The organism is Pseudomonas sp. HP_12 (genome assembly GCF_055283955.1).
In genome coordinates this window covers 228,688-319,501 of sequence record NZ_JBTOQG010000034.1, presented here as the reverse complement: position 1 = coordinate 319,501, position 90,814 = coordinate 228,688, and the positions used below count along the sequence as shown (strand labels likewise).

At 60.6% G+C, this 90,814-nt stretch carries 91 protein-coding genes (1 of these 91 cut by a window edge); 40 read left to right on the top strand and 51 right to left on the bottom strand.

Annotated features, from left to right (window positions below; genetic code table 11):
- The 3 genes from ACYASU_RS20085 to ACYASU_RS20075 form a co-directional block, all read right to left on the bottom strand.
- Positions 1-525: Rha family transcriptional regulator (locus ACYASU_RS20085; protein ID WP_463583812.1), on the bottom strand; the 525-nt coding region annotated here is incomplete at its 3' end.
- A gap of 65 nt (positions 526-590) precedes the next feature.
- Entirely contained in the window at positions 591-1,013 is a 423-nt protein-coding gene (locus ACYASU_RS20080; RefSeq protein ID WP_463583811.1) for a phage regulatory CII family protein, read from the bottom strand.
- 87 nt (positions 1,014-1,100) lie between these two features.
- The gene (locus tag ACYASU_RS20075; RefSeq protein WP_074893362.1) at positions 1,101-1,316 is read right to left on the bottom strand and encodes a helix-turn-helix domain-containing protein; all 216 of its coding nucleotides are present in this window, start codon (positions 1,314-1,316) and stop codon (positions 1,101-1,103) included.
- A gap of 87 nt (positions 1,317-1,403) precedes the next feature.
- On the opposite strand from ACYASU_RS20075, the gene ACYASU_RS20070 reads away from it, so the two are divergent.
- From ACYASU_RS20070 to ACYASU_RS20035, 8 genes are all read left to right on the top strand, one after another.
- Positions 1,404-2,057 carry a LexA family protein gene (locus tag ACYASU_RS20070; RefSeq protein ID WP_463583810.1) on the top strand — a complete coding sequence of 218 codons (654 nt, stop codon included), beginning with the start codon at positions 1,404-1,406 and terminating at the stop codon, positions 2,055-2,057.
- A gap of 156 nt (positions 2,058-2,213) precedes the next feature.
- Positions 2,214-2,465, top strand: coding sequence for a DUF1654 domain-containing protein (locus ACYASU_RS20065; protein WP_463583809.1), 252 nt, complete (start codon positions 2,214-2,216; stop codon positions 2,463-2,465).
- A gap of 371 nt (positions 2,466-2,836) precedes the next feature.
- Positions 2,837-3,049 (top strand): hypothetical protein, encoded by a 213-nt coding sequence (locus ACYASU_RS20060; protein ID WP_463583808.1) that lies wholly within the window; start codon positions 2,837-2,839, stop codon positions 3,047-3,049.
- 60 nt (positions 3,050-3,109) lie between these two features.
- A complete protein-coding gene (locus ACYASU_RS20055; RefSeq protein ID WP_463583807.1) occupies positions 3,110-3,292 on the top strand; it encodes a hypothetical protein in 183 nt (60 codons plus the stop codon).
- Between the two features lie 486 nt (positions 3,293-3,778).
- Positions 3,779-4,066 (top strand): hypothetical protein, encoded by a 288-nt coding sequence (locus tag ACYASU_RS20050; protein ID WP_463583806.1) that lies wholly within the window; start codon positions 3,779-3,781, stop codon positions 4,064-4,066.
- Positions 4,063-4,377, top strand: coding sequence for a hypothetical protein (locus ACYASU_RS20045; RefSeq protein WP_463583805.1), 315 nt, complete (start codon positions 4,063-4,065; stop codon positions 4,375-4,377). Before ACYASU_RS20050 ends, ACYASU_RS20045 begins: the two co-directional genes overlap by 4 nt.
- Positions 4,378-4,471: 94 nt before the next feature.
- Entirely contained in the window at positions 4,472-4,819 is a 348-nt protein-coding gene (locus ACYASU_RS20040) for a hypothetical protein (protein WP_074893389.1), read from the top strand.
- Positions 4,820-4,849: 30 nt separating this feature from the next.
- Positions 4,850-5,662 carry a DUF2303 family protein gene (locus ACYASU_RS20035; RefSeq protein WP_463583804.1) on the top strand — a complete coding sequence of 271 codons (813 nt, stop codon included), beginning with the start codon at positions 4,850-4,852 and terminating at the stop codon, positions 5,660-5,662.
- Between the two features lie 79 nt (positions 5,663-5,741).
- Here the strand turns inward: ACYASU_RS20035 and ACYASU_RS20030 are convergent, their stop codons facing one another.
- Positions 5,742-5,939, bottom strand: a complete 198-nt coding sequence (locus ACYASU_RS20030; protein WP_463583803.1) for a hypothetical protein — start codon at positions 5,937-5,939, stop codon at positions 5,742-5,744.
- Between the two features lie 205 nt (positions 5,940-6,144).
- Positions 6,145-7,137 (bottom strand): hypothetical protein, encoded by a 993-nt coding sequence (locus ACYASU_RS20025; RefSeq protein WP_463583802.1) that lies wholly within the window; start codon positions 7,135-7,137, stop codon positions 6,145-6,147.
- 28 nt (positions 7,138-7,165) lie between these two features.
- Between ACYASU_RS20025 and ACYASU_RS20020 the strand changes: the two genes are divergently transcribed.
- The 10 genes from ACYASU_RS20020 (at position 7,166) to ACYASU_RS19975 (ending at position 12,157) form a co-directional block, all read left to right on the top strand.
- On the top strand, positions 7,166-8,083 hold the full coding sequence (locus tag ACYASU_RS20020; RefSeq protein WP_463583801.1) for a DNA cytosine methyltransferase: 918 nt from the start codon (positions 7,166-7,168) through the stop codon (positions 8,081-8,083).
- 16 nt (positions 8,084-8,099) lie between these two features.
- Entirely contained in the window at positions 8,100-8,417 is a 318-nt protein-coding gene (locus ACYASU_RS20015) for a DUF4406 domain-containing protein (RefSeq protein ID WP_463583800.1), read from the top strand.
- Complete coding sequence (locus ACYASU_RS20010) at positions 8,414-9,043, top strand: hypothetical protein (protein ID WP_463583799.1); 630 nt, start codon at positions 8,414-8,416, stop codon at positions 9,041-9,043. Before ACYASU_RS20015 ends, ACYASU_RS20010 begins: the two co-directional genes overlap by 4 nt.
- Positions 9,040-9,480 (top strand): Lar family restriction alleviation protein, encoded by a 441-nt coding sequence (locus ACYASU_RS20005; RefSeq protein ID WP_463583798.1) that lies wholly within the window; start codon positions 9,040-9,042, stop codon positions 9,478-9,480. Before ACYASU_RS20010 ends, ACYASU_RS20005 begins: the two co-directional genes overlap by 4 nt.
- Positions 9,481-9,545: 65 nt before the next feature.
- On the top strand, positions 9,546-9,932 hold the full coding sequence (locus ACYASU_RS20000; protein WP_463583797.1) for a hypothetical protein: 387 nt from the start codon (positions 9,546-9,548) through the stop codon (positions 9,930-9,932).
- The gene (locus ACYASU_RS19995) at positions 9,929-10,258 is read left to right on the top strand and encodes a hypothetical protein (protein WP_463583796.1); all 330 of its coding nucleotides are present in this window, start codon (positions 9,929-9,931) and stop codon (positions 10,256-10,258) included. The genes ACYASU_RS20000 and ACYASU_RS19995 overlap by 4 nt, the downstream gene beginning before the upstream one ends.
- Positions 10,255-10,389 carry a hypothetical protein gene (locus tag ACYASU_RS19990; protein WP_463583795.1) on the top strand — a complete coding sequence of 45 codons (135 nt, stop codon included), beginning with the start codon at positions 10,255-10,257 and terminating at the stop codon, positions 10,387-10,389. Before ACYASU_RS19995 ends, ACYASU_RS19990 begins: the two co-directional genes overlap by 4 nt.
- 54 nt (positions 10,390-10,443) lie before the next feature.
- Positions 10,444-10,950 carry a hypothetical protein gene (locus ACYASU_RS19985; RefSeq protein ID WP_463583794.1) on the top strand — a complete coding sequence of 169 codons (507 nt, stop codon included), beginning with the start codon at positions 10,444-10,446 and terminating at the stop codon, positions 10,948-10,950.
- A 19-nt stretch (positions 10,951-10,969) separates the two neighbouring features.
- Complete coding sequence (locus tag ACYASU_RS19980) at positions 10,970-11,164, top strand: DUF4224 domain-containing protein (protein ID WP_463583793.1); 195 nt, start codon at positions 10,970-10,972, stop codon at positions 11,162-11,164.
- 9 nt (positions 11,165-11,173) lie between these two features.
- Complete coding sequence (locus ACYASU_RS19975) at positions 11,174-12,157, top strand: tyrosine-type recombinase/integrase (RefSeq protein ID WP_463583792.1); 984 nt, start codon at positions 11,174-11,176, stop codon at positions 12,155-12,157.
- 187 nt (positions 12,158-12,344) lie between these two features.
- Here the strand turns inward: ACYASU_RS19975 and ACYASU_RS19970 are convergent, their stop codons facing one another.
- Positions 12,345-13,076, bottom strand: a complete 732-nt coding sequence (locus tag ACYASU_RS19970) for a zeta toxin family protein (RefSeq protein WP_463583791.1) — start codon at positions 13,074-13,076, stop codon at positions 12,345-12,347.
- 198 nt (positions 13,077-13,274) lie between these two features.
- Between ACYASU_RS19970 and mutS the strand changes: the two genes are divergently transcribed.
- Positions 13,275-15,815, top strand: a complete 2,541-nt coding sequence (mutS, locus tag ACYASU_RS19965; protein ID WP_463583821.1) for a DNA mismatch repair protein MutS — start codon at positions 13,275-13,277, stop codon at positions 15,813-15,815.
- 239 nt (positions 15,816-16,054) lie between these two features.
- Complete coding sequence (fdxA, locus tag ACYASU_RS19960) at positions 16,055-16,378, top strand: ferredoxin FdxA (RefSeq protein ID WP_065989796.1); 324 nt, start codon at positions 16,055-16,057, stop codon at positions 16,376-16,378.
- 559 nt (positions 16,379-16,937) lie between these two features.
- Here the strand turns inward: fdxA and rpoS are convergent.
- The 8 genes from rpoS to ACYASU_RS19920 all read right to left on the bottom strand — a co-directional run bounded on the left by rpoS (position 16,938) and on the right by ACYASU_RS19920 (position 24,219).
- A complete protein-coding gene (rpoS, locus tag ACYASU_RS19955) occupies positions 16,938-17,942 on the bottom strand; it encodes an RNA polymerase sigma factor RpoS (RefSeq protein WP_463583790.1) in 1,005 nt (334 codons plus the stop codon).
- 103 nt (positions 17,943-18,045) lie between these two features.
- Positions 18,046-18,939, bottom strand: coding sequence for a peptidoglycan DD-metalloendopeptidase family protein (locus ACYASU_RS19950; RefSeq protein ID WP_463583789.1), 894 nt, complete (start codon positions 18,937-18,939; stop codon positions 18,046-18,048).
- A gap of 179 nt (positions 18,940-19,118) precedes the next feature.
- Positions 19,119-19,754 carry a protein-L-isoaspartate(D-aspartate) O-methyltransferase gene (locus tag ACYASU_RS19945; protein ID WP_463583788.1) on the bottom strand — a complete coding sequence of 212 codons (636 nt, stop codon included), beginning with the start codon at positions 19,752-19,754 and terminating at the stop codon, positions 19,119-19,121.
- A gap of 41 nt (positions 19,755-19,795) precedes the next feature.
- Complete coding sequence (gene surE, locus ACYASU_RS19940; RefSeq protein ID WP_463583787.1) at positions 19,796-20,545, bottom strand: 5'/3'-nucleotidase SurE; 750 nt, start codon at positions 20,543-20,545, stop codon at positions 19,796-19,798.
- The gene (gene truD / locus ACYASU_RS19935) at positions 20,533-21,591 is read right to left on the bottom strand and encodes a tRNA pseudouridine(13) synthase TruD (RefSeq protein WP_463583786.1); all 1,059 of its coding nucleotides are present in this window, start codon (positions 21,589-21,591) and stop codon (positions 20,533-20,535) included. Before truD ends, surE begins: the two co-directional genes overlap by 13 nt.
- Positions 21,588-22,061, bottom strand: a complete 474-nt coding sequence (gene ispF / locus ACYASU_RS19930; RefSeq protein ID WP_192170837.1) for a 2-C-methyl-D-erythritol 2,4-cyclodiphosphate synthase — start codon at positions 22,059-22,061, stop codon at positions 21,588-21,590. The genes truD and ispF overlap by 4 nt, the downstream gene beginning before the upstream one ends.
- Positions 22,062-22,166: 105 nt before the next feature.
- The gene (gene fghA, locus ACYASU_RS19925; protein ID WP_122537381.1) at positions 22,167-23,012 is read right to left on the bottom strand and encodes an S-formylglutathione hydrolase; all 846 of its coding nucleotides are present in this window, start codon (positions 23,010-23,012) and stop codon (positions 22,167-22,169) included.
- 94 nt (positions 23,013-23,106) lie between these two features.
- Positions 23,107-24,219: an S-(hydroxymethyl)glutathione dehydrogenase/class III alcohol dehydrogenase gene (locus ACYASU_RS19920; protein ID WP_108120933.1), complete on the bottom strand. Its 1,113-nt coding sequence runs from the start codon at positions 24,217-24,219 to the stop codon at positions 23,107-23,109.
- 103 nt (positions 24,220-24,322) lie between these two features.
- Between ACYASU_RS19920 and ACYASU_RS19915 the strand changes: the two genes are divergently transcribed.
- On the top strand, positions 24,323-25,219 hold the full coding sequence (locus ACYASU_RS19915) for a LysR substrate-binding domain-containing protein (RefSeq protein ID WP_463583785.1): 897 nt from the start codon (positions 24,323-24,325) through the stop codon (positions 25,217-25,219).
- Between the two features lie 5 nt (positions 25,220-25,224).
- Here the strand turns inward: ACYASU_RS19915 and ispD are convergent, their stop codons facing one another.
- The 23 genes from ispD to rpsB all read right to left on the bottom strand — a co-directional run bounded on the left by ispD (position 25,225) and on the right by rpsB (position 51,410).
- On the bottom strand, positions 25,225-25,935 hold the full coding sequence (gene ispD, locus ACYASU_RS19910) for a 2-C-methyl-D-erythritol 4-phosphate cytidylyltransferase (protein ID WP_463583784.1): 711 nt from the start codon (positions 25,933-25,935) through the stop codon (positions 25,225-25,227).
- Positions 25,936-25,945: 10 nt separating this feature from the next.
- A complete protein-coding gene (gene ftsB / locus ACYASU_RS19905) occupies positions 25,946-26,224 on the bottom strand; it encodes a cell division protein FtsB (RefSeq protein ID WP_037014212.1) in 279 nt (92 codons plus the stop codon).
- A gap of 159 nt (positions 26,225-26,383) precedes the next feature.
- On the bottom strand, positions 26,384-27,670 hold the full coding sequence (gene eno, locus ACYASU_RS19900) for a phosphopyruvate hydratase (protein ID WP_463583783.1): 1,287 nt from the start codon (positions 27,668-27,670) through the stop codon (positions 26,384-26,386).
- 170 nt (positions 27,671-27,840) lie between these two features.
- Positions 27,841-28,686: a 3-deoxy-8-phosphooctulonate synthase gene (kdsA, locus tag ACYASU_RS19895; protein WP_122622970.1), complete on the bottom strand. Its 846-nt coding sequence runs from the start codon at positions 28,684-28,686 to the stop codon at positions 27,841-27,843.
- Positions 28,687-28,700: 14 nt separating this feature from the next.
- Positions 28,701-30,332, bottom strand: a complete 1,632-nt coding sequence (locus ACYASU_RS19890; protein ID WP_463583782.1) for a CTP synthase — start codon at positions 30,330-30,332, stop codon at positions 28,701-28,703.
- 272 nt (positions 30,333-30,604) lie between these two features.
- Positions 30,605-31,942, bottom strand: coding sequence for a tRNA lysidine(34) synthetase TilS (gene tilS / locus ACYASU_RS19885; protein ID WP_463583781.1), 1,338 nt, complete (start codon positions 31,940-31,942; stop codon positions 30,605-30,607).
- A gap of 80 nt (positions 31,943-32,022) precedes the next feature.
- On the bottom strand, positions 32,023-32,970 hold the full coding sequence (locus ACYASU_RS19880; protein ID WP_172610979.1) for an acetyl-CoA carboxylase carboxyltransferase subunit alpha: 948 nt from the start codon (positions 32,968-32,970) through the stop codon (positions 32,023-32,025).
- Between the two features lie 127 nt (positions 32,971-33,097).
- Complete coding sequence (dnaE, locus tag ACYASU_RS19875; RefSeq protein ID WP_346625529.1) at positions 33,098-36,619, bottom strand: DNA polymerase III subunit alpha; 3,522 nt, start codon at positions 36,617-36,619, stop codon at positions 33,098-33,100.
- 71 nt (positions 36,620-36,690) lie between these two features.
- The gene (rnhB, locus tag ACYASU_RS19870; RefSeq protein ID WP_122622967.1) at positions 36,691-37,332 is read right to left on the bottom strand and encodes a ribonuclease HII; all 642 of its coding nucleotides are present in this window, start codon (positions 37,330-37,332) and stop codon (positions 36,691-36,693) included.
- Between the two features lie 11 nt (positions 37,333-37,343).
- A complete protein-coding gene (lpxB, locus tag ACYASU_RS19865; RefSeq protein ID WP_463583780.1) occupies positions 37,344-38,480 on the bottom strand; it encodes a lipid-A-disaccharide synthase in 1,137 nt (378 codons plus the stop codon).
- A 2-nt stretch (positions 38,481-38,482) separates the two neighbouring features.
- Positions 38,483-39,259 (bottom strand): acyl-ACP--UDP-N-acetylglucosamine O-acyltransferase, encoded by a 777-nt coding sequence (gene lpxA / locus ACYASU_RS19860; RefSeq protein ID WP_192170831.1) that lies wholly within the window; start codon positions 39,257-39,259, stop codon positions 38,483-38,485.
- On the bottom strand, positions 39,256-39,696 hold the full coding sequence (gene fabZ, locus ACYASU_RS19855) for a 3-hydroxyacyl-ACP dehydratase FabZ (RefSeq protein WP_037014232.1): 441 nt from the start codon (positions 39,694-39,696) through the stop codon (positions 39,256-39,258). Before fabZ ends, lpxA begins: the two co-directional genes overlap by 4 nt.
- 112 nt (positions 39,697-39,808) lie before the next feature.
- A complete protein-coding gene (gene lpxD, locus ACYASU_RS19850; protein WP_369304376.1) occupies positions 39,809-40,864 on the bottom strand; it encodes a UDP-3-O-(3-hydroxymyristoyl)glucosamine N-acyltransferase in 1,056 nt (351 codons plus the stop codon).
- A gap of 4 nt (positions 40,865-40,868) precedes the next feature.
- Complete coding sequence (locus tag ACYASU_RS19845) at positions 40,869-41,372, bottom strand: OmpH/Skp family outer membrane protein (RefSeq protein WP_037014235.1); 504 nt, start codon at positions 41,370-41,372, stop codon at positions 40,869-40,871.
- Between the two features lie 46 nt (positions 41,373-41,418).
- Positions 41,419-43,806, bottom strand: a complete 2,388-nt coding sequence (gene bamA, locus ACYASU_RS19840) for an outer membrane protein assembly factor BamA (protein WP_346630080.1) — start codon at positions 43,804-43,806, stop codon at positions 41,419-41,421.
- A 75-nt stretch (positions 43,807-43,881) separates the two neighbouring features.
- Complete coding sequence (rseP, locus tag ACYASU_RS19835; protein WP_463583779.1) at positions 43,882-45,234, bottom strand: RIP metalloprotease RseP; 1,353 nt, start codon at positions 45,232-45,234, stop codon at positions 43,882-43,884.
- A gap of 87 nt (positions 45,235-45,321) precedes the next feature.
- Complete coding sequence (ispC, locus tag ACYASU_RS19830) at positions 45,322-46,512, bottom strand: 1-deoxy-D-xylulose-5-phosphate reductoisomerase (protein WP_463583778.1); 1,191 nt, start codon at positions 46,510-46,512, stop codon at positions 45,322-45,324.
- Complete coding sequence (locus tag ACYASU_RS19825; RefSeq protein ID WP_463583777.1) at positions 46,509-47,327, bottom strand: phosphatidate cytidylyltransferase; 819 nt, start codon at positions 47,325-47,327, stop codon at positions 46,509-46,511. The genes ispC and ACYASU_RS19825 overlap by 4 nt, the downstream gene beginning before the upstream one ends.
- Positions 47,327-48,082: a polyprenyl diphosphate synthase gene (gene uppS, locus ACYASU_RS19820; RefSeq protein WP_074891303.1), complete on the bottom strand. Its 756-nt coding sequence runs from the start codon at positions 48,080-48,082 to the stop codon at positions 47,327-47,329. Before uppS ends, ACYASU_RS19825 begins: the two co-directional genes overlap by 1 nt.
- A 16-nt stretch (positions 48,083-48,098) precedes the next feature.
- Positions 48,099-48,656 carry a ribosome recycling factor gene (frr, locus tag ACYASU_RS19815; protein WP_065989845.1) on the bottom strand — a complete coding sequence of 186 codons (558 nt, stop codon included), beginning with the start codon at positions 48,654-48,656 and terminating at the stop codon, positions 48,099-48,101.
- Positions 48,653-49,396, bottom strand: coding sequence for a UMP kinase (gene pyrH, locus ACYASU_RS19810; RefSeq protein WP_037014256.1), 744 nt, complete (start codon positions 49,394-49,396; stop codon positions 48,653-48,655). Before pyrH ends, frr begins: the two co-directional genes overlap by 4 nt.
- A gap of 222 nt (positions 49,397-49,618) precedes the next feature.
- Positions 49,619-50,482 carry a translation elongation factor Ts gene (gene tsf / locus ACYASU_RS19805; protein WP_122537362.1) on the bottom strand — a complete coding sequence of 288 codons (864 nt, stop codon included), beginning with the start codon at positions 50,480-50,482 and terminating at the stop codon, positions 49,619-49,621.
- Positions 50,483-50,669: 187 nt separating this feature from the next.
- Positions 50,670-51,410, bottom strand: a complete 741-nt coding sequence (gene rpsB / locus ACYASU_RS19800) for a 30S ribosomal protein S2 (protein WP_037014262.1) — start codon at positions 51,408-51,410, stop codon at positions 50,670-50,672.
- Between the two features lie 339 nt (positions 51,411-51,749).
- On the opposite strand from rpsB, the gene map reads away from it, so the two are divergent.
- The 3 genes from map (at position 51,750) to dapC (ending at position 56,608) form a co-directional block, all read left to right on the top strand.
- Positions 51,750-52,532: a type I methionyl aminopeptidase gene (gene map / locus ACYASU_RS19795; protein WP_463583776.1), complete on the top strand. Its 783-nt coding sequence runs from the start codon at positions 51,750-51,752 to the stop codon at positions 52,530-52,532.
- An 83-nt stretch (positions 52,533-52,615) separates the two neighbouring features.
- Entirely contained in the window at positions 52,616-55,315 is a 2,700-nt protein-coding gene (locus ACYASU_RS19790) for a [protein-PII] uridylyltransferase (protein WP_463583775.1), read from the top strand.
- 96 nt (positions 55,316-55,411) lie between these two features.
- On the top strand, positions 55,412-56,608 hold the full coding sequence (gene dapC, locus ACYASU_RS19785) for a succinyldiaminopimelate transaminase (protein ID WP_463583774.1): 1,197 nt from the start codon (positions 55,412-55,414) through the stop codon (positions 56,606-56,608).
- A gap of 30 nt (positions 56,609-56,638) precedes the next feature.
- On the opposite strand, the gene ACYASU_RS19780 is transcribed toward dapC, so the two are convergent.
- Positions 56,639-58,285: a Na+/H+ antiporter gene (locus tag ACYASU_RS19780; protein ID WP_346625536.1), complete on the bottom strand. Its 1,647-nt coding sequence runs from the start codon at positions 58,283-58,285 to the stop codon at positions 56,639-56,641.
- A 253-nt stretch (positions 58,286-58,538) separates the two neighbouring features.
- Here ACYASU_RS19780 and ACYASU_RS19775 point away from each other — a divergent pair, with 253 nt between their 5' ends.
- The 4 genes from ACYASU_RS19775 to ACYASU_RS19760 all read left to right on the top strand — a co-directional run bounded on the left by ACYASU_RS19775 (position 58,539) and on the right by ACYASU_RS19760 (position 61,639).
- Entirely contained in the window at positions 58,539-58,901 is a 363-nt protein-coding gene (locus ACYASU_RS19775) for an ArsC family reductase (protein WP_463583773.1), read from the top strand.
- 31 nt (positions 58,902-58,932) lie between these two features.
- A complete protein-coding gene (dapD, locus tag ACYASU_RS19770; RefSeq protein ID WP_282369285.1) occupies positions 58,933-59,967 on the top strand; it encodes a 2,3,4,5-tetrahydropyridine-2,6-dicarboxylate N-succinyltransferase in 1,035 nt (344 codons plus the stop codon).
- 65 nt (positions 59,968-60,032) lie between these two features.
- On the top strand, positions 60,033-61,238 hold the full coding sequence (locus tag ACYASU_RS19765; RefSeq protein ID WP_463583772.1) for an aminotransferase class V-fold PLP-dependent enzyme: 1,206 nt from the start codon (positions 60,033-60,035) through the stop codon (positions 61,236-61,238).
- Positions 61,235-61,639 carry a SufE family protein gene (locus ACYASU_RS19760; RefSeq protein ID WP_346630074.1) on the top strand — a complete coding sequence of 135 codons (405 nt, stop codon included), beginning with the start codon at positions 61,235-61,237 and terminating at the stop codon, positions 61,637-61,639. Before ACYASU_RS19765 ends, ACYASU_RS19760 begins: the two co-directional genes overlap by 4 nt.
- 488 nt (positions 61,640-62,127) lie before the next feature.
- On the opposite strand, the gene tcdA is transcribed toward ACYASU_RS19760, so the two are convergent.
- Entirely contained in the window at positions 62,128-62,946 is an 819-nt protein-coding gene (gene tcdA, locus ACYASU_RS19755) for a tRNA cyclic N6-threonylcarbamoyladenosine(37) synthase TcdA (RefSeq protein ID WP_463583771.1), read from the bottom strand.
- Between the two features lie 232 nt (positions 62,947-63,178).
- On the opposite strand from tcdA, the gene ACYASU_RS19750 reads away from it, so the two are divergent.
- The 7 genes from ACYASU_RS19750 (at position 63,179) to ACYASU_RS19720 (ending at position 72,039) form a co-directional block, all read left to right on the top strand.
- Positions 63,179-65,767 carry a glycosyltransferase family 2 protein gene (locus tag ACYASU_RS19750; protein WP_463583770.1) on the top strand — a complete coding sequence of 863 codons (2,589 nt, stop codon included), beginning with the start codon at positions 63,179-63,181 and terminating at the stop codon, positions 65,765-65,767.
- Positions 65,768-65,869: 102 nt separating this feature from the next.
- On the top strand, positions 65,870-67,021 hold the full coding sequence (gene dapE, locus ACYASU_RS19745) for a succinyl-diaminopimelate desuccinylase (protein WP_463583769.1): 1,152 nt from the start codon (positions 65,870-65,872) through the stop codon (positions 67,019-67,021).
- Positions 67,021-67,830 (top strand): putative RNA methyltransferase, encoded by an 810-nt coding sequence (locus tag ACYASU_RS19740; protein ID WP_463583768.1) that lies wholly within the window; start codon positions 67,021-67,023, stop codon positions 67,828-67,830. Before dapE ends, ACYASU_RS19740 begins: the two co-directional genes overlap by 1 nt.
- Before the next feature lie 65 nt (positions 67,831-67,895).
- On the top strand, positions 67,896-68,273 hold the full coding sequence (locus ACYASU_RS19735) for a hypothetical protein (protein WP_192170813.1): 378 nt from the start codon (positions 67,896-67,898) through the stop codon (positions 68,271-68,273).
- 97 nt (positions 68,274-68,370) lie between these two features.
- Positions 68,371-70,863 (top strand): glycerol-3-phosphate 1-O-acyltransferase PlsB, encoded by a 2,493-nt coding sequence (plsB, locus tag ACYASU_RS19730; protein WP_192170812.1) that lies wholly within the window; start codon positions 68,371-68,373, stop codon positions 70,861-70,863.
- A 48-nt stretch (positions 70,864-70,911) separates the two neighbouring features.
- Complete coding sequence (locus ACYASU_RS19725) at positions 70,912-71,310, top strand: YbaY family lipoprotein (protein WP_463583767.1); 399 nt, start codon at positions 70,912-70,914, stop codon at positions 71,308-71,310.
- A gap of 39 nt (positions 71,311-71,349) precedes the next feature.
- Positions 71,350-72,039 carry a DUF4197 domain-containing protein gene (locus tag ACYASU_RS19720; RefSeq protein ID WP_463583766.1) on the top strand — a complete coding sequence of 230 codons (690 nt, stop codon included), beginning with the start codon at positions 71,350-71,352 and terminating at the stop codon, positions 72,037-72,039.
- A 24-nt stretch (positions 72,040-72,063) separates the two neighbouring features.
- Here ACYASU_RS19720 and ACYASU_RS19715 read toward each other — a convergent pair whose 3' ends face one another.
- Positions 72,064-75,144, bottom strand: coding sequence for an efflux RND transporter permease subunit (locus ACYASU_RS19715; RefSeq protein ID WP_463583765.1), 3,081 nt, complete (start codon positions 75,142-75,144; stop codon positions 72,064-72,066).
- A gap of 4 nt (positions 75,145-75,148) precedes the next feature.
- Positions 75,149-76,261 (bottom strand): efflux RND transporter periplasmic adaptor subunit, encoded by a 1,113-nt coding sequence (locus ACYASU_RS19710; RefSeq protein ID WP_463583764.1) that lies wholly within the window; start codon positions 76,259-76,261, stop codon positions 75,149-75,151.
- Positions 76,262-76,367: 106 nt separating this feature from the next.
- On the opposite strand from ACYASU_RS19710, the gene ACYASU_RS19705 reads away from it, so the two are divergent.
- On the top strand, positions 76,368-77,000 hold the full coding sequence (locus ACYASU_RS19705) for a TetR/AcrR family transcriptional regulator (RefSeq protein WP_463583763.1): 633 nt from the start codon (positions 76,368-76,370) through the stop codon (positions 76,998-77,000).
- 423 nt (positions 77,001-77,423) lie between these two features.
- Here ACYASU_RS19705 and ACYASU_RS19700 read toward each other — a convergent pair whose 3' ends face one another.
- Both ACYASU_RS19700 and ACYASU_RS19695 read right to left on the bottom strand, forming a co-directional pair.
- Positions 77,424-78,512: a catalase family protein gene (locus ACYASU_RS19700; protein ID WP_463583762.1), complete on the bottom strand. Its 1,089-nt coding sequence runs from the start codon at positions 78,510-78,512 to the stop codon at positions 77,424-77,426.
- Positions 78,513-78,640: 128 nt separating this feature from the next.
- A complete protein-coding gene (locus ACYASU_RS19695) occupies positions 78,641-79,432 on the bottom strand; it encodes a class I SAM-dependent methyltransferase (RefSeq protein WP_463583761.1) in 792 nt (263 codons plus the stop codon).
- A 98-nt stretch (positions 79,433-79,530) separates the two neighbouring features.
- Here ACYASU_RS19695 and ACYASU_RS19690 point away from each other — a divergent pair, with 98 nt between their 5' ends.
- Positions 79,531-80,160 (top strand): energy transducer TonB, encoded by a 630-nt coding sequence (locus ACYASU_RS19690; protein WP_346630065.1) that lies wholly within the window; start codon positions 79,531-79,533, stop codon positions 80,158-80,160.
- A 24-nt stretch (positions 80,161-80,184) separates the two neighbouring features.
- Here the strand turns inward: ACYASU_RS19690 and ACYASU_RS19685 are convergent, their stop codons facing one another.
- The 6 genes from ACYASU_RS19685 to ppc form a co-directional block, all read right to left on the bottom strand.
- Entirely contained in the window at positions 80,185-80,883 is a 699-nt protein-coding gene (locus ACYASU_RS19685; RefSeq protein ID WP_463583760.1) for an extensin-like domain-containing protein, read from the bottom strand.
- 49 nt (positions 80,884-80,932) lie between these two features.
- The gene (locus ACYASU_RS19680; protein ID WP_463583759.1) at positions 80,933-81,805 is read right to left on the bottom strand and encodes a DUF72 domain-containing protein; all 873 of its coding nucleotides are present in this window, start codon (positions 81,803-81,805) and stop codon (positions 80,933-80,935) included.
- The gene (locus tag ACYASU_RS19675) at positions 81,802-82,092 is read right to left on the bottom strand and encodes a hypothetical protein (RefSeq protein ID WP_192171051.1); all 291 of its coding nucleotides are present in this window, start codon (positions 82,090-82,092) and stop codon (positions 81,802-81,804) included. The genes ACYASU_RS19680 and ACYASU_RS19675 overlap by 4 nt, the downstream gene beginning before the upstream one ends.
- 218 nt (positions 82,093-82,310) lie before the next feature.
- The gene (gene tsaB, locus ACYASU_RS19670; RefSeq protein WP_463583758.1) at positions 82,311-82,985 is read right to left on the bottom strand and encodes a tRNA (adenosine(37)-N6)-threonylcarbamoyltransferase complex dimerization subunit type 1 TsaB; all 675 of its coding nucleotides are present in this window, start codon (positions 82,983-82,985) and stop codon (positions 82,311-82,313) included.
- Positions 82,986-83,075: 90 nt separating this feature from the next.
- Positions 83,076-83,723, bottom strand: coding sequence for an adenylate kinase (gene adk / locus ACYASU_RS19665; RefSeq protein ID WP_122537338.1), 648 nt, complete (start codon positions 83,721-83,723; stop codon positions 83,076-83,078).
- Between the two features lie 283 nt (positions 83,724-84,006).
- Positions 84,007-86,643: a phosphoenolpyruvate carboxylase gene (gene ppc / locus ACYASU_RS19660; RefSeq protein WP_192170800.1), complete on the bottom strand. Its 2,637-nt coding sequence runs from the start codon at positions 86,641-86,643 to the stop codon at positions 84,007-84,009.
- Positions 86,644-86,885: 242 nt separating this feature from the next.
- Between ppc and ACYASU_RS19655 the strand changes: the two genes are divergently transcribed.
- From ACYASU_RS19655 to ACYASU_RS19645, 3 genes are all read left to right on the top strand, one after another.
- Positions 86,886-87,221: a pilin assembly protein gene (locus tag ACYASU_RS19655; protein WP_463583757.1), complete on the top strand. Its 336-nt coding sequence runs from the start codon at positions 86,886-86,888 to the stop codon at positions 87,219-87,221.
- Positions 87,222-87,507: 286 nt separating this feature from the next.
- Positions 87,508-87,933 carry a DUF4398 domain-containing protein gene (locus ACYASU_RS19650; protein ID WP_074893253.1) on the top strand — a complete coding sequence of 142 codons (426 nt, stop codon included), beginning with the start codon at positions 87,508-87,510 and terminating at the stop codon, positions 87,931-87,933.
- Positions 87,934-87,981: 48 nt separating this feature from the next.
- Positions 87,982-88,764 (top strand): lipotoxin F family OmpA-related protein LptF, encoded by a 783-nt coding sequence (locus ACYASU_RS19645; protein WP_074893254.1) that lies wholly within the window; start codon positions 87,982-87,984, stop codon positions 88,762-88,764.
- A 115-nt stretch (positions 88,765-88,879) separates the two neighbouring features.
- On the opposite strand, the gene ACYASU_RS19640 is transcribed toward ACYASU_RS19645, so the two are convergent.
- A complete protein-coding gene (locus ACYASU_RS19640; RefSeq protein WP_463583756.1) occupies positions 88,880-89,788 on the bottom strand; it encodes an alpha/beta hydrolase in 909 nt (302 codons plus the stop codon).
- Positions 89,789-89,863: 75 nt separating this feature from the next.
- On the bottom strand, positions 89,864-90,814 hold the 3' portion of the coding sequence (locus ACYASU_RS19635) for a flavohemoglobin expression-modulating QEGLA motif protein (RefSeq protein ID WP_463583755.1). The gene runs 327 nt beyond the window's last position; the window shows 951 of its 1,278 coding nt (coding positions 328-1,278); its start codon lies off the right edge, out of view — the gene reads right to left on this strand; the stop codon is at positions 89,864-89,866.

Genomic DNA, 90,814 nt, shown 5'->3' with positions numbered 1-90,814 from the left:
GAGCTTCGACGGGGCGATGCCGAGTTGTTTCGCCGCGTCAGTGATGCAAATCGAACCCTCGGCGGCGGCAAGACGGCGGATTGCTGCGAGCTTGGGTGCTTGAAGCTCAAGCACGCCAAGGAGGCGCTGGGTTTCCTTGGCCTGGTCGGCTGCGAGCTGGAGCGCCTCGGCGTAATTGGCCGGGATACGCGGGGCGGCCTGCTCTTCCAGCTCGCGCCAGCGGCGAACCACTGCCATGCGGAGTGGTGCGCTGTAGCCGGTCAGCAGGCAGTCGGTGTGCTCACGGTCGAGGAGGTACTCGGTCTGGTTGCGGTTCTGGCCGTCCTGATAGGTGCGCTCAAAACTGAGCGCATCTTTTTTCAGGTCCGCCAGCATCGACGCGATGTCACGCTTGACGTTCTTGTGCTGCTTACCGGTCAGTTCAGCGATCTCGCGAGACGACATAACCTGACGCGTCATCACTTGCGGCAGGTAGGAAACTAACGAATCAGGCCGGGTATTGCCCTGGGGGTTCGTGGTGTGCATAATCGGACCTCACAAGTGTTGTTGAAGAAGCCGGTCTAGCCACCGGCTTTTTTATTGCCTGCGATTTAGGCGGCCTTGAGGGACGCCTTGAGCACGTCGAGCGCTTTCTCTGCCTCGGCGATCTCGCGCATGATGCGAGCGCGTTCCATCTGGTCGACGCGACCGTCAGCCATGGCGCGGTGTGTCTCGACGGTTACTTCGGAGATTTCAAGCGCAACATTTCCCAGCGCCAGGTGAACATCGATCGGCACGGGCTGATCCTTTGCCACCAAGTCGAAGTTGAAGCCGGCCGCCAGCGCCAGCAGTGGGCGCATGTCCTGGGTGTGCAGCAGAATCCCGAACAAGTGCTCGATGGTCAGGTGGTGGGCAGCGTTGTCAGGGTTGGAGCGCTGCAGCAGGCTCACGTGGGCAAGGCACATCTTCCCGGCCAACTCCTCGGCGCCGCTCTCCTTCACAGTCGTGTGGCAGGCCCGCAAGAAATCTTCCATTCGTAAACCCTCAAATTTGTTTCAGTGGCTGCGTGCCAGCACGCGTTGCAAAATGTTTCTACCGAACAGAACAACAGGGACGTGGGCTCAAGCCACCATCTCTGCCCAAGGAAAAGCGGGACAGAGGGACTCTTTCTTAAAAGCACCCCCGGTCAAATCTTCAGCCCGCTTGGCAATGACAGGAGACATGCCGTGCTTACCCCGAACCCAGCCAGAAACGGTGCTTTGATCGACCTTCAGCTTTTCGGCTGTGACCTCTTGCGTGCCGAAGTGGGCAACGAGGTCCTTGAAAATAGTGTTCATGCTGCCCCTCCGTATGTGAATACCCATATCGTAGAACATAGGGATACCACTTTGCAACGATATGGGTGCACCAGTAATAATCGGCAGATGGAATACAAAGACCGAATCAAGGCCGCTCGCCGGCACGCAGGACTAACCCAAGCGCAGCTCGCGAAACTCGTGGGCATCGATCAGGCGTCTATTTCGGACCTTGAACGAGGCAGATCGCAGCGGTCGTCTTACAACGCATCCATCGCAAAAGCGTGTGGGGTATCTGCCATCTGGATCGAAAGCGGGACGGGACCCATGGTGGCTCAGGCTGTCGAGCCATCGAACGTGAAGGATGTTGTCCAACCCGAAATGCTGTTTCGGTATCCAGTTATCAGCTGGGTCTCTGCAGGATCATGGGAGGAAGCCGTTCAGCCCTACCCTGATGGCTTCTCAGACCGATACGAGACCTCTGACTATGACTCCAAAGGTCCGGCGTTTTGGCTTGAGGTCAAAGGAGACTCGATGACTGCTCCGGCGGGAGTCAGTGTGCCGGAAGGGATGATGATCCTGGTTGATACGGAAGCTGACGTGAAACCCGGAAAGCTGGTTATTGCCAAGCTTCCCGCCAGCAATGAGGCCACTTTCAAAAAACTTGTTGAGGACGGTGGAGTTCGATATTTGAAGCCTCTCAACCCGGCCTACAAGATGGTCGAGTGTGATGAGAACTGCCGGATCATTGGTGTGGCGGTGCAGATGAGCGCCCGCTTATAGGTGCAATCCCCCCCGCGTCCCGATCAGAAATCAGCCCGCCCAGAGCGGGCTTTTTATTGGGCGCGCGATCAAAGAGAACAAATGTACTCCGCCGTATTGCCGTTTCACTGAGGATCCAATACTGTCTATCCATACAGTACCAACATGGAGGATGACATGACACCAAGCACCGCCAACATCACCTTTTCGCCGACGTCATATGAGCAGGTAGGCCGTAGAATTCAGCGGCTGGTGTCGGACCCGAAAGTGCAGAAACGCCAAGCCGTGGACATCACCAGGCGCGATGAAGAACCCCCCGAAGCTTGGGAGCAGGTGCTTCAGGAGCTGGATGAAACCGACGGAATAACGGTGGAGCGCCTGCAGCCTGGCCGCGTCCGAATAGGATGGAAACGGTATATCGACCTATGAACGAAGCCCGCAGTTGCGGGCTTTTTATTGACCTTGCCAAAAAATTATGGGAATACCCATTGACAGAGAATATGTGTAGTCCTATATTTTGCCCATGCCGACACATAACCGGCTCCGCTCTTTAAAAACTTAACCTCGAAAAAAGAAATAGCAGACCGCACTGCCTCTACCGGCGACCGGCGTCCGCTCTCGAAGCCATTGAGGGGCCAGAGAAACACAGGCAGAAACCTGTGACGGACGAGGATTACCGACCGCGTGAATGACCCGGCAAGCAGTGCGCACCGCCACCCCGGCGGGAATGGGGCAGAACGATTCACTGAAGCACCTGAGTAGTTGTCGGGTGCTTTGGGAATCCACTGGAGGGCAACACGATGTTCAACATGGCAACGATGGCGGCTGACGAGTGCCGCGAAGATGCACAGGAACGCACCTGGCGCCGCTGGGCCGACAAAGCCGGCAAGATTCTCGGCCGCTACGTAGCTGATAGCTCTGACGATGAAGACTTCCTGCATGACCTGTATCTGGCTGGGGCCTCGCCTGATGAGGCAGTCGCCGAGATGCATTCACAGCAAACCGCAGCATGACGATTTCACTAGGTGGCCTTGGCAACAGGGCCAGACGGGAAATCAACCAGAGCAAACATCATGACCACTACGCCTCTGCAAATTTCCTACCTGATCAAAGGCGAGCAGAAAGGCGCCGAGTTCGCCGGTGACCTTTACGAGGGCTTGTTTCACGCTGCTCGGCAGTTGACCGGTCAAGAACGTCTTCGGCTAATCGGTGAGCTGCTGGCCCGGCACGCCGAGATTGAGTCCGAGTGGCGATAGGACAACCAGCGCCAGCGTCAGCCTGACGAAAACTGCCCGATACCCTGCAACGCTTGAACGCTGACCAGGGTGCATCGGGGTGCGATCTTGCCGGAACGTGCTTACCGGTTACCTGCCAGCCCAGCACGGGGCATCAAATCCGGCAGGTTGAGGGTTCGCCCTCGAAGATCGTAGCCCGATGCGGAAGAGTCCACACCGCGAAAGCGGCCCCCTGCTCCGACCGTACAGGACGCCCCTGCGGTCGCCACCCGACACCGAGGATTTGCAGCCATGTAAACGACATCGACCCGGCCTACCGCAGCAGGTGGCGCCGGCAAGCAAGGTTCACGTAGGGAGGCCTTGTGAACCAGCGACATGAAAAGCCCCGCATCGATGGGGCTTTTTTTCACCCAGCGTTTACCCGTCAGCACTCTCCCCTGCGCCCAACCGGCCTACGTCAGGCGGCCAGAGTGCTGACGAGTACACGCAACGAAATGGAGAAAGGACATGCACCCACAAATTCAACAACGCGTGGATGGCCTGAACGCCATGCGCGCTCGCACTCAGCTCGCTACAGCGGAGTTCTACGCCATGATCGGTAAAGAGCCCCCGGCCCAGCACATTCGCTTCCAGGTGGTCGCCAAGGGCACCAGCGCTTACCACGTTGTGGAAATCGCAACCGGAAAGGTCGTCGGCTTCCGCTTCAGTTGGAAGGAAGCGGTCAACTTTGCTCAGGTCCTCGAGTCTCGCGCTGACGGGGTCGTCGTGATTCTGTCGCCGGCGGTGCTGCAATGATCGGCGAGAGCGTGCCGGACCAGCACAAGCAGACGATCGCGCAGCTCGCCGCCCAGATCGATCACTTCCTCGCCACCGGCCACAGGATCCAGCAGATAGACCAGGGCGTCAGCGCAAACGCGCCGCTGCTGGGCACCACTAATCATCTGGAGACGCTCAAGGCCAAGCGCGCTAAGCGTGCACCGCGGATTCGCGCACTGGCCGAGGCCGGCCTGAACGCGCGCCAGATCGGCATGAAGGTTGGCGTCGATACCCGCACCGTCGCCCTCACCGCCCGAGAGCACGGCATCACCTTCACCGCAGCCAGCTGATGCGGCGCGTAAACCAATCAGCGAATCACCGTCGTCGACAAACCCAACACAAACTTCCACCAAGCGGGCTCCCGGCCCCACCGGAGAAACACGCATGTCCACACCAACTGATACCGCCGAATTCCTCGAAGAGCTGAACGGCGGGGCGTTTGCCAGCCAAATCGGGCACGCCCTCTCCGAAGTAGCTGCCGGCGTGGTTGACCACGGCAAGGCTGGCAAGCTGGTCATCACTCTGGACTTCAGCCAGATCGGCGAATCCCACCAAGTGAAGATCAAGCACAAGCTCGACTACAAAGTGCCGACTAAGCGCGGTACCCGCAGCGAAAACACCAGCCTCGACACGCCGATGCACGTTGGCAGCGGCGGCAAGATCTCGCTGTTTCAAGAGAAGCACGACCAGCTGTTCAGCCGTGACGAAGCGCCCATCAAGCCCCGCACCTAATACCTCCCTTCCCCACACGAGACCTGTGAAATGTCCCTGAGCAAAGAAGCGATACAACTCATCACCGACACCGCGCTGGAAGCCACCGGCAAAGCGTTGCCGACTGACACGCCCACCGCACTGCTGCCGGAAGGCACCAAGGTTGTGGATCTGGAAAAGTACCAGGCCGGCCGTAGCCGCTTCCGCGGCACCTACACCACCCACGCGCTGGCCGATTTCAGCACCTACGTCGCCGACCGCGCCGGGGCTGGCGCGCGAGGTTTCATCAACCAAGAGGAAATGAGCTGCGTTCTGCTGTTCAACCTCGGCACCGCCTCCGAGCCTGGTCACGCTGATGACCGTGCGGTGTTGAAGCTCAAGGCAACCGCCGGCTACACCGCGGCGCAGCAGATCTCGAGTCAGCGCCTTGCCCAGAAAGAGCTGAGCGACTGGATCGAAGACTGGCACCAGTACCTGACGCCGGTTGACGACGCAGGCACCGCCATTCCAATCGCCAAGGCAATCGCGGCGGTACGCACCATCACCATCAAGGCCACCAGCGAATCGGAAACAACGGTCGGCGACACCAGCGCCAGCCGCAGTGCGATGGACCAGATCGAGGCGCGCAGCAAAGAAACCCTGCCGGCGGCGCTGCACTTCCACGTCGTGCCATTCGAAGGCCTGACCGAGCAGCTCATCACACTGCGCATTTCCGTCATCACCAGCGGGCCGGTGCCGGTCTTGAAATTGCGCTGGGTAGGCGAGGAAGTGCAGCGCGAATCGATCGCACAGGAATTCAAGTCAGTGCTGGAGGACAAGATCGGCGCGGCGGCGAAACTCGCGCTTGGCAGCTTCTCGGCCTGACCTGTAACGCAAGCGTGGCATCGCAGGGTCGATGTCACGCAAACATAACGGCGGAGCCGAGGCGCAATTGATCGGTAGATCAAATTTGCAGCGCATCAACCGCCACCTCGATTTCGCTTATAGCCATCGGCACGTGCTCGGCGTCATAGGCCCGGTACTGTAGAAGCTCATCAGCCGCCGCCTCTGACAGCTCGTCGAGGTTCAGCCCTTGCTTACGGGCCACGTTCAAAACTGATTTCAGTGCCAGCAACAACGCCTTTTCCCTGTCTTCACTCATTACCGTATCCCTTCTTGTGGAGCGGTAAGCGTAGCCCATCACCGAAGGTCCCTTATGAGCATTTCCGCTCCGACGGCACTGCAAATCGCACCTTGTGGATCCGGCTAAATACAGCTTGCGCCAGTCGCGTAAGCTCAATCGGATTAGATCTCGTCGGCTTTGAATAACGCTATCGCACCAATGCGCGGAATCAACGGGCCGAGGATTAGTCTCGATGCAGGTCAACGCCGTGAGGCTTTGGGTTAGAGCAAAATACCTGCTTCCAGCACTGATAAACGCACTGGAGGTTGTACTTCTTCAAAAAATCAAGATCATCAACAAATACACTTACCCCAACAGGTAACGGTGCTCGTTCCAACGCAGCCATTACATCCAGCGACACAGGAGCCCATGGCTGGGTTTCAATATCTACAAAAGAGTAGAATACAAACGCACTCGCACTCAAATTGAAGGCGTATGCAAAATGAAATGGCTCGCCTGAAAGATCCACGAAGGACCTATCACTTACCAGCACGCCAGGCGCTTCGCCGGTATAGGTATAAAGCGCAATACTCTTCATCACGGAACTATTTTCAAACATCCCCTTAATGGTCAGCTCGAAAAAATTGGGTTGGTCAGCGCTTTTCATTAAGAGCAGAAAAAGACAGTCCATCCAAGCCTCGTACTCCACCCTTGAAACACCTAACTCGTCGATGAAATGGCTGTCGACTGTGCTTAGATTTGCAACCCGCAAATGCACTTCTGCTAGCAGCGGATCAGAAGGCTGCACACTCTCAAGCATGCGAAAAGTATCCAGCGTTTTTCTGATGCAGTAGGGGTTGCGAAATGTGTTTAGAAGTTTGAGAGCAAAAATGTCTATTACTTCAGACTTAATGTCAGCACCTGGGAAATCAAGCGCTGTAAGCAGGCGCCTAGTAGCTAATTCAATTCTTGTCTCGTATGCGCCAAACAAACTCTCGAAGTTTTCCTGCACATGTGCGTCGACGTGAGCAAAAGTGTAAAGATTTTTGATAGCAAGATTTTTTCTGATCTTCATGCCCAGCGGAGAACTTAGTTTAACGCTATAGCTTTCTCGATCTACCAGATCAAATGCATAGATACGCATACTCTGCCTACTGACAGACGGATCAATTGCATTCATACGTTGCTCGGCCTGCGAAAGAAAATGTTGGTTTTTAGTATTGTTTTTAAATTCCATTCTTGCATCCTCCGAAGGATTTTTAATCATGGTAACAGCAATTGATTTGTTCGCCGGGCTCGGTGGATGGTCTACCGGTGCCCGCGCGGCGGGAGTCGAGGTTCTCTGGGCCGCAAACCACTGGCCTGACGCGGTCGAATGGCACAGCGCCAACCATCCGGACACTCAGCACATCTGCCAAGACCTACACCAGGCAGACTGGACCAAGGTTCCGAGCCACGACATCCTGCTGGCATCGCCATGCTGTCAAGGCCACTCCAAGGCTCGCGGCAAATCATCGGGCAACCCGCAGCACGACTCCAGTCGGTCGACAGCCTGGGCGGTTGTCTCCGCGCTGGAATTTCACCGGCCAGAGGCAGCTATCGTCGAGAACGTGCCGGAGTTTATGGATTGGGCGCTGTACCCTGCTTGGGAAGCGGCCATGCGATCACTCGGCTACCAAGTAGCGCCGCACGTCGTGGACTGCGCCGACTTGGGTGTGCCGCAGAATCGGGTTCGGATGTTTCTGATTTGCACCCGAAGCGCCGCGCCGCTGAGGCTGAGTCTGCGTGCTGAGCGTCACACCGCGGCGAGCACATTCATTGATCTGGACGGCGGGCGCTGGACCGATATTGAGAAGCCCGGGCGGGCAGCGGCCACCTTGGCCCGGGTAAAGGCCGGGCGCGTGGCTTTCGGCGAACAATTCGTCTTCAGCTACTACGGGAATACGAAGAGCGGGCGAGACCTCTCACGGCCAATCGGCACCATCACTACCCGCGATCGTTGGGCGGTCGTCAACGGCGACAAGATGCGAATGCTGACGGCAGATGAAAACCTGCGGGCAATGTCGTTCCCGGTCGACACAAAGCGTCCGGACAACCATCGACTTACGGTTCACATGGCCGGCAACGCGGTTCCCCCACTCGCCGGCCAACGCGTGATCGAAGCGCTCATTGCCGCCGCCTGACTGACAGGACATCCCCATGCAACGCATCTACCTCAGCGGGCCCATGACGAGCCTGCCCGATTACAACTACCCGGCATTCAATGAGGAAGCCGCCCGCCTCCGCGCACTCGGCTATACCGTCGAAAATCCCGCCGAGAACCCGCTACCCGCCGACGCGCCCTGGCACATGTGCATGCGTGACGCGATTCGCCAGATGCTCACCTGCGACACCGTGGCGTTCCTGCCTGACTGGCGTCAGTCCCGCGGCGCCAATGTAGAAATCGAGCTGGCCACCCACCTGGGCATGGCTGTCATTCAAGCAAGCGGCATCGTTTCGCCGCAGGAGGGGTTATGAGCAATCAAGCAAAGCGATTGAGCGATTGTGCGGCGGAGCGTTTGGCGCAGTGTCGTGGTGAGGCGGTGCCGCCCTCTGGCGTAGCAGTGGAGTGCGCTATTTGTGCCGGCCTCGGCGATCAGTGCGTGACGTGCGAAGAAGCTGAATTCGCTGTTTGGGCTGAGCGGCACTTCGCGGCGGCTGATTATCGGCAAACGACAGCGGGCGTATTCGTCCAGGACTGGATGCGCCATTCATTCTCGGCATGGCAAGCGCGCGGCGCCCACATCACCCGCCTTAATGCTGAGGTGTCAGCCCTACAGCAGCGCTTGAACATCGCTGATCAGAGGGTGTGTGATCTGCAATCCGAACTGACCAAGGCGTTGAGCTTGGTCCGCTGGTTCTACACCCACGCCAACGTCCACCAGGTCGGCACGGCGATGATGGATGCGGCAAGAAATTTCATCGCCCACCAATCCGCGTCAGCCGCGAATGCATGCAGCCACATTTGGGTGAGCGCTGATAACCGTGGCGCCGGCGCTGGTGAAATCTGCCAGGCGTGCCCGGCACATCGACCGGCCGCGAAACTCGACGCCAGCATGATCGGCATCGTTCACACCCCTCCGATGGAGTACGACGAGCCATGACCAATAAAGTCGAGCTGCTGCCGTGCCCGTTTTGTGGCAGCCAATCCAACAGCGCCAGCCACGCTTCCAGTTACGTCATGTGTTTCGGGTGTGATGCTGATGGACCAATAGCAAAGCCTGGACAGAATGCGGTTGAGCTGTGGAACACCCGCGCCGCCCCTGCCGAGGATGTCGGCGCAGTGGTGGATGAGCGCACGCCTCAGGATTACGCGATTGAGCACGCGGGCTTTTTGGCAACGGCGGCTGATCAGGTGCTCGCCGATTATCAGGCCTACACACTTGCCCAGATGCTCGCCGATGAAGGTGGGGATGATGGCGAGGCGGAGCTGACCGATGCAATCGACGAGGCTCGCGACGATCTGCAGGAAGGCTTGAGAAATCTTCGCGAAATGGCCTACGAGTTCCGCAAGCGGCGAGACCGCGCCATCCCGCAGTAACCCCGCCGCCCGTTCGGTCCCACCCTATACCTATTGCCTGCTGCGTATGCGGCGAGGACGAAGTCATGCTCAAAGAAAACGAACTTGAGGATCTGCAAGCGGAAGTCAACCGGCTTTCAGGCCGCCACAGCTCAGCCGTCCTGATTGAGGCGGCACCGGTGATCCGCGACGAGAACGGATTTTTCCAGCACCCCGATCTGCCGGACTTCGATGAGGGCGACGGCGACAAGTGCAAAGCGTGGATTGCCGAGCAGGAACTGGAAGTTGCGATGGTCAGCCTGGAGTACCACAGCGACGAAGCGATATCCGATCGGTACTTCGAGGCTGGCGATCCAGACTGCAGCTATTGGGAGCCGGACCGACCAGACGGTGAAGGTTGGTTCTGCATGGCAATTCACGATACTGATGACGGTCCGGTCTGCTGGTGGGCTCGCCCTGAGATTGCGCCATGAGTGAGACCAAGGAATTTTACTCTGCCGAGCAAGCTTTTCAGCGTGCTGCTGACTGGTGCAAGCGCCATCCGGCATGGCGTCGCATCTGTGATATTCCGGATCACTCCGTTTTCATCAAAACCTACGATGAGATTCCAAAGCCCGAGCGCGCCTACTGGGACGAGAACGGCGGCGAAGAATGCTGGCGAGAATTCGGCGACGCAGGAAGCAAAGTGCCCACGGGATTTATCTCCGGCAAAGGCGAGTTCTTCGACCACGTCCTGAAGGTGCCTCTCCATCACAACCTGATGATGGTGTTTCGCGTGGGCAGGAACTGGAAGCCATGACCCACCTCGTTTTCTTCCCCGCCCAGTACGGCACCCCTGACCGCTGGGTTCCCTGCACTGTCGACGCCTTCGGGGTCTGGCGCTGCAATGGGATGTACATGCCGGCGCCGAAGCCGAATCTCGTCAAGTAACCCCTTCCCCATCTATCCACATGCCTGCCGGTGTACGGCGGGCGAGGAATTCCTATGTCTGCAACTCAACGATTTCACGAAGTCGCGAACGACGCACTGGTGCGGATCAGTGATCAGCTGTGGCCGGGCGCCAAGCTGTGCCTGGTAGTTTACGCGGAAGGCAAGCCGAGCCTCGACATCGTGCTAAAGGACAACGGCATCAGCCTGGACGAGGTCGTCAGCACTCTCCGGCGTGCGGGACTGAGCATCGACGGCAACAACGCCTACAAGCTCGATCTGTGCGACAGCATCACTGGCGCCATGGCGTTCGGATACCAGAACACGAATCCACCGCCCGAGGGGCATTGGGCAAAGCAGTTTTGGGATATCGGCCGGGCCGAGGGTGAAGCGCGCGAAGAACTGGCCGCAGCGCTGAAGCTGACTCGCGAAAACCTCCGCGCCTGCCAGGCAGTCATCCACTACGCCGGCGGCTTCGATCCGGCCTACGTGAACGATGCCCAAGCCGCGATGAAAGCTGCTGACGCAGTTCTGGCGAAGTACCCGCCACTCAACCCCGCATAGACCCCGGACGGAGGCAGCCATGTTTCTGACAGCACAAGAAGTGGCCGATCTGACGGGCTATCTTAAGCCTAGCGCCCAGATCAAATGGCTAGACGCCGAGCGGTACGGATACGCGGTCGGCGGGGATGGGCACCCAAAGGTGCTGCGCGATGTTGTGATATCGCGCCTCGGTGGGATTCAATCGAAGAAAGGACCGCAGTTGCGGCTTGCTTGAGGAAGGGATATGCGCCCGCGCAAAAAAGACCGGCACCTGCCGGCGTGCATGTATTTCAAGCACGGGGCTTACTACCTGGTGCGCAAGGGGAAATGGAAGCGCCTGGACACGGACTACCAGGCCGCCTTGATGGCGTACGCGCGGGAGCAGGGCCGTGCTGGAAAAGGCGGGATGGCTGAGCTGATCGATGACGCACTTGCGTACATGAAGCCCAAGCTGGCGGCCAACACGATTGAGCAGTACCGCTCTGCAGCTGAGCGCCTTAAAGATCAGATGGCGGAATTCGAACCCCGCGATGTGCTGCCCCGCCACGTCGCGGCGATCAAGATGCACGGAGCCGCCACGCCGAACATGAACAACCGGATCATCTCGTTTCTGCGAATGGTGTTCGCCTACGCGCTGGAAAAGGGTCTTGTCGACTCCAATCCGTGCATCGGCATCAAGCGCCACCCGGAGAAAAAGCGCGACCGGTATCTCACCGACGCTGAATTCAACGCGATCTGCGCCGTTGCAAGCGACAACATGCGGTGCATTTACGAGATGTGCTATCTGACCGGGCAGCGGATCAGCGACGTGCTGGGGATTCGCCTGGCTGACATATCGGCCGAAGGGATCGCCTTCACCCAGCAGAAAACCAAAGCGCGGCTGGTCGTGCGCATGACACCCGACCTTGAAGCCCTGATCGTGCGCATCAAGGCGTTGCCACGGCGAGTTCGCGGGCTGACTTTGTTCACTGCGCGCAGCGCCGGTAAACCGGTGGCTTACGCGACTGTAAAGGATGCTTTCCGCGCCGACTGCAAGAAGGCTGGAGTGACCGGCGCCACGCTCCACGATCTTCGGGCCAAGTCACTGACCGATACCGACAAGCAGGGCAATAATGCTCAGAAGCTGGGCGGCCACACCGATGCCAAAATGACCGCCCGTTATCTTCGGCTGAGGGAAATCGACATCGCTGAGCCGCCGAAGATGCCTAAGAAAGCGGAAGCCCCCTAAAAATCGCGCACAAAAAAACCGCAAAAATGCGGTTTTTTTGGCTTGTGTGATCAGCCAGCTCGCAGAACCTTAAGCTGACGTTCCGTAGAACGTTGCAAAACCACCTCGTAGACACGTTGCTTCTTGTCAGACGAAGCGCTGCGAAAGAACTCCGAAAACGGAGTCGAACGCGCTGATTGGTTTTTTTTCATAGCCTGTCCCCAGCTTTGATGTACTTGAGAAGCCCCTGACGGTCATAACCATCATGGAGGGCGTCATCGATTGACTCGATATCCCCGGTGTAAGACCCCGAAGAACCATCAGTGTTCTTCACAAGCAGGTTTACCATCAGCCTCTTACCATATTTGGCCTTGAGCGCGTTGACAACATCTTTGGCAAGGAAGAATTGCTCGACGAAGATCTCAGCGGGAATTCTCCTCCCTTCCTGTCGCTCCCTGGCCTGCACAAAACGCCATGCCAATTCAGGCTTCTGGTAAACAAACACGATCACGCAAAGGCGGCCTTTCTTTAGCGATCTTGAAATGTTCAGGTCCGCTTTTTCAAGGTTGCAGAGCGTACCGTCCAAGACGAAAGATTGGCTTTGATCAAGCGCCATATCATGAATCTTGTCAACAAGGATCGAAGCGGCGCGCTGATACATCCATGAGTTCGTGCCGACGTAACCCTCAAAGTGGGGTCGCAGGTCGTCTGGATCAATGCGCATTGTACGGATGCCATTCATGCCAGCATCCAGCTCTGCAATCAGCTCGACCGCTGCCTCCGTCTTACCCGCCCCAGCACAGCCAGACATAAAAACCGAAACCGGATGCTGCTCAGGTAGGTAAACGGCCGGATTCGTAAATTCTTTAGCGATCCGTTTCTTGTTTGCCTTCGCGAAAAGGAGCGCCGACTCCATCTGCAACGCTTCTTCGTGGTTCATTTCCGTATGAGGGCTCACTACTTCGAGGGCGGGCATTCTATACGGAGGTGCACTGTGAGCAAAGCCCGCAGGTCGGACGGCCAAGAAGCCGAACGCTTCAACGCTGTAAAAATCCCTGTAGTATTAGACAGCTAACCCTTGTCAAAAAGACAGATTGAGTTCAGCCCTTTGAATACGGACCTTTCCAGCCATACCCCGATGATGCAGCAATACTGGCGGCTGAAAAATCAGCACCCCGACCAGCTGATGTTCTATCGCATGGGTGACTTCTACGAGATCTTCTACGAAGACGCCAAGAAGGCGGCCAAGCTGCTCGACATCACGTTGACCGCGCGCGGCCAGTCAGCGGGGCAAAGCATTCCCATGTGCGGCATCCCCTATCACGCGGCGGAAGGCTATCTGGCCAAGCTGGTGAAACTGGGCGAGTCGGTGGTCATCTGCGAACAGATCGGCGATCCGGCGACCAGCAAAGGACCGGTTGATCGTCAGGTGGTGCGCATCATCACGCCGGGGACCGTCAGCGACGAAGCCTTGCTGGACGAGCGTCGGGACAACCTGATCGCCGCCGTGCTGGGTGACGAACGCCTGTTCGGGCTCGCCGTGCTGGACATCACCAGCGGCAACTTCACCGTGCTGGAAATCAAGGGCTGGGAAAACCTGCTGGCCGAGCTTGAGCGTATCAATCCGGTGGAGCTGCTGATTCCCGATGACTGGCCCCAAGGGCTGCCGGCGGAAAAACGCCGTGGTGCCCGTCGTCGTGCGCCGTGGGATTTCGAGCGCGATTCGGCGCACAAAAGCCTGTGTCAGCAGTTCTCCACTCAGGACCTGAAAGGCTTCGGCTGCGAGAACCTGACCCTGGCGATCGGCGCGGCCGGCTGCCTGCTGGGTTACGCCAGGGAAACCCAGCGTACGGCCTTGCCGCACTTGCGCAGCCTGCGCCATGAGCGTCTCGACGACACGGTGATTCTGGACGGCGCCAGCCGCCGCAATCTGGAACTCGACACCAACCTGGCGGGCGGGCGCGACAACACGCTGCAGTCGGTGATGGATCGCTGCCAGACCGCCATGGCCACGCGCCTGCTGACCCGCTGGCTGAACCGCCCACTGCGCGATCTAAATATCCTGCAGGCCCGCCAAGAGTCGATTGGCTGCTTCCTTGAGCGCTACCGCTTCGAGAACCTGCAGCCCCAGCTGAAAGAGATTGGCGACATCGAGCGCATTCTCGCGCGTATCGGCCTGCGCAACGCCCGCCCGCGAGACCTGGCGCGGCTGCGTGATGCCCTGAGCGCACTGCCCGAGTTGCAGCTGGCACTGGCCGAGCTTGAAGCGCCGCACATCCAGCAACTGGCGAAAACCGCGAGCACTTACCCAGAGCTGGCCGACCTTCTGCAACGCGCGATCATTGACAACCCGCCTGCGGTGATTCGCGACGGCGGCGTACTGAAAACCGGTTACGACGCCGAGCTCGACGAGTTGCTGTCCCTGAGCGAGAACGCTGGTCAGTTCCTCATCGATCTGGAAACCCGGGAGAAGGCGCGCACCGGGCTGGCTAACCTCAAGGTCGGCTACAACCGCGTGCACGGCTACTTCATCGAACTGCCGAGCAAGCAGGCGGAGCAGGCGCCGGCCGATTACATCCGCCGCCAGACGCTTAAAGGCGCCGAACGCTTTATCACCCCGGAGCTCAAGGAATTTGAAGACAAGGCGTTGTCGGCCAAGAGCCGCGCGCTGGCTCGGGAAAAGATGCTCTATGAGACGCTGCTGGAAGACCTGATCGGTCACTTGGCGCCGCTGCAGGACACCGCCGCCGCGCTCGCGGAGCTGGATGTGCTGAGTAACCTGGCCGAGCGCGCGCTGAACCTGGACCTCAACCGTCCGCGCTTCACCGACGAGCCGTGCATGCGGATCGAGCAAGGTCGTCACCCGGTGGTGGAGCAGGTCTTGTCGTCGCCGTTCGTGGCCAACGACCTGGACCTCAATGACAACACGCGCATGCTGGTGATCACCGGTCCTAACATGGGCGGTAAATCCACCTACATGCGCCAGACCGCTTTGATCGTGTTGCTGGCGCATATCGGCAGCTTCGTTCCGGCAGCAAGCTGCGAGCTTTCGCTGGTCGACCGTATCTTCACGCGTATCGGCTCAAGTGATGACCTGGCCGGCGGACGCTCCACCTTCATGGTGGAGATGAGCGAGACGGCGAACATCCTGCACAACGCCACCGACAAAAGCCTGGTGCTGATGGACGAAGTCGGACGCGGCACCAGCACCTTCGACGGGCTTTCCCTGGCGTGGGCTGCGGCGGAATGCCTCGCCCAGCTGCGCGCGTACACGCTGTTCGCGACGCATTACTTCGAGCTGACCGTGTTGCCGGAGAGCGAGCCGCTGGTGGCTAACGTGCACCTGAATGCCACCGAGCACAACGAGCGCATTGTGTTCCTGCACCGCGTGTTGCCGGGCCCGGCGAGTCAGAGTTATGGCCTTGCCGTGGCGCAACTGGCGGGCGTGCCGGGGCGCGTCATCACGCGGGCCAAGGAGCATCTGTTGCGTCTGGAGACCACCAGCCTGCCCCACGAACAGCCCAAGGCCAAGCCGGGCAAACCGCCGCTGCCGATGCAGAGCGATATGTTCGCAAGTTTGCCGCACCCTGTTCTGGACGAGTTGTCGAACCTGAAGATCGACGACCTGACGCCGCGACAGGCGCTTGAGTTGTTGTATTCGATGAAGACACGCATCTAACGTCATTCGTAACAAGCTGTTAGAATCCCGCGCGGTTCGGGACGCTGTGAGCTTTTAGCCTGGCTTTACAGCGCACCTGGCCGCGTTTGAACGCAGCGAACCAAGGTCGGACATCGCCGCGCAGGACACCTTGCCTGCCGCGTTGCTCGAGAAGCTGAGTTTTACGGCCGGGGGACGTTCCGTACCTGGCAAGCCGGACTGAACGGCCTTGCTGCCGCCGCCTGAGGAGAGAATTAGAAATGACCTTCGTCGTCACCGACAACTGCATCAAGTGCAAGTACACCGACTGCGTAGAAGTCTGTCCGGTGGACTGCTTTTACGAAGGCCCGAACTTCCTGGTGATTCACCCGGACGAGTGCATCGACTGCGCCCTGTGCGAGCCTGAATGCCCAGCGAACGCGATCTTCTCGGAAGACGAGATTCCGGCCGGTATGGAGAATTTCATTCAGCTGAACGCAGAGCTGGCTGACGTCTGGCCCAACATCACGGAACGCAAAGACGCGCTGCCGGATGCGGCGCAGTGGGATGGCAAGACCGGCAAGATAGCCGATCTGGAGCGCTAAGCGCTTGCTGATAAAAAGGGCCCTTCGGGGCCTTTTTGCGTTGGGCCTCCACACGGCCTCACTTTTCTGCAGGCGAAAAAAAGGGGCGGTTTGACCCGCCCACATTTTTTCCATAATCCCTTCAATCCTTTTTCATCATCCTGATGAATCGCATCCTGCGATGTCCTTGAGCAGTCGTCCTTGACCGCCTGTACCAATCCGTCGGTACAGGACTGATCTTAGTGATTTAAACCGTCAGGGCAAGGCCCGAGAGTTTTCAGGAAAATTCAGACACTGGCTGACACTCTCTTAAAATTATCAATTGAATCAGAGAGATAGCGACTGACTTGCAACTGACGGAGACATGATCCGCCAAAGAAGAGACGATAACTCACATTACGCGTAAGAAACGGCTTACAGCCTGAGTAAGCATCACTTACCTGATTGTGAAAACGAACGTTGGCCCATCAAATCGCTGTCATGGGAACTCCATCAAAACCACCTTCAACCGACATAAAAAAAGCCCCGACTCGTCGGGGCTTTCGTGTTGCTCGATGTAACTTACGCCAACTCTCTACGCTTATTGAAAGAGTGACTCGCTGGACAAGCCGTTCTTCTCGAGAATCTCGCGAAGGCGCTTCAACCCTTCCACTTGAATCTGGCGTACACGCTCGCGGGTCAGGCCGATTTCCAGTCCGACGTCTTCCAGCGTGCTGCTTTCATGCCCGCGCAGCCCGAAACGACGAACAACGACTTCACGCTGCTTGTCGGTCAACTCGGACAGCCACTGATCGATGCTCTGGGAGAGATCATCGTCCTGAAGCAACTCGCACGGGTCGGTAGGACGATCGTCCGTGAGCGTGTCGAGCAGCGTTTTGTCGGAGTCCGGCCCCAGAGACACATCCACCGAGGACACGCGCTCGTTGAGGCCCAGCATGCGCTTGACCTCACCGACCGGCTTCTCCAGCAGGTTGGCGATTTCTTCGGGAGAGGGTTCGTGGTCCAGCTTCTGCGTCAGCTCCCGCGCGGCGCGCAGGTAGACGTTGAGCTCTTTGACCACATGAATCGGCAGGCGGATCGTGCGCGTCTGGTTCATGATCGCGCGCTCGATGGTCTGACGGATCCACCAGGTGGCGTAGGTTGAGAACCGGAATCCGCGTTCCGGATCGAATTTTTCGACCGCTCGAATCAGGCCCAGATTGCCCTCCTCGATCAGGTCCAGCAATGACAGACCACGATTGACGTAGCGTCTGGCGATTTTCACGACCAGCCGCAGATTGCTCTCAATCATGCGTTTGCGCCCAGCCGGATCGCCGCTTTGCGACAGTCGCGCAAAGTGGACTTCTTCTTCCGGGGAGAGCAGGGGGGAAAAACCGATTTCATTAAGATACAGCTGCGTAGCATCCAGTGCCCGCGTGTAGTCAATGTACTTATGCTGTTTGAGCGCTGCAGAGTTTTTCGGTTTTGCACGAACAGAAGGTGTAGCTGGCTTCTCATCCGTTGCAGAATCCAGGACGATCAAGGGCTCCATCAGGAGGACCTCGTCGTCTATGTCAAACTCCGGCACTTCTTTGCTGAGAGCCATTGTTATAGTCCTTTGGTGAGTTCGACCTCAAGCTCCAGTGACGCCTTCTTCCATGGCAGCACTTGAGCCTGTCCCCTCTACGCAGGAACAGGCTGACAACCGATCAGCGACGTGGCAAGAATTCCAGTGGATCTACAGGTTTACCCTGGCGGCGAATCTCGAAATGCAGTTTCACCCGGTCAGTTCCCGTTGAGCCCATCTCGGCAATACTTTGCCCTGCCTTGACCTGTTGTCCCTCCCGAACCAAGAGCCGACGGTTATGTCCGTATGCACTGACGTAGGTATCGCTGTGTTTGATGATGACCAACTCGCCGTAGCCCCTTAATCCACTCCCGGCGTATACCACGGTCCCATCAGACGCGGCCAAAACAGGCTGTCCCAAATCACCAGCGATATCAATTCCTTTATTCAAACTACCGTTTGAAGAGAACTTGCTGATCAAAACGCCGCTTGTTGGCCATGTCCAGCCGCTCGGAGAGCGGGCGCCGGTGACCACGGTTGTGTTGACCGGCGTGGTCGTCGAGTTGCTGGTCGGCGGTGGCGTCGTGGCGGCGACAGCGCCTACGGGCCTTGAAATCACGGTGGTTTTCAGCGACCCGGAAGGCGATGTCGAACTGCTCGTGGTGGTCTGCGAAACGCTGGCCGAGCCAGAAGCCACGGCCGTGGACGGCGAGCTGGCGCGCCCGTCGAAACGGATCGTCTGACCCACATGAATGGTGAATGGCTCTGGGATATTGTTGCGTGCGGCCAGCGCTTTCCAGTCCCAGCCGTAACGGAATGCAATGGAAAACAGCGTGTCGCCGCGCTTCACGACGTACTGACCTGTGGTGACCGGCTGACGTGTCGGCACCGTCGACTTGCCGTTTCGGTCGACAACCCGCACGCCGCCCGATGGCGTGCTGGAGCAGCCGACCAGAAGGATACTCAGGGCAACTCCAATCACCAGACGCTGAAAACTTGTTGAAGAACTACGCTGCCGAATGACTGTGAGACTCACCCGCCACTCCCTTTACCGGTGACTGAAGAAGAAACTGCCCTGCGTCGTGAAAAGACCAGGCAGCCATGAAAAACTTGGTGTGAGACGGCGCTGCGGCAGTAGGCCGAAGCATCGTTGCAAAACGCCAGCCTGTAGACCGGCTGCGTCTTGTGGAATTCATTGCCTTCGCAAAATAGCGATTAAGCCAATGGTCCGTTGAGCAACGGGACGAAACGAACGGCGCCCAGCACATGGCGAGAGAAACCGTTTTCCTCACGAATGATCAGCATCAGTTGCTGCACCTCACCCGCCCCCACCGGAATCACCAGACGACCGCCGGGTGCCAGTTGGTCCAGCAAGGCCTGAGGCACGTCGGTAGCAACCGCGGTGACAATGATCCCGTTGTAAGGCGCAAGCGCCGGCCAGCCTTCCCAGCCATCGCCCCAACGAAACACCATGTTGCGCAGGTTCAGCTCGACGAGGCGTTCCTTGGCGCGATCCTGCAGCACCTTGATCCGCTCAACGGAGAAAACCCGCTCCACCAGTTGCGCCAGCACGGCGGTCTGGTAACCCGAGCCGGTGCCGATCTCCAGCACTTTATCCAGCGGGCCCGCCGCCAACAGCAGCTCGCTCATGCGCGCCACCATGTAAGGCTGGGAGATCGTCTGGTTGTTGCCGATCGGCAGCGCGGTGTCTTCGTACGCGCGGTGCGCGAGGGCCTCGTCGACGAACAGGTGTCGAGGGGTCTTGCGAATGACGTCCAGCACCTGGCTGTTGGCGATGCCTTCTTCGCACAACCGTTGAATCAGACGCTCGCGGGTACGTTGGGAAGTCATTCCCACGCCACGTCGTAACAGATCATCTTGCTCACGCGACATCAGGCCATTCCCTCCAGCCATGCGTTCAGGCTGTTGAAACCGTCCTGATAAGTACGATCCAGCTGCAACGGGGTGATCGACACATAACCCTGCATCACGGCGTGGAAATCGGTGCCCGGCCCGCCATCTTCGGCATCTCCTGCGGCAGCAATCCAGTAACCGGCCTTTCCGCGCGGATCGACCACGCGCACAGGCGCCGCCGCACGGGTGCGATGGCCAAGACGGGTCAGCTGAATTCCGCGCACATGTGCCAGCGGCAGGTTAGGGATATTCACATTCAATACGGTACGGGGTGGAAGGTCGAGGCGTTCATGGGCTTCGACCAAAAGCCGCGCGTAATGCGCAGCGGTTGCCAGGTTATCGACCTGACGTGACAAAAATGAAAAGGCAAATGACGGGCGTTGCAGAAAACGACCTTCCAGCGCCGCAGCAACGGTGCCCGAATACAGCACATCATCACCCAGGTTGGCGCCGAGGTTGATCCCCGAAACGACCATGTCCGGCTCATCGGGCAGCAAGCCGTTGAGTCCGAGGTGGACGCAATCGGTGGGCGTGCCGTTGAGGCTGATGAAGCCGTTGTCCAGGGTGTGCGGGTGCAAGGGCCGGTCAAGCGTCAGCGAACTGCTCGCGCCGCTCTTGTCTTGATCGGGCGCAATCACCACGCACTCGGCGTACCCGGTCAGCGCGCCATGCAGCGCAGCCAGACCGGGGGCCATAACCCCGTCATCATTTGAAATCAGAATGCGCATGAGCTGTCCGTCTGCCCTGCCGGCGCGAGATCGATGAGTTCACGCACCAATGCGGTGGCGAAGCATCCGGCCGGCAGGACGAATTCCAGTTGCAGAATGTCAGGCTCGGGATAATGCCACGTCAACCGCCCGATGGGCAGTCGCAGGATGCGCCGTTCGTGCTCCATTCCCGCTTTTATCAACCAGTTACAGAGCGACGCCTCCCGCGCGGCGATGCTGTTTTCAAGCGCGGCGGTGGCGCCTGCAGCCGGGGAATCGCCCTCGCCCCACTGCGGCCCGGTCGGGTGCAGATCGAGGATCGCCAGTCGGGGGTCGCTGCACTCGGCTTCGCCAGCAGGGAAGAAACTGCGGCTGTCGGTGAAGGCCAGGAGATCGCCCACTTGCGCACGTTGCCAGCTGCCATCGGCGACTCGAGCGGCCAAGACCTGGTTGAACAGGTAACTGCGCGCAGTGGATAACAGTCGAGAGCGCACATTGCGCTGCTCGGGCAGGGCCTGACGCTCGGCATAGTGCCGGGCTTCACCGAGGTTCCCGCCTTCATGGCCGAAACGCTGAGCGCCGAAATAGTTGGGAATGCCGTGTTGCCTGATCGACTCAAGACGTGCATCGAGCCCGGCCTTGTCGGCCTGCAATTGCGTCAGACGCAGCGTAAAACCATTGGCCGCGTGGGCGCCCCGTTGCAGCTTGCGCTTGTGGCGTTTGCTATCGAGGATCTTCAGCGAATCGTTTTCAGCCACTGACATGTCCGGATCGGCCTTGCCCGGCAGCTGAATGCTGAACCACTGACGGGTCAACGCCTGGCGATCCTTCAACCCGGCGTAGGCGACGGTTCGCAATGGCACACCGGCCGCCTTGGCCAGACGCCGGGCCGCTTCCTCGGTATTCAAGCCGCGCTTTTCCACCCATAACCACAGGTGCTCCCCATCCCCGGACAGCGTAATGTCGAGGACTTCATCGACCTGAAAGTCTTCGGCAGTGGCCTTCAGCACAGCAGTACCCAGTGCGTCGCCGTAAGCTCTCGGGCCCAGAAGTTCGAGTTCGGTCATGCGCTGATCAACAACGCGACGGCGTGCACGGCGATGCCTTCTTCGCGGCCGGTGAAGCCCAGCTTTTCAGTGGTGGTCGCCTTGACGTTGATCTGGTCGATGTCGACTTGCAGGTCTTCGGCAATCAAGGCGCGCATGCTTTCGATGTGGGGGGCCATCTTCGGCGCCTGGGCAACGATCGTCGCGTCGACGTTGCCGACCTTCCAGCCCTTTGCCTGCACTTGCTTGAGCACATGACGCAGCAGAACCCGGCTGTCGGCGCCCTTGAATTGCGGATCGGTGTCCGGGAAATGCTTGCCGATGTCGCCCAGCGCGGCAGCACCCAGCAGGGCATCGCTCAGCGCATGCAGCACTACATCGCCATCGGAATGCGCGAGCAAACCCGACGTGTGCGCAATCCGCACGCCGCCCAAGGTAATGAAATCGCCTTCAGCGAAACGGTGCACATCGTAGCCGTGGCCAATACGCATAAAAAACGCCCTGAAAAAGTCAGGGCGTGATTCTACCTACTTTGACCGACATTAGGGTCGGCCCGCGCTCAATTGCCCGTGACGCTGCAATTGAGGGCGAGGACTTCAGCCGGCCAGGGCTCGGGCGTGATGGCGCAAGTGGTCTTCGATGAAGCTGGCGATGAAGTAATAGCTGTGGTCGTACCCCGGCTGCATGCGCAATTCCAGAGGATGACCGGCCGCCTTCGCCGCCTGAACCAACGATTCCGGCTTGAGCTGATTGCCGAGGAAATCGTCGCGATCGCCCTGGTCCACCAGCAGAGGCAAGCGCTCGGTGGCCTCGGCAATGAGCACGCTGGCGTCCCATTCACGCCAGCGCGAACGGTCTTCGCCCAGATAGCGAGAGAAGGCTTTCTGTCCCCAAGGACAATCCATCGGGTTGCAGATGGGCGAGAACGCCGACACCGATTGGTAGCGGCCGGGATTGCGCAATGCACCGACCAGCGCGCCATGGCCACCCATGGAGTGCCCGCTGATGCTGCGCTTGTCCGAGGCCGGAAAGTGCGCCTCGATCAACGCGGGCAGCTCGCTGATCACATAATCGTACATGCGATAGTGCCGCGCCCACGGCTGCTCGGTGGCGTTCAGATAAAAGCCGGCGCCCAGGCCGAAGTCGTAGGCCTTGTCCGGATCATCTGGCACGTCGGCGCCGCGCGGGCTGGTGTCTGGCGCCACGATGATCAGCCCCAGTTCCGCCGCCACGCGCAGCGCACCGGCCTTCTGCATGAAGTTCTCATCGGTGCAGGTCAGCCCCGACAGCCAGTAGACCACCGGCAGCTTGCCGCCCTGCTCTGCCTGCGGCGGCAGATACACCGCGAACACCATGTCGCAGCCGAGCACATCGGAGTGATGTTTGTAACGCTTGTGCCAGCCGCCGAAGCTTTTCTGGCACGAAATGTTTTCCAGACTCATGGGCTTCTCCGAGCTACAAGCTTCAAGCCTCGAGCGGCAAGAGGTCATGACACGACGCTCTTGCGGCTTACAGCCTGGAACTTGCCGCTGCTCCTCAGAAATGAATGACGGTACGGATGCTTTTGCCTTCGTGCATCAGGTCGAAGGCTTCATTGATCCGGTCCAGGCCCATGGTGTGGGTGATGAAGGTGTCCAGCGGGATTTCGCCGGTCTGCGCTTTTTCGACGTAGCTTGGCAGTTCGGTGCGGCCTTTGACGCCGCCGAAGGCCGAACCGCGCCAGACGCGACCGGTGACAAGCTGGAACGGACGGGTGGAGATTTCCTGACCTGCGCCAGCGACGCCGATGATCACTGATTCACCCCAGCCCTTGTGGCACGATTCCAGTGCCGCACGCATAAGGTTCACATTGCCTACGCACTCGAAACTGTAATCCACGCCGCCGTCGGTCATTTCGACGATCACTTCCTGAATCGGCTTGTCGTGATCTTTGGGATTGACGAACTCGGTCGCCCCCAATTCACGGGCCACGTCGAATTTGGACGGGTTGATGTCGACCGCGATGATGCGGGAGGCCTTGGCCATTTTTGCGCCAATGATCGCCGCCAGGCCGATACCGCCGAGACCGAAGACCGCCACAGTGGCGCCCTCTTCGACCTTGGCCGTGTTCAGCACCGCACCGATACCGGTGGTGACGCCGCAACCCAGCAGGCAGACCTTCTCCAGCGGCGCTTCTTTAGGGATTTTTGCCAGAGAGATTTCCGGCACTACGGTGTATTCGGAGAACGTCGAGCAGCCCATGTAGTGGTAGATCGGCTGGCCGTTGTAGCTGAAGCGGGTGGTGCCGTCGGGCATCAGGCCTTTGCCCTGGGTGGCGCGGACTTTCTGGCAGAGGTTGGTCTTGCCGGACTTGCAGAATTTGCACTCGCGGCATTCGGCGGTGTACAGCGGAATGACGTGGTCGCCCACGGCGAGGGAGGTCACGCCCTCACCGATAGCCTCGACGACGCCCCCGCCTTCGTGACCGAGGATGCACGGGAAGACGCCTTCGGAATCCGCACCGGACAAGGTGTAGGCATCGGTGTGGCACACGCCGGATGCGACGGTACGAATCAACACTTCGCCGGCTTTCGGGGCCTCAACGTCCACTTCGACGATCTGCAGTGGTTCATTGGGCGCGAAGGCAACGGCAGCACGTGACTTGATCATTATGATCTCCAGCTAAATAAATACGAGCCCGGAGTGTAATGCAGTGCTGGCTGATGAATAATCCGCCTGAAAGCAAAACATTAATGCTGTGCAGGGACAATCGATGCAGGTCAATCGCTGGGAAGGTCTGGACGAGTTCGTCGCCGTTGCCGAGTGCGGGCAGTTCACCGCCGCGGCTGAGCGGCTTGGGGTGTCGTCGTCGCACATCAGCCGGCAGATCGCGCGACTTGAAGAACGCTTGCAGACACGCTTGCTCTATCGCAGCACCCGAAAAGTCGCTCTAACCGAGGCCGGTCAGACGTTTCTGCATCACTGCCAACGCTTGCAGGACGGGCGCGAGGAAGCGCTGCGTGCGGTCACCGACCTGACCAGCGAGCCGAAGGGGCTGCTGCGGATGACCTGCGCCGTGGCGTACGGCGAAAGGTTTATCGCCCCGCTGGTGACACGTTTCATGGAGGAACACCCGCAACTGCGCGTAGACATCGAACTGACCAACAACACGTTGGACCTGGTGCATGAAGGCCTGGACCTGGCGATCCGTCTGGGCCGCTTGCAGGAATCACGACTGGTGGCCGCACGACTGGCGCCGCGCAAGATGTACCTGTGCGCCTCCCCCGCTTATCTCGAACGGTATGGCCGGCCCCACAGCGTGTCGGAACTGGCGCGACACAATTGCCTGATCGGCAGCTCGGACAGCTGGCAGTTGCAACAAAACGGGCGGGAATTTTCCCAGCGGGTGCAGGGCAACTGGCGCTGCAACAGTGGGCAGGCGGTGCTGGATGCGGCATTGCGCGGGGTTGGGCTGTGTCAGCTGCCGGATTACTACGTGCTGGAGCATCTCAAGCGCGGTGCGCTGGTGTCGTTACTGGATGCCCACCAGCCGCCGAACACCGCCGTCTGGGCGCTGTACCCGCAGCAGCGGCATCTGTCGCCCAAGGTGAGAAAGCTGGTGGATTATCTGAAGGCGGGCTTGGCGTCGCGGGAGGAATACAGCGTTTAGGCCGATCAGCCGTTGAATTCGACCCGTCGCTGGCGCAGCCACTCCAAGTCTTCCGGGCGGGTAACCTTGATGTTGTCCGCGCGCCCTTCAATCAGACGCGGCGATTGCCCGGCCCACTCGATGGCCGAGGCTTCATCGGTGATCGCCACATTCGACACCAGGCTGTCCGCCAGCGCCCGGTGCAGCGCACCCAGACGAAACATCTGCGGCGTATAGGCCTGCCAGATCAGGCTGCGGTCCACGGTTTCGGTGACGCGGCCATTGGCATCGGCGCGCTTGAGGGTGTCTTTTGCCGGCACCGCCAACAGGCCGCCGACCGGATCATGCGCCAGCTCGCCCAGCAGATTATCGAGGTCCGCACGCGCCAGATTCGGGCGCGCGGCGTCGTGCACCAGCACCCAATCGTTGTCATCGGCGCCGTTGGCGTGCAGGTGCAGCAGCGCATTGAGCACCGAGTCCGCACGCTCCTTGCCGCCTGCGACCTGCTGGATACGGGAATCCAGGGCGCAAGGCAACGTCGGCCAATAAGGGTCATCCACAGCCAGACTGACCACCAGGCCCTTGAGCCGGGGGTGATCGAGAAAGCAAAGCAGGCTGTGTTCAAGAATCGTGAGGCCGCCCAGTTGCAGGTATTGCTTAGGACGGTCTGCCGCCATGCGCGCGCCAACGCCCGCTGCGGGAATCACTGCCCAGAAGGCAGGAAGGGATTGAGTCATTACACCAACGTCACTGTGCCAACTGATAAAGGGTTTCGCCGTCCTTGACCATGCCCAATTCATGACGGGCACGCTCTTCAACGGTTTCGAGGCCTTTTTTCAGCTCCAGCACTTCCGCGTCGAGGACTCGGTTGCGCTCCAGCAGAGCATCGTTTTCGGCGTGTTGATCGGCGATTTGCTGAGTCAGACTGGCCACCTGCGCGAGACTGCCATTACCTACCCATAGGCGATACTGCAAGCCAGCGAGCATCAAAAGCAGAACGAGGAACAACCAGTTAGGACTGCGCATTGTGAATATCTGTTACCCGGCGAATAAAGACAGCAAAACCGACCATTTCAAATGCCCATAAGCCCGGTGGTCACCGGGCTCATGGATCAGGACGACAAGAGAGGTCACGCTTCAGTGACTGCTCCTACAACGCCTGCTGCCTTTTTACCATCTTTGCGATCAGCCGCGAAACTCGCCGCGACCACGGTAGACCGCTTTGGCGCCCAGTTGCTCTTCGATACGCAGCAGCTGGTTGTACTTGGCGATACGGTCGGAACGGCTCAACGAACCGGTCTTGATCTGGCCAGCCGCAGTGCCCACGGCCAAGTCGGCAATGGTGGAGTCTTCGGTTTCGCCGGAACGGTGCGAGATCACGGCGGTGTAACCCGCGGCCTTGGCCATCTGGATGGCTTCCAGCGTTTCGGTCAGGGTGCCGATCTGGTTGAACTTGATCAGAATCGAGTTACCGATCTTCTTGTCGATGCCTTCTTTCAGGATCTTGGTGTTGGTCACGAACAGGTCGTCGCCCACCAGCTGGATCTTGTCGCCGATCTTGTCGGTGAGGACTTTCCAGCCATCCCAGTCCGACTCGTCCAGACCGTCTTCGATGGAGATGATCGGGTGCTTGCTGACCAGGTCAGTCAGGTAGTCGGCGAAACCGGCAGAGTCGTACTCGCCTTCTTCGCTCAGCACGTATTTGCCGTTCTTGTAGAACTCGCTCGCGGCGCAGTCCAGCGCCAGGGTGACGTCGGTGCCCAGTTTGTAGCCCGCGTTGGCAACGGCTTCGGCGATGGCGTCCAGCGCGTCGCCGTTGGAGTTCAGGTTCGGCGCGAAGCCACCTTCGTCACCCACGGCAGTGTTCAGGCCACGTCCTTTCAACACCGCTTTGAGGTGGTGGAAAATCTCGGTGCCCCAGCGCAGGCCTTCGGAGAAGGTCTTGGCGCCCACCGGCTGAATCATGAATTCCTGGATGTCGATGTTGTTATCAGCGTGCTCGCCACCGTTGATGATGTTCATCATCGGGACCGGCATCGAGTAAACACCCGGCGTGCCGTTCAGATTGGCGATGTGCGCGTACAGCGGCAGATCCTGGTCCTGAGCGGCGGCCTTGGCAGCGGCCAGGGACACGGCGAGGATCGCGTTGGCGCCCAGGCTGGCTTTGTTCTCGGTGCCGTCCAGCTGAATCATCGCGTGATCCAGGGCTTTCTGGTCAACCGGGTCTTTGCCCAGCAGCAGGTCGCGGATCGGGCCATTGATGTTGGCCACGGCTTTCAGAACGCCCTTGCCCATGTAACGGCTCTTGTCGCCATCACGCAGCTCGAGCGCTTCACGCGAGCCGGTGGAAGCACCGGACGGCGCGCAAGCGCTGCCGATGATGCCGTTGTCGAGGAGCACGTCTGCTTCCACGGTGGGATTGCCACGGGAGTCGAGAACTTCACGACCTTTGATGTCGACGATTTTTGCCATTGTTGTTAACACTCCAAGATTGACGAAAACGACGCAGCTGGGAAAACGATTCGGCGTCTCAGGGCTCTAGGACAACGGGCAGGCCCTGAAACGACAATTTTCCCGACCCTTTGGTCGGGAAAACAACGAACGGCACTCTACCGGAGGGCTCGGCGCCGGAGAAGCGGGTTTTACGCCGTTTCGATCGTCGGGAAGCTTTTAACGAGTTCGTCGAGCGCCTTGAGCTGGGCCAGGAACGGCTCCAGCTTGTCCAGGCGCAGGGCGCAGGGACCGTCGCACTTGGCGTTGTCCGGATCCGGGTGGGCTTCCAGAAACAGACCGGCCAGGCCCTGGCTCATGCCGGCCTTGGCCAGATCGGTCACCTGGGCACGACGGCCACCGGCGGAATCGGAGCGACCACCTGGCATCTGCAGGGCGTGGGTCACGTCGAAGAACACCGGGTATTCGAACGATTTCATGATGCCGAAACCGAGCATGTCGACAACCAGATTGTTGTAGCCGAAGCTCGAACCGCGCTCGCAGAGGATCAACTGATCGTTACCCGCTTCCACGCACTTGGCCAGGATGTGTTTCATCTCGTGGGGCGCGAGGAACTGGGCTTTCTTGATGTTGATCACTGCGCCGGTCTTGGCCATGGCCACGACCAGATCGGTCTGACGGGACAGGAAAGCCGGCAACTGAATGATGTCGCAGACCTCCGCCACGGCAGCGGCCTGCTCAGGCTCGTGCACGTCGGTGATGATCGGCACGCCGAAGGCTTGCTTGATGTCCTGGAAAATCCGCATGCCTTCTTCAAGGCCCGGGCCGCGATAGGAGGTCACCGAGGAACGGTTGGCCTTGTCGAAGCTGGCTTTGAACACGTACGGAATGCCGAGTTTCTCGGTCACTCGCACGTATTCTTCACAGACCTGCATCGCCATGTCACGCGACTCGAGGACGTTCATGCCGCCGAACAGAACCATAGGCTTGTCGTTGGCGATGTCGATCGAGCCGACGCGGATGATTTTCTGTGCCATGTGATAAATCCCTATCAGCCGTTCTTCTGGTGTTGAGCAAGCGCTGCCTTGACGAAACCACTGAACAACGGGTGGCCATCGCGCGGCGTAGAGGTGAACTCGGGGTGGAACTGGCAGGCCACGAACCAAGGATGGTCAGGGGACTCGACCACTTCAACCAGCGCGCCGTCACCGGAACGACCGGAGATTTTCAGACCGGCCTCGACCAGTTGCGGCAGCAGATTGTTGTTCACTTCATAACGGTGGCGATGGCGCTCGACGATGACGTCGTTGGCGTAGCAATCGTGCACCAGAGAACCCGGTTCCAGCAGGCATTCCTGCGCGCCCAGACGCATGGTGCCGCCCAGGTCCGAGGTTTCGGTACGGGTTTCGACAGCACCGGTGACGTCTTCCCATTCGGTGATCAGACCGACGACCGGGTGCTGGCTGGCGCGATCAAACTCGGTGGAGTTGGCGTCTTTCCAGCCCAGCACGTTACGTGCGAACTCGATGACTGCCACCTGCATGCCCAGGCAGATGCCCAGGTAAGGCACCTTGTTTTCGCGAGCAAACTGCACGGCCGTGATCTTGCCCTCGACGCCGCGCAGACCGAAGCCGCCCGGGACGAGAATCGCGTCGACGCCTTCGAGCAGGCCGGTGCCCTGATTCTCGATGTCTTCGGAATCGATGTAGCGCAGATTGACCTTGGTACGGTTGCTGATACCGGCGTGACTCATCGCTTCGATCAGCGACTTGTAGGCGTCCAGCAGCTCCATGTACTTGCCGACCATCGCGATGGTGACTTCGTGTTCCGGATTGAGTTTGGCGTCGACGACCTTTTCCCACTCGGACAGGTCGGCACTGCCGCACTGCAGGCCGAAGCGCTCGACGACGAAATCGTCAAGGCCCTGGGAATGCAGGATGCCCGGGATCTTGTAGATGGTGTCGGCGTCTTCGAGGGCGATGACCGCGCGCTCTTCAACGTTGGTGAACTGCGCGATTTTGCGGCGCGAAGAAATGTCGATCGGGTGGTCGGAACGGCAGACCAGTACGTCTGGCTGCAGGCCGATCGAACGCAGTTCCTTGACCGAATGCTGGGTCGGTTTGGTCTTGGTTTCGCCCGCGGTGGCGATGTACGGAACCAGTGTCAGGTGCATAAGCATGGCGCGCTTGGCGCCCACTTCGAAACGCAGCTGACGGATCGCCTCGAGGAACGGCTGCGACTCGATGTCGCCCACGGTGCCGCCGATTTCGACCATGGCGACGTCGGCATCGCCGGCGCCCTTGATGATGCGACGCTTGATTTCGTCGGTGATGTGCGGGATCACCTGAATGGTCGCGCCCAGATAATCACCACGGCGCTCTTTGCGCAGGACGTGCTCGTACACACGGCCGGTGGTGAAGTTGTTGTTCTGGGTCATGGTGGTGCGAATGAAACGCTCGTAGTGACCCAGGTCCAGGTCAGTCTCGGCGCCGTCGTGGGTGACGAACACCTCACCGTGCTGGAACGGGCTCATGGTGCCGGGATCGACGTTGATGTAGGGGTCCAGCTTGAGCATGGTGACCTTAAGTCCCCTCGCCTCCAGGATGGCCGCCAATGAAGCCGAGGCGATGCCTTTCCCCAATGAAGAAACAACACCGCCCGTGACGAAGATGTAGCGCGTCATGAAAAACCCTAGAAGTCTGCGTTAAAGCGGTCAGAGCCGCCGGGGAAAGCGAAGGAAGGCCGAAGCCCCCGACAACCTGCGTGTTTCACTGTGGATCTTCGAATCTGTCGCACCCAAGTCAGCGACCGGCCTTGAAAAGGTCTGTCCGTGGTTTGCCACATTTTTGAGAATCGTCCAGTAAAAACTGGCTGGTAATCGGCAACTTGCGTCGTTCCGGAAGGATCGACATAAGCTGTATCAAGAAGGGAGCGTAGTCTACCGGAAAGGCCCTTTCAGCTCAAACTTTGGTCATTCGTCGGTGGCAACCAGTGCAATCGCCAGTCGCCACGGGGGCTGGCGTCCAGTCCCGGAAGGTTTGCCACGGCCAATAACTGCTCGCCGCGGTACAACAGCGGCAATCGGCCGCGCAGAAAAACCGGCACGCCCTTCTCGTTGAGCAGCCTTTTCAGGTCGCGTCGGCCTCTGTCCGGCACATCGAAAGTTTCGCCGCCCTTGCGGTAGTGCACATGCAAGCCACCCGCAGGCGCAGCGCCGAGGATCTGCAGCATGCCGTTGCCCGGCAGCGCGAGAGGTTGCGACGCCATGGACCAGTGTTGCGAGCCGGCGACGTTTTTCAGCCAGATCCCCGACAGCCACCAGATACGCCCTTCGGCTCGGTGCATCTGACCATCGGCCAGTCGCCAGATGGGCCGACCGTCCGGCCCGGCGTCGCGCAACGAATCCCAGCCCACCCAGTGATCGGTGTCCGGCAATCGAGTGAGCGGCGCCAGCCAGTGGCGCAGTGCGTTGCGTTGCCGGGCGGGTGACAGCGCTTCGAGCGGCGCGAGTTCAAGGGAGGGCATGTCGAGCCACGGCCAGGGGCATGACGTGTCAGCGAGTGCGAGGTCCTGCATCGCCAGCTCGTCCAGCAACTGCTGGGCTTCGGCCAGATGCGCGGCGCTACGGGCCATGCTCGCGATCGCTTGCGGCCAGCGCGTTGCCACCAGCGGCAGTACATGACTGCGCAGGTAGTTGCGCGAGAAGCGGCTGTCTTTGTTGCTCGGGTCCTCGATCCAGCTCAACCCCTGTTCCCGGGCATAAGCCTCGAGGGTAGCGCGAGATTCATCCAGCAGCGGCCGAAATAACTGTCCTGCGCCCAAAGGACGCTGCGCCGGCATCGCGGCCAGCCCGCGCACCCCGGCGCCACGCAATAGACGGAACAGCAGTGTCTCGGCCTGATCGTCACGGTGCTGGGCGGTAAGCAGCACATCGCCGGGCCCGAGGGTTGAGTTGAACGCGGCGTAACGAGCGTCACGCGCGGCTTGTTCGAGGCTCGCGCCGGGGCGCACCTGGACGTCGATGACCTCCATCGGCACGCCCAGAATCTGACACATCTGCCGGCAATGCACCGGCCACGAAGCCGCCACCGCCTGAAGGCCATGGTTGACGTGAACAGCGGTCAGCGGAGGAAGCGCGTGAACCCTGGCAAGTTCCGCCAGCAGGTGAAGCAGGACAGTGGAATCGAGCCCACCAGAGAATGCGACGCGCCAGGCGGCTGCAGCGCGCCAGGGTTCGAGGCGCGACAGCAGACGTCTGGAGAGTGCGAGTGTGATGCTGTCCGGTTTGCTCATGCTGGTTAACCCTGCTTAAAGCTCGCCGGACCGGTGAGCGTCACCGGGTTCGGTGACACTCTTCGTGGAGAACGGTCCGGTTAAAGGCCATAGCTCATCAGACGGTCGTAACGGCGGGCCAACAGCGCATCGTTATCGAACTTCTGGAGCATGCTCAGTTGGCTGCTCAATTCTTCGCGGATCAATGCAGCGGCAGCGGCCGGATCACGGTGCGCGCCACCCAGAGGCTCGCTGATCACCTTGTCAACGATGCCCAAGCCCTTCAAACGCTCGGCAGTAATGCCCATCGCTTCGGCCGCATCCGGCGCCTTTTCGGCGGTTTTCCACAGGATGGAAGCACAGCCTTCCGGCGAGATCACCGCGTAGGTCGAGTACTGCAGCATGTTCAGTTGATCGCACACGCCAATGGCCAGTGCGCCGCCCGAACCGCCTTCGCCTATCACGGTGGCAATGATCGGGGTCTTCAGGCGCGCCATGACGCGCAGGTTCCAGGCAATGGCTTCGCTCTGGTTACGCTCTTCGGCGTCGATGCCAGGATAAGCGCCCGGCGTGTCGATGAAGGTCAGGATCGGCATTTTGAAGCGCTCGGCCATTTCCATCAGGCGGCAGGCCTTGCGGTAGCCTTCAGGACGCGGCATGCCGAAGTTGCGGCGAACCTTCTCGCGCACTTCGCGGCCTTTCTGATGACCGATCACCATCACCGGCTGCTCGTTCAGACGGGCAATGCCGCCGACGATAGCGGCGTCGTCGGAGAAGTGGCGATCGCCATGCAGCTCGTCGAACTCGGTGAAGATGTGTTGAATGTAGTCCAGCGTGTACGGACGACGCGGATGACGCGCCATGCGCGCGATCTGCCAACTGGTCAGGTTGCCGAAAATGCTTTCGGTGAGCGTATTGCTCTTCTCTTGCAGTCGAGAGATTTCGTCGCCGATGTTCAGCGAGTTGTCATTGCCTACCAGACGCAGCTCTTCAATCTTGGCTTGCAGGTCAGCAATCGGCTGTTCGAAATCCAGAAAATTCGGGTTCATAGGCATCCGTCTTGGGTCGACGGCCAAGAGGCCGGCCGGTTGATCCGATAAGCGCCCTACCTTAATGGAGCGGGCGCCTTTCGGTCGAGTTTAAAGTGTCGAGTCACAAATGTTGAGCTGATGGGTGTCAGCGATACTGCAGGAAGACGTTCTCTCGTCCGAACTGGTCACGCAGCGCCTGAATCAGGCTGTCCGCGGGATCGATCCGCCACGCTTCGCCGAACTGCAGCAGTGCCTTGGCTTCCTGCCCGGTGTAGTCGAGGGTGATCGGGCACGCGCCGCGGTGCTTCTTGCACAGCTCGCCCAGCCAGCGCAGCCGGTCGCCCTTGAGCGCTTCGGCACGCACGTTCAGGCGCAGACTCTCTGCCAGCCCGGTGCGCGCTTCTTCCAGGCTCATCACCCGTTTGGCCCGCAACCGCAGGCCGCCGGAGAAATCGTCGGTGCTGACCTCCCCTTCCACCACGACCATCGCGTCGGTCTGCAGCAGCGACTGGGCAGCCTGGAACGAGTCGGCAAACAGCGACGCTTCGATACGCCCTGAACGGTCGTCCAGGGTGATGAAGCCCATCTTGTCGCCCTTTTTGTTCTTCATCACCCGCAGCGCGATGATCAGGCCGGCGATGGTCTGGGTTTCCCGCGAGGGCTTAAGATCGACGATGCGCTGACGCGCGAACCGGCGGATCTCGCCTTCGTATTCGTCGATCGGGTGCCCGGTCAGGTACAGGCCCAGGGTTTCTTTCTCCCCACGCAGCCGCTCCTTGAGCGTGACCTCTTTGGCGCTGCGATGGTTCGCGTAAACATCGGCGTCGGCTTCGACGAACAGGCCGCCGAAGAGATCCGCGTGGCCGCTGTCGTGACTGCGCGCGGTCTGCTCGGCCGCCTGAATGGCTTCTTCGAGCGCGGCCAACAGGACGCCGCGGTTGCGGTCGATGTTGGCTTGATACTGTTTTGGCTCGTCGTAGAAGAACGGGCCCAGCCGGTCCAGCGCACCGCTGCGAATCAGGCCGTCGAGGGTGCGCTTGTTGACGCGCTTGAGGTCGATGCGGGCGCAGAAATCGAACAGGTCGGCGAACGGGCCTTCCTGACGCGCTTCGGTGATGGCTTCCACCGGGCCTTCGCCGACGCCCTTGATCGCGCCGAGGCCATAGACGATACGGCCGTCGTCGTTCACGGTGAACTTGAACTCGGAGTTGTTCACGTCCGGCGCATCAAGGCGCAGCTTCATGATCCGCACTTCTTCAATCAAGGTCACGACCTTGTCGGTGTTGTGCATATCCGCTGAAAGCACCGCTGCCATGAACGGCGCCGGGTAGTGACGCTTGAGCCAGGCGGTCTGGTACGACACCAGCCCGTAGGCCGCCGAGTGCGACTTGTTGAAGCCGTAACCGGCGAATTTTTCCACCAGGTCGAAAATGTTACCGGCCAGGTCCGGGTCGATATTGTTGGTCTTGCAGCCCTCGATGAAACCGCCGCGCTGCTTGGCCATCTCTTCGGGCTTCTTCTTGCCCATCGCACGACGCAGCATGTCGGCACCGCCGAGGGTGTAGCCGGCCATGACCTGGGCAATCTGCATCACCTGTTCCTGATACAGGATGATGCCGTACGTTGGCGCAAGCACCGGCTTGAGGCCTTCGTACTGGTAATCGACGTGGGGGTACGACAGCTCGGCACGGCCGTGCTTGCGGTTGATGAAGTCGTCAACCATGCCCGACTGCAACGGACCGGGACGGAACAGCGCCACCAGTGCGATCAAGTCTTCCAGGCAGTCGGGCTTGAGCTTCTTGATCAGCTCTTTCATGCCGCGGGATTCAAGCTGGAACACGGCCGTGGTTTCAGCGCGCTGGAGCAGCTCGTAGGTCGGCATGTCATCCAGCGGAATGAACGCGATGTCGAGGGGCTCTTCGTCGACCTTGGCGCGGTCGCGGTTAATCGTCTTCAGCGCCCAGTCGATGATGGTCAGGGTACGCAGTCCGAGGAAGTCGAACTTCACCAGACCGGCTGCCTCGACGTCATCCTTGTCGAACTGGGTGACCAGGCCGCCGCCCTCTTCATCGCAGTAGATCGCCGAGAAGTCAGTCAGCTTGGTCGGCGCGATAACCACACCACCGGCGTGCTTGCCGACGTTACGCACAACGCCTTCGAGCTTGCGCGCCATCTCCCAGATTTCTGCCGCTTCCTCGTCCACCTTGAGGAAGTCGCGCAGAATCTCTTCCTGCTCGTAGGCCTTTTCCAGGGTCATGCCGACTTCGAAGGGGATCATCTTCGACAGACGATCGGCCAATCCGTAGGACTTGCCCTGTACCCGCGCCACGTCACGGACCACGGCCTTCGCGGCCATGGAACCGAAGGTGATGATCTGGCTGACCGCGTTGCGGCCGTATTTCTCGGCCACGTACTCGATGACCCGGTCGCGACCGTCCATGCAGAAGTCGACGTCGAAGTCGGGCATGGAGACCCGCTCGGGGTTGAGGAAACGTTCGAACAGCAGGTCGTATTCCAGCGGGTCGAGGTCGGTGATCTTCTGCACGTAGGCCACCAGCGAGCCGGCACCCGACCCCCGGCCCGGACCCACCGGCACGCCGTTATTCTTGGCCCACTGGATAAAGTCCATCACGATCAGGAAGTAACCGGGGAAGCCCATCTGGATGATGATATCCAGCTCGAAATTCAGGCGATCGACGTAGACCTGCCGCTTGGCCTCGTAGTCCGGCGTGGTCTCTTTCGGCCACAGCACGGCAAGGCGCTCTTCCAGACCCTCGAAGGACACCTTGCGGAAATACTCGTCGATGGTCATGCCATCGGGAATCGGGAAGTTGGGCAAAAAGTGCGTGCCCAGCTTGACGTCGATGTTGCAGCGCTTGGCGATCTCGACGGTGTTGGCGAGGGCGTCCGGCAGATCGCTGAACAGCTCGGCCATCTCCTCCGCGCTCTTCAGGTACTGCTGATCGCTGTAGTTGTGCGAGCGCCGCGGATCGTCCAGCGCCCGGCCCTCGCCGATGCACACGCGGGTTTCGTGGGCTTCGAAATCTTCCTGCTTGATGAAACGCACGTCGTTGCTGGCCACCAGCGGCACGCCATGGCGCTCGGCCAGGGCAACGGCGGCGTGCAGGTGCTCTTCGTCATTGATGCGGTTGGTGCGCTGGACTTCGATATAGAACCGGTCCGGGAAAACCGTCAGCCACTCTTTCAGCAACTCGTCGGCTTCGGCCGGATTGCCACCGAGCAGGGCCATGCCGATCTCGCCTTCCTTCGCCGCAGACAGGGCAATCAGCCCTTCGCTGGCTTCGGCCACCCACTCCCGCTCGATGACGACCAGGCCATTGCGCTGGCCATGCATGAAGCCACGGGAAATCAGTTCGGTGAGGTTCAGGTAGCCTTTGGGGTTCATCACCAACAGGCTGAGGCGACTGAGGGGCGCATCGCGGTCGCGCCCGGCCAGCCAGATGTCGGCGCCGCAGATCGGCTTGATACCTGCGCCCATGGCCGCTTTATAGAATTTCACCAACGAACACATGTTGTGTTGGTCGGTCACCGCCACGGCCGGCATGTTCATGGCCGTGAGCGCCTTGACCAAGGGTTTTACACGGACCAGACCATCAACGAGGGAGTATTCGGTGTGCAGGCGTAGATGAACGAAAGAAGCCGGCATGGTTGATCCTATGGTGCAGAAAAAACGAAGGCCGGATTGTACCGGCCATTCAGAAAAACATCAGCCCGCGATCAACTGAGCGGCAGCGACATGAAGCCGGTGGAGACCATCATGTCCCGCGCGGCCCAGGCCTGACGGACCGGGCCGAAGGAGCGCCGGTGAATAGGCGTCGGGCCCAAACGCGCCAGGGCCTCAAGGTGCACGGCCGTGGGATAACCCTTGTGGCCGCCAATGCCGTAGCCCGGATAGAGCAGCTCCATGCGCGCCATTTCCCGGTCGCGACTGACCTTGGCCAGAATCGACGCGGCGGCAATGGCCGGCACATGGGCGTCACCCTGAATGACAGGCGCGCTGGGCACCGACAGCTGCGGGCAGCGGTTGCCGTCGATCAGCGCCAGTTTCGGCGTGATGATCAAGCCTTCTACCGCGCGCTTCATCGCCAGCATGGTGGCGTGAAGAATGTTCAGCTCGTCGATCTCTTCGACTTCAGCCCGCGCGATGTGCCAGCACAGCGCCTTCTCGCAGATTTCGTCGAACAGTCTTTCGCGCTTGGCTTCGGTGAGTTTCTTCGAATCGTTCAGGCCCAGAATCGGGCGCTTGGGGTCAAGAATGACCGCCGCAGTGACCACGGCGCCACACAGTGGGCCGCGACCGACTTCGTCGACACCGGCGACCAGATCCTCGACAAGATTGAAGTCCAGACCCATTTGCATTGATTGCCTGCTCATTGTGAAGGCGTTGCGCCAATCAGGTTCAGCACCGCTTCAGCGGCCTGATTGGAAGCATCGCGACGCAAGGTTCGGTGAATCGCGTCGAAGCCGGCCGTCTGTGCATCGCCGTTTTCCAGCAACGGCAACAGCGTCTGCGCCAGGGCCTCGGCGGTCGCCGCGTCCTGCAGAAGCTCCGGAACCAGCAAGCGCTGGGCCAGCAAATTCGGCAGCGACACGTACGGGCTTTTCACCATCCGCTTGAGTATCCAGTAGGTCAGTGGTGCCAGACGATAGGCAACCACCATCGGTCGTTTGTACAGCAGCGCTTCGAGGGTCGCGGTCCCGGAAGCGATCAGCACGGCATTGCAGGCTGCCAACGCTACGTGGGACCGGCCGTCGAGCAACGTCAGTGGAAGATCGCGCCCTTGCAGCAGTTGCTCGATCTGCTCACGGCGTTGAGGGCTGGCACAGGGCAGCACGAAACGGATGTCGGGACGCGCGGCGAGAAGGCGTTCGGCCGCGTCGAAAAACAGCGCACCGAGACGCCCGACTTCGCCACCGCGACTGCCCGGCATCAACGCAACCACCGGGCCATCGCCCAGGCCAAGTTCGGCGCGCGCCGCCAGTTGATCCGCCTGCAGTGGAATGGTGTCGGCCAACGGGTGCCCGACGAAACGCACTGGCACGCCTTGCTCTTCATAGAAACGGGCTTCGAACGGCAGCAACGTCAGCATCAGGTCGCAGCCTTCGCGGATCTTCAGAACACGCTTCTGCCGCCACGCCCATACGGACGGGCTGACGTAATGAACGGTCTTGATCCCGGCCTGACGCAGTTTGTGCTCGATATTGAGGGTGAAATCCGGGGCATCGATGCCGATGAACACGTCGGGCTTTTCGTCGATGAGGGTCTGAATCAGCAACTTGCGACGGGCGAGCAGCTCCTTCAGACGGCCCAGCACTTCCACGAGGCCCATGACCGACAGGCGCTCCATCGGAAAATACGACGTCATGCCCTGCACTTCCATGAGCGGCCCGCCGACACCGATGAATTCGGCGTCCGGATGCCGCGCCTTGATTGCACGCATCAAGCCGGAGCCGAGAATGTCGCCGGAGGCCTCTCCGGCCACCAGCGCAATACGCAAGCGGGCCATGGTCAGCGGGTGATGCCGCGAGTCGAAGACTGGATGGACTTGAGGAACAGCTCGACTTCAGGGAACTGCGCAGCGGGTTCGCTCAGCTCGACGATCGCCTGCTCCACGGTCAGGCCCTGACGGTAAACGGTCTTGTAGGCGCGGCGCAGCGCATGGATCGCTTCCTCGGAGAAGCCGCGACGGCGCATGCCTTCGAAGTTCATGCTGCGGGCTTCGGCCGGGTTGCCGAACACGGTGACGAACGCCGGAACGTCCTTGCCGATGGCCGTGCCCATGCCGGAAAAACTGTGCGCGCCGATATGGCAATACTGATGCACCAGGGTGAAGCCCGACAGAATGGCCCAGTCATCCACGTGCACATGGCCGGCCAGTGCGGTGTTGTTGACCAGAATGCAGTGATTGCCGATGACGCTGTCATGACCAATGTGCGCGTAGGCCATGATCAGGTTGTGATCACCGAGGGTGGTTTCGGCGCGGTCTTGAATGGTGCCACGGTGAATCGTCACGCCTTCACGGATGACGTTGTGGTCACCGATCACCAGACGCGTCGCTTCACCTTTGTATTTCAAATCAGGCGTGTCCTCACCTACCGAGGAAAACTGGTAGATGTGGTTGTGTTTGCCGATTTTGGTCGGGCCGCGCAGGATCACATGCGGTCCGATCACTGTACCCTCGCCGATTTCCACACCAGGTCCGACGATCGACCACGGGCCGACCTCCACATTGTCGGCCAGCACGGCCGTCGGATCGATGATTGCGCGAGAGTCAATCAAACTCATAGTTTGCGTTCCGCACAGATGATTTCAGCCGAGCAGACCGGCTTGCCATCTACCGATGCCTGGCATTCGAACTTCCAGATCTGACGCTTGCAGCTCAGGAATTTCGCTTCGAGGATCAGCTGATCCCCCGGCAGCACGGGCTGGCGAAAGCGCAGCTTGTCGGAGCCGACGAAGTAATACAGGGTGCCGTCGGCAGGCTTCACATCGAGCATCTTGAAGCCCAGGATGCCGGCCGCTTGAGCCATGGCCTCAATGATCAGCACGCCCGGCATGATGGGGTGCTGAGGAAAGTGACCGTTGAAGAAAGGCTCGTTGATGCTGACATTCTTGTAGGCACGAATGCTCTTGGTCTCGACATCCAGCTCCACCACACGGTCCACAAGCAGGAACGGGTAACGGTGCGGCAGATATTCACGGATTTCGTTGATGTCCATCATTTCGAAGGGAAGCCTGTAGTAAAGAGTGGGAGGGCGCGACTAACGCGCGTCACTCCTCTAGCAAATCAAGGAGGCAGTTTATCGGCTGTGCACGCTTGATAAGAAAAAAGTATCAGCCATCAGATGAAGCTTTACCGCCTGAGGTCACTGCCTCGACAATCTTTTCCAGGTGCTGCAGACGTCGCGCCATGTCATCGAGATGACGCATGCGTGCCGCACTCTTGCGCCACTCCGCCGCCGGCTGCATCGCCGTGCCCGAAGAATACGATCCAGGCTCGGTGATCGACCGGGTGACCATGGTCATGCCGGTGACGAAAACCCCGTCGCAGATCTCGATATGGCCCACCAGCCCGACACCGCCTGCGAGCATGCAATGCTTGCCGATCTTCGCGCTGCCCGAGATGCCGACGCACGCGGCCATGGCCGTGTGGTCGCCGATCTGGACGTTGTGAGCGATCTGAATCTGGTTATCCAGCTTCACGCCATTGCCGATGCGGGTGTCATCCATGGCACCGCGGTCGATGGCGGTGTTCACGCCAATCTCGACATCGTCACCGATGGTTACACCGCCAATCTGCGCGATCTTCTGCCAGACGCCTTTCTCGTTGGCGAAACCAAAACCTTCACCCCCCAGCACCGCACCGGACTGGATGACCACACGCTGCCCGATACGGACGTCGTGATACAACGTGACGCGCGGGGCAAGCCAGCCGCCCTCGCCAATCACGCTGCGAGCGCCGATGAAGCAATGGGCGCCGATGGTCACACCGGCCGCAATCCGTGCTCCACTTTCGATGACCGCATAAGCGCCAACGCTGGCCGCCGGGTCGACGAACGCGTCCGCCGCCACCAGGGCAGTCGGGTGCACACCGACGGCAGCCTTGGGCTTGGGATCGAACAGATGAGAAATACGGGCATAGGCCAGATACGGATCAGGCACCAGCAATGCGTCAGCGGCATACCCTTCAGCATCCGCCGGCTTGAGCAGCACGGCAGCGGCCTGGGTGGTCGCGAGGAATTTTCGGTACTGAGGATTGGCCAGAAAGCTGACCTGATCAGGACCGGCTTCCTGCAAGGTTGCCAGTCCTGTGATTTGCTTGTCCGCCGGGCCACGCAAGGTGGCGCCGAGGAACTCGGCCAATTGGCCGAGTGTAATGGTCGCGGTCATTAACTTACTTCAGCTGGTTCATGCGCTCGATAACCTGGCGAGTGACGTCGTATTGCGGCTTGACGTCAATCACGGCACCGCGCTCGAACACCAGGTCAAAGCCGCCTTTCTTGATGACTTCTTCTACCGCCTGGTCCAGCTTCGGCTTGAGTTGCTTGAGCATGTCGCGGTCAGCAACAGCCTTGGCTTCGTTCAGTTCTTTGGACTGGAACTGGAAGTCACGGGCTTTTTGCTTGAAGTCCAGTTCCAGACGCTCGCGCTCAGGCTGGGCCATCTTGTCGCCACCAGCAACCAGACGATCCTGAATACCTTTGGCGCTGCTTTCCAGCGCTTTCAGCTTGGTCAGCTGAGGACCGAATTTTTTCTCTGCATCCACTGCGTACCGCTTGGCTGCGTCGGATTCGAGCAGGGCCATCTGGTAGTTCAGTACTGCGATTTTCATGTCAGCAAATGCCGGGCCTGCGATCAGAACCGTTGCCAGCAATGCCAATTGGGTCAACTTACGCACGATGTAACTCCTACAGAATCCGTTGTCGTTAGCAGTGATCAGGCCCTTAGAAGGTCTGACCGAGAGAGAATTGGAAGACCTGGGTTTCGGTGCTGTCGTCCGGTTTCTTGACCGGCATCGCCAGGGCAAAACTCAACGGACCCAACGCAGTGACCCATGTCACGCCAACACCGACGGAGCTTGCAAGGCCGGACAGATCGGGGCCGTTGCACTGAACCTTCTGACCATCGGTCGTAGTTTTTTGGGGACCGCAGTTGGTGTTAAAGGTGTTACCCACATCCCAGAAGATCGAGGTACGCAGCGAACGCTGGTCCTTGATGAACGGCAGCGGGAACAGGATCTCGGCACCGCCAGTGATCAGAACGTTACCACCGAACGGCAGCGGATCTTGATCCGGGTCAGCAATGGTTCCTGGCTTACCGCCGTTCTCAGGACTACGACTTGGTGTACTGCGCGGGCCCAGCGTGCTGTCCTTGAAGCCCCGAACCGAGTTGAAGCCACCTGCATAGTAGTTTTCATAGAACGGCAGACCGGACGTCGAACCATAACCGTCGCCATAGCCCAGCTCCGAGTGCAGACGCAGGGTGTAGTTATTGGTGATCGGGTGGAACAACTGGCCGCGATAATCAAGTTTGTAGAAAGACAGGTCGCTGCCCGGAATGGTGGTTTCCAGGGTCAGGCTCTGAGAGCTACCACGGGTCGGCAGGGTACCTTTGTTCAGCGTCGACTCGGACCAGCCCACCGATGCCTTGAAGTTGGTGAAGCTGTCGCCCTCTTTCTCGATGAAGTCGAAGATCTCGTCAACGGTGTACTTACCGGTGCTCAGTTCATCCTTCTGTACCGACAGGCCGAAGTTCAGGCGAGAAGTCTCGCTGATCGGGTAGCCCATGTTTATACCGGCACCCAGGCTGTCAACCGAGTAGCTCGCCACGTCGACGTCGAGGTCGTCGTAGTCGGTCTTGCGATAGAACGCGCTGTAACCAAGGCTCACACCGTCCGGCGTGAAATACGGATCGACGTAGCTGAAGTTGTAGCGGGTCTGGTATTCACTTTTGGTCAAACCAATAGTGACCTTGTTACCCGTACCCAGGAAGTTGTTCTGGCTGATGGAACCACCCAGGATCAGACCGGCGCTCTGCGCAAAGCCGACACTGGCGGTGATCGAACCGGACGCCTGCTCTTCAACGGCGTAGTTCACGTCAACCTGATCGTCGGTGCCAGGCACCGCAGGCGTTTCAACGTTCACTTCCTTGAAGAAGCCCAGACGGTCAAGACGGGTCTTGGACTGGTCGATCAGGTATGTGGAAGCCCAGCCGCCTTCCATCTGGCGCATTTCGCGACGCAGCACTTCGTCCGCTGTCTTGGTGTTGCCACGGAAGTTGATGCGGTTGACGTACGCACGCTTGCCCGGATCGACGACGAAAGTGATATCGACGGTGTGGTCTTCATCGTTCGGCGTCGGCACACCGTTGACGTTGGCGAAGGTGTAACCCTCGTTACCCAGACGGCGGGTGATCAGCTCGGAGGTGGTGGTCATCACCTTGCGGGAGAACACCTGGCCCGGTTTGACCAGCAACAGCGATTTGACCTGATCTTCAGGGACCTTGAGGTCACCGCTCAGCTTGACCGACTTGACGCTGTACTTCTCGCCTTCATGAATGTTGACGGTGATGTACACGCTTTTCTTGTCGGGCGTGATGGATACCTGGGTCGAGGCGATATCCATGTTGATATAGCCGCGGTCGAGGTAGTACGAACGCAGACGTTCCAGGTCGCCGGAGAGTTTCTCACGGGCATACTTGTCGTCGTTCTTGAAGAAGGAAAGCCAGTTGGTGGTTTTCAGTTCGAACAGATCGACCAGATCGTCTTCAGGGAAGACCGAGTTGCCCACCACGTTGATGTGCTGGATGGCGGCAACTGCGCCCTCGTTGATGTTGATCTTCAGACCCACACGGTTACGCGGCTGCGGCACGACTTCGGTGGCGACTTCTGCAGAATAGCGGCCCTGGGCAACGTACTGACGTTGCAGCTCGTTGCGGACGCCTTCCAGCGTAGCGCGCTGGAAGATTTCGCCTTCGGCTAGACCCGACTGCTTCAGACCCTTCATCAGGTCCTCAGTGGTGATCGCTTTGTTGCCTTCGATCTCGATACTCGAGACCGACGGACGCTCCACAACTGTGATGACCAGGACGTTACCGTCGCGGCCCAGCTGGATGTCCTGGAAAAATCCGGTTTTGAACAGCGCGCGAGTTGCGTCGACAAGACGCCCATCATCGGCCTGTTCACCCACGTTCAACGGCAGCGCGCCAAACACGCTGCCGGCGGAAACCCGCTGCAGACCGTTGACCCGGATATCGGAGATAGTGAAGGACTCGGCGTGAACTTCGGCGATCATCAGTACGGCAAGAACCGCAGTTAGCAGCAGACGTTTCATGAAGTCCTTTCTTATTCCAACTGGCAATAAACAAACTGCCGCAAAATGCGGCAGATTCACAATTCGGCGTAGCTTTTACAGTCGTCCCAGATCGTTGACCAGTGCGAGCAACATCACTCCAACCACCAGACTGATACCGATCTGAACCCCCCAGCCCTGCACCTTCTCCGACAGTGGTCGACCACGCGCCCACTCGATCAGATAAAACAGCAAGTGCCCCCCATCCAGCACTGGTATGGGCAGCAAATTGAGAACGCCCAGGCTTATGCTCAGATAAGCGAGGAAATTCAGGAAGTCACCTACGCCTGACTGGGCCGAAGCGCCCGCCACTTTAGCAATGGTTATCGGTCCGCTCAAGTTTTTTACCGAGAGCTCGCCGAACAACATTTTCTTCAGCGAATCGAGGGTCAGCACGCTCATGGTCCAGGTACGCCGCGCGCCTTCTGCGACGGCGGCTACAGGGCCATAGCTAACCTCGCGCAACATCTCTGGCGGCCAATCCACGCCTTTCACGCCGGCACCGAGATACCCGGTCGCCGCAGCGCCCTCACCACGTGTCACTAGGTCGACGGGCACCTCCAGCTGTGCGCCATCACGCTCAACGCGCACCGAAATCCGCGTATCGGGATGGACACGAACCCAGTCAACGACCTTCTGCCATTCGTCGACAGGCTCGTTATTAAGTGCCAGCAGTCGGTCGCCGGTTTTCAGCCCGGCGGTTTGCGCGGGGCCTTTCGGATCGAGCTCTGCCAGCACCGGCGGTAGCGCCGGACGCCACGGTCTAATACCCAGCGAACGAATCGGGTCTGGCTCGGCTGCGCCCTTGAGCCAGTCGTTGAGCACCAGCGAACGCGGGGTTTCCACGTCGGACCCCTGCTCGCGAACCTTCAACGCGATGCTGCCGCTCTCACCCAGGCGACGCACCAGTTGCAGGTTCACACCCGCCCATCCGGTAACGGCCTCGCCATCAACCGAGACGATTTCCTGACCGGAACTGAGCCCGGCCTTCTCTGCAATACTGCCTGGCTCGACACCGCCTACGACGGGCCGAACCTGCTGGCTACCCAGCATGGCGAGTACCCAGAAAAATACAATCGCCAGCAAAAAGTTGGCGACCGGGCCGGCAATCACGATGGCGATGCGCTGATAAACCGACTTGCGGTTAAAGGACTGGTCAGCCAGCTCGGGGGGAACGTCGCCCTCCCGTTCGTCGAGCATTTTCACGTAGCCGCCGAGGGGAATCGCCGCCACGACATACTCGGTGCCCTTCCGATCACGCCAGCGCAGCAGCGGCATGCCGAAGCCCACCGAGAAACGCAGGACCTTGACGCCACAGCGACGCGCCACCCAGAAGTGACCGAACTCGTGAAACGTCACCAGCACGCCCAGCGCAACCAGGGTGCCGACAATCATATATAGCGCGCTCATCGCTGCTCTCCGGGTACCGATCTAGCGGTGCGTTGAAGCCCACATTGCATGCAAATCATTAAAAACACGACTGCCTGAACCGACCACCTAGCGACCATTGCGACCGAGCCACTGCTCGGCCAACGCGCGGGCACGTGCGTCGATCTCGAACACTGTCTCCAGCTCGGACACGGCGACGACAGGCTCAAGGTTCAAAACCTCGTCGATCATACTCGCGATTTCCGGATAGCGAATGCGCTTGTCCAGAAACGCAGCGACCGCGACTTCATTGGCTGCGTTCAGAACCGCAGGCGCACTGTCACCCGCCTCGGCAGCTTGCCGCGCCAGACGCAGGCATGGGAAGCGCACTTCGTCCGGTGCTTCGAAGTCCAGTCGCGCGATGCTGAACAGATCCAGCGGCGCGACGCCCGAGTCGATGCGCTCGGGCCAGGCCAGCGCGTGGGCAATCGGCGTGCGCATGTCGGGATTACCCAACTGCGCCAGCACCGAGCCGTCGACGTAATCGACCATTGAATGGATCACGCTCTGAGGGTGAATCACCACCTCAATCCGCGCAGGCGTCGTGTCGAACAGCCAGCAGGCTTCGATCAGCTCGAGGCCCTTGTTCATCATGCTGGCTGAATCGACGGAAATCTTGCGACCCATGGACCAGTTCGGATGGGCACAGGCCTGATCCGGGGAGACGTGCTCCAGCTCGGCGAGCGGTGTCTGACGGAACGGGCCACCGGATGCCGTCAGCAGAATGCGTCTGACGCCGACCTTCCCGAGGCCGCTTTCGTAATCACGGGGCAGGCACTGGAAGATCGCGTTGTGCTCGCTGTCGAGCGGCAGCAGTACCGTGCCACTGCGGCGAACAGCCTGCATGAACAGGGCGCCGGACATGACCAGCGCTTCCTTGTTGGCCAGCAGGACTTTCTTGCCCGCCTCAACAGCGGCAAGGGTCGGGCGCAAACCGGCGGCACCGACGATGGCGGCGAGCACGGTATCCACCAGAGGATGAGCAGACACTTCGCAGAGCCCGCCCTCCCCCACCAGCACCCGGGTATCGAGACCGGCTGCGCGCAGGTCGTCCTGCAACTGGCGGGCAGCGGCCGTCGTCGGCACCACGGCAAACTGCGGGGTATGGCGAACGCACAACGCCAACAGCTCGGCCAGGCGCGTGTAACCCGTCAGGGCAAACACTTGATAACGCGCCGGATGCCGCGCGATGACGTCGAGCGTGCTCAAACCCACCGAGCCCGTCGCGCCCAGCACGGTAATGAGCTGAGGCGTACTCACATCACGCCCCAGTCTTTGGCGGCCCAGAGCAGCAAGGCGAACACCGGAATGGCGGCAGTCAGGCTGTCGATGCGATCCAGCACACCACCGTGGCCCGGGAGCAGGTTGCTGCTGTCCTTGACCCCCGATTTGCGCTTGAACATGCTCTCGGTGAGATCACCGACGACCGAAATGAGCACGACAATCGCCGCGCACACCAAAGCGAAGATGATTTCGCTCAGCGACCAGCCGCGGTAGACGCCTACCGCCGCCGTGATCAGCAGACACGTCGCCAAACCGCCGTAGAGACCTTCCCAGCTTTTACCCGGGCTGACTTTCGGCGCCAGCTTGCGCTTGCCGAATGCCTTGCCGGAGAAGTAGGCGCCGATATCGGCCCCCCACACCAGAATCATCACCGACAGGATCAGCCAGTTGCCCAGCGGCATCTGCTTGATCAGCACCAGGCCCTGCCAGGCTGGCAGCAATATCAGCAAACCGATCACCAGTTTGCAGAGGGCATTGGACCAATGCTCGCTGGACTCGGGATAGGTGAGCACCAGCCAGGTTGCCACCAGCCACCAGATCAGCGCCGCCACCAGCAACCAGGGCGCGAGGTCGGGTAGCAGGTACAACAGAAACAGCAGCGCAGCGACCACCACGGCGTACAGAACGCGGGCCGATTGGGCTTCGAAGCCGGAAAGGCGGGCCCATTCCCAGGCGCCGAGTACGACGACCGCGCCGATGAACAACGCGAAGCTGCCGCCTGCCAGCAGAAAGAAGCCGCACAGGGCCAGCGGCGCAAGGATCAGCGCAGTGATGATTCGTTGTTTGAGCATTAAGCGCGGGCTCCAGCTTCTACCTGCTCGCTGGTTTTCCCGAAGCGGCGTTGGCGAGAAGCGAAATCGGCCAGCGCAGTGCGCATGGCATCGTGTTTGAAGTCCGGCCAGAACAGGTCGGAGAAATACAGCTCGGCATAGGCCAGCTGCCACAGCAGGAAATTGCTGATGCGGTGCTCGCCGCCCGTGCGGATGCAGAGGTCGGGCAACGGCAGGTCGCCGGTGGCCAGACACGTTTGCAGCAGCTCCGGGGTGATGTCCTCCGGGCGCAGATGGCCGGCCTGAACTTCACGGGCCAGCCGCTGCGCAGCCTGAGCGATATCCCACTGACCGCCGTAGTTGGCGGCGATCTGCAGGACGAAGCGGCTGTTCTCAGCCGTACGCTGCTCGGCTTCACGGATGGCAGCCTGCAGCTCGGGGTGAAACCGCGAACGGTCGCCGATGATGCGCAGGCTGATGCCGTTCTCGTTCAGGCGCTTGGTCTCGCGACGCAGCGCCGTGAAAAACAACTCCATCAGCGCGCCGACTTCTTCCGCCGGGCGCTGCCAGTTCTCGCTGGAAAACGCGAACAAGGTCAGCACCTCGACCTTGGCCTCGGCGCAGACTTCAATCACCGCACGAACAGCGTCGACGCCGGCCTTGTGGCCTGCTACACCGGGCAGCAGGCGCTTCTTGGCCCAGCGGTTGTTCCCATCCATGATGATCGCGACATGACGCGGCACCGATGCCGGCGCAGCCAGCTTTGTCTTATCCATGAAAGCTTCCCGGCCCTTATACGGCCATCAGGTCCGCTTCTTTGGACTTGGTCGCGGCATCGATGTCCGCCTCAGCCTTGTCCGTCAACTTCTGGATGTCGGCAGCGGCGCGGCGCTCTTCGTCTTCGCTGATTTCCTTGTCCTTGACCAGCTTCTTCAGTTCACCCAACGCGTCACGGCGGATGTTACGCACGGCAACGCGAGCGTCTTCGGCGGCGCTGCGAGCCTGCTTGGTGAAGCCCTTGCGGGTCTCTTCCGTCAAGGCAGGCATGGAGATCAACAGCATCTCGCCCAGGTTGGTCGGGTTGAGGTTCAGGCCAGCGCTCTGAATGGCCTTGTCGACCGCAGACAGCATGTTGCGCTCGAACGCCACGACCTGCAGCGTACGGGAGTCCTTCACGGTCACGTTGGCGACGCCGCTCAACGGAGTGTCGGAACCGTAGTACGGCACCATCACGCTGCCGAGAATGCTCGGGTGCGCCTTGCCGGTACGGATCTGGCCGAATGCATGGGCCAGGGACTCAAGGGATTTCTTCATCCGCTCTTGAGCGTCTTTCTTGATTTCGTTGATCATTGTTCGCCTTCCTCGATCAAAGTACCTTCCGCGCCGCCATGCACAATGTTCAGCAGGGCGCCGGGCTTGTTCATATTGAAGACACGCAGTGGCATCTTGTGGTCACGACACAGACAGATGGCTGTCAGATCCATTACACCCAGCTTGCGATCCAGCACTTCGTCATAGGTCAGACGATCGAACTTCTCGGCATGCGGGTCCTTGAATGGATCGGCAGTGTACACACCATCGACCTTGGTTGCTTTCAGCACGACATCAGCGTCGATCTCGATCGCGCGCAGGCACGCTGCCGAATCCGTGGTGAAGAACGGATTGCCGGTACCGGCCGCGAAGATCACGACTTCCTTGGCATTCAGGTGACGCATGGCCTTGCGACGGTCGTAGTGATCGGTCACACCCACCATGGAAATGGCTGACATCACGATGGCCGAGATGTTGGCCCGCTCCAGCGCGTCACGCATGGCGAGCGCATTCATCACGGTGGCCAGCATGCCCATGTGGTCGCCCGTGACCCGGTCCATGCCGGCCGCGCTCAGCGCTGCGCCGCGGAACAGGTTCCCGCCACCGATGACCAGACCGACCTGAACACCGATGCCGACCAGCTGACCGACTTCCAGCGCCATGCGATCCAGCACCTTGGGGTCGATGCCGAACTCTTCCGACCCCATCAGGGCCTCGCCGCTGAGCTTGAGTAGAATGCGTTTATAGCGAGCTTGATAGCCACTGCCCTGCTGAGCCATTGCGAATCTCTCCTGCGGCGTTTGAAAAAAATCGTTCGAGTTGCGGGCCGTTTTCGGCCTGCGCTAACTCTAGGTCACTGCTTCAGGGAAATGCAGCCTCGTAGGCCCAGCCCCCTGCAAAAACAAATTCAGTGCAGCAATAACAATTCCGCGTACCGCTTTGACAAAGAGGCTGCGCGCGTTAGCGGGCAGCCTCTTCGGGGCGACAGTTGGTAAACCGTCTTATTGCTTGCTTGCAGCTACTTGAGCAGCGACTTCTTCAGCGAAGTTGTCGACTGGCTTCTCGATGCCTTCGCCCACTTTGAAGTAGGTGAAGGAAACGATTTCAGCGCCGGCTTTCTTGGCCAGTTCACCGACCTTGATTTCCGGGTTCTTGACGAACGCTTGCTCAACCAGACTCGCTTCAGCCAGGAACTTGCTGATACGACCGCCAACCATCTTCTCGGCGATTTCAGCAGGCTTGCCTTTCAGCTTGTCTTCGTTCAACTGCATGAAGACATTCTTCTCGCGCTCGATCGCTTCTGGCGAAACGTCCGAAGGCAGCAGGAACTCAGGGTTGGTCGCTGCTACGTGCATGGCGATGTCTTTCGCCAGCTCTGCATCGCCGCCCTTGAGGACGACAACCACGCCGATCTTGTTGCCGTGCAGGTACGAACCCAGCACGTCGCCTTCGATGCGCGCCAGACGACGGATGTTGACGTTCTCGCCAACCTTGCCGACCAGCACCAGACGATCAGCTTCCATCGCTTCAACCAGAGGCTCAACGGTGGTCAGCTTGTCAGCGAAGGCTTTCTCGACGCTCTTGGCGACGAATGCCTTGAAGTCATCCTGCAGAGCCAGGAAGTCGGTCTGGGAGTTGACTTCGATCAGGACAGCAGCTTTGCCGTCGTCCTTGATGGAGATGGCGCCTTCAGCAGCAACGTTGCCTGCTTTCTTGGCTGCCTTGATTGCGCCCGAAGCACGCATATCGTCGATGGCTTTTTCGATGTCGCCGCCAGCCTTGGTCAAGGCCTTTTTGCAATCCATCATGCCTTCGCCGGTACGCTCGCGCAGTTCTTTGACCAACGCTGCAGTAATCTCTGCCATTTCAAAATCCTCTTGGATAGGTCTTCAACCATTCCACCCGCAAGACGGGCGTTCAAATTCTTGAAAATCCATGGTGACTGCTGCACATGACAATAAGATCGATGGCAACGTCAGATGGTTTTCGAGGTGGCAAAAAGGGGGCCAAGCCCCCTTTTTGCGTACTGAGTCAACGCCAGGCGTTTGTTACTCAGCCTTCAACAGTTGCCGCTGGAGCTTCTTCAGCGTAAACGTCGGTGCCGCCAGCATTGTTGTTGCGACCACGGATCACAGCGTCAGCCATCGAACCCATGTACAACTGGATGGCGCGGATTGCGTCGTCGTTGCCCGGGATGATGTAGTCAACGCCTTCAGGGCTGCTGTTGGTGTCGACAACGCCGATGACCGGGATACCCAGCTTGTTGGCTTCGGTGATCGCGATGCGCTCGTGATCAACGTCGATAACGAACAGAGCGTCTGGCAGACCGCCCATGTCCTTGATACCACCCAGGCTACGATCCAGCTTTTCCAGATCGCGAGTACGCATCAGCGCCTCTTTCTTGGTCAGCTTGGTGAAAGTGCCGTCTTCTGCCTGGATTTCAAGATCACGCAGACGCTTGATGGAAGCGCGGATGGTCTTGAAGTTGGTCAGCATGCCGCCCAACCAGCGGTGATCGACGTACGGCGAACCGCAACGTGCTGCTTCTTCAGCGACGATCTTGCCAGCGGAACGCTTGGTGCCGACGAACAGGATCTTGTTTTTGCCCTGAGCCAGGCGCTCAACGAAAGTCAGAGCTTCGTTGAACATAGGCAGGGTTTTTTCAAGGTTGATGATGTGGATCTTGTTGCGCGCGCCGAAAATGTATTTACCCATTTTCGGGTTCCAGTAACGGGTCTGGTGACCGAAGTGCACACCGGCCTTCAGCATATCGCGCATGTTGACTTGGGACATGATAGTTCCTTGATAAGTCGGGTTAGGCCTCCACGTATCCCAATGACCAACCAGCGGCTTGAGCCGAAGGCACCCAGGTCATCGTGTCGACACGTGTGTGGGTTAGAGCTTTCGGGGCAGACCCCGTAAAGCGGCGCATTTTATATCACAAAATACTGGATAACGGAACTCGAAATAAGAGCCTGTTTTTCCGACGCTTTTGTCCTCCTCGCGTTAACGGTCAGGCACCCTGCCCGCCACGATCGGGGACGGGATGATAACCCGCCTGACGACGGTCTGGTAGAATCGCGTTTTTTCCGTATCAAGCCGTGGCCCCGCCGCGCCGAGAGAGCCTGTTTAATGACCGTGACACTGAAAACCCCCGAAGACATCGAAAAGATGCGCATTGCCGGCCGCCTGGCTGCGGACGTGCTGGAAATGATCGGCGACTATGTAAAGCCTGGTGTGACCACCGAAGAACTGGACCGCATCTGCCACGATTACATCGTCAACGAGCAGAAGGCCATTCCGGCGCCGCTGAATTACAAGGGTTTCCCTAAATCCATCTGCACCTCGATCAACCACGTGGTCTGCCATGGCATCCCGAACGAGAAGCCGCTGAAGAATGGTGACGTGCTGAACATCGACGTGACCGTCATCAAGGACGGCTACCACGGCGACACCAGCAAGATGTTCCACGTAGGCCAGGTGCCTGAATGGGCCGAGCGTCTGTCCCGCGTCACCCAGGAGTGCCTTTATAAAGGCATCGAAGTGGTCAAGCCCGGCGCGCATTTGGGCGATATCGGCGAAGTGATCCAGAAGCATGCCGAGAAGAACGGCTTCTCGGTCGTCCGCGAATACTGCGGCCACGGCATCGGCAAGGTCTTCCATGAAGAGCCACAAGTGCTGCACTACGGCAAGGCCGGGGACGGTGTGGAGCTGAAAGAAGGCATGACCTTCACCATCGAGCCGATGATCAACCAGGGCAAGGCCGACACGCGTCTGCTGGGCGACGGCTGGACAGCCATCACCAAGGATCGCAAGCTGTCGGCGCAGTGGGAGCACACCATTCTGGTGACCGCGACCGGTTATGAAATCTTCACCCTGCGCAGCGATGACACCGTCGCCCGCACGTCGGCCTGATCGCGAAGTCATTCGCGATCAAAGCCGGTACAGCCAGCACGGTCGGTTAGCACGGTCGGTATAGATAGAAGGAAAGCAGTTCGATGCCGCAGGTGGACCCAGATTTGTTCGATCGCGGCCAGTTTCAGGCCGAGCTGGCACTGAAGGCCAGCCCCATACCCGCCTTCAAGAAAGCCATCCGTCAGGCGCGCGAAGTGCTGGACGGACGCTTCAAGTCCGGCCGGGAAATTCGTCGGCTGATCGAAGACCGTGCCTGGTTTGTCGATAACATCCTGCAGCAGGCCTGGGATCAGTTCGACTGGAGCGAAGACGCCGACATCGCCTTGCTGGCGGTCGGCGGCTACGGTCGCGGCGAACTGCACCCCTACTCCGACATCGATCTGCTGATCCTGCTGGACAGTGCCGACCATGAAGTATTCCGCGATTCCATCGAGCGCTTTCTGACGCTGCTGTGGGACATCGGCCTGGAAGTCGGTCAGAGCGTACGCTCGGTGGACGAATGCGCCACCGAAGCCCGCGCCGATCTGACCGTCATCACGAATCTGATGGAAAGCCGCACGATTGCCGGTCCCGAGCGACTGCGTCAGCGCATGCTCGCCGTCACCAGCACCCGCGAAATGTGGCCGAGCAAAGAGTTCTTCCTGGCCAAACGCGCCGAGCAGAAGAACCGCCATCACAAGTATTTCGACACCGAATATAACCTCGAACCCAACGTCAAAGGCTCGCCCGGCGGCCTGCGGGATATCCAGACCATTCTCTGGGTTGCCCGTCGCCAGTACGGCACGCTGAATCTGCACGCACTCGCCGACGAGGGCTTCCTGCTGGAGAGCGAAAACGCGCTGCTGGCGTCCTCCCAGGAATTTCTCTGGAAGGTCCGTTACGCGCTGCACATGCTCGCCGGTCGTTCCGAAGACCGTCTGCTGTTTGATTACCAGACCAGTATCGCGCGCCTGCTGGGCTACGAAGACAGCGACGCCAAGCTGGCCATTGAACGCTTCATGCAGAAGTACTACCGGGTGGTCATGAGCATCGCGCAGCTCAGCGACCTGATCATTCAGCACTTCGAAGAAGTCATCCTGGCGGACGACGAAGGCACGGTCACCGAGACCATCAACTCGCGCTTCCAGCTGCATGACGGTTACATCGAAGCGACCCATCCGAACGTTTTCAAGCGTACGCCCTTCGCGATGATCGAGATCTTCGTGCTGATGGCGCAGCGCCCGGAAATAAAAGGCGTGCGGGCCGACACCATCCGGCTGCTGCGGGAACACCGCTACCTGATCAACGACGATTTCCGCAACGATATCCGCAACACCAGCCTCTTCATCGAGCTGTTCAAATGCGAGATAGGCATCCATCGCAACCTGCGGCGGATGAACCGTTACGGCATTCTCGGCCTGTACCTGCCGGAGTTCGGCCATATCGTCGGGCAGATGCAGCACGACCTGTTCCACATCTACACGGTCGATGCCCACACGCTGAACCTGATCAAGCACCTGCGTAAGCTGCAATACACGCAGGTGTCAGAGAAATTCCCGCTGGCCAGCAAGCTTATGGCCAAGCTGCCCAAGCCCGAGCTTATTTACCTGGCCGGGCTTTACCACGACATCGGCAAGGGCCGCGGCGGCGATCACTCGGAACTGGGCGCGGTGGATGCCGAAGCGTTTGGCATTCGTCATCACCAGCCCAATTGGGACACCCAGCTGATCGTCTGGCTGGTGCAGAACCATCTGGTGATGTCGACCACCGCCCAGCGCAAGGACTTGTCCGACCCGCAGGTGATTCACGACTTCGCCCAGTTCGTCGGCGATGAAGTGCACCTGGACTACCTCTATGTGCTGACCATCGCCGACATCAACGCGACCAATCCGACGCTGTGGAACTCGTGGCGGGCCAGCCTGCTGCGCCAGCTGTACACCGAGACCAAGCGCGCGCTCAAGCGTGGGCTGGAGAACCCGGTCGACCGCGAGGAGCAGATCCGTCGCACGCAAAGCGCCGCCCTGGATATTCTGGTGCGCAGCGGCACTGATCCCGACGACGTCGAGCAACTGTGGTCGCAACTGGGTGATGACTATTTCCTGCGTCACACCGCCGGCGACGTGGCCTGGCACAGCGACGCGATTTTGCAGCAGCCAGCCGATGGCGGCCCGTTGGTGCTGATCAAGGAAACCACCCAGCGCGAGTTCGAAGGCGGCACGCAGATCTTCATCTATGCGCCCGACCAGCACGACTTCTTCGCCGTGACCGTGGCGGCCATGGACCAGCTGAACCTGAACATTCACGATGCCCGGGTCATCACGTCCACCAGCCAGTTCACTCTCGACACCTACATCGTGCTCGACAGCGAAGGCGGTTCGATCGGTGACAATCCGGAGCGCATCAAGGCCATTCGCGAGGGCCTGACCGAGGCGCTGCGCAACCCCGACGATTACCCGACCATCATCAAGCGCCGGGTACCGCGTCAGCTCAAGCACTTTGCCTTCGCGCCCGTGGTGACGATTTCCAACGACGCACAACGGCCGGTCACGGTGCTGGAACTCAGTGCGCCGGATCGACCTGGACTGCTGGCGCGACTGGGCAAGATCTTCCTGGAGTTCGATCTGTCGTTGCAGAACGCCAAGATCGCCACGTTGGGCGAGCGCGTGGAAGACGTGTTCTTCCTGACCGATGAAAACCACCAGCCGCTGTCCGACCCCCAGCTGTGCCGGCGCCTGCAGGATGAAATCGTTGAGCAGCTCAGCGTCAATCCCGAGCCCGGCAGCGAGTTGCGCATCAGCATTTGAACCCGCCAGGACGGCACGACTTAACGACTTGATTCAACGGCGCCCTGCCACATCGTGAACACGAATGCGGGCGCACAGCCTTGAGAACGATTCGACATGAATAACGCCCTGCAGCAGCTTCAGCCCTACCCTTTCGAGAAACTTCGCGCGTTGCTCGGTGCCGTTACGCCGAATCCGGACAAACGTCCGATCGCCCTGTCGATCGGCGAACCCAAGCACAAATCGCCGGAGTTCGTCGCCAAGGCGCTGGCCGACAACCTCGATCAGATGGCGGTCTACCCGACCACGGCCGGAATTCCTGCGTTGCGTGAAGCCATCGCTCACTGGTGCGAGCGCCGTTTCAGCGTGCCTGCCGGCTGGCTGGATGCCACCAAACACGTGCTGCCCGTCAACGGCACCCGTGAGGCGCTGTTCGCGTTTACCCAGACGGTCGTCAACCGCGCTGACAACGGTCTGGTGGTCAGCCCCAACCCGTTCTACCAAATCTATGAAGGCGCGGCGTTTCTGGCCGGCGCCACCCCGCACTATCTGCCGTGCCTGGCCGAGCACGGTTTCAACCCGGATTTCGACGCGGTCAGCGCTGATGTCTGGGACCGCTGCCAGATTCTGTTCCTGTGCTCGCCGGGCAACCCGACCGGTGCGCTGATCCCGGTGGAAACCTTGAAGAAGCTCATCGCCCTGGCCGACAAGCACGATTTCGTGATTGCCGCGGACGAGTGCTACAGCGAGTTGTATTTCGACGAAGCGACCCCGCCGCCCGGCCTGCTCAGCGCCTGCGCCGAACTGGGTCGCCAGGATTTCAAACGCTGCGTGGTCTTTCACAGCCTGTCAAAGCGCTCGAACCTGCCGGGCCTACGCTCGGGTTTCGTCGCCGGCGATGCCGAGATTCTCAAGGCGTTTCTGCTCTACCGCACATACCACGGCTGCGCGATGCCGGTGCAGACGCAACTGGCAAGCATCGCGGCCTGGAGCGATGAAGAACACGTGCGCGCCAACCGCACGCTGTACCGGGAAAAGTTTGACGCCGTGCTGGAAATCCTTAGCCCGGTCATGGACGTGCAACACCCGGACGGGGGTTTCTATCTGTGGCCCAGCGTCGGGACTGATGACGCGGCGTTCTGCCGGGATCTGTTCGTCACCCAGCACGTGACGGTGGTGCCAGGCTCCTACCTGTCCCGCGAGGTCGATGGCTTCAACCCCGGCGCGGGCCGGGTGCGCATGGCACTGGTTGCACCGCTGGCCGAGTGCATCGAAGCCGCGCAGCGCATCCGGGATTTCGTGACGAGCCGGTGATACCTGGCGCACTGAGGCCAGCCTGCAGCTTCAGTGCGCCAGACCCAGATTGGCTTCATTCAAATCGAGTTCTGCCAGCACCAGGCGCAGCACGTCGTCGCCGATCTGGTGATGGCGGTGCAGGTCGTACAGCTTCAGGCGCTGAGCACGCAGGGCGTTAAGGCGCATGCGTTTCTCCAGTTGATCCATCTGGAAAGCCAGGGCCTGAGCCTCGGCGGTGTCATTGAAGATATCCAGACGCTGGCGGTATTCGGACATGATCCGCGCCTTCACTTCCATGGCGAGGACCGCTTGCGCGGCGTCGGGCGAATCCGTCGCTGCCGGGATCGCCTCGTTCTCCAGTGTCTGAATCGCCGCCTGAGCCGTCCGCTTCCAGGCGTCTCGCACTTCGCGCTTCATGCGCATGTCCGGTTCACTGACCTGCCCACGCAGGAGCACCGGCAAGCCAATGCTCGCCGACACCAGCGACAGCAGAATCACCCCGGCGGCAATGAAAATCAGCAAGTCCCGCTCGGGAAAGTCGACGCCGGCGCTGATCAGCATCGGCACCGACAACGTACCCGCGAGCGTGACAGCACCGCGCACCCCGCCCACGGTCAGCAGCAATGACGACCGGGTCGACAGATCCAGGGTGCCGTCGCCCCTGCCGCGCCAGCGCCGAATCTGGATCATCAGCCGCCAGACGCTTTGCACCCAGATGAAACGCAGCGCCGCCAGCACGACGAAGATCACCAGCACATCAAGGCACCGCCACAACAGGGTCGGCCACAGGGTGGCTTCGTGGTGGGTAACGGCGGTGATGATGTCCGGCAATTGCAGGCCCAGCAGCAGGAAGATCAGGCCGTTGAACGCAAACTCCAAGAGGGTCCACACGCTGCGATTCAGCAATCGGGTGGTGGTCTGGCGGGGCAGCAGATCGACCCAACTTTGCATCATCCCCGCCGCCACCGCCGAGAGAATTCCGGACAGCTCAAGGCGCTCGGCCAGCACGTAAGCGGCGAACGGCAGCAGCAACATGAAGACGACGTGGGTTGCTGGATCATCCCAGCCCCGGGTGATCATCCAGCTGCGCAGGCGACCCACCACCCAACTCAGCGCAACGCCCACGGCCAGACCACCGCAGGCGACCAGCACGAAATTCAGGCTGGCATCGGTCAGGGAAAACACCCCGGTGATGGCGGCTGCCAGCGCGAACTTGAAAGTGACCAGGCCGGTCGCGTCATTCATCAATGCTTCGCCCTGGAGCATGCGCATGATCGGCGCGGGCAGCCGATCCTGGGCGATGGCCGAGACCGCCACGGCATCCGTCGGCGACAGCACGGCCGCCAGCGCAAACGCGACGGGCAAGGGAATTGAAGGCAGCAGCCAGTGGATGAAGTATCCGGCGCCGATCACCGTAAAAATCACCAGCCCGACCGCGAGGGTCAGGATCGCGCCGCGGTAGCGCCAGAGGTCGCGCTTGGGCATCCGCCAGCCATCGGAAAACAGCAGCGGCGGCAGGAACAGAAACAGGAACAGCTCAGGGTCGAGCGCCACGTGCAGGCCCAGGGTCGGCCAGGCCAGCAAGGCGCCCGCAGCGATCTGCACCAGCGGCAACGGCAGCGGAATCAACCGGGCCAGCAATCGCGAGACACCTACCAGCGTCAACAAGATAAGGACGGTATAGGCTGTTTGCATTGCGTGTTTCCCCAAGCGTTGACTCATGACTGACATCGGCAACAGACCCGATGCGTCCGGCAAAGTGCCCATCTTGGCGGCTGCGATGGTCATGGGGGTTTGAGATATCAGCGCTGGCAGGTCGTCGTCGCCAGCGTTCATCGCCCGTAAACCTGCCTCAAATGGACAAAGCGTCGGCCCGCCGCGCTTACCCGGCGTGTACGTGGCATAATCCTCCACCGTTTTTTTCAACCGTCCCGAAAGGAGCAGGCCCATGGCCAAGGAAACCCGCACGTTGCACCTGTTTGGGATCAAGGCGTGCGACACGATGAAGAAGGCGCGCACCTGGCTCGATGAAAAATCGGTGAATTACGATTTCCACGACTACAAGACCCAAGGCATCGATCGCGACCACCTGACCCGTTGGTGCAATGAGCATGGCTGGCAGACGGTACTCAACCGCGCCGGCACGACCTTTCGCAAACTGGACGAGGCGCAGAAAGCCGACCTCGATCAGGAAAAGGCCATTGAGCTGATGCTCGCTCAGCCCTCGATGATCAAGCGCCCGGTGCTGGATCTTGGCGACAAAACCCTGATTGGCTTCAAACCCGAACTGTACGCTGCGGCTATCGCCTGATTGAGATAGCCCTAAATAACGAGGTATCTGCATGTCCACTTCTCTGTTCAGCCTGGCCTTTGGCGTTGGCACACAAAACCGTCAAGGCACCTGGCTGGAAGTTTTCTACGCCCTGCCGCTGCTCAACCCGTCGGCTGAAATCGTCGCCGCCATCGCGCCGATCCTGGGCTACACCGGTGGCAATCAGGCCATCGCATTCAACACCGATCTGTCCTCGCGTCTGGCCAATGCCCTCAAAGGCATCGACGACGCCCAGGCCGCGCTGCTGACCCGACTCGCCGAGAGCCACAACCCTCTGGTTGCCACGCTGCTGGCCGAAGACACCGCCCTGACCTCTACCCCCGAGGCGTACCTCAAGCTGCATCTGCTCTCCCATCGACTGGTCAAGCCCCACGGTTTGAGCCTGGCCGGCGTGTTCCCGCTGCTGCCGAACGTCGCGTGGACCAGCCAGGGCGCCATCGACCTGGGCGAACTGGCCGAGCGTCAGCTGGAAGCCCGCCTGAAAGGCCATTTTCTAGAGGTCTTCTCGGTGGACAAATTCCCGAAAATGACTGACTACGTCGTGCCGGCCGGTGTGCGCATCGCTGACACCGCGCGCGTGCGTCTGGGCGCCTACATTGGCGAAGGCACCACCGTGATGCACGAAGGTTTCGTCAACTTCAACGGCGGCACCGAAGGCCCGGGCATGATCGAAGGTCGCGTGTCGGCTGGCGTGTTCGTCGGCAAGGGTTCGGACCTGGGCGGCGGTTGCTCGACCATGGGCACGCTGTCGGGCGGCGGCAACATGGTGATCAAGGTCGGCGAAGGCTGCCTGATCGGCGCAAACGCCGGCATCGGCATTCCGTTGGGCGATCGCAACACCGTTGAAGCCGGTCTGTACGTTACCGCCGGCACCAAAGTGGCGCTGCTGGACGACAAGAACGAGCTGGTCAAGGTCGTCAAGGCCCGTGAGCTGGCCGGTCAACCGGACCTGCTGTTCCGTCGCAACTCGCAGACCGGCGCCGTGGAATGCAAATCCCACAAGTCGGCCATCGAGCTGAACGAAGCGCTGCACGCTCACAACTGATCGATGCTGCGTGCGGGTTCGGTGTCCCTCGGGGCACCGACCCCGCCTCAACGAGCGTGACTGATATGCCCCTCATTTCTCCCTGGCGCGCTGACTTTCCGGCCATCGACGCCCTGCAACGGCAAGGCCAGACCTACCTGGACAGCGCCGCCACCGCACAAAAGCCCCACACCCTGATCGACGCCACGGTGCATTACTACGCCAACGGCGCAGCGAATGTGCATCGCGCCCAGCACCTGCCGGGCGCCATGGCGACCCAGGGCTTCGAGGACACGCGACGCAAGGCCGGCGAATGGCTGAATGCCGGAGCGTCCGGGCAGATCGTTTTCACCCACGGCGCCACGTCCGCGTTCAACTTGCTCGCTTACGGCCTGGAGCACGTGTTTCAGGCCGGCGACGAGATTGTCATCAGCGCCCTGGAGCATCACGCCAATCTGTTGCCCTGGCAGCAACTGGCCCTGCGTCGCGACCTGAAGCTGGTGGTGCTGCCCGTCACCGAGGCCGGCGTGATTGATGTAGAGGCCGCCGCCGGGCTGATCACTTCACGCACCCGTTTGCTGGCGGTCAGTCAGTTGTCCAACGTGCTCGGCACCTGGCAGCCGGTTCGGCAACTGGTCGCGCTGGCCCAGGCCCAGGGCGCGCTGACGGTGATTGATGGCGCCCAGGGTGTCGTCCATGGCCGACACGATGTGCAGGACATCGGCTGCGACTTCTATGTGTTTTCCAGCCACAAGCTCTATGGCCCGGATGGCGTGGGCGTGCTGTTCGGGCGACATGACGCATTGGCGCGGTTGCAGCACTGGCAGTTCGGCGGCGAGATGGTCCTGCAGACCGGCTATCAGACGGCAACCTTTCGCCCTGCGCCGCTGGGCTTCGAAGCGGGCACGCCGCCCATCAGCGCGGTGATCGGTCTCGGCGCGACGCTGGATTACCTCAACGGCCTCAATCAGTCCGCCGTCGCCGAATACGAAGCGTGCCTGCATGAGCGGTTGCGCGCCGGGTTGATGCTGCGCGACGGTGTGCAGGTGCTGGGTGACCCCCATGTGGCGCTGGTGAGTTTCGTGGTCGAGGGCGTGCACAACGCCGATCTTGCGCACCTGCTGACCGAGCAAGGCGTCGCGGTTCGCGCCGGTCACCACTGCGCCATTCCGTTGATCAGTGGCTTGGGCCTCTCAGGCGCGATTCGGGTGTCGCTGGGGCTGTACAACGATTCCGGGGACCTGGAGCGATTTTTCACCGCACTGGATCAAGCGCTGGAGTTGTTGCGATGAGCCTGCCGACCGATGCCCGCACGGCGCTGGAAACCTTCAACGAGTCACTGAGCTGGGAGCAGCGCGCACGATTGCTGATGCAATGGGGAGACCGTCTGCCACCCATGAGCGACGATGAAAAGACCGACGAGCATTTGGTAGACGGCTGCGAGAGCAAGGTCTGGCTGGTGGGCGACGTGATCGACGGCCACTGGCAGTTCCGCGCCGCCAGTGACGCGCGCTTGATTCGGGGTCTGGTGGCGTTGTTGCTGGCCCGGGTCAACGGCCTGTCGTTACAAGAACTGCAGCAGGTGGGTCTGGTGGAGTGGTTCACGCAGCTGGGCTTGAGCCGTCAGCTGTCGGCATCCCGCAGCAACGGGCTGAATGCGGTGCTTCAGAAGATGCGGCAGCTCGCGAGGTAGAAATTCCCCGTCGTCCAGGCGCCGCGCTGTTGCCCAGCAAACATGAGACCTGGGGGAGCGAGCTTGCTCGCGAAAGAATCGTTCAACTGCTGGATATATAGCGGATGTACCGGCCTCTTCGCGAGCAAGCTCGATCCCACAAGAGGTCCCGAGCAACACTTTAGAATCTTCGGCGTACACAAAATCTGTGGGAGTGAGCTTGCTCACGAAAGGATCGTTCAACCGCTGGATATTTAGCGGATGTACCGGCCTCTTCGCGAGCAAGCTCGCTCCCACATGGGGTCCCGGGCAACACTTTGGAATCTTCGGCATACACAAAACCTGTGGGAGTGAGCTTGCTCACGAAAGGATCGTTCAACCGCTGGATATTTAGTGGATGTACCGGCATCTTCGCGAGCAACCTCGCTCCCACAGGTCGTTCATTTGCAGGACTATCGGCGGCGGTTCACAAAGAAGGCGTCAGCAAGATTGCTCCCACGCCTCGACCTTCAGGCCGCCGGCTGCGCCTTGGCTCGCTCCGACGGCCGTCGCACGCCGGCGACGATTTTGTCCACGGCCTTGGTCGCGGCGACCATCCCGAACGTGGCCGTGACCATCATCACCGCGCCGAAACCACCCGCACAGTCCAGCTTCACGCCGTCGCCGACGAAGCTTTTCTGCAGGCAAATGCTGCCGTCCGGCTTGGGGTAGCGCAGTTGCTCGGTGGAGAACACGCACGGCACGCTGTAATGGCGAGTGACCGTGCGGGAAAAGCCGTAGTCCCGGCGCAGGGTCGAGCGCACCTTCGACGCCAACGGGTCGTTGAACGTGCGGTTGAGGTCGCAGACCTGAATCAGGGTCGGGTCGATCTGCCCGCCTGCGCCGCCGGTGGTGATGATCTGGATCTTGCGCCGTTTGCACCAGGCGATCAGCGCGGCCTTGGCATTGACGCTGTCGATGCAATCGAGCACGCAGTCGATGTCCGGTGTGATGTATTCGGCCATGGTGTCGCGGGTGACGAAGTCGGCGACGGCATGAACGACGCAATCGGGATTGATCTCACGCAGGCGTTCAGCCATGACCTCGACCTTGGCGCGGCCAACGGTGCTGCTCAGGGCGTGCAACTGGCGGTTGCTGTTACTGACGCAGACGTCGTCCAGATCAAACAGGGAAATCTCGCCCACGCCACAGCGCGCCATGGCTTCCGCCGCCCAGGAACCTACGCCGCCGATGCCGACCACCGCCACATGGGCCGCGCGCAGGCGTTCCAGGCCCTCGATGCCGTACAGACGGGCAACGCCAGCGAAACGCGGATCTTCTGTGCTCATGACCAATACCCCAAAAAACCGGCGCGCATTATAGGCCCTGGCGGCGATTCGCAAAGCGCTGAGTGGCAGTCGTTTGGTCTGAAAGTCGCCCCTTTCCCCACAAGCCACCCACGAACACGCAAAGCCCTACAGGCATGGCCGAACAGAACTTCAACACGTGTCGGTTGCCAAAGTTCTGGCCCGCTGTACCCTGTCACTCCTCCCCGTTCCCCTCTTGGAACCTGAAGCATCTATGTCATCGCGTAAATTTGGACTCAACCTCTTTGTCGTCGTGGCGATTGCTGCGCTGTTTACCGGCTTCTGGGCGCTGATCAACCGCCCCGTCACCGCGCCCAACTGGCCGGAGCAGATCTCCGGCTTTTCCTATTCGCCTTTCCGGCTGGGCCAGAATCCACAAAAAGATCTCTACCCGTCCGACGAAGAAATGCGTCAGGACCTGGAGTTGATGAGCAAGCAAACGGACAACATCCGTATCTACTCGGTGGACGGCACGCTCAAGGACATCCCCAAGCTGGCCGAGGAATTCGGCCTGCGGGTGACCCTCGGCATCTGGATCAGCCCGGACCTGGAGCGCAACGAGCGCGAGATCACCACGGCGATCGAACTGGCGAATACAACGCGCAGTGTGGTGCGCGTGGTGCTCGGCAACGAAGCGCTGTACCGCGAAGAGATCAAACCCAAAGACCTGATGGCCGCCCTCGACCGCGTGCGCGCCGCAGTCAAAGTCCCGGTGACCACGTCCGAGCAGTGGCATATCTGGGAGAAGTACCCGGAACTGGCCAAGCACGTTGACCTGATCGCCGCGCACATCCTGCCGTACTGGGAATACATCCCGATGGATAAAGCCGGGCAGTACGTGCTCGACCGCGCCCGAGAACTGAAACGCATGTTCCCGAAAAAACCGCTGCTGCTCTCTGAGGTCGGCTGGCCGAGCAATGGCCACATGCGCGGCGGTGCGGACGCCACCCAGGCGGATCAGGCGGTTTACCTGCGCACGCTGGTCAACAAGCTCAACCGTCAGGGCTTCAACTACTTCGTGATCGAGGCCTTCGATCAGCCGTGGAAAGCCAGCGACGAAGGATCGGTTGGTGCCTATTGGGGCGTGTACAACGCCGCCCGCCAGCAGAAATTCAATTTCGAAGGCCCGGTAGTCGCGATCCCGCAATGGCGCGTGCTGGCAATCGGCTCGGCAGTGTTGGCGATGCTGGCCCTCGCCTTGCTGCTGATTGACGGCTCGGCGCTGCGTCAGCGTGGCCGCACATTCCTGACCTTTATCGCCTTCCTGTGCGGTTCGGTTCTGGTCTGGATCGGCTACGACTACAGCCAGCAATACAGCACCTGGTTCAGTCTGCTCGTAGGATTTTTACTGGCGCTGGGCGCGTTCGGCGTGTTCATCGTGCTGCTGACGGAGGCCCACGAACTGGCCGAAGCGGTGTGGACGCACAAGCGTCGTCGCGAATTCCTGCCCGTTGAAGGGGATTCGGCCTACAGACCGAAAGTGTCAATTCACGTGCCCTGCTACAACGAGCCGCCGGAGATGGTCAAACAGACCCTCAACGCGCTGGCCGAGCTGGATTACCCGGATTTCGAAGTGTTGCTGATTGACAACAACACCAAGGACCCCGCCGTGTGGGAGCCGGTCAAGGCCCACTGCGAAATGCTCGGCCCGCGCTTCAAGTTTTTCCACGTCGCCCCCCTGGCCGGTTTCAAGGGCGGCGCCCTGAACTACCTCATCCCGCATACTGCGCCGGACGCCGAAGTGATTGCCGTCATCGACTCGGATTACTGCGTCGACCGCAACTGGCTCAAGCACATGGTTCCGCACTTCGCCGATCCGAAAATCGCCGTGGTGCAGTCGCCGCAGGACTACCGCGATCAGCACGAAAGTGCGTTCAAGAAGCTCTGCTACTCGGAATACAAAGGCTTCTTCTACATCGGCATGGTCACCCGCAATGACCGCGATGCGATCATCCAGCACGGCACCATGACCATGACCCGTCGATCGGTCCTGGAAGAACTGGGCTGGGCGGACTGGTGCATCTGTGAAGACGCCGAGCTGGGCCTGCGCGTGTTCGAAAAAGGCTATTCGGCCGCGTACGCCCACAACAGCTTCGGCAAGGGCTTGATGCCCGACACCTTCATCGACTTCAAGAAGCAGCGTTTCCGCTGGGCCTATGGCGCGATTCAGATCATCAAGCGTCACGCCGCCAGCCTGCTGCGTGGCAAGGACACCGAGCTGACCCGCGGCCAGCGTTATCACTTCCTCGCGGGCTGGCTGCCGTGGGTGGCCGACGGCATGAATATCTTCTTTACGGTCGGCGCACTGCTCTGGTCGTCGGCGATGATCATCGTGCCCAACCGTGTTGACCCGCCGCTGCTTATTTTCGCGATTCCGCCGCTGGCGCTGTTCTTCTTCAAGGTCGGCAAGATCATCTTTCTGTACCGTCGCGCCGTGGGCGTGAACCTCACGGACGCGTTCTATGCGGCGCTTGCGGGACTGGCGTTATCCCACACCATCGCCAAAGCGGTGCTGTACGGGTTCTTCACCACCAGCATCCCGTTCTTCCGCACCCCGAAAAACGCCGAGAGCCATGGCTTGCTGGTGGCGATTTCCGAGGCCCGCGAAGAGCTGTTCATCATGTTGATGCTGTGGGGCGCCGCGCTGGGCATCTGTCTGGTGCAGGGTCTGCCGAGCAACGACATGCGCTTCTGGGTCATCATGCTGCTGGTGCAATCGCTGCCGTATCTGGCGGCGCTGATCATGGCGTTTCTGTCTTCACTGCCGAAACCAAAACCGGCAGACGAACCCGCCACCGCCTGAAACAATGGGGCGCTGTACTAAACGGCGGCCTTCGGGTCGCCGTTTTGCTTTAAGCTATTCGCCGGTTTATGCCTTGCCTTCACTCAATACTTCGGACCTTTCATGACAGCCCCAGCCGACCTCTCGCCCACGCTGCAACTCGCCTGCGACCTGATCCGTCGCCCATCCGTCACGCCACTGGACGCCGACTGCCAGGCCGTGATGATGAAACGCCTGAGCGATGCCGGTTTTGTCCTGGAGCCGATGCGCATTCAGGATGTGGATAACTTCTGGGCCACCCACGGCAGTCAGGACGGTCCGGTGTTGTGCTTCGCCGGTCACACCGATGTGGTGCCGACCGGCCCGGTTCAGGCCTGGCAGAATGATCCGTTCAGCGCGCTGATCGACGAAGACGGCATGCTCTGCGGCCGTGGCGCGGCGGACATGAAAGGCAGCCTGGCGTCGATGATTGTCGCCACCGAGCGTTTCGTCGCCGATCACCCGAACCACAAGGGCAAAGTGGCCTACCTGATCACCAGCGATGAAGAAGGCCCGGCGCACCACGGCACCAAAGCGGTGGTCGAGCGTCTGGCGGCGCGCAAGGAACGTCTCGACTGGTGCATCGTTGGCGAACCGTCGAGCACAACGCTGGTAGGCGATGTGGTCAAGAACGGCCGTCGCGGCTCACTGGGCGCAACCCTCACCGTCAAAGGCATTCAGGGCCACGTCGCCTACCCGCATCTGGCGAAAAACCCTATTCATCTGGCAGCGCCTGCGCTGGCTGAGCTGGCCGCCGAGCACTGGGACAACGGCAATGATTTCTTCCCGCCGACCAGCTTCCAGATTTCCAACCTGAATTCCGGCACCGGCGCCACCAACGTGATCCCGGGGGATCTGGTGGCGGTGTTCAATTTCCGCTTCTCCACCGAATCCACCGTCGAAGGCCTCAAGCAACGCGTCGCCGCGATTCTCGACAAGCACGATCTGGACTGGCACGTGGAATGGGCACTGTCCGGCCTGCCTTTCCTCACCGAACCGGGCGCATTGCTGGACGCGGTGTCGGCGAGCATCAAAAACGTCACTGGCCGCGACACACGTGCGTCGACCAGTGGCGGTACGTCGGACGGTCGCTTCATCGCCACCCTCGGCACCCAAGTGGTCGAACTGGGGCCGGTCAATGCGACGATCCATCAGGTCAACGAACGCATTCTCGCCAGCGATCTCGACGTGCTGACCGAGATCTACTACCAGACCCTGGTCAAGTTGCTCGCCTGATGCTGACCTGCCCGATCTGCTCCGCCCCGCTCGACTCAGCGGATAACGGCGTCGTGTGCCCGGCCGGGCACCGCTTCGACCGCGCCCGTCAGGGGTATCTGAATCTGCTGCCCGTGCAGCACAAGAACAGCCGCGACCCTGGCGACAATCAGGCCATGGTCGAGGCGCGCCGCGACTTCCTCAACGCCGGGCATTACGCGCCAGTTGCCAAGCGTCTCGCCGAATTGGCTGCCGAGCGTGCCCCCGCGCACTGGCTCGACATCGGGTGCGGCGAGGGCTATTACACCGCCCAGATTGCCCAGGGTCTGCCCGACGCAGACGGCTACGCGCTGGACATCTCCCGCGAAGCGGTGAAGCGCGCCTGCAAACGTGACCCGAACATCACGTGGTTGATTGCCAGCATGGCGCGCGTGCCACTGCCGGAGGCGAGCATGCAGTTCATCGCCAGCGTGTTCAGCCCGCTGGACTGGGCCGAGGCCAAGCGCCTGCTGTCGCCGGGCGGCGGCCTGATGCGTGTAGGACCGACCAACGATCACCTGATGGAATTGCGTCAGCGCCTGTACGACGAAGTCCGCGATTACAGCGATGACAAGCACCTGGCGCTGGTGCCGGAAGGGATGAGCCTGCAGCACAGTGAAACGTTGCGTTTCACACTGACACTGGTGGACGGCCAGGCCCGTGCCAATCTGCTGGCCATGACGCCCCACGGCTGGCGCGCCAGTGCCGAACGTCGTGCCAACGTGATCGAGCAGGCCGAGCCGTTCGAGGTCACGGTGTCCATGCGCTACGATTATTTCGTCCTGAACTGATGGCTCGAAGCACCCGAACAGACTGAATCCGCGAGTGGATTTTCCAGAACAACCAAGAGGCATCCATGCGCCAACCCGATATCGAGATTTACCTGAAAGACGCTGACGTTGACCACAAGGCGATCACTGCCTGGCTGACCGCGGCCATCGGCCCTTGCACCGAATGGACGCAGAAAGGCCAGACCTGGAAATGCCAGGCGGGCGACGTGCCCGTCACCTGGATTCCCAAGGCCGTCGGCAAGTGGAACAGCCTGTGCCTGGACAGCGACAAAACCCCGTGGGAAGACGATATCGCCTGCGCCCGCGCCGCCTTTGCCGCGCTGAACGTTGAAGTGCGTTGCGCGCCGGGGACGTGGGTCGAGGAAGAGAGTGACGCCGAAGCCGATCAATGGATTCGCATCAGCGTTGATGGTGAAGAAGAAATCACCTGGCATACGTCCTGAGACGTCATCCTGACGGGCGCCCGCGCCGCTTTGCCCATCCCCACCAGATGCGGCAAACTGGCGGCCTCGCGGGCGTCGCCCCTCTCAGCAGAATTCTATGACCCGTTCCCCGTTTCGCCGTCTTGTATTCGGCACCGTGCGCCGCCTGCTTTACCTGTGGGTGCGCTCGGAGACGATCAACCAGTCGTCCTTCACCCTCAATCTCGACCGCAGCCGCCCGGTTTTCTATGCGCTGCAAAACCCTTCGATGAGCGATCTCGCGGTCCTCGACACCGAATGCCGCAAGGCCGGTCTGCCGCGCCCAGTGCTCTCCGTAGCCGTTGGTAACCTGACCGAGCCGGCCGCGTTTTTCTACCTGACGCCAGAGCCTGACTGGCTCGGACGCCACGACAAACGCGGCGCACCGCCGACCCTTGAACGTCTGGTCAGCGCGGTCACGCAAAACGCTACGGAAGACGCGCAAATCATTCCGGTCAGCGTGTTCTGGGGTCAGTCCCCGGACAAGGAAGACAGCCCGTGGAAACTGCTGTTTGCCGACAGCTGGGCAGTGACCGGGCGTCTGCGTCGCCTGGTGACCATTCTGATCCTGGGCCGCAAGACCCGCGTGCAGTTTTCGGCGCCGGTTCATCTGCGCGAGCTGGTCGATCAGAACAAGGGTTACGAGCGCACGGTGCGCATGGCTCAACGCCTGCTGCGTGTGCATTTCCGCAATCTGAAAACGTCGGTGATCGGCCCGGACCTTTCGCACCGTCGTCATCTGGTCAAAGGGCTGGTGGCGGATCCCTTGGTCAGGCAGGCCATTCTCGACGAGGCCGCACGGGAGAAAATCACCGAAGCCAAGGCGCGGGAAAAAGCCCTGCATTACGGCAACGAGATCGCCTCGGACTACACCTACACCGCCATCCGTTTCCTGGAAGTGGTGCTGAGCTGGTTCTGGAACAAGATTTACGACGGCATCAAGGTCAGTCACCTGGAGGGCGTGCAGAACGTTGCCCAGGGCAACGAGATCATTTATGTGCCGTGCCACCGCAGCCATATCGACTACCTGCTGCTGTCGTACCTGTTGTTTCGCAACGGCCTGACGCCGCCGCACATTGCCGCCGGCATCAACCTCAACATGCCGGTCATCGGCGGCCTGTTGCGGCGCGGCGGCGCGTTTTTCATGCGCCGTACGTTCAAGGGCAATCCGCTGTACACCGCGGTGTTCAATGAATACCTGCACACGCTGTTCACCAAGGGCTTCCCGGTCGAATACTTCGTCGAAGGCGGACGCTCGCGGACCGGGCGCATGCTGCAGCCGAAGACCGGAATGCTGGCAATTACCTTGCGCAGCTTCCTGCGCAATTCGCGCATGCCCATCGTGTTCGTGCCGGTGTACATCGGTTACGAACGCGTGCTGGAAGGCCGGACCTATCTGGGGGAGCTGCGCGGTGCGGCGAAGAAGAAAGAGTCGATCTTCGACATCTTCAAAGTCATCGGCGCGCTGAAGCAGCGCTTCGGCCAGGTCTCGGTCAACTTCGGTGAGCCGATCAAGCTGACCGAGTTTCTCGACCACGAGCAGCCGGACTGGCGCACTCAGGAACTGGGCCCGGTGTTCAAACCGGACTGGCTCCACGAGACCACCCACCGCCTGGGCGAACGCGTGGCCCGCCACCTGAACGAAGCCGCAGCGATCAATCCGGTGAATCTGGTGGCGCTGGCGTTGCTGTCGACGGCCAAACATGCGCTGGACGATCAAGCCCTGGCGCGGGTGCTGGATCTGTACCTGACGCTGTTGCGCACCGTGCCCTACTCGCCCCATACCACGCTGCCAGACGGCGATGGCCGGGCGCTGATCGAGCACGTCAAGGGCATGAATCTGCTCTCGGAACTCAGCGATGCGCTGGGCAAGATTCTGTACCTGGACGAGCAAAATGCCGTCCTGATGACTTACTACCGCAACAACGTGCTGCACATTTTCGCGCTGCCCTCATTGCTGGCCTGCTTCTTCCAGAGCTCGTCGCGCATGAGCCGCGAGCAGATTCTGCGGTACACCCGGGCGCTGTATCCGTACCTGCAATCGGAGCTGTTCATCCGCTGGTCGCTGGACGATCTGGATGAGGTCATCGATCAGTGGCTGGCGGCGTTTGTCGAACAGGGTCTGCTGCGATTCGAGAACGGCGTTTACCTGCGCCCGGCGCCGAGCTCGCGGGCTTTCGTGCTGCTGACGGTGTTGTCGCGGGCGATTGCCCAGACCCTGCAGCGTTTCTACATGGCGATTTCCCTGCTGCTCAACAGCGGTCAGCACACCCTCAGCGCCGAAGGGCTTGAGGAGCTGTGCACGACGATGGCCCAGCGGCTGTCGATCCTGCACGGCCTGAATGCGCCGGAGTTTTTCGACAAGAGCCTGTTCCGGCATTTCATTCAGACGCTGCTGGATCAGGGTGTCCTGCGCACCGACGCCGCCGGCAAACTGAGCTATCACGATATGTTGGGGGATCTGGCAGAAGGCGCCGCCAAGCGCGTATTGCCAGCGGAAATCAGGCTGTCGATTCGCCAGGTGGCGTTGCACCGCAGTGATGAAGTCGTCGGGGCCGCGCCGATCGCCTAAGCGACGACGCACGCCCTACCTAACGTTTCACCTGACAAGGACAATCACATGAAACACATCCTGCTCACCCTCATGACCACCGTGCTGGCCGCTTGCGCCCATGCGCCGGACAACCTGCCGGGCTCGGTGGACGGCGAGGTGTTTTACCTGCAGCGCATGGCGCTTCCACCGACGGCTACGCTGAAGGTCACGCTTCAGGATGTATCGCTGGCGGACGCACCCGCGCAGATCCTCGCCAGCCAGAACGGCCTGATCAAAGGTCAGGTGCCGCTGCCGTTTCACCTGACCTACGATCAGAAGCAGGTCCAGCCGGGGCACACTTACTCGGTCAGCGCGCGCATCGAGGTGGACGGCAAGCTGCTGATGATCAGCACCGAGCGCTACACGGTGGACCTGACGCTGGACGAAAAACCGCCCGTCAAAATTCGTTTGAGCCCGGCCCGTTAATCGGGCGTGCATCACAGACCGCTGAAAAGGACATTACCCATGTTGCGTCGCTCCCTCTCGTTCACTGGCGTCTGCGCCGGCCTGCTATTGTCGGCCAGTGCCTTCGCGTTGTCGCTCAATGATCTGTCGCAATCGGACGCCACCGGCGGGCTGAAGGATGCCCTGACCCAGAGCGCGCAAGTTGCCGTCAAGCAACTGGGCGTACCGGGTGGCTTCAACAACAACAAGGACGTGCGCATCGAACTGCCCGGCAGCCTGGGCAAGGTCGCCAAGAAGATGAAGCAGTTCGGAATGGGCGCCCAGGTCGATCAGCTGGAAACCAGCATGAACCAGGCAGCGGAAGCGGCGATGCCCCAGGCACAGACGTTGCTGGTCGATTCAGTGAAAAAAATGAGTGTGTCGGACGCCAAGGCCATCCTCAGCGGCGGCAAGGACTCGGCCACCCAGTACCTGAGCACCTCCAGCCGCGAACAGATCCGCGCCAAGTTCCTGCCCATCGTCAAACAGGCCACTGACAAAGTCGGCCTGGCGCAGAAATACAACGTCTTCGCCGGTCAGGCCGCGACGCTGGGTGTGCTGGACGCGAAGAGCTCGAACATCGAAGGCTACGTCACCGAGAAGGCGCTGAACGGCCTGTTCGAAATGATCGCCAAACAGGAAGAAAGCATCCGCGCCAACCCGGCAGCGGCGGCGACCGGTCTGGCGAAGAAGGTATTCGGCGCGTTGTAACGCGCGCCGTGGCGGGTTAAGCGATCAAACCTCGACCCGCTCATCCTTTTTCACCCTGAACCACGCCGCATACAGCGCGGGCAGGAACAGCAGGGTGAGTGCGGTGGCGACGATCAGGCCGCCCATGATGGCGACGGCCATGGGGCCGAAAAACACGCTGCGTGACAGCGGGATCATCGCCAGCACCGCCGCCAGCGCGGTGAGCACGATGGGCCTGAAGCGCCGCACCGTTGCTTCAATGATCGCCTGCCAGCGATCCAGACCCGCCGCGATGTCCTGCTCGATCTGGTCAACCAGAATCACCGAGTTACGCATGATCATCCCCGACAGCGCGATGGTGCCGAGCATTGCCACGAAGCCGAACGGCTGATTGAACAGCAGCAGAAACAGCGTCACACCGATCAGCCCCAGCGGCGCCGTGAGAAACACCATGAACGTACGGGAGAAACTGCGCAGCTGGATCATCAGCAAGGTCAGCACCACCACGATGAACAGCGGCACCCCGGCGTTTACCGAGTTCTGCCCGCGGGCCGAGTCCTCCACCGTGCCGCCCACTTCCAGCAAGTACCCATCGGGCAACTGCGCGCGCACGTCTTCCAGCGTCGGCAAAATCTGTTTGACCAGCGTTGCCGGCTGCTCCTTGCCATAGATGTCGGCGCGCACCGTCACGTTCGGCAAGCGGTTGCGGTGCCAGATGATGCCCTCCTCGAAGCCGTATTCAAGCGTCGCCACCTGGGACAAGGCGACGTTGCCGCCATTGTTGGTGGGCACTGACAAGCTGGCGAGGCTGCCCAGCTCATGGCGTTCCTGCTCCGTCCCGCGCAGGAGGATTTCGATCAACTCGTCGTCCTCGCGGTACTGGCTCACGCTCGACCCGGTCAGCTGGCTTTGCAGAAAGCGCGACAGGTCCGCCGTGGTCACGCCCAGCGCCCTGGCCCGGTCCTGATCGACGTTGAGATAAACGACTTTGCTCGGCTCTTCCCAGTCCAGATGCACGTTGACCACATGGGGATTTTCCCTGACCTTCGCGGCCACCTTGCGAGCCAGCGCACGCACTTCATCAATGTGCTCGCCGGTGACGCGGAACTGCACCGGATAGCCCACGGGAGGGCCGTTTTCCAGGCGGGTGACGCGAGGCCGCAGCATCGGAAATTGCTCATCGAGGGTCTGGATCAGCCAGGTGCGCAGTGCTTCGCGGTCCTCAATGGTTTTCGCCAGCACGACGAACTGGGCAAAGCTTGCCGCGGGCAGTTGCTGATCCAGCGGCAGGTAAAACCTTGGCGAACCGGTGCCGACATAGGCCACGTAATTCTCGACGCCGGCGTGTTCCTTGATCATCGCTTCCAGCCGTTTGACCTGCTCGGCGGTGCTGCTGAGCGAGGCACCTTCAGCGAGCTTCAGGTCAACCATCAGCTCCAGTCGACCGGACGCCGGGAAAAACTGCTGCGGCACAAAGCGGAACATGAAAATCGACAGGGCGAACAACGCAATGGTCAACACGATGACCGTCTTGCGGCGCCGCACGCACCAGCCGACCAGCCCGCGAACACGTCGGTAGAACGGCGTGCCGTAAGGGTCAGGAGCGTGTGCCCCGGTGCCATGTTTGGCCGCATGGATCTTCGCCAGATCCGGCAACAGCCGTGCGCCCAGATACGGCACGAATACCACGGCGGCAATCCATGAGGCGATCAGCGCGATGGTCACCACCTGAAAGATCGAGCGGGTGTACTCGCCGGTGCTCGACTGCGCGGTGGCGATGGGCAGAAAACCGGCTGCGGTAATAAGCGTGCCGGTAAGCATCGGGAACGCCGTGCTGGTCCAGGCGAAACTGGCGGCCTTCAGCCGGTCGTAACCCTGTTCCATTTTGATCGCCATCATTTCCACGGCGATGATTGCGTCATCCACCAACAAGCCCAACGCCAGCACCAACGCGCCGAGGGAGATCTTGTGCAGGCCGATGCCGAGGTAATACATGCAGGCGAAGGTCATCGCCAGCACCAGCGGAATCGCCAGCGCCACCACCATCCCGGTGCGCACGCCGAGAGAGAAAAAGCTCACCAGCAGCACGATGCCCAACGCCTCGGCGAGCACCTGAACGAATTCGCCGACGCTGGTTTTCACCGCCGCAGGCTGGTCCGAGACTTTGCGCAGCTGCATGCCGGCCGGAAGGTCGTTCTGCAAACGGGCGAACTCGCCCTCCAGCGCACGGCCCAGCACCAGAATGTCGCCACCGTCTTTCATGGCGACGGCCAGCCCGATGGCATCCTGACCCATGAAGCGCATCTGCGGCGCGGGCGGGTCGTTGAAGCCACGGCGCACATCGGCCAGATCACTGATGCGAAATGTGCGGTCACCGACGTGGATCGGGAAGCTGCGGATCTCGTCGACGGTCTGAAAACGCCCGGTCACACGCAGTTGAACGCGCTCGCTGGGCGTCTCGAAAAAGCTCGCCGCCACCACCGCGTTCTGCGCTTCCAGCGCCTGCTGCACCGACTGCATCGGCAGGCCAAGGGTGGCGAATTTGACGTTGGAGAGTTCGATCCAGATCTTCTCGTCCTGCAGACCGAGCAGCTCGACCTTGCCAACATCCTTGACCCGCTGCAGCTGGATCTGGATGCGGTCGGCATAATCCTTGAGCACCGCGTAGTCGAAACCCTCCCCCGTGAGCGCATAAATATTGCCGAACGTGGTGCCGAATTCGTCGTTGAAGAACGGGCCCTGCACACCGGTCGGAAGGTTCTGACGGATGTCGCTGATCTTCTTGCGGATCTGATACCAGAGTTCCGGCAGTCGGGCGGAGACCAGCGAGTCCCTCGCGACAAACGTGACCTGGGATTCACCGGGGCGGGAGAACGAGACAATGCGCTCGAAATCGCCGGTTTCCATCAGCTTCTTCTCGATGCGGTCGGTGACTTGCCGCGACACCTCTTCGGCACTCGCGCCCGGCCAGAGGGTACGAATGACCATGGCTTTGAAAGTGAAGGGCGGATCTTCACTCTGACCCAGTTTGGTGTAGGAAAGCGCGCCAACCGCGGCCAGCAGAATCATGAGATACAGGACCATCTGCCGATTACGCAGCGCCCATTCGGACAGATTGAAACGCATCCCGCTACTCCTTCGCCGCCAGCTTGACCGCCCGATTACTGCGGTCGACCGGGCGCACCTGCTCGCCTTCGTGCAGCACGTGCACGCCCGCTGCGACGACCCAGTCGCTGGCTTGCAAGCCGCTGAGCACCGGCACGGTTTCCTGCCCGTAAGCGCCGACCTGCACCGGCGTGCGTTTCAGGGTGGAGTCGCTTTGCAGACGCCAGACGTAGGTCACGCCGTTTTCGGCTGTCAGCGCCGACAGCGGCACGGACAACGGCACGGCGTGTTCGGACTGGATGTACACCCGGGCGCTCTGGCCCAGCTCGGCCGGGACTTTCCCGCCGGCGAAGGCAATGCGTGCGGCAAAGGTGCGCGACCGCGGATCGGCAGCCGGCGACAGCTCGCGGATACGCCCCGGGAAACGCTGCTCGCGCTGAGTCCAGAGTTCGACGGAAACAGGGTCGCCTATCTTGAAGCGGCCGTAATTCTGCTCCGGAAGACTGATCGAGACTTCACGCTCGCCGTCGGCGGCCAGGGTGAAGACGGTTTGTCCGGCAGCTACCACTTGACCGACCTCCACCAGTCGTCTGGCGATGACACCCTCCTGCGACGCACGAAGCACGGCGTAGCCGGTCTGATTGTCAGCGACGGTCGATTCAGCCTTGAGCTGTCTAAGCCGGGCGTCTGCGGCGCGGTAGGTGTTTTCAGCGTTGTCGTACAGCGACGTGCTGACCATCTGCCGGTCCATCAGCGTTTTGTAGCGGTCGCGCTCGGAGCGGACCGTCTGCAGGTTGGCTTCGGCGGCGGCAACTTGCGCGCGGGTGGCGTCCTGTTGCAGGCGCACGTCCTGAGCGTCAAGTTCGGCCAGCGGCTGGTTGGCCTTGACCCGCTCGCCCTCCTCGACCAGGCGCTTACTGACCTTGCCAGGAATGCGGAAGGCGAGTTCCGGCTCGAAACGAGCATGCACTTCCCCCGGATAGCTGTCCATGGACTGGGCAGCTGGCTGCGGTCGCACCACCATGGCGGGCCGCACGGCGGCGGTCACCGGCGCCTCCTGACGACAACCGGCGAGTGCAGCGATCAAGCCGACCGGCAGCGCAAGGAGCTGGGCACGAAGCAGGGCGTCGCGGAGCATGATGAGGCACCTTGGCAGGAGAGCTTTGAATAATTGTACCGGCGAGTATATTTAAAATTACCGAACTGAACAGTCCACTAATTCGACGAAGATGCCTGACGATTCCATGACCGACTCAACCTCCCCCGCCGGACCCGGCCGCCCCAAGGATCTGGCCAAGCGCCAGGCCATTCTCGAAGCGGCCAAGAACCTGTTCATTCGCAACGGTTACGCCAACACCAGCATGGATACCGTTGCCGCTGAAGCCGGGGTCTCCAAGCTCACCGTCTACAGCCACTTCAACGACAAGGAGACATTGTTTTCCTGCGCGGTGGTTGCTCGCTGCGAGGAGCAGGTGCCCGAGTTATTCGTGGACGTGCCCGCTGATGAGCACGTTGAAAAGGTATTACTGGGTATTGCCAGAGGGTTTCAAACGCTGATCAACAGCCCTGAGTCCATCGACCTGAACCGTTTGATTATCGCTTTGGGGCCTCAGGGGGCATCGCTGACTCAGGTGTTCTTCGAAGCAGGACCGCAACGGGTCCTGCACGAACTTGCGCGGTTTTTGAGTAAGCTGAGCGGTAAAAACGGGCTGCATTTTGAATCGCCGCTTAATGCGGCAGGCCATTTTTTGAGCTTGATCAAAGGCGTGCACCATTTCAGGCTTCTCATCGGCACCGGGGAAATACCGGACGAGCAAGCTGCCGACCACCATGCCAGGGAGGTGGTGGCGCTGTTTTTGAAGGCGTATCGGGTTTAGACGCTGACGGGCAGTGCTCACTGTGGGACTGGCTTTAGCCGGGAAAGCGTCAGGCGCCACAACATAGAATTGATGGTGCTAACACGGGCCCCTTCCCGGCTGAAGCCGGTCCCACTAATCGACCGCGTACTCATAGTGGACCGGCTTTAGCCGGGAAGGCGTCGGACGACACACCACAAATCCGATAGCGATCACTGCGGCCTCTTCCCGGCTGAAGCCAGTCCCACTAATCGACCGCGTACTCATTGTGGGACCGGCTTTAGCCGGGAATGTGTCGGACGACACACCACAAATCCGATAGTGATCACAGCGGCCTCTTCCCGGCTGAGGCCGGTCCTACTAATCGACCGCGCAATGAGAGTGGGACCGGCTCTAGCCGGGAATGCGGAGTGGAAGACACCACAGAATTTGACTACCAGCTTGTCAGCGAGGCTCGTGCATCGGGCAGCCGTTGTGGCTGGCGCGGAAGCCTGAAGACAGCTCGTAGGACGGTTTGCGCGCACGCATGACGCCGCCGAGTGGCCGGTGTTCAACAACGCCGTGCCAAGGGCTGAAGGCCATGCCGTCGTCGATTTCCTGCTGACGTTCTTCTGACCAGCTGTCCTGTGTCGGAACGTCGATACGGGCCACGGTCACGAACGGGCTCAGCTCTTCGGACCATTCCACCGATGCGTCTTCGATCGGCATTTTTTCAAGGTCGGTAGCGAGCTGGATCCGCACGTCCCACACCCCTCCCGTGCTCAAAAAGTGACTGCGCACCGCTTCCCGCAAACCGTCGGGATGGCCATTCAGGTCGACCTTCTGGTCAGTCAACGCGGTGAGTTCGGGGGCAACAGGCACCACGCTCAACTTGGCGTAATAGCGGCCATAGAGAAACGGCACCACGGTGTTAAAAGTTTCACCCAGTACATGGGTCATCGGATGCCCACCCAGCGATTTGAGCGTGCCACTCTCCCCACCCATGGCTTCGACCGTCGACTCCAGACCACGAAACAACGCCGACAGCGCTTTCTTCATGTTGGGCACTTTGTCGGTGGTCTTGGCCAGCAGCTTCAAGGTCTTGAGAAAATCCTTCGGCGTGGCGGCCGTGAACGCCCTGGCGTTCTGCATCACGAAGTCCTGGGTAACCTGCTCTTCACTGCCCGGCAGGCGTGCGCCCTGCACACCGACCAGCTTGATGGCCAGACCGCGCGGCGTTGACACTTTGTCGTCGAGCACATCCCCGGGATTGGTTGAAAAGCGCATCTTCACGTCCAGCGTGCCGGGATAGGCGAAGACACCCTGCGCCAACTCGGGCGGCAGATTATCCAGAATGTGGATCTGCCCATGCAGCAATCCATGGGCTTTGGCATGCACGCTGCGTATAGCATGGCCGCCATCCTTGTAGGTGGTTTCCAGAATACTGTGCATGGCCTCGGCGAGTTCTTTGCTCGTCTGAGCCTCGTCATCGGGTATCTGCTCGAAGTGCGGCTCGAACGGCAATGGGGTTACAGACAAAGTGGAAGCGCTCATCGGTTATCTCCGGCTACGGATCAGGTCAGGTTTATCTCCGACGACCCCACTCATACGGTGGATTTTCTGGCATCGGCACAGCAGATGACTGCGCCGATGATTGCCGGGTTCATCTAATCGGATGAAGTTCACGGCCGCGCGATTTTCAACGCCTTGATCGGGTAAATGTCGTAGCGGCTGGATTTGCCGTCCAGCGCGTAGGACGGCTTGGCGCCTTCGATGCTTGGCGCCTTGCGCGGGCGTTTGACCACGACGCGGTGGCTGGCCAGCGCCAGCGCAGCTTCCAGCAACGCCGGAGCGTCCATGTCATCGCCCACCAGGGGCCGGAATAGGCGCATTTCCTTTTTCACCAGCGCGGTTTTTTCCCGATGAGGAAACATCGGATCAAGGTAGATGACCTGGGGCGGCTCGCCTTCCCATTGGCGAATCAGCTCAATGGAATTGCCGGTCAACAGGCGCATCTTCGCGATGATCCCGCCCACCTCCAGGTCCCTCACCCCACGCGCCAGGCCGTCTTCAAGCAGCGCGGCGATGATCGGCTGCCGCTCGATCAGGCTAACTTCGCAGCCCAGACTGGCCAGCACAAAGGCGTCCTTGCCCAGCCCCGCCGTGGCATCCAGCACCCGAGGGCGCACGCCCGGCTGAATGCCCACAGCCTTGGCGATCATTTGCCCGCTGCCGCCGCCAAACAGACGCCGATGGGCCGCCTTGCCTTCGATGAAATCCACACGCACCGGGCCCGGCGCGTCGTCACCCAGTTGCTGCAATTGCAGGCCGTCTGCGGCGACTTGCAGGGCGAAATCCGCGTCGGCGTCGTCCAGCGGCAAACCCAGTCGCTGCGCCCATTGCGCTGCGGTTTCCTGCCCGTCGGGGGTCAGGCTGTCGACCCGAATGCGGCTGCCCGCGTGCTGCTCAGTCATTGTCTCTACGCGCTCAAATAATCTTAATGATTGGCAGGATCTGCCGATAACAAAAGTATCCGGCATTTTGCCAGACCCACGGGCTGTACTGAGCGCTTATGTCAGACATTCAGCAAACCTCCTCGATAGGCTATTTGACGTACGCAGGCGACTACAGCGTACGCAATACCCAAACCCTTAGCGGCGTCACGCAGCTCTGGCAGGATGCGTTTGCCCGTGCGATGGCTCAGCAGGTCGATGACAACGCTGGCGAAACCCCGGAATACAGCGCCGTCGCCACGACGGACCACCTGACCGGCGAACCGATTGCCGGCGCAAGCGCACTGGGCAAGATCGTCGAACAACGTGAGTGCCCGGTTCAGGACAAGGAAATCGCGCCACCGGAGCCGTTGTTCCTGCCGATCGCCGAGTTCGAATGGGACCTGGCCGACAAGCCCGCCAAGCCGTTCACCGCGATGGAAATGATCGAGCAGCAACGTAACCTCGAATTCGATGACAACTGGGTTCGCCCGACCGTGCTCAACCCCTACGATGACAGCGTTGAACCCGGCCCGGGCCCTCAGCCTCGTCCGCTGTTCCTACCGATTGCCGAATTCGAATGGGACCTGGCAGACAAGCCTGCGACACCGTTCAGCGCTGAAGAGATGACCGAGCAGCAGCGTCATCTGGCCTTCGATAACGGCTGGGCGCGCCCGATCGTGCTGCAGAACCTTCGTCTCGCTGCCTGAGACTGATCCCGCGTTTGTCACGCCTCAGCGACACACCCGCCAGCGTCCCATGTCCAGGTGAAAGTGGTTTCGGTGCGCGGCGTTGTAGTCCGGGCTCAGCACCGTGTTGAATTGCTGGCAGGCGCCATCCCTCACCAATCGCAGAAAACGCCCCGCGTCGCCCTCGTCTTTCCAGTCCTTGAGCACCGAAATCCTGCGTCCGTCTGCCAGACGAAACCCGGCGATGTCCAGCGCGTTGGCGGTAGCGTGCTGGCTCAGACGGCCTTCGCTGCGGTTGTAGATGTTGCGGCAGGCGAAGCTGCCAAGGTGATCAACCTGGGTGACCTTCTGCCCGAACACCGACTGGGCTGCCGGCTGCAACTGGTGGATATCAAACAGCGCATACGCCACGGCAAGGCGACAACTGGACAGAAAACTGCTGCTCAGCGCGACGTCGCCGCCCTGGATGCGCAGCGTGTTGGTCAGCGGGCATTTGGCGTCGGCGGCGCTGTCGGCCTGGTGCGTGTAACGCAGGGTCGAGGTTTGCAGCGCGGCCTCGCACAACGCCGGATCCTCCTGCAATCGCCAGAGCTTGAAGGGCGTGATGAGGTTGGGCTCGTCGCGCACGTTCAGCGGGGCCCACGGATTCCAGCGGTCAGCGACAGGCAGCCAGCCACGCCAGATCGACACCGCGACCGCCGCGCTGAGCAAAACCAGAAGAAGAAAGAAGGTCGAGCCGCGCATGCAGGAAGGTTCTCGTCTGACGGAGGGATGAGTCCACCCTATCTCGACCTCAGAGCAGCCCGAGTTGCTCCACTTGCCGGCCGCGATCCAGTTGCGGCAGATCGGGCAATCCCGGCAGTAGGGTCATCAATTGATGATGAAAGCGACGAGCCAGTTGGGGTGAGGCGATGTTGTCAGGCGTGTGCAGGAACACCGAAGGCGTGCGCCCCTCCTCGATCCAGCCGGCCACTTTTTCCGCCCACTGCACGATGAAGCCTTGGTTGATCTCCTCATCCGGCCCGCCAATGAAGCGAACCTGCGGAAAGGACGTCAGCGCCGCCGGACGCGGCGGGACTTTGGGCTTCTTCGATTGCGCATGAAGCACGGCTGGGTCAGTGGAGACAGAACTGAACAGCGGCCGGGAATCCAGACAGATGCGCTCCACGCCGCGGTCGAGCAACAGACGGTTGAGCTGCCGCTCGTCTTCGCCCTTGCTGAAAAACGCCATGTTGCGCACTTCCACCGCCAAAGGCTGTCCTTCCAGTGCATCAATGAACGCGGCCAGCTCATTCAGCCGATGGGGACCGAAGCTGGCCGACAGCTGCAGCCACAGCGGTTGAAGCCTCGACCCCAGTGGCGCCAGCAGTTGCAGGAAACCCTCCACCGCGCCCAAGTGCTCGCGCAGGTCGCCGGCATGGCTGATGTCACGGGGAATTTTGGCGCTGAAGCGGAAATGCTCCGGCAGGGCATCCGCCCAACGCTGGACGATCTCGGGTTTGGGACGGGCGTAAAACGTGGTGTTGCCTTCGACGGCATTGAAGACCTGCGCGTACAACCCAAGCAAATCAAGGTCCGGGGCGTCCGGCGGGTACAGCGACTCACGCCAGGCTTTTTCGCTCCAGGACGGGCAACCGATGTAGTAAGGCGGGTGGGCGAGGTTCAAACGTGAAGGTCGAGCCCGGAGACTTCGAGGTCCCAGTCGACGAAGGTCGAAGTCGTCAGGTAGCTGCTCAGCGCGTGGGCGACGCGAGTGCTCATGGCACGGGGGAAAATAATGTCCTGCTGACGCGCGGGCACGTTTGCCGTGGTACCCGTCTGGCGACGGGCTGCCTGCGGAACCACTTCGACCTCATCGTTCACTTCCTCGAACGTGCCTTCCAGCGCCGCGGAATCCTTGCGCGTCTTGCGCTTGATCGGGTAGGTACGTGGTGAAGGACCGGTGATTCGCATCATGCTTACTCGGCGTTTGATAGTGGCAATTTAATCTCACAGTAAGCCGTTAAGCAAACATGCGAACGATAACTAGACCACACTTATTGCGAATTGTTTAAAGCAGCCGGGAGTTTATGCAGTTTTGTCGCCGAACGGTCATCTGCAGTGTGACCTGCGTCGCATCTAGGGCGTAGCACAGTGAAGTCATGACCGTTTCTGCATTGCGTGGCCATCGCTCAACGCGCCTTTGGCGTGGCCACTTTATCGCGAAGGTAAACCGGCTGGGCGTCGTCGGCGACGATGGCTTCGCCACGGTGCCAGGCGAAAGCGCCGAGAGTCAGCAGGTCCTGCGCGTGGGGCAACAGTGTGGCGTCCTGGGCACTGACAACAGCGGCAATGCGCTCGGCGTAACCCCAGCCGGTGCCAGCGCCGAACCAATCGCCCATCGCTCCACTTGGCAAAGCAGCCATTTCCGGTGGCATGACGGCCTCTTCAGCCACCAGCTTCATCTCCCCCGCCACTTCTCGATAGCAGCCCCAATAAACTTCGTCCATCCGCGCGTCGATGGCGGCCGCGACCTGAGTAGCGCCCTGCTCGCGAAAGGCCCGTTGCGCCAGCGCCGCCAGATTGGACACCGGCAGCACCGGGCGATCCAGACCGAAGGCCAGCCCCTGCACCACCCCGATGGCGATGCGCACGCCCGTAAAAGCGCCCGGCCCCCGGCCGAAGGCAATGGCGTCCAGCGCCGACAGGCCAATGCCCGCCTCGGCCAGCAGGTCCTTGATCATCGGCAGGAGTTTTTGCGCGTGCAGGCGCGGGATCACCTCGTAGTGAGTCAGCACTTTGCCGTCATGCAGCAAAGCGACTGAGCAGGCTTCAGTGGCGGTGTCCAGGGCCAGCAAGGTGGTCATCGGGGTTTCCATAGTTGTGCGAAAAAAGTGCCGCATTATAAACAACAACGGCCCGCAAGCGGGCCGTTGTTCAATGCCGTGAGACGCGAATCAGCTCAGGGCTTCAAGCACCTTGGCGGTGATCTGTTCGACCGTGCCCACGCCTTCGATGTGGCTGCACTTCGGTGTGCCGTCCTGCGCCTGCAGCTTGGTGTAGAAATCTACCAGCGGCTTGGTCTGAGAGTGGTAGACCGACAGGCGATGGCGAACAGTGGCTTCGACGTCGTCCTTGCGCTGAACCAGTGGCTCGCCGGTAACGTCGTCCACGCCGTCAACCTTCGGCGGGTTGTACAGGGTGTGGTAAACGCGGCCAGAGCCTTCGTGAACGCGGCGACCGGAGATGCGCTTGACGATCTCTTCGTCATCGACCTTGATCTCGATGACGTGATCGATGGCCAGGCCGGCTTTCTTCAGGGCTTCTGCCTGAGGAATGGTGCGCGGGAAGCCGTCGAACAGGCAACCGCCAGCGCAATCAGGCTCGGACAGGCGATCCTTGATCAGGCCGATGATCAGGTCATCGGAGACCAGGCCGCCGCTGTCCATGACGCTTTTGGCTTGCAGGCCCAGCTCGGTACCGGCCTTGACCGCAGCGCGCAGCATGTCGCCGGTGGAAATCTGCGGAATGTTGAATTTCTCAGTGATGAACTTTGCCTGAGTACCTTTGCCGGCCCCGGGAGCTCCCAGCAGAATCACGCGCATTGTTGTGCTCCTCAAATTTTTATAGAGATATCGTCGGATTCGCCTAAATGGGGCCAATCGCAAAATTTTACTGACCCAACGGCCAAAGGCTGATCAAGATACACAGCCGATTCATGCCGCACAAGACGCCGAAAGTCGCAGTAACCCGCGAAAAACCAGTAGCTTGGCATCGATCTGCACAAGGGTGAGACCTCGTGCAACTGGGTGACGCCGCATCACTCGCGACGATCGAGGTGCGGCCGAATGAAAGGCGTCGTGTTCATTCGGCCGGGTTGCCTGGCCGTCAGCCGGTGTTGCGCAATCCGGCGGCGATGCCTGCAACAGACACCAGCAGCGCCTGCACCAGCGGACTGTCCAGACTCGCCTCCTGCTGACGGGAGCGCGCCAGCAACTCCGCCTGCAATAAATGAAGAGGGTCGAGGTAGGTGTTGCGCAGGCTGATGAACTTCAGCGTTTCAGGGCTGTGGGCCAACAGCCGCGACTGGCCCGTCAGGCCAAGCACCACGTCACACGCCTGCGACAATAGGCCGCGCAGATGCGTCCCCAAATGCAGCAGTTTGGGCTCCACCAGTCGTTCGTCGTAGAGCTGGGCGATGTCGCTGTCGGCCTTGGCCAGCACCATTTCCAGCATGTCGATGCGGGTGCGGAAGAACGGCCATTGCTCACGCATCTCAGCGAGCAGATCACCCTGACCGCGTTCCAGCGCCTTGCTCAATGCGTTTTCCCAGCCCAGCCAGGCGGGCAGCATGAGGCGCGTCTGGGTCCAGGCGAAAATCCATGGAATCGCGCGCAGGCTCTCGACCCCGCCCTCGCGGCGCTTGGCCGGACGGCTGCCCAGCGGCAATCTGCCCAGCTCCTGTTCCGGCGTGGCCTGGCGGAAGTATTCGACGAACTCCGGGTCTTCCCGCACCACGGCGCGATAGGCTTTCACGCCGTCGGCCGCCAGTTCGTCCATCACCTGTCGCCAGGCCGGTTGCGGCATCGGCGGCGGTTGCAGCGTAGCTTCCAGCACTGCAGCCAGATAAAGGTTGAGATTCTGTTCGGCGATGTCCGGCAAGCCGAACTTGAAGCGGATCATCTCGCCCTGCTCAGTGGTGCGGAAGCGCCCTGCCACAGAACCCGGCGGCTGCGACAGAATCGCCGCATGTGCCGGGCCGCCACCACGACCGACCGTACCGCCGCGACCGTGGAACAACAACAACTCAACCTCTTGCGCGCGGCAGATTTCAACCAGTTTTTCCTGGGCCCGGTACTGCGCCCAGGCCGCAGCCGTGGTGCCGGCGTCCTTCGCCGAATCCGAGTAGCCGATCATGACTTCCTGAGGACCTTCCAGGCCTCGGCGGTAGGCAGGAATGCTCAGCAGCTGCTCGATCACCGGACCGGCATTGTCCAGGTCAGCAAGGGTTTCGAACAGCGGCACCACGCGCATGGAGCGCTGCAGCCCGGCTTCCTTCAACAAGAGTTGAACGGTGAGCACATCCGAGGCTGCGCCGGCCATGGAGATCACGTAGGAACCTAGCGATGCCGCCGGCGCAGCCGCCACTTCGCGGCAGGTCGCCAGCACTTCGGCCGTGTCCGCTTCAGGGCTGAAATGGGCCGGCAGCAGCGGTCGCTTGTTGTCCAGCTCTCGCAGCAGGAAGTCGATGCGCGTTGGCTCATCCCACTGGTCATAGCGGCCTAGCCCGAGGTATTCGGTGATCTCGCTCATGGCCGAACTGTGCCGCGTGGAATCCTGGCGCACGTCGAGCTTCACCAGGAACAGGCCGAACGTCACCGCGCGACGCAAACAGTCGAGCAGCGGACCATCAGCGATCACGCCCATGCCGCATTCATGCAGCGAGTCGAAACACAGCTGCAGGGGCTCGAGCAGTTCGCGGTTGTCATGCAACACGTCTTCCGGCGCGACCTGAGTGACACTCAGTGAAGCGTGGGCCCAATTGCGCGTGGCCCGAAGCCGCTCACGCAGCTGCTTGAGGACACTGCGGTAAGGCTCGGCGCTGTCGCCCGCGGCTTCCATCAACGCCGGGCTGGCCTGCTGCATCGACAGCTCGGCGGCCAGTTGATCGACGTCGCGCAGGTACAAGTCGGCCGCCATCCAGCGCGCCAGTAGCAGCACCTCGCGTGTGACGGCAGCGGTGACGTTGGGGTTGCCGTCACGGTCGCCTCCCATCCAGGAAGCGAAACGAATCGGCGCCGCGTCCAGCGGCAGGTGCAGGCCGGTCGCGGCGTGCAGCGCCTGATCGGCCTTGCGCAGGTAGTTGGGGATCGCTTGCCACAGGGAATTTTCGATGACCGCAAACCCCCACTTCGCCTCGTCGACGGGCGTGGGTCGAACGCGGCGGATTTCTTCGGTGTGCCACGCCTCGGCAATCAGCCGCTGCAAGCGCTCGGTGATCTGCTCACGCTCGTGGCGATTCAAGTCGCGATGATCGAGGGCGGCCAGTTGCGCAGCGATGGCGTCGTACTTCTGGATCAGTGTGCGCCGGGCAACTTCGGTCGGGTGCGCGGTCAGCACCAGTTCGATTTCCAGCGTGGTCAATTGCTGCGCCAGCGCCTCGGGGGTCTGCCCGGCCTGCTTCAGGCGCTCCAATAGTTCGGGCAGCACACGGGATTCAAACGGCTGCGGCTTGCTGTCATCACGACGATGAATCAGCTGATACTGCTCCGCGATGTTGGCCAGATTGAGGAATTGGTTGAACGCGCGCGCGACCGGGAGTAACTCATCTTCGCCCAGGCCTTCAAGACTGGAACTCAGTTGCTCGGTGCCTTGGGTCGACGCATGCCGGTCAGCCTTCGCGCTTTTGCGGATGCGCTCGATCTTCTCGAGGAAATCAGCGCCGTGCTGATCACGAATGGTGTTGCCCAACAGCTCACCCAGCAGGTGAACGTCCTCGCGCAATCGTGCATCGATATCAGCCATCCAGCCCTCTCCTTCAGCTTTATTGTTTTACCGGCGAGTCCTTGCAGGAGTCCATTCGCTGCTGCCGAACGGAACGCCCTGCGGGGTTTCGTTTCTATTGGTGTGTATAGAGCGACAAATTGATGTCCATACGCAACCCTCGACGCACTTTCCCCGCCGGGGAAGCCCGTCTCAGTCACGCCTGACCGTGGCTCAGCCACATTTCCAACGCCCGCCCTGGCGCGGGAACCGATGAGGTATGTATGAAGATCCGAGAGCTCGCCGAACAGTGGGAACAAAATGCCAAGGGCCGTCTGACCGAGACCGCCTATGCCATTCATTTGGATGTTGAGGCGGCCGCGCGGCTTGCGGCGATTGCCGAGATGTACCCCAAGCGCACGCCTGAAGAATTGCTCGGCGAACTGATCGGTGCCGCCCTGGAAGAATTGGAGGCAAGCTTCCCTTACGTGCGCGGTCAGCATGTGGTCGCCACCGACGAGGAAGGCAATCCGCTTTACGAGGACGTCGGCCCCACGCCCCGGTTTCTCGATCTATCGCGTCGCCATCTGCAGGAAATTTCCGATCGGGAAGACCTGTGACGAGTGCATGGGCGACGTCGTTTTTGCTACGTCAGATTTTTCTGCAGGCCTCTCGAGCCAATGATCACGCAGACAAAGTGACGTCATTTTTCGAGCGTCAATTTTACAACGCGTAACAAAAGCTGACTGCATGTTTAGAAAAATGTCTGAACTATTCAAAAAACGCAGCGGTCCGAGCAGTTAGCCATTCCAGTAAAGCCGTCAGATGACTGCGGAAGTGACGCAACACCATCCATCCGCGTGGGCCGTTGCTGAAATGGAACAACCAGTTTTCAGGAGTTAAGAAATGGAGTTGACCACCATGAACACCAGCACTGCCAAACCAACGTTCAATCGCCTGCGCGGGCTGAAGATGGCTGCACTGGCGCTGGGCACCAGCGTTCTTCTGGCTGGTTGCGCAGGCAATCCTCCAAGCGAGCAGTACGCCGTGACCCAGTCGGCCGTCAATGCCGCTGTCACCGCCGGCGCTACCGAATACGCTGCCGTTGAAATGAAGTCCGCTCAGGACAAGTTCAAGCAAGCCGAACTGGCGATGCAGGAAAAGAAATACGACGAAGCTCGTAAATACGCCGAGCAGGCCGAGTGGGATGCACGTGTAGCCGAGCGTAAGGCTCAGGCCGCGAAGGCACAGAAAGCGGTGCAGGATGCTCGTCAGGGCGTCAATGAGCTGCGTGAAGAAGGCATGCGTCAGGTTCAGCCTGTCACACAGTAACGCTTCGCAGTTCAAGCATTGGCCATTGAGTTAAAGGACGAAAATATTATGCGTAAACAAGTACTTATTCCTGCCCTGCTGGCTTTGAGCGTTGGTCTGGCGGCGTGCTCGTCGCAGCCGAACGTAAACCTGGAACAAGCCCGCACCAACTACTCGGCGCTGCAAAGCAACCCTAAAGCCACTGAACTGGCTGCGCTGGAAACTAAAGACGCCAGCGAGTGGCTGGACAAGGCAGATGCCGCGTACCGCAACAACGATGACCAGAAAAAGGTCGACCAACTGGCTTATCTGACCAACCAGCGCGTTGAGCTGGCCAAGCAGACCATCAACCTGAAGACCGCTGAAAACGATCTGAAAGGCGCTGCGGCCCAACGTGCCCAGGCTCGTCTGGATGCTCGCGACGCCCAGATCAAGGCCCTGCAGAACAGCCTGAACGCCAAGCAGACCGAACGCGGCACGCTGGTGACTTTCGGCGACGTACTGTTTGACCTGAACAAGGCTGAGCTGAAGTCGTCCGGTCTGGTCAACGTCAACAAGCTGGCCCAGTTCCTGTCGGAAAACCCTGATCGCAAGGTCATCGTTGAAGGCTACACCGACAGCACCGGTTCGGCTGCCTACAACGACTCGCTGTCCGAGCGCCGCGCGAACTCCGTGCGCATGGCTCTGATCAAGATGGGCGTAGGCCCGGAGCGTATCGTTGCTCAGGGTTACGGCAAGGAATACCCGGTTGCTGACAACACCAGCGCCTCGGGCCGTGCCATGAACCGTCGCGTGGAAGTCACTATTTCCAACGACAACCAGCCAGTAGCACCGCGCTCTTCGATGAAGTAATGCGGTTGTAGCGGCACACAAAGAGCCCCGCCTGTTGCGAAACAGGCGGGGCTTTTTTGTGGCGGTTTCAAAATGCGAGTGATACGAAGTGTCGCTGGCGGTGCTGCTCCGCAGGCTATGGAGAGGATGGCGCCGACTTGCCGGTTTGAGCGTCAGGATAATTCGGAATTTCCCCCAGCCTGCGCAGGCCGTTGAAGTGCTGCGGATCATCCAGATAGCGAACCATGACCTCGCGCCATGTGGGGTCGCCGAAGGTCTGGACGTGAGGGCCGCGTGTCAGCTGCAGCACACGCGGCGGCGGCGCGGCCTGATACAGGCTGATGCCGTTGTGCAGCGGCACTAGCGTGTCGTCCAGGCTCTGGAACAGCAGCATCGGCGTGCCCTTGAGCTGCGGCATGCCGTTGATGGCACTGTCGCCGTCCGGAATCACCCACGACAGCGGCCGTTTAATGGGCCACGTCAGCCACGACGCGCTGAGGGTATAGCGCGCGACCTCGCGGTAGCTCGCCGGTACGCCATCGAGCACCAGCGCCTTGACCCGCGCGCGCTGTTGCGGGTGCTCCGACAAGTAATGCACGGCCAGCGCGCCGCCGATACTTTGCCCGAGTACCACCAGCGGTTTGCCCTGTACCTCGGGCGCAGCGTTCAGCCAGTCAAAGGCCGCATCGATGTCCTGATAAATCGCCGGCAGACTCGGCTCGCCATCGGACCGGCCATAACCGCGATAGTCCACCAGCAACACCTGATACCCCTGCTCCGGCAACCACCAACTCCCCGCCAGGTGCCAGGCCATGTTGCCGCCGTTGCCATGCAGGTGCAGCACCGTGCCCTTTACCGGCACGCCGTTCTTGGCCGGCAGAAACCATGCGTTGAGTTTGGTGCCGTCGGCCGCCGTGAGGGTGACATCGCGCCAGGCGAGGTGGGCTTTGTCCGGCGTCAGCGGCAGACCGCGTTCCGGGTAGAACAGCCATTCGCTGCAGCCGCTGAGAGAGATGACCAGGAGCAAGGTAAGAAGACGCTTCAAGCGATGTCCTTCGATTCTGGATTTGCACACGACGGGAGACCTGACAGAGGCGCCGATTCATCAGCGCCCACAGACTCACAGAATATTCGAGTAGTCCGCTTCGATCCGGTCCAAGCTCAGGTGGTTGAGGAAGTTCGAGAAGCACATCCACGCCGACAGCGCGTTCATGTCGCGGAACTGATCGGGAAGGTACTTGGGCGGCACCACCAGGCCTTCGTCCACCAGCTGACGCAACGTGCGCATGTCCTCCAGCGTGGTTTTGCCGCAGAACAACAGCGGCACCTGCTCCAACTTGCCCTTTCTCACGGCCAACTGGATGTAGTTGTAGACCATGATGAAGCCCTTGAGGTAGGACAGATCCTTGGTGAATGGCAGCCCATTCGGTACCGAACCCCGGAATACCCGACTGGCGTTGCCGTAGCTTTCCGACATGCCGAAGCCTTGCTCGCGGTAGAAGTCGAACACCTGCAAAAAGTCGGCCCCCTCCTCAGCCATGTGAATGGCGCGGGTGCGGTTGGTCAACTTGCGCAGGCGGCTCGGGTAGGACGCAAAACCGATGATTTCCATCAGGATCGCCAGGCCTTCCTGGGTCACGGTCGACGAGGGCGGGCCTTTGGACAGGAAGGTGCAGATCGGCTGATTCTGCCCATTGAGCGTGGTGCCGACGTGGACCAGACCTTCATGGACTTCCAGCGCCCGAACATCACGTTCGTTGAACATCGCGTCGCTGCGAATCTTGATGTAATCGGCGCCGGCCGCAGCGTCCGCCACAATGCCGTCGGATTCGAACACCCGGATCGTCTCCTCAGCCTCGCCAAACGTGCGATTGAGCCGGGTCTGCAGCATGGCGACGGCGTCTTTGGCCGTCAGGATTTTCGGCTCATCCTTGAGGTCCCCGCGACCGGCGATGTTGTTCAGGTAATCGGAGAGCATCATGCCGAGGTCGGACAGCGTCGGGTCGCCGGCATGGAAAGCATCGGACGCCGCGCCGTACAGCTCCTGGGAAATCAGGCCGAAGTCCGGGGT

What these genes read in the sequence shown, in the direction of transcription:
- eno (WP_463583783.1), bottom strand. Translation starts at nt 27,670, where the DNA reads ATGGCAAAAATCGTCGACATCAAAGGTCGTGAAGTTCTCGACTCCCGT.
- ACYASU_RS20070 (WP_463583810.1), top strand. Translation starts at nt 1,404, where the DNA reads ATGGAATACAAAGACCGAATCAAGGCCGCTCGCCGGCACGCAGGACTA.
- kdsA (WP_122622970.1), bottom strand. Translation starts at nt 28,686, where the DNA reads ATGGCACAGAAAATCATCCGCGTCGGCTCGATCGACATCGCCAACGAC.
- ACYASU_RS20080 (WP_463583811.1), bottom strand. Translation starts at nt 1,013, where the DNA reads ATGGAAGATTTCTTGCGGGCCTGCCACACGACTGTGAAGGAGAGCGGC.
- tsaB (WP_463583758.1), bottom strand. Translation starts at nt 82,985, where the DNA reads ATGACCACCTTGCTGGCCCTGGACACCGCCACTGAAGCCTGCTCAGTC.
- ACYASU_RS19990 (WP_463583795.1), top strand. Translation starts at nt 10,255, where the DNA reads ATGACCCACCTCGTTTTCTTCCCCGCCCAGTACGGCACCCCTGACCGC.
- ACYASU_RS20010 (WP_463583799.1), top strand. Translation starts at nt 8,414, where the DNA reads ATGAGCAATCAAGCAAAGCGATTGAGCGATTGTGCGGCGGAGCGTTTG.
- dapE (WP_463583769.1), top strand. Translation starts at nt 65,870, where the DNA reads ATGACAGCCCCAGCCGACCTCTCGCCCACGCTGCAACTCGCCTGCGAC.
- ACYASU_RS19650 (WP_074893253.1), top strand. Translation starts at nt 87,508, where the DNA reads ATGGAGTTGACCACCATGAACACCAGCACTGCCAAACCAACGTTCAAT.
- ACYASU_RS20075 (WP_074893362.1), bottom strand. Translation starts at nt 1,316, where the DNA reads ATGAACACTATTTTCAAGGACCTCGTTGCCCACTTCGGCACGCAAGAG.
- ACYASU_RS19750 (WP_463583770.1), top strand. Translation starts at nt 63,179, where the DNA reads ATGTCATCGCGTAAATTTGGACTCAACCTCTTTGTCGTCGTGGCGATT.
- map (WP_463583776.1), top strand. Translation starts at nt 51,750, where the DNA reads ATGACCGTGACACTGAAAACCCCCGAAGACATCGAAAAGATGCGCATT.
- ACYASU_RS20040 (WP_074893389.1), top strand. Translation starts at nt 4,472, where the DNA reads ATGTCCACACCAACTGATACCGCCGAATTCCTCGAAGAGCTGAACGGC.
- ACYASU_RS19945 (WP_463583788.1), bottom strand. Translation starts at nt 19,754, where the DNA reads ATGACTTCCCAACGTACCCGCGAGCGTCTGATTCAACGGTTGTGCGAA.
- ppc (WP_192170800.1), bottom strand. Translation starts at nt 86,643, where the DNA reads ATGGCTGATATCGATGCACGATTGCGCGAGGACGTTCACCTGCTGGGT.
- ACYASU_RS19970 (WP_463583791.1), bottom strand. Translation starts at nt 13,076, where the DNA reads ATGAACCACGAAGAAGCGTTGCAGATGGAGTCGGCGCTCCTTTTCGCG.
- ACYASU_RS19825 (WP_463583777.1), bottom strand. Translation starts at nt 47,327, where the DNA reads ATGCTCAAACAACGAATCATCACTGCGCTGATCCTTGCGCCGCTGGCC.
- lpxA (WP_192170831.1), bottom strand. Translation starts at nt 39,259, where the DNA reads ATGAGTTTGATTGACTCTCGCGCAATCATCGATCCGACGGCCGTGCTG.
- dnaE (WP_346625529.1), bottom strand. Translation starts at nt 36,619, where the DNA reads ATGCCGGCTTCTTTCGTTCATCTACGCCTGCACACCGAATACTCCCTC.
- ACYASU_RS19760 (WP_346630074.1), top strand. Translation starts at nt 61,235, where the DNA reads ATGAGCCTGCCGACCGATGCCCGCACGGCGCTGGAAACCTTCAACGAG.
- uppS (WP_074891303.1), bottom strand. Translation starts at nt 48,082, where the DNA reads ATGGATAAGACAAAGCTGGCTGCGCCGGCATCGGTGCCGCGTCATGTC.
- lpxD (WP_369304376.1), bottom strand. Translation starts at nt 40,864, where the DNA reads ATGACCGCGACCATTACACTCGGCCAATTGGCCGAGTTCCTCGGCGCC.
- tcdA (WP_463583771.1), bottom strand. Translation starts at nt 62,946, where the DNA reads ATGAGCACAGAAGATCCGCGTTTCGCTGGCGTTGCCCGTCTGTACGGC.
- ACYASU_RS19645 (WP_074893254.1), top strand. Translation starts at nt 87,982, where the DNA reads ATGCGTAAACAAGTACTTATTCCTGCCCTGCTGGCTTTGAGCGTTGGT.
- rpsB (WP_037014262.1), bottom strand. Translation starts at nt 51,410, where the DNA reads ATGTCCCAAGTCAACATGCGCGATATGCTGAAGGCCGGTGTGCACTTC.
- truD (WP_463583786.1), bottom strand. Translation starts at nt 21,591, where the DNA reads ATGACCGAACTCGAACTTCTGGGCCCGAGAGCTTACGGCGACGCACTG.
- ftsB (WP_037014212.1), bottom strand. Translation starts at nt 26,224, where the DNA reads ATGCGCAGTCCTAACTGGTTGTTCCTCGTTCTGCTTTTGATGCTCGCT.
- ACYASU_RS19980 (WP_463583793.1), top strand. Translation starts at nt 10,970, where the DNA reads ATGTTTCTGACAGCACAAGAAGTGGCCGATCTGACGGGCTATCTTAAG.
- pyrH (WP_037014256.1), bottom strand. Translation starts at nt 49,396, where the DNA reads ATGGCTCAGCAGGGCAGTGGCTATCAAGCTCGCTATAAACGCATTCTA.
- ACYASU_RS19765 (WP_463583772.1), top strand. Translation starts at nt 60,033, where the DNA reads ATGCCCCTCATTTCTCCCTGGCGCGCTGACTTTCCGGCCATCGACGCC.
- ACYASU_RS19725 (WP_463583767.1), top strand. Translation starts at nt 70,912, where the DNA reads ATGAAACACATCCTGCTCACCCTCATGACCACCGTGCTGGCCGCTTGC.
- ACYASU_RS19675 (WP_192171051.1), bottom strand. Translation starts at nt 82,092, where the DNA reads ATGCGAATCACCGGTCCTTCACCACGTACCTACCCGATCAAGCGCAAG.
- ACYASU_RS20020 (WP_463583801.1), top strand. Translation starts at nt 7,166, where the DNA reads ATGGTAACAGCAATTGATTTGTTCGCCGGGCTCGGTGGATGGTCTACC.
- plsB (WP_192170812.1), top strand. Translation starts at nt 68,371, where the DNA reads ATGACCCGTTCCCCGTTTCGCCGTCTTGTATTCGGCACCGTGCGCCGC.
- ACYASU_RS20055 (WP_463583807.1), top strand. Translation starts at nt 3,110, where the DNA reads ATGACCACTACGCCTCTGCAAATTTCCTACCTGATCAAAGGCGAGCAG.
- lpxB (WP_463583780.1), bottom strand. Translation starts at nt 38,480, where the DNA reads ATGGCCCGCTTGCGTATTGCGCTGGTGGCCGGAGAGGCCTCCGGCGAC.
- ACYASU_RS19995 (WP_463583796.1), top strand. Translation starts at nt 9,929, where the DNA reads ATGAGTGAGACCAAGGAATTTTACTCTGCCGAGCAAGCTTTTCAGCGT.
- frr (WP_065989845.1), bottom strand. Translation starts at nt 48,656, where the DNA reads ATGATCAACGAAATCAAGAAAGACGCTCAAGAGCGGATGAAGAAATCC.
- ACYASU_RS19705 (WP_463583763.1), top strand. Translation starts at nt 76,368, where the DNA reads ATGACCGACTCAACCTCCCCCGCCGGACCCGGCCGCCCCAAGGATCTG.
- ACYASU_RS19740 (WP_463583768.1), top strand. Translation starts at nt 67,021, where the DNA reads ATGCTGACCTGCCCGATCTGCTCCGCCCCGCTCGACTCAGCGGATAAC.
- ACYASU_RS20005 (WP_463583798.1), top strand. Translation starts at nt 9,040, where the DNA reads ATGACCAATAAAGTCGAGCTGCTGCCGTGCCCGTTTTGTGGCAGCCAA.
- ACYASU_RS20030 (WP_463583803.1), bottom strand. Translation starts at nt 5,939, where the DNA reads ATGAGTGAAGACAGGGAAAAGGCGTTGTTGCTGGCACTGAAATCAGTT.
- ACYASU_RS20065 (WP_463583809.1), top strand. Translation starts at nt 2,214, where the DNA reads ATGACACCAAGCACCGCCAACATCACCTTTTCGCCGACGTCATATGAG.
- ispF (WP_192170837.1), bottom strand. Translation starts at nt 22,061, where the DNA reads ATGCGTATTGGCCACGGCTACGATGTGCACCGTTTCGCTGAAGGCGAT.
- ACYASU_RS20050 (WP_463583806.1), top strand. Translation starts at nt 3,779, where the DNA reads ATGCACCCACAAATTCAACAACGCGTGGATGGCCTGAACGCCATGCGC.
- ACYASU_RS19695 (WP_463583761.1), bottom strand. Translation starts at nt 79,432, where the DNA reads ATGACTGAGCAGCACGCGGGCAGCCGCATTCGGGTCGACAGCCTGACC.
- ACYASU_RS19790 (WP_463583775.1), top strand. Translation starts at nt 52,616, where the DNA reads ATGCCGCAGGTGGACCCAGATTTGTTCGATCGCGGCCAGTTTCAGGCC.
- rnhB (WP_122622967.1), bottom strand. Translation starts at nt 37,332, where the DNA reads ATGCAAATGGGTCTGGACTTCAATCTTGTCGAGGATCTGGTCGCCGGT.
- rpoS (WP_463583790.1), bottom strand. Translation starts at nt 17,942, where the DNA reads ATGGCTCTCAGCAAAGAAGTGCCGGAGTTTGACATAGACGACGAGGTC.
- ACYASU_RS20015 (WP_463583800.1), top strand. Translation starts at nt 8,100, where the DNA reads ATGCAACGCATCTACCTCAGCGGGCCCATGACGAGCCTGCCCGATTAC.
- fabZ (WP_037014232.1), bottom strand. Translation starts at nt 39,696, where the DNA reads ATGATGGACATCAACGAAATCCGTGAATATCTGCCGCACCGTTACCCG.
- dapC (WP_463583774.1), top strand. Translation starts at nt 55,412, where the DNA reads ATGAATAACGCCCTGCAGCAGCTTCAGCCCTACCCTTTCGAGAAACTT.
- ACYASU_RS20060 (WP_463583808.1), top strand. Translation starts at nt 2,837, where the DNA reads ATGTTCAACATGGCAACGATGGCGGCTGACGAGTGCCGCGAAGATGCA.
- ACYASU_RS19715 (WP_463583765.1), bottom strand. Translation starts at nt 75,144, where the DNA reads ATGCGTTTCAATCTGTCCGAATGGGCGCTGCGTAATCGGCAGATGGTC.
- fdxA (WP_065989796.1), top strand. Translation starts at nt 16,055, where the DNA reads ATGACCTTCGTCGTCACCGACAACTGCATCAAGTGCAAGTACACCGAC.
- ACYASU_RS20025 (WP_463583802.1), bottom strand. Translation starts at nt 7,137, where the DNA reads ATGGAATTTAAAAACAATACTAAAAACCAACATTTTCTTTCGCAGGCC.
- bamA (WP_346630080.1), bottom strand. Translation starts at nt 43,806, where the DNA reads ATGAAACGTCTGCTGCTAACTGCGGTTCTTGCCGTACTGATGATCGCC.
- ACYASU_RS20000 (WP_463583797.1), top strand. Translation starts at nt 9,546, where the DNA reads ATGCTCAAAGAAAACGAACTTGAGGATCTGCAAGCGGAAGTCAACCGG.
- ACYASU_RS19700 (WP_463583762.1), bottom strand. Translation starts at nt 78,512, where the DNA reads ATGAGCGCTTCCACTTTGTCTGTAACCCCATTGCCGTTCGAGCCGCAC.
- adk (WP_122537338.1), bottom strand. Translation starts at nt 83,723, where the DNA reads ATGCGCGTGATTCTGCTGGGAGCTCCCGGGGCCGGCAAAGGTACTCAG.
- ACYASU_RS19655 (WP_463583757.1), top strand. Translation starts at nt 86,886, where the DNA reads ATGAAGATCCGAGAGCTCGCCGAACAGTGGGAACAAAATGCCAAGGGC.
- dapD (WP_282369285.1), top strand. Translation starts at nt 58,933, where the DNA reads ATGTCCACTTCTCTGTTCAGCCTGGCCTTTGGCGTTGGCACACAAAAC.
- tilS (WP_463583781.1), bottom strand. Translation starts at nt 31,942, where the DNA reads ATGAGCAAACCGGACAGCATCACACTCGCACTCTCCAGACGTCTGCTG.
- ACYASU_RS19775 (WP_463583773.1), top strand. Translation starts at nt 58,539, where the DNA reads ATGGCCAAGGAAACCCGCACGTTGCACCTGTTTGGGATCAAGGCGTGC.
- tsf (WP_122537362.1), bottom strand. Translation starts at nt 50,482, where the DNA reads ATGGCAGAGATTACTGCAGCGTTGGTCAAAGAACTGCGCGAGCGTACC.
- ACYASU_RS19890 (WP_463583782.1), bottom strand. Translation starts at nt 30,332, where the DNA reads ATGACGCGCTACATCTTCGTCACGGGCGGTGTTGTTTCTTCATTGGGG.
- ACYASU_RS19985 (WP_463583794.1), top strand. Translation starts at nt 10,444, where the DNA reads ATGTCTGCAACTCAACGATTTCACGAAGTCGCGAACGACGCACTGGTG.
- ACYASU_RS19880 (WP_172610979.1), bottom strand. Translation starts at nt 32,970, where the DNA reads ATGAACCCGAATTTTCTGGATTTCGAACAGCCGATTGCTGACCTGCAA.
- ACYASU_RS19780 (WP_346625536.1), bottom strand. Translation starts at nt 58,285, where the DNA reads ATGCAAACAGCCTATACCGTCCTTATCTTGTTGACGCTGGTAGGTGTC.
- ispD (WP_463583784.1), bottom strand. Translation starts at nt 25,935, where the DNA reads ATGACTCAATCCCTTCCTGCCTTCTGGGCAGTGATTCCCGCAGCGGGC.
- ACYASU_RS19915 (WP_463583785.1), top strand. Translation starts at nt 24,323, where the DNA reads ATGCAGGTCAATCGCTGGGAAGGTCTGGACGAGTTCGTCGCCGTTGCC.
- ACYASU_RS19690 (WP_346630065.1), top strand. Translation starts at nt 79,531, where the DNA reads ATGTCAGACATTCAGCAAACCTCCTCGATAGGCTATTTGACGTACGCA.
- fghA (WP_122537381.1), bottom strand. Translation starts at nt 23,012, where the DNA reads ATGAGTCTGGAAAACATTTCGTGCCAGAAAAGCTTCGGCGGCTGGCAC.
- ACYASU_RS19920 (WP_108120933.1), bottom strand. Translation starts at nt 24,219, where the DNA reads ATGATCAAGTCACGTGCTGCCGTTGCCTTCGCGCCCAATGAACCACTG.
- ACYASU_RS20045 (WP_463583805.1), top strand. Translation starts at nt 4,063, where the DNA reads ATGATCGGCGAGAGCGTGCCGGACCAGCACAAGCAGACGATCGCGCAG.
- surE (WP_463583787.1), bottom strand. Translation starts at nt 20,545, where the DNA reads ATGCGCATTCTGATTTCAAATGATGACGGGGTTATGGCCCCCGGTCTG.
- ACYASU_RS19975 (WP_463583792.1), top strand. Translation starts at nt 11,174, where the DNA reads ATGCGCCCGCGCAAAAAAGACCGGCACCTGCCGGCGTGCATGTATTTC.
- ACYASU_RS19710 (WP_463583764.1), bottom strand. Translation starts at nt 76,261, where the DNA reads ATGCTCCGCGACGCCCTGCTTCGTGCCCAGCTCCTTGCGCTGCCGGTC.
- ACYASU_RS19685 (WP_463583760.1), bottom strand. Translation starts at nt 80,883, where the DNA reads ATGCGCGGCTCGACCTTCTTTCTTCTTCTGGTTTTGCTCAGCGCGGCG.
- rseP (WP_463583779.1), bottom strand. Translation starts at nt 45,234, where the DNA reads ATGAGCGCGCTATATATGATTGTCGGCACCCTGGTTGCGCTGGGCGTG.
- mutS (WP_463583821.1), top strand. Translation starts at nt 13,275, where the DNA reads ATGATGCAGCAATACTGGCGGCTGAAAAATCAGCACCCCGACCAGCTG.
- ACYASU_RS20035 (WP_463583804.1), top strand. Translation starts at nt 4,850, where the DNA reads ATGTCCCTGAGCAAAGAAGCGATACAACTCATCACCGACACCGCGCTG.
- ACYASU_RS19735 (WP_192170813.1), top strand. Translation starts at nt 67,896, where the DNA reads ATGCGCCAACCCGATATCGAGATTTACCTGAAAGACGCTGACGTTGAC.
- ACYASU_RS19720 (WP_463583766.1), top strand. Translation starts at nt 71,350, where the DNA reads ATGTTGCGTCGCTCCCTCTCGTTCACTGGCGTCTGCGCCGGCCTGCTA.